This window comes from Burkholderia sp. YHN3-13, from assembly GCF_055810675.1.
In genome coordinates this window covers 286,911-400,746 of sequence record NZ_JBVVNQ010000001.1, presented here as the reverse complement: position 1 = coordinate 400,746, position 113,836 = coordinate 286,911, and the positions used below count along the sequence as shown (strand labels likewise).

The 113,836-nt window shown below is 67.5% G+C and carries 100 protein-coding genes (2 of these 100 only partly in view); 68 read left to right on the top strand and 32 right to left on the bottom strand.

All coding sequences use genetic code 11. The annotated features are described in order from the left end of the window. The 8 genes from AC0KUR_RS01715 to AC0KUR_RS01680 all read right to left on the bottom strand — a co-directional run. Positions 1–1,133 carry the 5' portion of an efflux RND transporter permease subunit gene (locus AC0KUR_RS01715; protein WP_124668832.1) on the bottom strand. The gene continues 2,011 nt to the left of window position 1, outside the view, so 1,133 of the gene's 3,144 nt are visible here — the first part of the coding sequence; it begins with the start codon at positions 1,131–1,133; its stop codon lies beyond the left edge, outside the window. A 20-nt stretch (positions 1,134–1,153) separates the two neighbouring features. Further along, entirely contained in the window at positions 1,154–2,311 is a 1,158-nt protein-coding gene (locus AC0KUR_RS01710) for an efflux RND transporter periplasmic adaptor subunit (protein WP_473375254.1), read from the bottom strand. A 656-nt stretch (positions 2,312–2,967) separates the two neighbouring features. Continuing rightward, on the bottom strand, positions 2,968–3,438 hold the full coding sequence (locus AC0KUR_RS01705) for a VirK family protein (RefSeq protein ID WP_473375253.1): 471 nt from the start codon (positions 3,436–3,438) through the stop codon (positions 2,968–2,970). Positions 3,439–3,518: 80 nt separating this feature from the next. Further along, positions 3,519–4,130: an ankyrin repeat domain-containing protein gene (locus tag AC0KUR_RS01700; protein ID WP_226251857.1), complete on the bottom strand. Its 612-nt coding sequence runs from the start codon at positions 4,128–4,130 to the stop codon at positions 3,519–3,521. Positions 4,131–4,208: 78 nt separating this feature from the next. Further along, complete coding sequence (locus AC0KUR_RS01695) at positions 4,209–5,744, bottom strand: catalase (protein WP_200086679.1); 1,536 nt, start codon at positions 5,742–5,744, stop codon at positions 4,209–4,211. 225 nt (positions 5,745–5,969) lie between these two features. Continuing rightward, complete coding sequence (locus AC0KUR_RS01690; RefSeq protein ID WP_473375252.1) at positions 5,970–7,457, bottom strand: efflux transporter outer membrane subunit; 1,488 nt, start codon at positions 7,455–7,457, stop codon at positions 5,970–5,972. 13 nt (positions 7,458–7,470) lie between these two features. Next, a complete protein-coding gene (locus tag AC0KUR_RS01685) occupies positions 7,471–9,057 on the bottom strand; it encodes an MDR family MFS transporter (RefSeq protein ID WP_034185762.1) in 1,587 nt (528 codons plus the stop codon). Next, positions 9,050–10,186, bottom strand: coding sequence for an HlyD family secretion protein (locus AC0KUR_RS01680; protein ID WP_034185763.1), 1,137 nt, complete (start codon positions 10,184–10,186; stop codon positions 9,050–9,052). The genes AC0KUR_RS01685 and AC0KUR_RS01680 overlap by 8 nt, the downstream gene beginning before the upstream one ends. Before the next feature lie 91 nt (positions 10,187–10,277). On the opposite strand from AC0KUR_RS01680, the gene AC0KUR_RS01675 reads away from it, so the two are divergent. Then, the gene (locus AC0KUR_RS01675) at positions 10,278–11,114 is read left to right on the top strand and encodes a CerR family C-terminal domain-containing protein (RefSeq protein WP_034185764.1); all 837 of its coding nucleotides are present in this window, start codon (positions 10,278–10,280) and stop codon (positions 11,112–11,114) included. 27 nt (positions 11,115–11,141) lie between these two features. On the opposite strand, the gene AC0KUR_RS01670 is transcribed toward AC0KUR_RS01675, so the two are convergent. Both AC0KUR_RS01670 and AC0KUR_RS01665 read right to left on the bottom strand, forming a co-directional pair. Beyond that, the gene (locus AC0KUR_RS01670) at positions 11,142–13,610 is read right to left on the bottom strand and encodes a mechanosensitive ion channel family protein (protein ID WP_473375251.1); all 2,469 of its coding nucleotides are present in this window, start codon (positions 13,608–13,610) and stop codon (positions 11,142–11,144) included. A 327-nt stretch (positions 13,611–13,937) separates the two neighbouring features. Continuing rightward, on the bottom strand, positions 13,938–14,897 hold the full coding sequence (locus tag AC0KUR_RS01665) for an LLM class oxidoreductase (RefSeq protein WP_473375250.1): 960 nt from the start codon (positions 14,895–14,897) through the stop codon (positions 13,938–13,940). 1,092 nt (positions 14,898–15,989) lie between these two features. Here AC0KUR_RS01665 and AC0KUR_RS01660 point away from each other — a divergent pair. From AC0KUR_RS01660 to AC0KUR_RS01645, 4 genes are all read left to right on the top strand, one after another. Then, positions 15,990–16,886: an NAD-dependent protein deacetylase gene (locus tag AC0KUR_RS01660; protein ID WP_069705019.1), complete on the top strand. Its 897-nt coding sequence runs from the start codon at positions 15,990–15,992 to the stop codon at positions 16,884–16,886. Next, the gene (locus AC0KUR_RS01655; protein WP_473375249.1) at positions 16,883–17,524 is read left to right on the top strand and encodes a DUF938 domain-containing protein; all 642 of its coding nucleotides are present in this window, start codon (positions 16,883–16,885) and stop codon (positions 17,522–17,524) included. The genes AC0KUR_RS01660 and AC0KUR_RS01655 overlap by 4 nt, the downstream gene beginning before the upstream one ends. Before the next feature lie 97 nt (positions 17,525–17,621). Continuing rightward, the gene (gndA, locus tag AC0KUR_RS01650) at positions 17,622–19,034 is read left to right on the top strand and encodes an NADP-dependent phosphogluconate dehydrogenase (protein ID WP_049031130.1); all 1,413 of its coding nucleotides are present in this window, start codon (positions 17,622–17,624) and stop codon (positions 19,032–19,034) included. 200 nt (positions 19,035–19,234) lie between these two features. After that, positions 19,235–19,576: a DUF4148 domain-containing protein gene (locus AC0KUR_RS01645; RefSeq protein WP_034185770.1), complete on the top strand. Its 342-nt coding sequence runs from the start codon at positions 19,235–19,237 to the stop codon at positions 19,574–19,576. A 112-nt stretch (positions 19,577–19,688) separates the two neighbouring features. On the opposite strand, the gene AC0KUR_RS01640 is transcribed toward AC0KUR_RS01645, so the two are convergent. Further along, a complete protein-coding gene (locus tag AC0KUR_RS01640) occupies positions 19,689–20,009 on the bottom strand; it encodes a hypothetical protein (protein ID WP_034185771.1) in 321 nt (106 codons plus the stop codon). 444 nt (positions 20,010–20,453) lie between these two features. Here AC0KUR_RS01640 and AC0KUR_RS01635 point away from each other — a divergent pair, with 444 nt between their 5' ends. After that, the gene (locus AC0KUR_RS01635) at positions 20,454–21,185 is read left to right on the top strand and encodes a LysM peptidoglycan-binding domain-containing M23 family metallopeptidase (RefSeq protein ID WP_059558375.1); all 732 of its coding nucleotides are present in this window, start codon (positions 20,454–20,456) and stop codon (positions 21,183–21,185) included. A 48-nt stretch (positions 21,186–21,233) separates the two neighbouring features. Here the strand turns inward: AC0KUR_RS01635 and AC0KUR_RS01630 are convergent, their stop codons facing one another. Further along, positions 21,234–21,872 (bottom strand): Pr6Pr family membrane protein, encoded by a 639-nt coding sequence (locus AC0KUR_RS01630; RefSeq protein WP_034185978.1) that lies wholly within the window; start codon positions 21,870–21,872, stop codon positions 21,234–21,236. Positions 21,873–22,088: 216 nt separating this feature from the next. Here AC0KUR_RS01630 and AC0KUR_RS01625 point away from each other — a divergent pair, with 216 nt between their 5' ends. From AC0KUR_RS01625 to AC0KUR_RS01605, 5 genes are all read left to right on the top strand, one after another. Continuing rightward, a complete protein-coding gene (locus AC0KUR_RS01625; protein ID WP_034185773.1) occupies positions 22,089–22,625 on the top strand; it encodes a cytochrome b in 537 nt (178 codons plus the stop codon). Between the two features lie 156 nt (positions 22,626–22,781). Beyond that, a complete protein-coding gene (locus AC0KUR_RS01620) occupies positions 22,782–23,150 on the top strand; it encodes a DUF2946 domain-containing protein (protein WP_124668841.1) in 369 nt (122 codons plus the stop codon). Between the two features lie 83 nt (positions 23,151–23,233). Further along, on the top strand, positions 23,234–25,366 hold the full coding sequence (locus AC0KUR_RS01615) for a TonB-dependent copper receptor (RefSeq protein WP_473375248.1): 2,133 nt from the start codon (positions 23,234–23,236) through the stop codon (positions 25,364–25,366). 219 nt (positions 25,367–25,585) lie between these two features. Next, positions 25,586–26,680, top strand: coding sequence for an esterase/lipase family protein (locus tag AC0KUR_RS01610; RefSeq protein ID WP_124609439.1), 1,095 nt, complete (start codon positions 25,586–25,588; stop codon positions 26,678–26,680). A 3-nt stretch (positions 26,681–26,683) separates the two neighbouring features. Then, positions 26,684–27,715, top strand: coding sequence for a lipase secretion chaperone (locus AC0KUR_RS01605; protein WP_473375247.1), 1,032 nt, complete (start codon positions 26,684–26,686; stop codon positions 27,713–27,715). 47 nt (positions 27,716–27,762) lie between these two features. Here the strand turns inward: AC0KUR_RS01605 and pdxR are convergent, their stop codons facing one another. Beyond that, on the bottom strand, positions 27,763–29,286 hold the full coding sequence (gene pdxR, locus AC0KUR_RS01600) for a MocR-like pyridoxine biosynthesis transcription factor PdxR (protein ID WP_034185778.1): 1,524 nt from the start codon (positions 29,284–29,286) through the stop codon (positions 27,763–27,765). A 108-nt stretch (positions 29,287–29,394) separates the two neighbouring features. Here pdxR and AC0KUR_RS01595 point away from each other — a divergent pair, with 108 nt between their 5' ends. The 5 genes from AC0KUR_RS01595 to AC0KUR_RS01575 all read left to right on the top strand — a co-directional run bounded on the left by AC0KUR_RS01595 (position 29,395) and on the right by AC0KUR_RS01575 (position 35,539). Continuing rightward, positions 29,395–30,492: an ABC transporter ATP-binding protein gene (locus tag AC0KUR_RS01595; RefSeq protein WP_226251853.1), complete on the top strand. Its 1,098-nt coding sequence runs from the start codon at positions 29,395–29,397 to the stop codon at positions 30,490–30,492. A gap of 76 nt (positions 30,493–30,568) precedes the next feature. Next, positions 30,569–31,615 (top strand): ABC transporter substrate-binding protein, encoded by a 1,047-nt coding sequence (locus AC0KUR_RS01590; protein WP_034185780.1) that lies wholly within the window; start codon positions 30,569–30,571, stop codon positions 31,613–31,615. 111 nt (positions 31,616–31,726) lie between these two features. Next, on the top strand, positions 31,727–32,983 hold the full coding sequence (locus AC0KUR_RS01585; RefSeq protein WP_034185979.1) for an ABC transporter permease: 1,257 nt from the start codon (positions 31,727–31,729) through the stop codon (positions 32,981–32,983). A 37-nt stretch (positions 32,984–33,020) separates the two neighbouring features. Next, positions 33,021–33,857, top strand: a complete 837-nt coding sequence (locus tag AC0KUR_RS01580) for an ABC transporter permease (protein WP_049032914.1) — start codon at positions 33,021–33,023, stop codon at positions 33,855–33,857. A 248-nt stretch (positions 33,858–34,105) separates the two neighbouring features. Beyond that, positions 34,106–35,539: an MFS transporter gene (locus AC0KUR_RS01575; RefSeq protein ID WP_034185782.1), complete on the top strand. Its 1,434-nt coding sequence runs from the start codon at positions 34,106–34,108 to the stop codon at positions 35,537–35,539. 49 nt (positions 35,540–35,588) lie between these two features. Here AC0KUR_RS01575 and AC0KUR_RS01570 read toward each other — a convergent pair whose 3' ends face one another. Continuing rightward, the gene (locus AC0KUR_RS01570) at positions 35,589–37,322 is read right to left on the bottom strand and encodes a S53 family peptidase (RefSeq protein WP_124668847.1); all 1,734 of its coding nucleotides are present in this window, start codon (positions 37,320–37,322) and stop codon (positions 35,589–35,591) included. Positions 37,323–37,970: 648 nt separating this feature from the next. Between AC0KUR_RS01570 and AC0KUR_RS01565 the strand changes: the two genes are divergently transcribed. The 3 genes from AC0KUR_RS01565 to AC0KUR_RS01555 are packed head-to-tail and all read left to right on the top strand — an operon-like array spanning position 37,971 to position 39,153. After that, a complete protein-coding gene (locus AC0KUR_RS01565; RefSeq protein ID WP_034185784.1) occupies positions 37,971–38,294 on the top strand; it encodes an ArsR/SmtB family transcription factor in 324 nt (107 codons plus the stop codon). Then, complete coding sequence (locus tag AC0KUR_RS01560; RefSeq protein ID WP_473375246.1) at positions 38,294–38,725, top strand: SRPBCC family protein; 432 nt, start codon at positions 38,294–38,296, stop codon at positions 38,723–38,725. The genes AC0KUR_RS01565 and AC0KUR_RS01560 overlap by 1 nt, the downstream gene beginning before the upstream one ends. Continuing rightward, a complete protein-coding gene (locus AC0KUR_RS01555) occupies positions 38,722–39,153 on the top strand; it encodes a DUF1801 domain-containing protein (protein WP_124668848.1) in 432 nt (143 codons plus the stop codon). Before AC0KUR_RS01560 ends, AC0KUR_RS01555 begins: the two co-directional genes overlap by 4 nt. A gap of 102 nt (positions 39,154–39,255) precedes the next feature. Here AC0KUR_RS01555 and acnA read toward each other — a convergent pair whose 3' ends face one another. From acnA to AC0KUR_RS01530, 5 genes are all read right to left on the bottom strand, one after another. Further along, positions 39,256–41,973 (bottom strand): aconitate hydratase AcnA, encoded by a 2,718-nt coding sequence (gene acnA / locus AC0KUR_RS01550; RefSeq protein ID WP_034185788.1) that lies wholly within the window; start codon positions 41,971–41,973, stop codon positions 39,256–39,258. Positions 41,974–42,025: 52 nt separating this feature from the next. Continuing rightward, complete coding sequence (locus AC0KUR_RS01545; protein ID WP_069705028.1) at positions 42,026–43,477, bottom strand: bifunctional 2-methylcitrate dehydratase/aconitate hydratase; 1,452 nt, start codon at positions 43,475–43,477, stop codon at positions 42,026–42,028. A 22-nt stretch (positions 43,478–43,499) separates the two neighbouring features. Further along, entirely contained in the window at positions 43,500–44,015 is a 516-nt protein-coding gene (locus AC0KUR_RS01540) for a hypothetical protein (protein ID WP_034185790.1), read from the bottom strand. 230 nt (positions 44,016–44,245) lie between these two features. Next, positions 44,246–45,253 carry an HpcH/HpaI aldolase/citrate lyase family protein gene (locus AC0KUR_RS01535; protein ID WP_473375245.1) on the bottom strand — a complete coding sequence of 336 codons (1,008 nt, stop codon included), beginning with the start codon at positions 45,251–45,253 and terminating at the stop codon, positions 44,246–44,248. A 185-nt stretch (positions 45,254–45,438) separates the two neighbouring features. Continuing rightward, a complete protein-coding gene (locus AC0KUR_RS01530) occupies positions 45,439–46,425 on the bottom strand; it encodes a malate dehydrogenase (RefSeq protein ID WP_006754984.1) in 987 nt (328 codons plus the stop codon). Positions 46,426–46,713: 288 nt separating this feature from the next. On the opposite strand from AC0KUR_RS01530, the gene AC0KUR_RS01525 reads away from it, so the two are divergent. The 7 genes from AC0KUR_RS01525 (at position 46,714) to gltA (ending at position 52,652) form a co-directional block, all read left to right on the top strand. Continuing rightward, complete coding sequence (locus AC0KUR_RS01525; RefSeq protein ID WP_080287700.1) at positions 46,714–47,538, top strand: GntR family transcriptional regulator; 825 nt, start codon at positions 46,714–46,716, stop codon at positions 47,536–47,538. A gap of 169 nt (positions 47,539–47,707) precedes the next feature. Then, entirely contained in the window at positions 47,708–48,124 is a 417-nt protein-coding gene (gene sdhC / locus AC0KUR_RS01520; protein WP_034185792.1) for a succinate dehydrogenase, cytochrome b556 subunit, read from the top strand. Between the two features lie 4 nt (positions 48,125–48,128). Next, the gene (sdhD, locus tag AC0KUR_RS01515; RefSeq protein ID WP_011355745.1) at positions 48,129–48,497 is read left to right on the top strand and encodes a succinate dehydrogenase, hydrophobic membrane anchor protein; all 369 of its coding nucleotides are present in this window, start codon (positions 48,129–48,131) and stop codon (positions 48,495–48,497) included. A 3-nt stretch (positions 48,498–48,500) separates the two neighbouring features. Continuing rightward, positions 48,501–50,276 carry a succinate dehydrogenase flavoprotein subunit gene (gene sdhA / locus AC0KUR_RS01510; protein WP_034185793.1) on the top strand — a complete coding sequence of 592 codons (1,776 nt, stop codon included), beginning with the start codon at positions 48,501–48,503 and terminating at the stop codon, positions 50,274–50,276. A gap of 21 nt (positions 50,277–50,297) precedes the next feature. Next, positions 50,298–50,999, top strand: coding sequence for a succinate dehydrogenase iron-sulfur subunit (locus AC0KUR_RS01505; RefSeq protein WP_011658352.1), 702 nt, complete (start codon positions 50,298–50,300; stop codon positions 50,997–50,999). Positions 51,000–51,011: 12 nt separating this feature from the next. After that, on the top strand, positions 51,012–51,284 hold the full coding sequence (locus tag AC0KUR_RS01500) for an FAD assembly factor SdhE (protein WP_011548107.1): 273 nt from the start codon (positions 51,012–51,014) through the stop codon (positions 51,282–51,284). A gap of 66 nt (positions 51,285–51,350) precedes the next feature. Beyond that, positions 51,351–52,652 (top strand): citrate synthase, encoded by a 1,302-nt coding sequence (gene gltA, locus AC0KUR_RS01495; protein ID WP_034185794.1) that lies wholly within the window; start codon positions 51,351–51,353, stop codon positions 52,650–52,652. Positions 52,653–52,742: 90 nt separating this feature from the next. On the opposite strand, the gene AC0KUR_RS01490 is transcribed toward gltA, so the two are convergent. After that, entirely contained in the window at positions 52,743–53,708 is a 966-nt protein-coding gene (locus AC0KUR_RS01490) for a helix-turn-helix domain-containing protein (RefSeq protein ID WP_124609434.1), read from the bottom strand. A gap of 73 nt (positions 53,709–53,781) precedes the next feature. On the opposite strand from AC0KUR_RS01490, the gene AC0KUR_RS01485 reads away from it, so the two are divergent. The 6 genes from AC0KUR_RS01485 to iaaH all read left to right on the top strand — a co-directional run bounded on the left by AC0KUR_RS01485 (position 53,782) and on the right by iaaH (position 60,233). Continuing rightward, complete coding sequence (locus AC0KUR_RS01485; RefSeq protein ID WP_034185795.1) at positions 53,782–54,171, top strand: VOC family protein; 390 nt, start codon at positions 53,782–53,784, stop codon at positions 54,169–54,171. Positions 54,172–54,281: 110 nt separating this feature from the next. Further along, positions 54,282–55,532: a DUF1479 domain-containing protein gene (locus AC0KUR_RS01480; RefSeq protein WP_473375244.1), complete on the top strand. Its 1,251-nt coding sequence runs from the start codon at positions 54,282–54,284 to the stop codon at positions 55,530–55,532. 166 nt (positions 55,533–55,698) lie between these two features. Then, complete coding sequence (locus AC0KUR_RS01475) at positions 55,699–56,457, top strand: dimethylarginine dimethylaminohydrolase family protein (RefSeq protein WP_034185982.1); 759 nt, start codon at positions 55,699–55,701, stop codon at positions 56,455–56,457. Between the two features lie 96 nt (positions 56,458–56,553). Then, positions 56,554–57,018 carry an Lrp/AsnC family transcriptional regulator gene (locus tag AC0KUR_RS01470; protein ID WP_049028515.1) on the top strand — a complete coding sequence of 155 codons (465 nt, stop codon included), beginning with the start codon at positions 56,554–56,556 and terminating at the stop codon, positions 57,016–57,018. A 110-nt stretch (positions 57,019–57,128) separates the two neighbouring features. Continuing rightward, the gene (locus AC0KUR_RS01465; RefSeq protein WP_473375243.1) at positions 57,129–58,688 is read left to right on the top strand and encodes an amino acid permease; all 1,560 of its coding nucleotides are present in this window, start codon (positions 57,129–57,131) and stop codon (positions 58,686–58,688) included. A 123-nt stretch (positions 58,689–58,811) separates the two neighbouring features. Continuing rightward, entirely contained in the window at positions 58,812–60,233 is a 1,422-nt protein-coding gene (gene iaaH / locus AC0KUR_RS01460; RefSeq protein WP_473375242.1) for an indoleacetamide hydrolase, read from the top strand. Between the two features lie 13 nt (positions 60,234–60,246). Here the strand turns inward: iaaH and AC0KUR_RS01455 are convergent, their stop codons facing one another. After that, positions 60,247–61,152, bottom strand: coding sequence for a LysR family transcriptional regulator (locus AC0KUR_RS01455; RefSeq protein ID WP_034185800.1), 906 nt, complete (start codon positions 61,150–61,152; stop codon positions 60,247–60,249). Between the two features lie 137 nt (positions 61,153–61,289). On the opposite strand from AC0KUR_RS01455, the gene AC0KUR_RS01450 reads away from it, so the two are divergent. From AC0KUR_RS01450 to AC0KUR_RS01430, 5 genes are all read left to right on the top strand, one after another. Next, on the top strand, positions 61,290–62,684 hold the full coding sequence (locus AC0KUR_RS01450) for an MFS transporter (RefSeq protein ID WP_473375241.1): 1,395 nt from the start codon (positions 61,290–61,292) through the stop codon (positions 62,682–62,684). Further along, positions 62,681–63,079, top strand: a complete 399-nt coding sequence (locus tag AC0KUR_RS01445) for a DUF4440 domain-containing protein (RefSeq protein WP_473375240.1) — start codon at positions 62,681–62,683, stop codon at positions 63,077–63,079. The genes AC0KUR_RS01450 and AC0KUR_RS01445 overlap by 4 nt, the downstream gene beginning before the upstream one ends. A 156-nt stretch (positions 63,080–63,235) precedes the next feature. After that, complete coding sequence (locus AC0KUR_RS01440; protein WP_473375239.1) at positions 63,236–64,582, top strand: aromatic ring-hydroxylating dioxygenase subunit alpha; 1,347 nt, start codon at positions 63,236–63,238, stop codon at positions 64,580–64,582. Then, positions 64,560–65,042, top strand: coding sequence for an aromatic-ring-hydroxylating dioxygenase subunit beta (locus AC0KUR_RS01435; RefSeq protein WP_473375238.1), 483 nt, complete (start codon positions 64,560–64,562; stop codon positions 65,040–65,042). The genes AC0KUR_RS01440 and AC0KUR_RS01435 overlap by 23 nt, the downstream gene beginning before the upstream one ends. A 48-nt stretch (positions 65,043–65,090) precedes the next feature. Next, complete coding sequence (locus AC0KUR_RS01430) at positions 65,091–66,788, top strand: flavin monoamine oxidase family protein (RefSeq protein WP_473375237.1); 1,698 nt, start codon at positions 65,091–65,093, stop codon at positions 66,786–66,788. Positions 66,789–66,797: 9 nt separating this feature from the next. On the opposite strand, the gene AC0KUR_RS01425 is transcribed toward AC0KUR_RS01430, so the two are convergent. Continuing rightward, positions 66,798–67,523 carry a glutathione S-transferase gene (locus AC0KUR_RS01425; RefSeq protein WP_069705034.1) on the bottom strand — a complete coding sequence of 242 codons (726 nt, stop codon included), beginning with the start codon at positions 67,521–67,523 and terminating at the stop codon, positions 66,798–66,800. Positions 67,524–67,640: 117 nt separating this feature from the next. Continuing rightward, positions 67,641–67,970 carry a cupin domain-containing protein gene (locus AC0KUR_RS01420; RefSeq protein ID WP_473375460.1) on the bottom strand — a complete coding sequence of 110 codons (330 nt, stop codon included), beginning with the start codon at positions 67,968–67,970 and terminating at the stop codon, positions 67,641–67,643. 367 nt (positions 67,971–68,337) lie between these two features. Between AC0KUR_RS01420 and AC0KUR_RS01415 the strand changes: the two genes are divergently transcribed. The 20 genes from AC0KUR_RS01415 to AC0KUR_RS01320 all read left to right on the top strand — a co-directional run bounded on the left by AC0KUR_RS01415 (position 68,338) and on the right by AC0KUR_RS01320 (position 88,853). Then, a complete protein-coding gene (locus AC0KUR_RS01415; RefSeq protein WP_473375236.1) occupies positions 68,338–69,159 on the top strand; it encodes a hypothetical protein in 822 nt (273 codons plus the stop codon). A 32-nt stretch (positions 69,160–69,191) separates the two neighbouring features. After that, the gene (locus AC0KUR_RS01410) at positions 69,192–69,950 is read left to right on the top strand and encodes a Tat pathway signal protein (RefSeq protein WP_473375235.1); all 759 of its coding nucleotides are present in this window, start codon (positions 69,192–69,194) and stop codon (positions 69,948–69,950) included. Positions 69,951–70,183: 233 nt separating this feature from the next. Then, positions 70,184–71,593: a 3-isopropylmalate dehydratase large subunit gene (gene leuC, locus AC0KUR_RS01405; protein ID WP_034185808.1), complete on the top strand. Its 1,410-nt coding sequence runs from the start codon at positions 70,184–70,186 to the stop codon at positions 71,591–71,593. 3 nt (positions 71,594–71,596) lie between these two features. Beyond that, positions 71,597–71,743 carry an entericidin A/B family lipoprotein gene (locus tag AC0KUR_RS01400; protein ID WP_034185809.1) on the top strand — a complete coding sequence of 49 codons (147 nt, stop codon included), beginning with the start codon at positions 71,597–71,599 and terminating at the stop codon, positions 71,741–71,743. A 67-nt stretch (positions 71,744–71,810) separates the two neighbouring features. Further along, complete coding sequence (gene leuD, locus AC0KUR_RS01395; RefSeq protein ID WP_034185810.1) at positions 71,811–72,461, top strand: 3-isopropylmalate dehydratase small subunit; 651 nt, start codon at positions 71,811–71,813, stop codon at positions 72,459–72,461. 77 nt (positions 72,462–72,538) lie between these two features. Continuing rightward, positions 72,539–73,606: a 3-isopropylmalate dehydrogenase gene (gene leuB, locus AC0KUR_RS01390; protein ID WP_034185811.1), complete on the top strand. Its 1,068-nt coding sequence runs from the start codon at positions 72,539–72,541 to the stop codon at positions 73,604–73,606. Between the two features lie 107 nt (positions 73,607–73,713). After that, a complete protein-coding gene (locus AC0KUR_RS01385) occupies positions 73,714–73,833 on the top strand; it encodes a hypothetical protein (RefSeq protein ID WP_006756675.1) in 120 nt (39 codons plus the stop codon). Positions 73,834–73,918: 85 nt separating this feature from the next. After that, a complete protein-coding gene (gene asd / locus AC0KUR_RS01380) occupies positions 73,919–75,040 on the top strand; it encodes an aspartate-semialdehyde dehydrogenase (protein WP_034185812.1) in 1,122 nt (373 codons plus the stop codon). 465 nt (positions 75,041–75,505) lie between these two features. Then, positions 75,506–77,593, top strand: coding sequence for a motility hub landmark protein FimV (locus AC0KUR_RS01375; RefSeq protein ID WP_473375234.1), 2,088 nt, complete (start codon positions 75,506–75,508; stop codon positions 77,591–77,593). Further along, complete coding sequence (gene truA / locus AC0KUR_RS01370) at positions 77,593–78,405, top strand: tRNA pseudouridine(38-40) synthase TruA (RefSeq protein ID WP_175028741.1); 813 nt, start codon at positions 77,593–77,595, stop codon at positions 78,403–78,405. The genes AC0KUR_RS01375 and truA overlap by 1 nt, the downstream gene beginning before the upstream one ends. After that, entirely contained in the window at positions 78,402–79,100 is a 699-nt protein-coding gene (locus AC0KUR_RS01365) for a phosphoribosylanthranilate isomerase (RefSeq protein ID WP_473375233.1), read from the top strand. The genes truA and AC0KUR_RS01365 overlap by 4 nt, the downstream gene beginning before the upstream one ends. Before the next feature lie 54 nt (positions 79,101–79,154). Further along, complete coding sequence (gene trpB / locus AC0KUR_RS01360) at positions 79,155–80,348, top strand: tryptophan synthase subunit beta (RefSeq protein WP_473375232.1); 1,194 nt, start codon at positions 79,155–79,157, stop codon at positions 80,346–80,348. A 9-nt stretch (positions 80,349–80,357) separates the two neighbouring features. Continuing rightward, positions 80,358–81,209: a DNA-methyltransferase gene (locus AC0KUR_RS01355; protein WP_034185816.1), complete on the top strand. Its 852-nt coding sequence runs from the start codon at positions 80,358–80,360 to the stop codon at positions 81,207–81,209. A gap of 96 nt (positions 81,210–81,305) precedes the next feature. Further along, entirely contained in the window at positions 81,306–82,121 is an 816-nt protein-coding gene (gene trpA, locus AC0KUR_RS01350; protein ID WP_034185817.1) for a tryptophan synthase subunit alpha, read from the top strand. 62 nt (positions 82,122–82,183) lie between these two features. Further along, positions 82,184–83,056: an acetyl-CoA carboxylase, carboxyltransferase subunit beta gene (gene accD, locus AC0KUR_RS01345; protein ID WP_006484412.1), complete on the top strand. Its 873-nt coding sequence runs from the start codon at positions 82,184–82,186 to the stop codon at positions 83,054–83,056. A 100-nt stretch (positions 83,057–83,156) separates the two neighbouring features. After that, positions 83,157–84,467, top strand: a complete 1,311-nt coding sequence (gene folC, locus AC0KUR_RS01340) for a bifunctional tetrahydrofolate synthase/dihydrofolate synthase (protein WP_473375231.1) — start codon at positions 83,157–83,159, stop codon at positions 84,465–84,467. Between the two features lie 29 nt (positions 84,468–84,496). Then, on the top strand, positions 84,497–85,330 hold the full coding sequence (locus AC0KUR_RS01335; RefSeq protein WP_069705038.1) for an SPOR domain-containing protein: 834 nt from the start codon (positions 84,497–84,499) through the stop codon (positions 85,328–85,330). Between the two features lie 4 nt (positions 85,331–85,334). Next, positions 85,335–85,829, top strand: coding sequence for a CvpA family protein (locus AC0KUR_RS01330; protein ID WP_034185820.1), 495 nt, complete (start codon positions 85,335–85,337; stop codon positions 85,827–85,829). A gap of 51 nt (positions 85,830–85,880) precedes the next feature. Beyond that, positions 85,881–87,413 carry an amidophosphoribosyltransferase gene (purF, locus tag AC0KUR_RS01325; RefSeq protein ID WP_034185821.1) on the top strand — a complete coding sequence of 511 codons (1,533 nt, stop codon included), beginning with the start codon at positions 85,881–85,883 and terminating at the stop codon, positions 87,411–87,413. Positions 87,414–87,662: 249 nt separating this feature from the next. Further along, positions 87,663–88,853 carry an O-succinylhomoserine sulfhydrylase gene (locus AC0KUR_RS01320; RefSeq protein WP_034185822.1) on the top strand — a complete coding sequence of 397 codons (1,191 nt, stop codon included), beginning with the start codon at positions 87,663–87,665 and terminating at the stop codon, positions 88,851–88,853. Positions 88,854–88,959: 106 nt separating this feature from the next. Here AC0KUR_RS01320 and AC0KUR_RS01315 read toward each other — a convergent pair whose 3' ends face one another. The 4 genes from AC0KUR_RS01315 to AC0KUR_RS01300 form a co-directional block, all read right to left on the bottom strand. After that, the gene (locus AC0KUR_RS01315; RefSeq protein WP_059558335.1) at positions 88,960–89,922 is read right to left on the bottom strand and encodes an NAD-dependent epimerase/dehydratase family protein; all 963 of its coding nucleotides are present in this window, start codon (positions 89,920–89,922) and stop codon (positions 88,960–88,962) included. After that, positions 89,909–90,955 carry a GDP-mannose 4,6-dehydratase gene (gene gmd, locus AC0KUR_RS01310; RefSeq protein ID WP_034185824.1) on the bottom strand — a complete coding sequence of 349 codons (1,047 nt, stop codon included), beginning with the start codon at positions 90,953–90,955 and terminating at the stop codon, positions 89,909–89,911. Before gmd ends, AC0KUR_RS01315 begins: the two co-directional genes overlap by 14 nt. A gap of 35 nt (positions 90,956–90,990) precedes the next feature. Further along, positions 90,991–92,055 carry an acyltransferase family protein gene (locus AC0KUR_RS01305; RefSeq protein WP_049033171.1) on the bottom strand — a complete coding sequence of 355 codons (1,065 nt, stop codon included), beginning with the start codon at positions 92,053–92,055 and terminating at the stop codon, positions 90,991–90,993. 75 nt (positions 92,056–92,130) lie between these two features. Beyond that, positions 92,131–92,523 (bottom strand): hypothetical protein, encoded by a 393-nt coding sequence (locus AC0KUR_RS01300; protein WP_083286503.1) that lies wholly within the window; start codon positions 92,521–92,523, stop codon positions 92,131–92,133. Between the two features lie 23 nt (positions 92,524–92,546). Here AC0KUR_RS01300 and AC0KUR_RS01295 point away from each other — a divergent pair, with 23 nt between their 5' ends. Genes AC0KUR_RS01295 through AC0KUR_RS01285 form a run of 3 tightly spaced genes read left to right on the top strand, consistent with a single transcriptional unit; the run spans position 92,547 to position 98,708 of the window. Next, positions 92,547–94,739: an NHL repeat-containing protein gene (locus AC0KUR_RS01295; protein WP_034185826.1), complete on the top strand. Its 2,193-nt coding sequence runs from the start codon at positions 92,547–92,549 to the stop codon at positions 94,737–94,739. A 40-nt stretch (positions 94,740–94,779) separates the two neighbouring features. Beyond that, complete coding sequence (locus AC0KUR_RS01290) at positions 94,780–96,246, top strand: flippase (RefSeq protein WP_034185827.1); 1,467 nt, start codon at positions 94,780–94,782, stop codon at positions 96,244–96,246. After that, a complete protein-coding gene (locus AC0KUR_RS01285; RefSeq protein ID WP_034185828.1) occupies positions 96,243–98,708 on the top strand; it encodes a glycosyltransferase family 4 protein in 2,466 nt (821 codons plus the stop codon). Before AC0KUR_RS01290 ends, AC0KUR_RS01285 begins: the two co-directional genes overlap by 4 nt. A gap of 343 nt (positions 98,709–99,051) precedes the next feature. Here AC0KUR_RS01285 and AC0KUR_RS01280 read toward each other — a convergent pair whose 3' ends face one another. Beyond that, a complete protein-coding gene (locus tag AC0KUR_RS01280; RefSeq protein WP_473375230.1) occupies positions 99,052–100,230 on the bottom strand; it encodes an acyltransferase family protein in 1,179 nt (392 codons plus the stop codon). A 216-nt stretch (positions 100,231–100,446) separates the two neighbouring features. Here AC0KUR_RS01280 and AC0KUR_RS01275 point away from each other — a divergent pair, with 216 nt between their 5' ends. Both AC0KUR_RS01275 and galU read left to right on the top strand, forming a co-directional pair. Then, the gene (locus AC0KUR_RS01275) at positions 100,447–100,590 is read left to right on the top strand and encodes a hypothetical protein (RefSeq protein ID WP_006479318.1); all 144 of its coding nucleotides are present in this window, start codon (positions 100,447–100,449) and stop codon (positions 100,588–100,590) included. Positions 100,591–100,819: 229 nt separating this feature from the next. Then, complete coding sequence (gene galU, locus AC0KUR_RS01270) at positions 100,820–101,707, top strand: UTP--glucose-1-phosphate uridylyltransferase GalU (RefSeq protein WP_034185830.1); 888 nt, start codon at positions 100,820–100,822, stop codon at positions 101,705–101,707. Positions 101,708–102,077: 370 nt separating this feature from the next. Here galU and AC0KUR_RS01265 read toward each other — a convergent pair whose 3' ends face one another. After that, complete coding sequence (locus tag AC0KUR_RS01265; protein ID WP_034185831.1) at positions 102,078–103,196, bottom strand: acyltransferase family protein; 1,119 nt, start codon at positions 103,194–103,196, stop codon at positions 102,078–102,080. Positions 103,197–103,453: 257 nt separating this feature from the next. Here AC0KUR_RS01265 and AC0KUR_RS01260 point away from each other — a divergent pair, with 257 nt between their 5' ends. Both AC0KUR_RS01260 and AC0KUR_RS01255 read left to right on the top strand, forming a co-directional pair. Next, a complete protein-coding gene (locus tag AC0KUR_RS01260; RefSeq protein WP_034185832.1) occupies positions 103,454–103,903 on the top strand; it encodes an HU family DNA-binding protein in 450 nt (149 codons plus the stop codon). A 294-nt stretch (positions 103,904–104,197) separates the two neighbouring features. Beyond that, complete coding sequence (locus tag AC0KUR_RS01255) at positions 104,198–104,989, top strand: AadA family aminoglycoside 3''-O-nucleotidyltransferase (RefSeq protein ID WP_473375229.1); 792 nt, start codon at positions 104,198–104,200, stop codon at positions 104,987–104,989. Positions 104,990–105,052: 63 nt separating this feature from the next. Here the strand turns inward: AC0KUR_RS01255 and AC0KUR_RS01250 are convergent, their stop codons facing one another. The 3 genes from AC0KUR_RS01250 to AC0KUR_RS01240 form a co-directional block, all read right to left on the bottom strand. Continuing rightward, positions 105,053–105,526, bottom strand: a complete 474-nt coding sequence (locus tag AC0KUR_RS01250; protein ID WP_059558330.1) for a VOC family protein — start codon at positions 105,524–105,526, stop codon at positions 105,053–105,055. A 382-nt stretch (positions 105,527–105,908) separates the two neighbouring features. After that, positions 105,909–107,066 carry a porin gene (locus tag AC0KUR_RS01245; protein WP_034185834.1) on the bottom strand — a complete coding sequence of 386 codons (1,158 nt, stop codon included), beginning with the start codon at positions 107,064–107,066 and terminating at the stop codon, positions 105,909–105,911. A gap of 385 nt (positions 107,067–107,451) precedes the next feature. Next, positions 107,452–108,390, bottom strand: a complete 939-nt coding sequence (locus AC0KUR_RS01240) for a YihY/virulence factor BrkB family protein (RefSeq protein ID WP_069705112.1) — start codon at positions 108,388–108,390, stop codon at positions 107,452–107,454. 142 nt (positions 108,391–108,532) lie between these two features. On the opposite strand from AC0KUR_RS01240, the gene fdnG reads away from it, so the two are divergent. The 4 genes from fdnG to fdhE form a co-directional block, all read left to right on the top strand. After that, positions 108,533–111,604: a formate dehydrogenase-N subunit alpha gene (fdnG, locus tag AC0KUR_RS01235; protein ID WP_082744713.1), complete on the top strand. Its 3,072-nt coding sequence runs from the start codon at positions 108,533–108,535 to the stop codon at positions 111,602–111,604. A 10-nt stretch (positions 111,605–111,614) separates the two neighbouring features. Beyond that, complete coding sequence (fdxH, locus tag AC0KUR_RS01230; protein ID WP_034185837.1) at positions 111,615–112,529, top strand: formate dehydrogenase subunit beta; 915 nt, start codon at positions 111,615–111,617, stop codon at positions 112,527–112,529. After that, positions 112,526–113,152 (top strand): formate dehydrogenase subunit gamma, encoded by a 627-nt coding sequence (locus AC0KUR_RS01225; protein WP_034185838.1) that lies wholly within the window; start codon positions 112,526–112,528, stop codon positions 113,150–113,152. The genes fdxH and AC0KUR_RS01225 overlap by 4 nt, the downstream gene beginning before the upstream one ends. Before the next feature lie 109 nt (positions 113,153–113,261). Beyond that, positions 113,262–113,836, top strand: partial view of a formate dehydrogenase accessory protein FdhE gene (gene fdhE / locus AC0KUR_RS01220; protein ID WP_197423874.1) — the 5' portion only. 361 nt of this gene lie beyond the right edge of the window; 575 of the gene's 936 nt are visible here — the first part of the coding sequence; its start codon is at positions 113,262–113,264; the stop codon falls past the right edge of the window.

Below are 113,836 nucleotides of genomic sequence, written 5' to 3'. Positions count from 1 at the left end.
CCGAGCATCGCGACCGGCGCGACGATGGCCGGAATCAGCGTATAGCGCACGTTCTGCAGGAACAGGTACATCACGAGGAACACGAGCACCATCGCTTCGAGCAGCGTGTGCAGCACCTTCTCGATCGAGATCTTCACGAACGGCGACGTGTCGAGCGGAATCGAGTAGGTCATGCCGGACGGCATCGACTTGCTCAGTTCGGCCATGCGCGCACGGATCGCGTCCGCGGTCTTCACCGCGTTGGCGCCCGGTGCGAGCTGCACGCCGGCGAGGGTGGCCGGCTTGTTGTTCTCGCGGCTCACGAACGTGTAGTTCTGCGAGCCGAGTTCGATGCGTGCGACGTCGCCGAGCACGACTTTCGAGCCGTCCGCGTTCGCGCGCAGCACGACCTTCGCGAACTCCTCCGGCGTCGTGAGCTGGCCCTGCGCGATGAGCGGCACGGTCACGCGCTGGCCCGGCAGCGCGGGCAGCGCACCGAGGCTGCCCGGCGCGATCTGCACGTTCTGCTGGCCGATCGCGGTCGTCAGGTCGCTCATCGACAGGCCGAAATTGATCAGCTTCTGCGGATCGACCCAGATGCGCATCGCGCGTTCGGAGCCGAACTGCAGCACCCGCCCGACGCCGTCGATTCGCCGCAGTTCCTCGGACACGCTGCGCGCCATGTAGTCGGCGAGCGCTCCTTCGTCGAAGCGGCCGTTGTCGGAGCGCAGGCCGATCAGCATCAGGAAGCCGGACGACGCCGATTCGACGATCAGCCCGTTCTGGCGCACGGCCGCCGGCAGGCGCGGCTCGACCGACTTGATCTTGTTCTGCACGTCGACCTGCGCCATCTCCGGGTTGGTACCGGGCTTGAACGTCACGGTGATCTGCGCGGAGCCGGACGTATCGGCCGACGATTCGAAGTAGAGCAGGTTCCTGACGCCGGACAGTTCGCGTTCGATGAGGCTCAGCACGCCGTCGTTCATCGTCTGGGGCGTGGCGCCCGGGTAGTTCGCGGTGATCGTGACGGACGGCGGCGCGACCGACGGGTAGCGCGCGACCGGCAGTTGCGGGATCGCGATCAGCCCCGTCAGGATGATGAAGAGCGCGATCACCCACGCGAACACCGGGCGTCGGATAAAGAATTCAGCCATGACTGGTGGCTCCTCGTGACTCAGTGCGCGGACGCGGTGGTGGCCGCGTCGGGCGACTTCCAGTCGGTCGCGGCGGCCGGCGCGCCGTCGATCAGGCGTTCCATGCCTTCGACGACGATCTTCTGGCCGGCCTGCAGGCCCGACTTGATGCGGTAGCTGCGGTTCGTCAGCTCGCCGACCTCGACGGCCTTCAGATGCGCGGTGCCCTTCGCGTCGAGCACCCACACCTGCGGCTTGCCGCCCGCGCGCACGACCGCCTGTTGCGGCACCATCACCGCGCTGGCGTAGTGCGCGCGCGGAATGCGGGCACGCACGTACATGCCCGGCAGCAGCTGGCGTTTCGGGTTGTCGACCAGCACGCGCAGCAGCACGTCGCCGGTGCCCGGATCGACGTTGACGCCCGAGAACAGCATGCGTCCCTTCACGTCGAAGCGCGTGTCGTCGTCGCGCAGCACGTCGACCGGCAGGCCGTTGCCCGTCGCGCCCGGCTGCGCGGCAAGCGCGCCGCGCAGCGATTCGAGCGACGCGGCCGGCTGGCGCACGTCGACGTAGACCTGGTCGATCTGCTGGATGCGCGCCATCGGCTGGCTGTCGGTGCTCGACACCAGCGCGCCTTCGGTCACGAGCGCCTGGTCGATGCGGCCGGCGATCGGCGCCTCCACGGCGGCGAATTTCAGGTCGAGCTGGCGGCGCGCGAGCGTCGCGCGGGCCTGCGCGACGTCGGCGGCGGCCTGGTCGCGTTGCGACACGGCGTCGTCGTACACCTGGCGGCTGATCGCATCGGCCTCGACGAGCGGCTTGAAGCGCGCGGTCTGCACCTTCGCGCGTTCGAGCGCGGCCTGCGCGCGCTGCAGCGACGCGGCGGCCGTGTCCATGTCGGCCTTGAACGGCGCCGGATTGATCTGGAACAGCGGCTGGCCCGCGCGCACCTCGGTGCCTTGTTCGAACAGCCGGCGCTGGACGATGCCGCTGACCTGCGGGCGGATCTCGGCGATCCGCACGGCCGCGACGCGGCCCGGCAGGTCTTCGCTCACGTCGAGGGGCGCGGCCGCGAGCGTCATCGCCGCAACCGGGATGGCCGGTGCGGCGGCCTGCTGATCGGCGGGTCCGCACCCCGCCAGTACTGCCGCCGCCAGCGCGCATACCGCGCTGTAGCAGCATCGTTTCTGATTCTTCATGGCGACTCCAGGAAATGCAGGCAGTCCATTGCCTGCTTTGACGGAGCGGAGTGTGCGTGGATTAGTTGGCGTCTTTTATGCGGAAAGATGGAGATTCGATGGAGCCGGCGAAAGGAACCGAAAAGAGGGGGCGTGCGTCGCGACGGTCGAACGAATGGGGGCGGGGCGGTATCCTGCGTGCGGTGGTGCCGGCAATCCGCACGTTGACGCAGTCAACGAGGAGCGATCGCAGCCTGGCGAGCTACGCTGGCCGTCAGCCGAAAGACACGGCAGTCTGACGGCCAGTCGGACGCCGCGGTGTTCGGGCTCGATGCGCGCGATGGCTTGCGCCGGTTCGTGAACACCGAACCGGCGGGGGCGCTGGGCGAATGGAGTGGCGAGGAGGTGCGGCTGCACCGGCTCGCGACGACAAGGCTGCCGCGCCCACGGCGGCTGGATGTCGCGCAGGCGGCGGGGCGCGAGCGGATGCTGCTGAATGCGGTGCGCGGCGACAACCTCGAACTGGCGCGACTCGCGCCGGCCGCGAAGATGACGATCGTTATCGACGTGTTGAAAGGCCGCGCACGAATCGCTCCTCCTATCCGTGCGCTATCCATATTTCGTAGTACTCCTGCTGTTTTTACACGAATTCTCGCATTTGCTACGCATTCCCCGCGTCAGTCGCGATCCCGCCAGGCATTGGCGAAACGAAGGCCGTCGCCGAGCGTGCACTGGAACACCTGGGCCGGCGCGACGGGCTGGTACGTCGTGGGCGAAAGCGAGCGCACCGTTACCGTCGCGCTTTCGTCCTGCATCACGCGATACTGGATCAGCTCGAGCACCGTCGCGCCGCTCGGCTGGACGGTCAGGTGCTGGTTGGCGAACGCGAGCGTATTGCCGCCGACTTCCATGAAATCGCGTATCGCGAAACCGCCTGATACGGTGGGTACGGGTGCCCGGGTTGCGGCTTGCTGCGCGTTCCGGCACTGGTTCGGCGAGAAGATCGCGGTGACCGTCACGCCCGCGAAGAGCCGCGTGCGCAACTGGCGATACGCATTGGCGCTGTCCGGTTGGGTGCCCGCGGCCGTTGCCGCGAGGCTGGTTGCCGCGCCGGCGGCAACAAGAACAATGGCGAAGCGACTCAGCATTTTCCTGTCTCCGTGCGATGAAACCAACGGCACCATAGCACGGAGCGTTCGCATTGATCAGACGTTGACGCGTAGTCGCGCTACGGTCTGGCACCGGCTTTACGCAGCGCATCCGCGGCATCGGTGTTGTCGTGCGTCAGCGCGAGCTGCAGCAGCGACTGGCCGCGCCGGTCGACATGGTTCGGATTCGCGCCGTGCGCGACGAGCAGCGGAATCAGTTCGAAGCGATTGAACAGCGTCGCGAACCCCAGTGCGGTTTCGCCGGCGCCGTTCGTCTGGTCGATCGGACAGCGCGTGTCGATCAGGCGGCGGGCGATGTCGGGTTCGTTCTTGAAGAGCGCACCCATCAGCGCCGTATTGCCGTGTCGATCGCCGATGCACGCGTTGGCGCCGGCCGACAATAGGTAGTCGAGTGCGGCGGGCTGGCCGTCGTACGACGCGAGTATCACGGCCGTAAAGCCGCGGCTGTCGGTGGTGTCGACGGGATACCCGGCGTCGTGCAACGCGCGCAGGATGTCGACGCGGCCGACGCGGGCGGCGTCGAACCAGTCGCCGTCGTAGCGGCGCAGTGCGGCGGGATCGGCCTTGCCGTACGCCGGCCGGTCGGGCAGGTGCGCGCAGCCGGCGATCGCGGCCAGCGCCAGCGCCGTCGCCGCCACGCGAGCCGCATGGATGAAGCGTGTTGATCGCATGAGGATGTCCTGATGAAGAAGTCGGGCCGGCGTGCGCGGCACCACCGCGCACGCCAGGCTGCGACCGGCGTCGCGCGATCAGTTGTCGCTCAGTTTCGCCGCAAGCGACTGCACCTGCTGAACGTTCGCGTGAACGGCCTGCGCGAGCCGCGTGCCGTAGTCGGCATCGGCCTTGTAGAAGTACGACAGCATCGCGTACTGGTTATGCGCGTTCTTCACCTGGCCGAGATCGCCGGACAGCGCGGTGACGAGGTCGTCCTTGTCCTGCTGCGACAGGCTGCGGTAGTACTCGCCGGCTTGACGGAACAACAGCTTCTTGTGGATCGCTTCCTGTTGCGTCGTGCCGCTGAGCGGCGTGCGGACCGACTTGTACTGCGGATCCTGCGCAAGCTCGTTCAGCGTCGACGGCTCGTAGTTCACCTCGCCCTTGCGATCGCCGAAGTTCATCTTGCCGTCCTGGTTGTTGTTGACCACCGGCACGACGGGGCGGTTGATCGGCAGGTCCATGTAGTTCGCGCCGAGGCGGTACATCTGCGTGTCGGCATACGCGAACAGGCGATCCTGCAGCATCCGGTCTTCGGACGGCTCGATGCCCGGCACGAGCCGCGACGGCGCGAACGCCGATTCCTCGGTTGACTGGAAGTAGTTGTCGGGCACGCGATTGAGCGTCATCGTGCCGATCTTGCGTTCAGGTACGCCGGTCCACACCTTCGTATCGTCCAGCGCGTCGAAGTCGAAGCGGTTCAGGTCCTTCGGCGTGAGCACCTGCACGTACAGATCCCACTTCGGGAAATCGCCTTGCTTCAGCGCGCCGTACAGGTCGTTCGTCATCATGTTCCAGTCGTGCCCGATCGACGCGGCGATCTCTTGCGGACGCAGGCCGTGCACGCCTTGCTGGCTCTTCCAGTGGAACTTCACGTAGTGCACGTCGCCCTGCGCATTGACGAACTTGAACGCGTGCACCGCGAAGCCGTCCATGCGACGGTACGAGTCGGGCATCCCGGCATCCGAGTACAGCATCGTCAGCATGTGGGTCGCTTCGGGGGTGTGCGCGAAGAAGTCGAACGCGAGGTTCGGGTCCTGCACGCCGGTCACGGCGCTCGGCTTGTTCGCGTGAACGAAGTCGGGGAACTTGATGCCGTCGCGAATGAAGAACACGGGCCAGTTGATGCCGACCATGTCCCAGTTGCCCTGCTGCGTATAGAACTTCACCGCGAAGCCGCGCGGATCGCGTGCCTGTTCGGGCGAGCCGCGATAACCCATCACGGTCGAGAAGCGCACGAACACCGGCGTGCGGGTGCCGGGCGTGAAGACTTTCGCTTTCGTCAGGTCGGAGATGTCGGCGCTCGGCACGAACTCGCCGAATGCCCCGGTGCCGCGCGCATGCACGACGCGTTCCGGAATGCGCTCGCGATCGAAGCGCTGCAGTTTCTCGATGAGCGCGGAGTCCTGCAGCAGCACGGGGCCGGCGGGGCCGGCCGTCTGCGAATTCTGGTTGTCGCCGACGGGCGCGCCCGTGTCGCGCGTGAGTTCGGCGGCATACGGGGAAGCGGAGAGGGCAACGCAGATCGCGGCGACTGCGTGCCGCAGCGCACGATGAGAGGATGAGGACATGACGATGGAACTCCTTGAATCCGATCGGTGGTGGGGAAGCCGACTGAATTAGAAGATATCGTCAGATGATTGGCTAATTGATATTCGATATGTTTTCGATAGCCGCGGTGTCGAAGCGGCGCGGGCCCGCTCGTTGCGGACGAACCGAACCGGTATTGTTGCGCGCGCAATGGGTTGTTGCGGCGCGCGTGATGCGGCGACCGTGCGTCACGCGCGCCGGCGCCGTCACCCTGCGTTTGCCTGCCAGCCGAGCCCAAGGCTCTTCTGCACCGACACGTAGTCCTTGATCAGTTCGGCTTGCCCGGCAATCACGTTCTGCTGCGCGGACAGCGCTTCGCGTTGCGTATCGAGCAGGTCGATCATCGACGCGACGCCCGCACGATAGCGCTCGTCCATCAGCGAGCGCGAATGCACGGCCGATGTCTGCACCTTCGTCAAGGCGACGACGTGCTCGCGCTGGTGTCCATAGCGCTGCAATGCGGTGTTGGCATCCTGTAATGCGCCGAGCACGGTCTTCTGATAATTCGCTTCCGCTTCGTCGCGCGACGCTTCGGCTGCCCGTACCGCGCCGCGCGTGCGACCGAAGTCGAGGATGTTCCATTGCAGGTACGGCGCACCGACCCACGTGAAATTCTGCTTGCGGAACAGGTGCCCCGGGTCCGCCGCGCTGAAGCCGAGATCGCCGAGCAGCGTCACCTTCGGGAAATAGTCGGCCACATGCTCGCCGATCTGCGCATTGCTCGACGCGAGCCGGCGCTCGGCCGCGCGAATGTCGGGGCGTTGCTTGAGCAGCGTGGCCGGATCGCCGATCGCGACGTTGCCGGGCAGCGTCGGCAGCGGCACATCCGCGCTCGACAGCGCGGCATCGAGCGCGCCGGGCGCGCGGCCCGTCAGGATCGCGAGCCGATCGAGCGACTCCGTCACCTGCGCGTCGAGCGGGATCAGCGACGCGCGCGTGTTCTCGACCTGCGTCGTCAGGCGTTCGATGTCCGCATCGGCCGCGACGCCGCGCGCGCGGCGCTGCTGCGTGAGTTCGAGCATCTTCTGCTGCAACCCGGCGGTTTGCCGCGACAGCGCAAGCCGCTGCTGCTGGTCGCGCAGGTCGACGTACGCATTGGCGACTTCGGCTGCGATCGACACCTGTGTATCGGCGAGGTCCGCATCCACTGCTTCGGCCTGTGCGGACGCGGCTTCGACCGCGCGGCGCGTACCGCCGAACAGGTCGATTTCCCAGGTTGCGTCGAAGCCCGCCGAATAGAGCTGCAGCGGGCCCGAGCCGCCCAGCGACGGCGACGTGCCGCCCGACGGGTTCGAGCCGTTCGACGGCAGCAGCGAACCGAGCGCGCTGATATCGGGTTCGCGCATGCGGACGGCCGCGGCGGTGGCCGACGCTTTCGGCAACTGGGCCGCACGCTGTTGCGAGAGCTGTGCACGCGATGCACGCAAGCGTGCCTGGGCCGCGTGCAGATCGGGGTTGAAGACGAGCGCGGCGGTGATCAGCTCGTCGAGCTGGCGGTCGTTCAGCGCGCGCCACCACGCGCTCGGGGCGGGCGCGGCGGTGTCGACGCCGGCGGCGGGCGCACGCACGAACGTCGGCGCATCGGGGGCGGCGGGTGCGCCGCGATAGTCGGGGCCGACCGTGCAGCCGGCGAGCAGGCACGCGGCCGCGCACAGCGTGAGTGCGGGGCGGCGGGGCGGGAAGAAGGGTTTCATCGCGTAAGACGGTTCAATGGCCGGACGACATCGGTTGCGGCCCGCGCGGCGTTCTCAGCAGCAGCGCGAGCGGCACGCAGGCGAGCAGCGCGAGGCCCAGCAGATAAAAGGTTTCGGAGTAGGTCATCACGACGGCCTGGATCTGGATCTGCTGCGCCAGTTGTCCGAGCGCGCGCAGGTTCGAATACGCGAGGTCGCCGGTGTGCGAGAACCAGTTGGCCGCATAGGCGGACAGCCGGTCCTGCCCGATCAGCGAGTTGGCGGTCACCGATTCGCGGAGCATGGCTGTATGGTAGGTCGTACGCCGGTCGATCACGGTGCCGATGATCGCGAGGCCGATCGAACCGCCGAGGTTGCGCGCCATGTTGTAGAGCCCGGCCGCGTCGCCCGAGTCCTCGCGCGCGACGGCCGCCATCGATGCCTGGTTGAGCGGCATCATCGCGAGCATCTGCGCGACGCCGCGGATCAGTTGCGACCACACGAAGTCGTGGCCGACGCTTTGCGCGGTCAGGCTGATGTCGAGCATGCAGCTCAGGCAGAACAGCAGCAGCCCCGAGATCACGAGGATGCGGAAATCGACCTTGCCGAGCAGGCGCGGCAGGATCGGCATCACGAGAAAGGCCGGCAGCCCCGACAGCAGCATGATCGCGCCGGCCTGTTCCGCGTTGTAGCCGGCGACGATCGCGAGGAACTGCGGCAGCAGGTAGGACACCCCGTACAGCCCGGCGCCGACCGCGGACACGATCACGATCACGCTCGCGTAGCGCGGGTTGCGCATCAGCGACAGCCGCACGATCGGCCGTGTCGCGAAGCGTTGCGACAGCGCGATCAGGATCATCCCGGCCAACGACACGATGCTCAGCGTGACGATCATCTGCGATTCGAACCAGCGTTCGCGCTGGCCTTCCTCGAGCACGACGGTGAGCGAGCTCAGGCCGATCGCGAGGCCGAAGATGCCGAGCCAGTCCGCGTTGAAGAACGCGCTCCAGTGCGGGCGGTCCGACGGCAGTCCGAACACCAGCAGCGCCATCAGCAGCAGGCACACGGGCAGGTTCAGGAAGAAGCACCAGCTCCAGCTCACGTTTTCCGCGAGCCAGCCGCCGAGCACCGGGCCGAACAACGGCCCGAGCAGCACGATCAGGCCGAACAGCGTCATCCCGACCGGCAGTTGCGACAGCGGCAGCCGCGTGCGGATGATCGTCTGCGCGGTCGGGATCAGCGCGCCGCCCGTGAAGCCCTGGCCGATCCGGCCGGCGATCATCATCGGCAGCGAGTGCGACCAGCCGCACATCATCGAGAACGCGATGAACAGCGCGGAGTTCGTCAGCAGGAAATTGCGCAGCCCGAACACGCGCGTGAGCCACGCGGCGAGCGGGATCATCACGATCTCCGACATCAGGTAGCCGGTCGAGATCCAGGTGCCTTCGGTGCCGGTCGCGCCGATTTCGCCCTGGATCTGCGGCAACGCGGAGTTCGTGATCGAAATGTCGAGCGTGGCCATCAGCGCGCCGAGCGCGCCGGCCGCGACCGCGATCCAGTCGGTGACGCTTGCGCGGCCTTCGTGCGGCGGCGCGGGCATCGTGGCGGACGTATCAGCCATGGCGCTGCTCGTCGCGGGCCGAACGCGTGTCGACGTCGACCGTGACCGACAGCCCCGGCAGCAGCATGCGCTGCGCGCGGGCGTTCGAGTCCAGGCGGATGCGCACCGGCACGCGCTGGACGATCTTCGTGAAGTTGCCGGTCGCGTTTTCCGGCGGCAGCAGCGCGAACTGCGCGCCGGTGCCGGGCGCGAAGCTGTCGACGACGCCGGACAACGTGCCGTCCGGCAATGCGTCGACATGCAGCGACACGGGCTGGCCGATGCGCATGTTGCCGATCTGCGTTTCCTTGAAGTTCGCGACGAGATAGATCGAGTCGACCGGCACGACGGTCAGCAGCCGCGTGCCGGGCTGCACGTACTGGCCGACGCGTACCGTGCGATCGCCGACGCGGCCGGCGAGCGTGCTGCGCACGATCGTGTTGTCGAGATCGAGCTGCGATTGCGCGGCGCTGGCCTGCGCGGCCTCGAGCTGCGCGCGCGCCTGCTGGAGTTGCGCGGTGAACGACGCGATCTGCGTGCGCGCGGCAGCGATCGACGCGGTGTTCGCGGCCAGCGTCGCGGCGGCCTGGTCGCGTGTGCTCTTCAGGTCGGCGACGCGTTCGTGCGTTTCGGCGCCGGTTGCCGCGAGCGGCGCATAGCGCGTGTATTCGTCGCTGGCGTGCTGGGCATTGATGCGGGACACCTTCGCCTGCGCGTCGGCCTGTTCGAGATTCGCACGCTGCTGGCTGATGTCGGCTTCGGCGCGCGCGATGTCCGCACGGCGGGCGTCGACGGTGGCCAGCGCCTGCGCGAGCGCGACCTGGTACTGGCGGACATCGAGCCGCACGAGCGGATCGCCGGCCTTCACGGCCTGGTTGTCGCGCACGTAGACGTCGGTCACGTAGCCCGCGACTTTCGGCGCGGCGGTCATGCTGTCCGCCTGCAGGTACGCATCGTTGGTGCTTTCGATGAAGCGGCCGACCGTCCACCAGCGGCCGAGCCAGACGGCGCCGCCGATGGCGGCGAGCACGGCGACGGCGAGCAGGATGCGCCGCTTCGATCCGCCGTTTCCGTTGCGCGGCGTTGTTCCGTTTTCCTGACGATCTGCTTTTTGTGGCGGGTGCTGGGGCGGGTCTTGCGGCGTCGACATGCGGGATCCAATTTATTCCAAGTGGAAGAATTATTCCAGTTGATAAAATTGTGTCAAGTAGAATATCGATCGATCGAACGACGAGGAAGGCATGAACGAAGCGAAGAAGCTGCGCCGCACGTCGGCAGGCGGCTACGCGCGCGGGGACGAAACGCGGCAGCGGATCATCGAGGCAGCAATCGAACTGTTCGGCGAACGCGGGTTCGCGGGCGCGTCGACGCGCGAGATCGCCGCGATGGCGGGCGTGAACGCGCCGGCGCTGCAGTACTACTTCGAGAACAAGGAAGGCGTGTACCGCGCGTGCGTGGAGACGATCGCGGAGACCGGCTGGCAGGTGTTCGCGCCCGCGGTCGGCCATGCATGGGCGATGCTCGATGCGCACGCGGAGATCGACGTGCTGATCGATGCGTTCATCGGGTTGCTGCGCGCCCTGTCGGACCGGATGTTCACCGCGCCGAAGACGATGAATCAGCGCATGTTCTTTGCGCGCGAGCAGGGCGGCCAGGAGCCGGCGAGCGCGAGCGAAATCCTGATGTCGCGCATGCGCAAGCCGCTGAACGACGTGAGCGCCGCGCTGATCGGCCGCATTTCGGGGCGGCCGGCCGACGATCCCGTCACGCGGTTGCGCGCGCTGAGCCTGTTCGGGCAGCTCACGGTATTCCACATCGCGCAGCGTTCGGCGCTGCAGTTGCTCGAGTGGGACGCGTTCGAGGGCGAGCGTGCGGCGCTGCTGATCGAGACGATCGCAGACCAGACGCGCGTGCTGCTCGAGCAATGGCATGTGCAGCGCGACGCGCCGGCGGCCGGCCCGGAAGGCGCCGCGAAGCGCGCGCCGGGTGCCGCCGCGTCGAAACGCGCGGCGAAACCGGGAACGGCACGCCCTGCGGCGAAAAAGACGGCGCGCGTGAAGAAACCCGCCGCGCGTTGAGCGCGGCGCGTCACACGCGTTGAGCGATCAACCCGGCTTGCGCCCCCCGTTGCCGGGCGACGGCGGCCGGGGCGGCGTGTCGGGCGCGGTGATGTCGTCGATGGCGTGGTCGCCTTCATCGCTGCCGGCAGGCCGCGTTCCGTCCGCATAGGCAACCAGGCTGCGCTGCGGATTGGCGATCTGGATCCCGCGCTCGCGGAAGGTCTCCGCGATCCGCCGGTTGAATTCGCGCTGCACGCTCCAGCGCGCCGAGTCCGTGCACTGCATCTGTCCGGCCAGCGCGAGCGCCGCACCGTCGACCTGGTCGATACCCCAGTAGCTGAAGTCCGACAGGATGCCGTCGCGATACGTCGGATCGTCGCGCAACGCGGCGCCGATTTCCTTCAGCGTCGCGATCGCGCGATCGATGTCCTCGCCGTACGCGATGCTGACCTTGACGGCCGCGTTGCCGAGCCCGCGATTCGTATTGTTGACGGTCGTCACGGAGCTGAACGGGATCGTATACAGCGACCCGTCGCCCGCGCGCAGCCGCACGGTGCGGATCGACAGGTATTCGACCGTGCCTGACACGCCGGCGAGCGTGACCCAGTCGCCGACCTGCATCGCGTTTTCCATCAGCAGGAAGATCCCGGTGATGAAATCCTGCACGAGCTTTTGCGAACCGAAGCCGAGCGCGACGCCGAAGATGCTCGCCCCGGCCAGCAGCGGGCCGATGTTCACGCCGAGTTCGCTGAGGCCCGTCAGCACGACGACGAGCGCGATCATCACGAACAGCAGCGAGCGCAGCATCGGCAGCAGCGTGCGCAGCCGTGCCGCCCGCACCAGATTGCCTTCGCGCGTCCAGCGCTGCAGGCGGCGCTCGATCGCGATGTTCGCGGCTTCCCAGACGACGAGCGCGACGATCGCCGCGATCGCGATCGTCACCAGCGCCGACGCGAGGCGGTGGCCGATGGTGCCCGTTCCGAACGCGCGGAAGACCGGCACGCCCCAGATCTGCAGCAACAGCACGAGGGTCACGACGCCGATCGCGCCCGATACGATCTGGCGCAGCAGCGGGTAATAGCGGTACGCGTGCAGATGGACGAGCGTGCGGTCCTCGTCGCGGCGTTGGAACAGCCGCGCGAGCGCGCCGAACACGACGATCGACACCATCCGCATGCCGATCATCACGGCGATCGAGCGGCCGCCGAGCGTGATCAGCACGCGGTAGCCGTTGTGGACGTCGAGCGCCCACACGAACCACAGTGCCATCACGACGAAGACCGACACGGGGGCCCAGGCGTCCGCGAGCGCATTGGCGACCACGGCGAAGGTCGGGCGGTCGGCGCCGGCCGTGCGGATCCTTGCTGCGACCGGCCGGCGGCACTGCAGGATCAGCACCGAGATCATCACGTGCCCGGCGAGCGCGACGGCTTTCAGCAGCGCGACGTGGCCGGCTTCGCTGAGGCCGAAGCTTGCGGCGATCTCGACCGCGGCCGTGCAGGCGCCGACCACGATCACGATCCGCGCGATCGAGCGCTGCGCGAAATCGGCCCATGCGTCGCTGATATGCAGCAGCCGCAGCTGTCGCGCGTCGGGCTGGAAGAACAGCCGGCTGACGATCGTGACGAGCCGGCAGATCACGTAGGTGTCGATCAGCGCTTCGAGCGCGGATTCGATCGGCGCGCCCGTATCGCCGAGCAGCGACATCGCCAGGCTCGCGACGCCGACGAACACGAGCAGCGGCACCGCGCGCAGCCCCAGGCTGACGAGCGCGCGCGGCATCCGGTGCAGCAGCGTGGTGTGACGCCGCGCATCGCCTTGACCGTGGGATGAAGGCGGCGCGGCTTCGGCAGCGTCGGTGGCATCGGGTGGGTCGGATGAGTCCGGCGGTGCGTCGTCGTCGGGCGGGACGGAATCGGGCGCGGCGGTACGCGATGGGCCGGCGCGCCGCGCCGCGACCGCAGCCAGCGCACGCCGCAGCAACCGCCTCGCGAGCCATTCGACGAAGAGCGCGGGCACGAGCACTGCGAGGATGGTCCAGGCCGCGTGCGTGAGCTCGGCGCGCGCGTCGGCGCGCACCAGCCTGTCATGCCACCAGTTGCCGACCGAGCCGACATCGAGCAGCGAGTGCAACGATTCGTTCAGCGCGCCGCCGATTTCGGTGGTCCAGTGCGCCCCCTGGCGAACGAGCATCGACGCGAGCCCGTTCGACGTGAGCGCGGTCGGGACTGCGGCGGCCGATGCGCTGCTCGCCGCGGCCGCATTGCTGGCGGCGGCCGCGGGCGCACTCAGTACGCCGACGGCTGCGATCGCGCGCAGCGTCGTTTCGACCTGCGCGCGATCGCGGGGGTTTTCGAGCACATTGAGTGCCTGCTGGGCCTGTTGCGGCGTCAGCGCGGGCGCGGTGCCGGAAGCGGCCGAAGCGGCGGCCGAAGCGGCGGCCGGAGCGGGGGCGGCCGCATGGGCGGCCGACACGACGGCGGCAAGCAGCCAGCCGAGGAGGAAATGTCGCATGGAGTGGGCATGCGGGTGCGCATCGGGGCGCGGCCCGCCGGGCTGAACGATGGACGGAAGTTAACATGATCGCGGCCGGACGCGAATAGTTCCGTCGACGACGATTCGAATCGGGCATCCCCAAGGCGGCGCGGGCGTTTGCAGTGCGCTCGCGCAGGCAAATCTCCGGTGCCGGCTCCAGATGGTCCGGCAATCGGGCGGGCACGGCTTGCCGAATCGCAAGATGCCTGTCACGCCCGTTTGCCGTCGGGCACGGGCAATCCCCTGCCACGTGCGCATTCGCCCGATCATGTGCGACGCATCGGATAAATTCGGTTTCCTGATGAATCAGGCATGTTCGTCGTGCAAGACCGGCAGCACGTGTTCGGCGATTTCCTCGATGACCTCGCGCACGGGTCGGTCCGATCCCGGGTTCAGCGTGACATGATGCGTGCCCGCCGCACGCATGTCCTGCAGGATGTCGACCAGCGCACGGCGCCCGGTTGCGTAGCCGAGCGACAGCGCGGTGGCCGGCGCATCGGGGTCCGCGGCGAGGTCGAGCCGCATCGACACGCCGAACGCGCGAAATTCCGGCGCGGGAAGCCGGTCGACCGCCGCGCGCCACATCGAATGGCGGGCGCGCTGCGTGTCCGGATCGCGGTGGTACGTCATCCAGCCGATCGCGTGTCGCGCGATCCAGTCGACGCTTTGTCCGCCCGAGCCGACCGCGAGCATCGGCACCGCATCGTCGCCGCTCGGCAGCAGCGTGAATTCGGGGGCGTCGGGCGGCGCCTGGTCGGGCAGCACGCGTGACGGTATGCCCAGCGCGGCCGCGACGACCTCCCAGTGTGCGCGGTAGCGGTCGCGACGCGTTTCCGCGTCGATGCCGAACGCCGCGTATTCGGGCGGCCGGTCGCCGGAGCCGAGCCCGAGGATGAAACGTCCGCCCGACAGCGTCGCGACCGACAGCGCGCCTTTCGCGATGTGCAGCGGATGTCGCAGCGGCAGTACGATCGCGCCGCTTGCCAGTGCGATCCGCCGCGTGCGCGATGCCAGTGCACCGAGCAGCACCCACGGGTCGAGATGGCCGACCGGGTCCGGGTAGTCGGCGCTGTTCAACGGCACGTCGCGAATCCACAGTGCGCGAAAGCCGAGTGTATCGGCCAGCTCGGCGAGTTCGAGCTGCTCGTTGAAGTCGGCGACGATACGGCCGCTGCGGAGCAGCGGCAGCGTGAGGCCGATCGATAACCGTCCGTCCGAAAAGACGCGACGAGCGACGTCGGGGCGGGCAGGGGCGGGCGTGGTCATGGCGGATCCTCGAGGGCGATGCAAAAGCGGACGCGCGGCGTTCCGTGTCCGAATGCTAGCGTGTTTGCGCAACGCGCGAGCCGTGCGACATGCGCCGTCCCCGGCGCTACGCGATTCGCAGCGTCACGCCGTGCCGAGCGAGGCCGGGGCGCGACGATGGTAGGACGATTGTCCGCGGCGCGCGGACGCAACGCGCCGGTCCCCGCCCGGGTGCCCGCTGCAGCGCGACCACGCGCAAGGCCGGCCATCGCCCCGTGCCGGCGGGCGTTTCAGTTTCGAAACGTTCGCGCTTCCTGACGGTGCGCGATCCTTTCGGACCGCCTTGCAGGTGCCCGCGCGGCCTTGCCGCGCGAAGCATGGTGCGCTCCTTGCATATCTGTAGGGGCCGTGAGTGTGATCGCGGGGGCGTAGTCGGCCCGGCGATCGCTTCAGTAGGTCGGACGCATCGGAGACGGGGACAAGAGAATGAAAAGAGACCGAATCGCAACGTGGCGTGTTGCAAACATGAATCGCCGACCTGCCAGGGTATTCGCTTCGCCGTTACGTGCGGCGACGTGAGCGCGCGGCTTTCCGTTCCATCCGAGCAATCGGGTTCGTTCTGAACGACGACGTGCACGCGGGATGCACGAGGCCGACCGGCGACGGTCGGCCGTCGGGGATGAGCCCCGAATGCATGCGGATGGCACCGGCCTGGATCCCGGACCGTCATGCCGTCGCGCAACGCGAGTCGTCGCGTGGCGGATGCGTTCGCGCGCCGCGCGTTGCGGCGTGGCGGACCTGACCCGGACCGCACGGAAGCGCCGGTGGCGCGACGCGGCGCAGCATCGTGGAACACGCGTAGTCCAGGGGAAGCGTTCGCCGGTGGCTGCATGGCGGACGTCGCAACTTTGTGCTGTCAGTTGATCCACTACCCCGATGGATCAATTGTTGAAGCGCCCATCGCCGAGCGGCGAATGGGCGTCTTTTTTTGTGCGCCGGTTTTGCCCCCGGGGCCGCCGGCTGGATCGGGCGGCGTTATGTATCATGTGTTGGCGCGCGGGCCGCTCGTGCGGTCGCACGGCCGGCCCCCGCGCCCGATCACGCGTTGCCAACATGAACGACACAGCCTTGCACGACTCCTCAACCGCCGGCGTCGACCCGGCCGCGCTCGATGCGCTGCACGCGTTCGTCGAGCGGCATCCGCGCCTGCTCGTGCTGACCGGCGCGGGCATCAGCACCGATTCCGGCATTCCCGGCTATCGCGACCGCAATGGCCAGTGGATGCGCTCGCCGCCGATCCAGCTTCACGAATTCCTCGGTTCCGATGCCGCGCGGCGGCGTTACTGGGCGCGCAGCATGATCGGCTGGCCCGTCGTCGGCCGCGCGCAACCGAACGGGTCGCACGCCGCGCTGGCGCGGCTCGGCGGCGCGGGCCGGATCGAGCGCCTCGTCACGCAGAACGTCGACGGCCTGCATCAGCGCGCGGGCAGCGACGACGTGATCGAACTGCACGGCGGGATCCACGGCGTGACCTGTCTCGAATGCGGCGCACACCATGCGCGTGCGACGATCCAGACGGTGCTCGAGGCCGACAATCCCGACCTGCTGGGCGCGCAGGCCGAGCCGGCCGCGGACGGCGACGCGCACCTCGAATGGGCCGCGCTCGACACGTTCCGGGTGCCGGCCTGTCCCGCATGCGGCGGCTTGCTGAAGCCGGCGGTCGTATTCTTCGGCGAGAACGTGCCGCGCGAACGCGTGGCGCTGGCGTCGCAGGCGCTCGACGCGGCCGATGCGCTGCTCGTCGTCGGTTCGTCGCTGATGGTGTATTCCGGCTACCGCTTCTGCGTGTGGGCGCAGGCGCAGCACAAGCCGGTCGCCGCGCTCAATCTCGGCCATACGCGCGCCGATCCGATCCTCACGCTGAAGGTCGAGGCGCGTTGCGCGCCGGCGCTCGACGCACTGACGGCCCGTCTGGGGCTTGGCGGCAACCCCGTGGAGCATGCATCGTGACCGGCGCCCCGTCTTCGCCCGATCCCGCCGCGCGGTTGCTGGCGCCCGCGGTCGAACGCAACCGCGGGCCGATCCTCGACGTATTGCGCCGCGTGCTGCCGGCGAGCGGCAGCGTGCTCGAAATCGCGAGCGGCACCGGCCAGCATGTCGTCCACTTCGCACAGGCGTTGCCGGGCCTGCGCTGGCAGCCGAGCGACCCCGACGAACAGGCGCGGCACTCGATCGCCGCGTGGATCGCGCATGCGGGCCTCGCGAACGTCGCCGGGCCGCTGGCGTTCGACGTGCGCGAGGCATCGTGGCCGGTCGCGATGCTCGACGCGATCGTCTGCATCAACATGATTCACATTTCTCCGTGGGCCTGCACGGAAGCGCTGTTCGCGGGCGCGGCGCGGCTGCTGCGGCCGGGCGGCGTGCTGTTCCTGTACGGTCCGTACCGCCGCGAAGGCCGGCACACGGCGCCGTCGAACGAGGCATTCGACCTGCAGCTGCGCAGCCGCGACCCGTCGTGGGGCGTGCGCGATCTCGAGACCGTCGTCGCGCTCGGCCTCGATCGCGGGCTCGACTGTATCGAGGTCGTCGAGATGCCGGCGAACAACCTGAGCGTCGTGTTCCGGCGGTTGCCGCACGCGGAGCAATGACACGCCGGCGCGCATCGACGCCGGGTTTCCACTATCCTTTCGCCTGTGCGCGCGGCCCGGTTCGGGTCGCGCCCCGTTTTTTCCGGAGAATTGACTAATGGGCAAACAAGCAATCGGTGTGATCGGACTTGCGGTGATGGGCCGCAATCTCGCACTCAATATCGAGAGCCGCGGTTACGCGGTGTCGGTGTACAACCGCAGCCGCGAGAAAACCGACGAACTGATCGCCGAATTCCCCGGCCGCAACCTGGTGCCGACCTATACGCTCGAAGAATTCGTCGCGTCGCTGGAAACGCCGCGCCGGATCCTGATGATGGTGAAAGCCGGCGAGGCGACCGATGCGACGATCGCGTCGCTCAAGCCGCTGCTCGAGAAGGGCGACGTGCTGATCGACGGCGGCAATACGCACTTCACCGACACGATCCGCCGCAACCAGGAACTCGCGCAGTCGGGCCTGCACTTCATCGGCACCGGCGTGTCGGGCGGCGAGGAGGGCGCGCTGCGCGGCCCGTCGATCATGCCCGGCGGCCAGCGCGACGCGTACGACCTCGTCGAGCCGATCCTCAAGCAGATCGCCGCGAAGGCGCCGTCGGACGGCGAGCCGTGCGTCGCGTACATGGGCCCGGACGGTGCGGGCCACTACGTGAAGATGGTCCACAACGGTATCGAATACGGCGACATGCAGCTGATCGCCGAAAGCTACTCGGTGCTGAAGGACGTCGCGGGCCTGACCAACGACGAACTCGGCGCGGTGTACACCGAATGGAACCAGGGCGAACTCGACAGCTACCTGATCGAGATCACGTCGAAGATCTTCGGCAAGAAGGACGAGGAGACCGGCAAGCACCTCGTCGACGTGATCCTCGATCGCGCCGCGCAGAAGGGCACCGGCAAGTGGACGAGCCAGAACGCGCTGGATCTCGGCGTGCCGCTGCCGCTCATCACCGAGTCGGTGTTCGCGCGCGTGCTGTCGTCGCTGAAGACCGAGCGCGTCGCGGCCAGCAAGATCCTGTCGGGCCCGGCCGCCGCGCCGTTCGACGGCGATCGCGCCGCGTTCGTCGAAGCGGTGCGCCGCGCGCTGTACCTGAGCAAGGTGATCTCGTACGCGCAGGGCTTCGCGCAACTGCGCACGGCGTCGGAAGAGTACGGCTGGAACCTCGATCTCGGGACGATCGCGAAGATCTTCCGCGCGGGCTGCATCATCCGCGCGCGCTTCCTGCAGAAGATCACCGACGCCTACGCGAAGGATCCGGCGCTCGCGAACCTGTTGCTCGACCCGTACTTCAAGGACATCGCCGCGAACTACCAGACGGCGCTGCGCGACGTCGTGGTCGCCGCGGTCAAGGCCGGCGTGCCGGTCCCGGCGTTCGCGTCGGCGGTCGCGTACTTCGACAGCTACCGTTCCGAGCGGCTGCCGGCGAACCTCGTGCAGGCGCAGCGCGACTTCTTCGGCGCGCATACGTTCGAGCGTACCGACCAGCCGGGCAGCTTCCACGCGAACTGGTCGTAACCGGCGCGTGGGGGCGGCATTGTTGCGAAAATCTATTCTTTGAATAGGGTTTTTCTATCCCGGATGCCGACATTGTTGGCTCCGGGGAAACAGTGTTTTCGTTCTTTCATGGTTTTCCCTAGGTGCTGCCGGGACTAAACTCTGTTCCATCGCTGCAGACATGGTGTGTGCGGCGGAGCAAAAAAATCCCGGAGGTAATCATGAAATCGCTGATCGCAACGTTCGCCGCAGCTGCTGTCCTCGCCGTTCCCGCCGTCTCGTTTGCCCAAAACGCGCCCGTCACCCGTGCACAGGTGAAGGCCGATCTCGTCGCCGTCCAGCAGGCCGGCTACAAGCTGGGCAGCGACCGCACGAACTACCCGGAAGGCATCCAGGCTGCCGAAGCACGTCTGAACCCGCAACAAAACGTTGCCGCTGCCGACACGACCGGCTACGGCGCGCAACCGGCCGCCGCGCAAGAATCGGGCGCTCCGGCTGCTGCAAAGACCGGCTGGCAAGTCAAGCGTATCGCTGACGGCGCACCGGTCTACAAGGGTCGTTAATGGTGCGGCCGCCCCGGCGGCCGGATCCGACCCTCTGTAGTACAAACAGCCCGTCGTTCCGTCATGCGGAACGGCGGGCTGTTTTCATTGGCGGCGCGTGACGCGCCGGCGCTCAATGCAGCGGGCGGCGGCCGCGCCCGATATCGCGGAACAGCGCTTCGGCCGGTTCCAGCACCTGCAGCCACGTTTCATCGTAGCCGCTCAGCGTGTCGAGTGCGTCGCGCAGCCGTTCGATCGCGAGGATCGGCAGCTCGACGCTGTGGCGCGTGGCGCCCGTCATGTGCGCGACGCTCGCCAGCTGGACGAGCGCATCGGCCGCTTCGGCGACATCGGTCGCGAACAGCAGGTGCCGGTTGAGCAGTTCGACCAGGCCGCTGGAGCCGGCGAAATCGTCGGCGTCGAGCTGCACGGAAAGAAACGTCGCGTTGTTCATTGTCATGCTCCTCGTTGTCATTGGATCGCGCTGCATCACCGAGTATAGGCGGCGATCGAAGCGGGGAATGTGACGGCGACGGGATGGGCTGCGCATGCGGCGGCGCGGGTGGAAAACCCGCCCGAAGCCCGCTTGAAGCCCGCCGGACGGCCCGCCCGGCGCGGCTCGCAGGCCGCCGCCACGCCCGCGCGGCGCTGCAAGATTGTTGCCGGAACCGGCAGCCGACGCGGTCCTGACCGCGACAAATGGTATCTTTGCCGGTCGGGACGACACTGGAAAGTGCGAAAAAGGGGCCGGTGAGCCCCTTCGCGCGGACGTTCCGCTGTGGAAACTGACGGCCGCGCGAGCGGTCGGATACTGATTGGTCCGGCCGTCCGGCCGGACATCGTGCGTCGCGCACCGGGGGGCGGTGGGCGGCGTCGCGACGCAAATCCGGGAGGACCCTTGAGAGAAACTATTCCCATCCACGATGCGCTGACGCGCTGGTTGCCGCAGGCGGCGCTCGTCGCTGCCGCCGTCGCGCTGTCGGGCTGTACGCTGACGCCGTGGACCGACAACTGGCAACCGGCGCGCCAGTCGACCCCGATGTCGGCTGCGACGCCGGGCGTGATCGCCGGCTATTACCGCGTGAACCCGGGCGATACGCTCGCGGGCATCGCGAGTGCCTACGGGCAACGCGTGCAGGACGTGGCCAGCTGGAATCACATGGCGCCGACCGACGCCGTGTCGCCCGGCCAGGTGCTGCGCGTGGCGCCGCCGTCCGCCGCGCCGTCGCCCGGGCAGCCGCCCGCCGCGGCCGCGCCGGGCTCGCTCGCGTGGCCGGCAACCGGCGTCGTCGCGACGCCGTTCGCGGCCGGCAAGACACGCGGCGTCGTGATCGCCGCGTCCGGGCCCGACCACTCGGTGCGGGCCGCGGCGAACGGGCGGGTGGTTTACGCCGGGTCCGGCGTCAAGGCATACGGCCCGCTCGTGATCCTGAAGCACGACAACGGCCTCATCACGGCCTACGGGCACAACGGCAAGCTGCTCGTCAACGAAGGCGACGCGGTCCGCCAGGGCCAGCCGGTCGCCGAGATGGGCACCGACGCGAGCGGTCGATCGACATTCGAGTTCGAAGTCCGCCAGAACGGCAAGGTCGTCGATCCGATGAACTTCCTGCCGCGCAACGGCGGCTGACGGCCTGCATGACCCCGTGTGCGCCGGGCGGCGCACACGCTCCCGCCTTCATCCTTCCCCGAGCGTCGCGGTACCGGACTGTCTAGCGTGGTTGCCGAGCCAGCGGATACCCAGCGCGAGCGCCGCCGCGCCAAGCGCGATCAGCGAACACTGGATCGCGACCGGCAGGTAGCCGTGCGGCCGCGGATCGACGAACGGGTAGGGATACCAGTTCTCGAACGCGCCACGCACGAGCGTATAGCCGAGATAGACGACCGGAAAACCGAGCCACGCGAACGCGCTGCTTCGCGCGATCGGCCGGCGCGGTTCCACGTACAGCCAGTCGCACAGCATCACGAGCGGCACGATCCGGTGCAGCACCCAGTTGTTGAACGCCGGCGTGACATGGCGCAGCGCATCGAGCCGCGCCAGCAGGAGTTCGTAGACGATCGCGGTGATCAGCACGTACAGCACGGCGGCGCCGCGCATCGATTCGTAGCGGGCCGAGCCGGGGCGGGCGATGCGCCAGAGGCCCGCGGCCAGCATCGCGGCCGCGTAGAGGCTGCTCAGTTGCGTGAAGTAGCTGAGATAGTTGCCGAGATGGAAGTCCGGCAGGCGCCAGTAGTCGGCGACGCTGTGCAGCGTGGTGGATACCGCGAGCAACGCGGCGGTCAGCCGATAGGCCGCAACGAAGAACGCCTTGCTCATGATGCCCGCGCGCCGTCGCACCAAAGCTTCATCGTGCCACAGCCGTTTGCGTGCGCGATGCGGACTTTCCATATGAGGGGCGCGCCGGCGATTCGTCGGATATTTGACCGCGCCGCGTAAAACCGGACGCCCGTGCGGCTACAATCGCGAAAGCTTTGTCGGGCGCGGGGCCGCTTGCCGCCCGCGCGCCTCCCCGCATACAACACGAGACGACGCATGAGAAACATCCTCGCGAAACAGACGCGCTACAGCTCGCCCGCGATCTTCTTCCACTGGGCCATCTTCGTGCTGGTGGCGCTGGCCTACCTGGCCATCGAGATCCGCGGCCCGAAGGGCAGCGACAGCCGCGCGTTCTGGATGAACGTGCACCTCACCGCCGGTACGTTCGTACTCGTGCTGTCGGTGCTGCGCGTGCTGTGGCGCGTCGTCAGCCGCGTGCCGGAAGCGGTGCCGCAGGCGGCGCTGCTGCGCTGGCTGTCGAAGCTCGCGCATGTCGCGCTCTACGTGTTCATCCTCGCGCAGCCGCTGCTCGGCATCATGATGATCAACCTGGGCGGCAAGCCGGTGTCGCTGGACTGGCTCGGCGTGTCGTTCACGCTGGTCGGCCCCGACAAGGCGCTGCGGCCGACGATCAAGGAAGCGCACGAACTGATCGGCAACGCGTTCTACTTCGTGATCGGCCTGCATGCGCTGGCCGCGCTGTACCACCACTTCATCCGGCGCGACGACGTGCTGCGGCGCATGGCGCCCTGATCGCCGCGTGCATGGCGCGTCTCGCGGGCGGGGGCGCATGGTTGTGTCGACAACCATGCGCCCTCGCTCCGTTTACCGGCATGGGTGACTGGCCATCGCGGTGAACATTCTGTAACATCTCGGCTGCTTTTACATTCCGCTTACTCGCCGCCGCGCATGCTGCATCGACATCGTCACCTGACCGCCTGGCTCGGCGTGCTCGCGATCTGGATCGCGATCGCGGCGCCGCTGGTGTCGCAGTGGCGCATCGCGCAGGCGGCCACGCCGGACGCAATCGTCTGCAGTACGGAGCATGGCGCGCATCGGCCGGCCGATGCGCGCGGCATGCACGATCATGCGCTGCATCTCGACGCGTGCGGCTACTGCGGTTTCTTCGCTCATAGCCCCGCGCTCGGCGCGCCTGCCGCCGCGTCGTTCGCTTCCGTTCCCGCCGTTTTCGTTTCCGCCGCCGCGCCGCCTGTCGTCGCGGCGCGCGCCGACCGCTATCCGCGCGCGTATCCACGCGCACCGCCCGAGCGCGCCTGACGCGCTGTTCTCCGTTCCTACTCCCGCCGATATCCGTGCGGCCCGTCGCGGCCGCGTGGAGGGCGTCACTCGGGCTTTCGATCATGACCCATTTCCAGTTGCGTGCGCCGCGGGCGTCACGCAATACCCGTGCGCGGCGCGTGCCGCGAATGTTGAAACTTGCCGTGCCCGCGCTGGCCGTCGGCGCGCTGGCCGCGACTGCCGCGGCAGCCGAAACGGCGCGTGCGGACGTCGCGCCCGTGAACGAGTCGGCCGTGCCGCTGCCGCCCGTCGAGGTCGTCGCGTCGCCGCTGTCGACGCCGCTCGTCGTCGTCACGGATCCGAAGGCGCCGCGCCAGCCGCTGCCCGCCAGCGACGGCGCGGATTACCTGAAGACGATTCCCGGCTTCACGTCGATCCGCAGCGGCGGCACGAACGGCGACCCCGTGCTGCGCGGGATGTTCGGTTCGCGGCTGAACATCCTGGCGAACGGCATGCCGACGCTCGGCGCATGCCCGAACCGGATGGATGCGCCGACGTCGTACATCGCGCCGGAAAGCTACGACAAGGTCACCGTCGTGAAGGGGCCGCAGACCGTGCTGTACGGTCCCGGCGCATCGGCCGGCACCGTGCTGTTCGAGCGCGTGACGCCGCGTTTCGAGCGGCCGGGCATGCGCTTCGACGGCAGCCTGGTCGGCGGATCGTTCGGCCGCAACGACCAGAACCTCGATCTGACGGCCGGCACGCCGGACGTCTACGGCCGCGTGAGCGCGAACCACGCGCATTCGCAGGACTACAAGGACGGCAACGGCAACACGGTGCCGTCGCAGTGGGACAAGTGGAACGCCGACGCGGCGCTCGGCTGGACCCCCGACGACCACACGCGTGTCGAGCTGACCGCCGGCACCGGCGACGGCTATGCGCGTTACGCGGGCCGCGGAATGGACGGCGCGCATTTCCGCCGCGAGACGTTCGGGCTGTCGTTCGACAAGCGCCACCTCGGCGACGTGCTCGACCGGATCGAGGCGCGCGTGTACTACAACGAAGCCGATCACGTGATGGACAACTACACGTTGCGGCAGCCCGACCCGTCGAGCAGCATGCCGATGCGGATGGCGGCCGACGTGCGGCGCCGTACGGTCGGGGCGCGCGCGGCCGCGACGTTCCGTTTCGGCGACGACTTCAAGCTCGTGACGGGTGTCGACGCGCAATCGAACCGGCTCGACTCGCGCTCGTCGATGGGGCAGCAGAACTACCGCGACCAGCCGTGGGACGCGCAGGCGATGATGTGGAACGCGGGCGCGTTCGGCGAGCTGACGTGGTATGCGAGCGAAGTGTCGCGCGTGATCGGCGGCGCGCGCATCGACTACGCCGGCGCTCGCGACAAGCGCGCGATGAAGAGCGGGATGATGATGAGCAAGCCGAACCCGACCTTCGACGACGATCGCTCGCGCGTGTTGCCGAGCGGCTTCGTGCGCTACGAGCGCGATCTCGCGTCGCTGCCCGTCACGTGGTACGCGGGGATCGGTCATGCCGAGCGTTATCCCGACTACTGGGAACTGTTCTCCGCGACGCGCGGGCCGGCCGGTTCGGTCAACGCGTTCTCGGCGGTGCAGCCGGAGAAGACCACGCAGGTCGACATCGGCGCGCAGTACAAGAGCGACCGGTTCGACGCGTGGGTGTCGGCGTATGCGGGCTACGTGCAGGACTTCATCCTGTTCAACTACGCGGCCGGCATGATGGGTGCGACCACGCAGGCGACCAACGTCAACGCGCAGATCATGGGCGGGGAAGCGGGCGTGTCGTGGCGGCCGGTGGCGCCCTTGCGCGTCGAGACGTCGCTCGCGTATGCGTGGGGGCGCAACGTGGCGAGCGGCGATCCGCTGCCGCAGATGCCGCCGCTCGAGGCGCGCATCGGGCTCGAATACACGCGCGGCGCATGGTCGGCCGGCGGCCTGTGGCGGATCGTTGCGCCGCAGCATCGTTATGCGTTGAACGAGGGCAACGTGGTCGGCAAGGACTTCGGCCCGAGCGCCGGATTCGGCGTGCTGTCGCTGCACACGCAATACAACGTCAGCAAGACCGTGCAGGTCTCGGTCGGCGTCGACAACGTGCTGAACAAGGCCTACACCGAACATCTGAACCTTGCCGGCAACGCGGGCTTCGGCTATCCGGCGAACGCGCCGGTGATGGAACCGGGCCGGACCGCGTGGGTGCGCGTGAGCGCGAAGCTGTAGCGCGCGGCGCGTGTGCATTGCAGCATGCCTGCGCGTGAACGCGGCCCCGCCCGAACGGGCGGGGCGCGTCAACCGATTAGAGAACCGTATCTAGTCAGGGCGCAAACGTTCGCGACTCGTGATTCACTCCCGCATTCGACGCACACGATGCGCGCGATGCGGCGTGCGTGTCGATCCGGTGTCATTCGCACCGGCAGCACAATAATCAGGAGAACATGCATGGCCAGATCGATGCGTTCCAGGGTAATGGCAGGGGCAGTGGCATGCGCGATGAGCGTCGCACCGTTCGCGGCGACGACCGCGCTGACGACACTCGCGACGACGCGCTCGGCGATGGCGGCGACCGCGCCCGCCGACAACTACGCGGCGACGCGTTATCCGATCATCCTCGTGCACGGGCTCACGGGCACCGACAAGTACGCCGGCGTGCTCGAGTACTGGTACGGCATCCAGGAGGATCTGCAGCAGCACGGCGCGACCGTCTACGTCGCGAACCTGTCCGGCTTCCAGAGCGACGACGGCCCGAACGGCCGCGGCGAACAGTTGCTCGCCTACGTGAAGACGGTGCTCGCCGCGACGGGGGCGACCAAGGTCAATCTCGTCGGTCACAGCCAGGGCGGGCTGACCTCGCGCTATGTCGCGGCCGTCGCGCCCGATCTCGTCGCGTCGGTGACGACGATCGGCACGCCGCATCGCGGCTCCGAGTTCGCGGACTTCGTGCAGAGCGTGCTCGCGTACGATCCGACCGGGCTGTCGTCGACGGTGATCGCCGCGTTCGTCAATGTGTTCGGGATCCTGACGAACAGTAGTCACAACACGAACCAGGACGCGCTCGCATCGCTGAAGACGCTGACGACCGCGCAGGCGGCGACCTACAACCGGAACTATCCGAGCGCGGGCCTGGGCGCGCCGGGCAGCTGCCAAACCGGCGCGGCGACGGAGACGGTCGGCGGCAACACGCATCTGCTGTATTCGTGGGCCGGCACCGCGATCCAGCCGACGCTTTCGGTGCTCGGCGTGACGGGCGCGACGGACGCGAGCACCATTCCGCTCATCGATCCTGCAAACGCGCTCGACCTGTCGACGCTCGCGCTGTTGGGCACCGGCACGGTGATGATCAACCGCGGGTCGGGCCAGAACGACGGGCTCGTGTCGAAGTGCAGCGCGCTGTACGGCAAGGTGCTGAGCACGAGCTACAAGTGGAACCACATCGACGAGATCAACCAGCTGCTCGGCGTGCGCGGCGCGTATGCGGAAGATCCGGTCGCGGTGATCCGCACGCATGCGAACCGGCTGCAGCGCGCGGGCGTGTAATCGATGACGGCACGTGAAGGGCGCGCGCCGCTGGCGCGGCGCGCAGCGGTCTACGGTGTCGTGGGGCTGGCGGCGATCGCCGGCGTCGCGATGTGGAGCGGAGCGGGCCGGCATCACGGGTCGGTCGCCGCCGGTGACGCACCGGACGCGGCGGTGGCGGGCGCGGCTGCCGCCTCGCCGCAGGCGGCCGTGCTGGCGAGCGCGGGCCTGCCGCCGTCGCTGGCCGGTTCCAGCGCGCCGCGGCTGCCGCTCGACGCCGGCGGCCATCTCGCGAAGTCGCGCGCGGTGCGCGATTTCTTCGACTATTGCCTGACGGCGCAGAGCGATTTGAGCGCGACCGCGCTCGATGCGTTCGTCGCGCGCGAAATCGCCGCGCAGCTCGACGGCACGGCGGCGCAGGCCGAGGCGCTCGACGTGTGGCACCGCTATCGCGCGTATCTGGATGCGCTCGCGAAACTGCGCGATGCCGGCGCGGTCGACAAGTCCGACCTGGGCGCGCTGCAGCTCGCGCTCGATCAGCGTGCGTCGATCGCGTCCCGCACGCTCGGCGACTGGAGCCAGCCGTTCTTCGGCGCGGAGCAGTGGCGGCAGCGCTACGACCTCGCACGCTTGAAGATCACTCAGGATCGCTCGCTGACCGATGCGCAGAAGGCCGAGCGGCTCGCGGCGCTGGAGCAGCAGATGCCGGCCGACGAGCGGGCGGCGCAGCAGCGGATCGACCGGCAGCGCGCCGCGATCGACCAGATCGCTCAACTGCAGAAGCGCGGCGCGACACCCGACGCAATGCGCGCGCAGCTGACGCAGACGCTCGGCCCCGAGGCCGCCGCGCGCGTCGCGCAGATGCAGCAGGACGACGCGTCGTGGCAGAGCCGCTACGCGGACTATGCGGCGCAGCGCGCGCAGATCGAATCGGCCGGCCTGTCGCCGCAGGACCGCGACGCGCGGATCGCCGCCTTGCGGCAACGCGTGTTCACGAAGCCCGGCGAAGCCGTGCGCGCGGCATCGCTCGATCGCGGGGCCGGCAGCATGCAATGACGCGGGCGGCCCTGGGTGGGGGCGGTCTGATGCGGCCTTATGCGGCTTTATGCGGCGCGTGTGATGTCGCGCGGCAGATGTTGCTCGATGGTATCGGCGAGCGTGTCGAACGCGGGCCCGATGCTTTCGTGCGGGACGCACGCATAGCCGAGCAGCAGGCCCTGCCGCGCGGTGTCGAGGTTGCTGTAGTAGCTCGTGAGCGGCCGAACGATCACGCCCGCGTCGAACGCGCTCTGCGTGACCGCGCGATCGTCGCATGCGTCGGGCAGGCCGAGCACCAGATGCAGGCCGGCCTCGTCGCCCATCACCGGGAGCGCGTCGCCGAAGCGCGTGCGGATCGCGTCGATCATCAGTTGCCGGCGCTCGCCGTACAGGGTGCGCATTCGTCTGACGTGCGAGGTGAGGTGACCGTCCATGATGAATTCGGCGAGCACGGCCTGCTGCATCAGCTGGCCTTCGCGGTACAGCTCGGACAGCCCGGTGCGGAACGTATCGACCAGATGTTCGGGCACGACCATGTAGCCCATCCGCAGCCCCGGGAACAGCATCTTGCCGAGGCTGCCGACGTAGATCACGCGGCCGCCGTCGTCGAGCCCCTGCAGCGACGCGAGCGGCCGGCTGCCGTAGCGGAATTCGCTGTCGTAGTCGTCCTCGATGATCCAGCAGCGGTGCTGGCGCGCGTATTCGAGCAGCATCCGGCGCCGTGCGAGGCTCATCACCATGCCGAGCGGGTACTGGTGCGACGGTGTGACGAGCACGAGCCGCGGCGGATGCTGCATGTCGCTCGCGCGCGGGTCGAGCCCTTCCTGGTCGACCGGCACCGGGGCGAGCGCGAGGCCGGCCGCCTGCAGCACGCTGCGCACGCCCCAGTAGCACGGCTCCTCGACCCACGCGCGATCGCCGATGTCGGACAGCAGCCGCACCGCGAGATCGATCGACTGGTGGATGCCCGTCGTGATGATCACCTGGTCCGGCGAGCATTTGACCGAGCGCGCGACGCGCAGGTAGTCGGCAAGCGCGCGCCGCAACGGCCGGTAGCCGCCGCCCGGCGCGTACGTCAGCAGCTCGGGATTGGCTTCCTTCCACAGCCGCGCCTGCAGGCGGCTCCACGTGCGGCTCGGGAATTCCGACACGTCCGGCACGCCCGGCATGAACGCACCCCACTGGCGCCGCGATACGCCCGCGTGCGCGATCAACTGCCGGCCGCGCGTCGACAGGCTGCCCTGCGCGTCCGGCGGCGGCAGTCCGTCGGCGGCCGATGGCGGCGGCGCCGCGCCCGGTGCATGGATTGCCGCGGCGTCCGGCCGCGTGTCGGCCACATAGGTGCCGCTGCCGGTCGTCGTCAGCACGTAGCCTTCTGCCGTCAGCTGGTCGTACACGTGCAGCACGGTATTGCGCGCGATCGACAGGTCGCCCGCGAGCGTGCGCGAACTCGGCAGTTTCGTCCCTGGCCCTAATTCCCCTGTCAGGATGGCCTGCTGCATCAGCTGCAGCAACTGCCGGTACATCGGCTCCGGCGAGCTGCGGTCGAGACGGCCGGAGAGCCAGTCGGCGACGATCACGGTATCCAAAGTGGTCCTACTTGGAATATTGAAATGGTTCCCTAGTATAGAACCGTGCGCACCGTATAGTGGCTCGCATCTCAAAATCATTTGTCGCGAAGCAAGGGGACAGCCACGATGAAGTCCGATGATGTGATCGTCAGCTTTCGCGGCGTGCGGAAGACCTACGACGGGGAAACGCTGGTCGTCAAATCGCTCGACCTCGACATCCACCGAGGGGAATTCCTGACGCTGCTCGGGCCGTCGGGTTCGGGTAAGACCACCTGCCTGATGATGCTGGCCGGCTTCGAATTCCCGACCGGCGGCGAGATCCGCCTCGACGGCGAGTTGCTGAACAACGTGCCGCCGCACAAGCGCAACATCGGCATGGTGTTCCAGAACTACGCGCTGTTCCCGCACCTGACGGTCGAGCAGAACGTCGCGTATCCGCTGACCGTGCGCAAGCTGCCGGCCGGCGAACGCGCGGAGCGCGTCGCGCACGCGCTGAAGATGGTGCAGATGGAGCGCTTCGCGAAACGCTATCCGGCGCAGTTGTCGGGCGGCCAGCAGCAGCGCATTGCGCTGGCGCGCGCGCTCGTGTTCGAGCCGAAGCTGGTGCTGATGGACGAGCCGCTCGGCGCGCTCGACAAGCAGCTGCGCGAACACATGCAGTACGAACTGAAGGCGCTGCACGAAAAGCTCGGCGTGACCTTCGTGTACGTGACGCACGACCAGGGCGAGGCGCTGACGATGTCCGACCGCGTCGCCGTGTTCGACAAGGGCATCGTGCAGCAGCTCGACACCGTGGACCGCCTGTACGAATCGCCGTGCAACGAATTCGTCGCGAACTTCATCGGCGACAGCAACCGGCTGCGCGGCACCATCGCACGCGTCGACGGCGAATTCTGCGAATTCCGGCTCGACGACGGCACGAAGCTCGTCGGCCGCCATATCGGCGAAGCCGCCGAGGGCGCGTCGGCCGTCGCGTGCATCCGCCCCGAACGCATGAGCCTCGCGGCCAGCGGCCACGTCAACGGCGCCGCCGCGAACCGCCTGAGCGGCGAAGCGCGCAGCCTCATCTATTTCGGCGATCACGTGCGCATGCGTTGTGCGCTGCCAGGCCAGGACGAATGCTTCGTGAAGGTGCCGCTGGGCACGGGCGCGCTCGACGCGTTCTCGCCCGGCGCGCCGGTCTCGCTCGCGTTCTCGCCCGAACACCTGCGCGTGTTCGCGTGATCCCGGTTTCCCCGCTTTTCCGCAGCACGTCGTCAACAACAAAGCCCATTTCCACCACGAGAGGAGAGGAACCATCATGAAACGAGCAAGCTTTACTGCACGCCGCACGGCACTCGCGCTGGCACTGATCGCGGTCGGTGCATCGGCATCGGCTGCGGAACTCACGGTCGTCAACTTCGGCGGCGCGAACGGCGACGCGCAGAAAGTCGCGTTCAACCAGCCGTTCGAGAAGGCGACCGGCAACAAGGTCACGGCCGTCGAGTACAACGGCGAGCAGGCGAAGGTGAAGGCGATGGTCGAGGCGAAGCACGTCAACTGGGACGTGGTCGAAGTCGAATCGGGCGACCTGAACCGCGGCTGCGACGAAGGCCTGTACGAGAAGCTCGACTGGTCGAAGATCGCGAAGAAATCCGACCTGATTCCGGAAGCGCCGCAGGTGTGCGGCGTCGGTTTCTTCGTGTGGTCGACCGCGCTGTCGTACAACGCGGACAAGCTGAAGTCGGCGCCGACCGGCTGGGCCGATTTCTGGAACGTGAAGAAATTCCCCGGCAAGCGCGGGATGCGCAAGGGCGCCCGCTACAACCTCGAATTCGCGCTGATGGCCGACGGCGTCGCGACGAAGGACGTGTACAAGGTGCTCGGCACGAAGGCCGGCCAGGACCGCGCGTTCAAGAAGCTCGACGAGCTGAAGCCGTACATCCAGTGGTGGGAAGCCGGCGCGCAGCCGCCGCAGTTCCTCGTCGCCGGCGACGTCGTGATGTCGACCGCGTACAACGGCCGCATCGACGCCGCGCAGAAGGAAGGCAAGAACCTGAAGGTCGTGTGGAACGGCAGCATCTACGACCTCGACTACTGGGCGATTCCGAAGGGCTCGCCGAACAAGGCGCTCGCCGAGCAGTACATCGCGTACTCGCTGACGCCGAAGCCGCAGCAGGCCTATGCGCAGCACATCGCGTACGGCCCGGCGAACGTCGCGGCGATCAAGTCGCTCGACGCGAAGACGCTCGCGAACCTGCCGAACTCGCCGGCCAACGGCAAGAACGCGGTGCTGGAAGACATCGGTTTCTGGACCGACCACAGCGACGAGCTCGAGCAGCGCTTCGCGGCATGGGCGACGAAGTAACCGGTCAGGCTTCCTGAAAGGTGTCCTGATGCAACCGGCCGCGCGACGCGTCGATCGTGTCGCGCGGCATTCCGCCGGAACGTGCCCGGCCGGAGAGAACCGTTGAATACGATGACGATCGCGCCTTCCTCGCCGTCGACCGCCGCGCTCAAGCGCGAGCTGAAGGCCGCCGAGGCCCGCAAGCGCACGATGGCGCTGTTGCTGGTCGCGCCGCTCGCGATTTTCCTGCTGCTGATCTTCGTCGTGCCGATCGGCACGCTGCTCACGCGCGCGGTGCAGAACCCGGAGATCGCGACCGCGTTGCCGAATACGGTCGCCGCGCTGTCGGGCTGGGACCGCAAGGCGCCGCCGGCCGACGCCGCGTATGTCGCGCTCGCGGCCGACATGACGAAGGTGGCCGACAGCGAGGCGATGGGTGCGCTCGCGCGGCGCCTGAACACCGAGATTCCCGGCTATCGCTCGCTCGTCGCGAAGACGGCGCGCGCGATGCCGCTGAAGGGCGACAACGGCGCGGCGCTGACGCCCGCGCAGACCCGCGAGAAATTCGTCGACCTCGATTCGCGCTGGGGCGACGTCGCATACTGGCAGGCGATCGCGAAGAACGGCAGCCAGGTGTCGCCGTTCTACCTGCTCGCCGCGCTCGACCACAAGCAGGACGGCTTCGGTCACGTCGTGCAGGCCGATCCCGACCAGTCGATCTATCTCGCGATCTTCGGCCGTACGTTCGTGATCGGCATCGCCGTCACGCTGTTCGCGCTGCTGCTCGGCTATCCGCTCGCGTACTGGATCTCGACGCTGTCGGAGCGGCGCGCGAACCTCGTGATGATCCTCGTGCTGATTCCGTTCTGGACCTCGGTGCTCGTGCGCGTCGCCGCGTGGATCGTGCTGCTGCAGAGCGAAGGGCTCATCAACAAGGCGCTGATCGGCAGCGGGCTGATCTCGCACCCGCTGACGCTGCTGTTCAACCGCGTCGGCGTGTACATCTCGATGACGCACATCCTGCTGCCGTTCATGATCCTGCCGCTGTACAGCGTGATGAAGTCGATCCCGCCCACTTACCAGCGCGCGGCCGTATCGCTCGGCAGCCATCCGTTCGCCGCGTTCTGGCGCGTGTACGTGCCGCAGACCTATCCGGGCGTCGGCGCGGGCGCGCTGCTCGTGTTCATCCTCGCGATCGGCTACTACATCACGCCCGCGCTGCTCGGCGGGCCGAACGACCAGATGGTCAGCTACTACGTCGCGTACTTCACGAACGTGACGATCAACTGGGGCATGGCGTGCGCGCTCGGCGGGCTGCTGCTCGCGGCGACACTCGTGCTGTACGCCGTGTACGGGCGCTTCACGCGCACGAACGTGAGCCTCGGCTGAGCGCCGCGCACTACGAAACGGGAAGGGGATTCGGACCATGAAACTCGCCAGGCCGCTGTTCGCGCCGCACATGTCGTTCGTCGAGCGCGCGTGGTACGTCGCGCTGCGCGTGCTCGTCGTGCTGACGCTGCTGTACCTGATCCTGCCGGTGCTCGCGATCGTGCCGCTGTCGTTTTCGTCGAGCACGTTCCTCGTCTATCCGATTCCGGGTTTCTCGACACGCTGGTACGAGAACCTGATCGCATCGGACGAGTGGCGGATGGCCGCGAAGAACAGCTTCATCGTTGCGCCGTCGGCCACCGTCGTCGCGACCGTGCTCGGCACGCTCGCGGCGATCGGTCTCACGAAGGCCGATTTCCGCGGCAAGGGATTGCTGATGGCCGTGCTGCTGTCGCCGATGATCGTGCCGGTGGTCGTCGTCGGCGTCGGCATGTACCTGTTCTTCGCGCCGCTCGGGCTGGCGAACACGTACACCGGCCTGATCGCCGCGCATGCGGCGCTCGGCGTGCCGTTCGTCGTGACGACGGTCGCCGCGACGCTGCAGGGCTTCAACCAGAACCTGGTGCGCGCGAGCCTGTCGCTCGGCGCGAATCCGGTGTCGACCTTCTTCCGCGTGACGCTGCCGGTGATCGCGCCGGGCGTGATGTCGGGCGCGCTGTTCGCGTTCGCGACGTCGTTCGACGAAGTGGTCGTCACGCTGTTCCTCGCGGGCGCGGACCAGACGACGCTGCCGCGCCAGATGTTCACCGGTATCCGCGAGAACATCAGCCCGACGATCGCTGCGCTCGCAACGATCCTGATCATCTTTTCGACGAGCCTGCTGCTGGCGCTCGAATGGCTGCGCGGGCGCAATGCACGGCGCGCGGTGTCGTAACGATGCCCGCACGCAACGGCCGGCGCGCCGCCGCGCGTTGCGTGCCCGACGAGGCTCACGTAGCCGGCCTGGTGCGCCGAAGCTTTCGTTTGACTGACTGACGAAGCGGTTGCCTGCACGTTCGATGCGGCTCTGCAACAATACGGTTCGCGGTGCCGCGCGTTCCGTTTGCTGCGCACGGAGCACGCGTTGGTTGCCGCGCCGCTCAATCCGCGACGCCGTGCGTCGCTCGTCAGCCGAGCCTCATCTTGTCCGAATTCGCTTCCCCCGCCGGCGCCCATGAGCCGGCCGTCAACTGGCGCGCGATGTCCGCGGTGCTGCTGGCCGTCGCGCTCGCGACGCTCGACACCGCGATCGCGAACACCGCGCTGCCCGCGATCGCCGCCGACCTGCATGCATCGCCGGCCGCTTCCGTATGGATCATCAACGCGTACCAGCTCGCGATGGTCGCGACGCTGCTGCCGTTCGCGTCGCTCGGCGACATCGTCGGCCACAAGCGCGTGTACATCGCCGGGCTCGCGGTGTTCACGCTCGCCTCGCTCGGCTGTTCGCTCGCGTCGACGCTGCCGATGCTGACGGCCGCGCGGATCGTGCAGGGCTTTGGCGCGAGCGCGATCATGAGCGTCAACGTCGCGCTGATCCGCGGCCTGTTTCCCGCGCACCGGCTCGGACGCGGCGTCGGCTTCAACGCGCTCGTCGTCGGTGTGTCGTTCGCGGTGGGGCCGACGATCGCGTCGCTGATCCTGTCGGTCGCCGCGTGGCCGTGGCTGTTCGCGGTGAACGTGCCGCTCGGCGTGATTGCGCTCGCCGTGGCGGTTCCGTCGCTGCCGCAGACGGCGCGCGGCAAGCATGCGTTCGATCCGGTCGCCGCATTGTTCAACGTGATCACGTTCGCGTCGCTGATCTTCGCGCTCGGCGAATTCGCGCAGCGCGGGCCGCTTTCGATCGTGTTCGCGTCGGCCGCGGTTGCGCTCGCGTTCGGCTGGCTGCTGATCCGCCGCCAGGCCGGGCACCCGGCGCCGATGCTGCCGGTCGACCTGTTTCGCCGGCCCGTGTTCACGCTGTCCGCCCTGACGGCCGTGTGTGCGTTCGCCGCGCAGGGGCTGGCATTCGTGTCGCTGCCGTTCTATTTCGAAACCGTCCTGCATCGCAGCGCGGTCGAGACGGGTTTCCTGATGACACCGTGGTCGGCGATCGTCGCGTTCGCCGCGCCGATCGCGGGCCGGTTGTCGGATCGTTATCCGCCCGGCCTGCTCGGCGCGATCGGGCTCGCGTTGCTGAGCGCGGGCATGGTGTCGCTCGCCGCGCTGCCGATGTCGCCGAGCGTCGTCGACATCGGCTGGCGGATGATGCTGTGCGGCGCGGGCTTCGGCTTCTTCCAGTCGCCGAACCTGAAGGCGCTGATGTCGAGCGCGCCGCCCGAGCGCAGCGGCGGCGCGAGCGGGATCATCGCGACGGCGCGGCTGATCGGGCAGGCAACGGGCGCGGCGCTGGTGGCACTGTCGTTCGGGATCGCGGGGCGTCACGGGCCGACGCTGGCGTTGATGCTCGGCGCGGGGTTCGCCGGCGCGGCGAGTGTCGCGAGCGGGCTGCGGTTGTTTGCGCCGTCGCATCGCGCGGGAGTGCCGGCCGCGCCGGAACGCGTGCCGGCGCAGCCGGCGGAACAGCGTACGGGACAGTAACGAGCCGGCGCGCGGCAAACGCCGCCGCGCACCGGCCTTCATGCATCGCTCAGAACCCGCCCGACTTGATCAGCTGGTTGAGGTTCGCGATGTTCAGGCTGCCGAAGCCGGTGGTCAGATCCCACCCGGTGCCGGCGGTATAGCCATACCCCTGATAGCCGTTGTTGCCCGACACGACGTCATAACGCACGAGCGACGGGTGCGACGGGATGTCCGCGTAGAAGTTGCCGGCCGGGAAGCCCAGGCCCGTGCCGTTCGCCGCGAGCAGGCGCGCCCAGAAGCCCGTGAAGATCGGCGCGGCGAGGCTCGTGCCGCCGATCTGCTGCAACTGGCCGTAGTTGTAGATGTACGCGCCGGTGCTCTGCGCGGCGTCGAACGAGACGTCCGGCAACTGGCGGTTGCTGCCCGACTGCCACGACGGTGCGGGCAGGATCGTGCTGACGCCGCCGCCCGTCGCCCACAGCTTGCCGTTGCCGTCGAGCCCTTCGTTCCACACGGTCTCGTTCGAGAACGCGCCTGCCGACGTCGTGTAGAGCGTCGTGCCGCCGATCGCGAGCACGTGCGGCGACGCAGCCGGCCACGACACCGTGTAGTTCGCGCCGTCCGGATAGCCGCGGTTGTTGCACTCGTACACGCCTTCGTCGCCCGACGATACCGAGAACGTCTGACCCTGGGCGGCTGCCGTCGTGAAGATCTGCTCTTCGGCGTCGATCGTGCCGTCCGCGTTCGCATCGGTTTCGCACCAGCCCAGCGACACGTTGATCACCTTCGCGGTGTTGTCCGATACCGCGCGGTTGAACGCCTGCGTGAGGCCCGTGTTGCCCGAGGCGTTGAGGTCCGCCATGTAGAACACGAGCTTGCCGACCTGGCCGCCGGCCGAGCCGACGATCGACTGGCTGTCGAGGTCCCATTCGCCCTGGCCGTCCTGGTCGTCGGTGTAGCTGCCGCCGGAGCCGTTGGTCTTGACGGTCTGCGTCGATACCGTGCCGTAGCCGTTGCTCGACGTGAACTGCTTCAGGTCCTGCAGCGTCTGCGACACGCCGCCGATCGTGATGATGCCGACGGTCACGCCGGCCGCGGTCGGCACGCCGGTGGCGTTGTAGAGGCCGGGGAATTCCTTCGGATAGTGGCCCGTCGCCGTGCCGGCCGCGAGCGCCTGCGGCTTCGCGACGTTGCCGATGCGCAGCATCGGCCGCGCCCGCGCGACGCTCTGCAGCCCGAGCACCGAACCGACGATGTCGCCGAGCGCCCGCGGCACTTGCGCGGTCGATGCATTGGCGAAGCCCGAGCGGCCGGCGTACTCGAAGTGCACGAGCGACGTGTTGAACGCCGTCTTCACCGTGGCGGCCGTGCCGCTGGCGGAGACCAGCAGGCGGTTCGGCGCAACCTCGACGTTCACGAAGCCGCTCTTGTGCAGATAGTCGACCACCGACTTCACCTGTGCATCTGTCGGCGCGTAGTTGGCGAGGAACTGCTCGTGCGTCAGGTACTGGCGGTAATGCGCGCTGCCGGGCCGGTTCACGTCGCGCGCCAGTTGCTTGAGCTGCGCGGCATTGCGCAGCTTCAGGCTGACGACGACGTTGGTCGTTTCACCGGCTGCCAGTTCGAGCGACGGCGCCGCACTGCGGGCCATCAACTGCGGGCCGGTCAGAAAGGCCTTGGTATGAGTATCGACCCAATCCGTCGTCGCGTGCGCCGCGGCGGCGGCGAACACGAACGGCGCCACGCACGCGAGGCGGCGGGGCGACGGAAGGGGAAGGGCAAACCAGGTGTTCCTTTTCATCGGGAGTCCTTTTTAGGAGAAGCGACGTTACTGGAACCCCCGGCCCTTGTGGGGCCGCGAGCGGTGACGAGCGTAGGGCGTCGGTGTCGTTCGGGTAGCTGCCATTTTCCACAGCTGTCAGTTCTGACATCGGGGCGGCCGCACGCGCGCGCCGCCTCGTGCGCGCGGCCGATGGCCGGCTCGGCGAACGGAACCGGTTCGCCGCACGATGGCCTGGCAACGGGCGACGTTCGCACGCACGAGTCGTTCGTCGTCGCTTCGGAACATGCGCGATCGCGGAGTGGACGGGCGCGTGCATGCATGTCGTTTGCGTGTCCGTCGCTGCGCGCCGAGTCGCACTATGTGGTCAATGGAAGCGTCCTGTCAGGAACCGATGCGCGGATGCACACGAACGGGGCGGGCCATGCGCAAACGTTTCTCGAACTGTGGAACAGCCTGTCGGGCAGTCTTGCAGGCGCCTTTCGGATCGCGTGTCGCAATCGTGGATTAGAGGGGTTATTCGAATTTGGCGGCGGGCGCGAGCCGGTGCGGCGGCCCGCCCGCACCGGCAGGATCGAACGACACAGCTCGCGAAATCCCGCCTTGACGCGCTGCAATCCGCGGATATCCTTCAATCCATAACCAGCGGGTTATGGATTTTGGAACGACATGCAGAACGCTCACGACATGCTTTTCAGGACGCTTGCCGATCCGACGCGCCGCGCGCTTTTCGAGCGGCTGTGCGAGGAGGGCGAGCTGACGGTTGCCGCGCTGACGGCCCATGCGGGCGTCTCGCAGCCGGCCGTGTCGAAGCACCTCGGTGTACTGAAGCAGGCCGGGCTCGTGAACGACCGTCACGAAGGCCGGCAGACGCACTACAGCGCGCAGCCGCAGGCGCTGGCCCCGCTGATCGACTGGACGAGCCAGATGGCAGGTTTCTGGCAGAGCCGGTTCGACGCCCTCGAAGATCTGCTCAAAAGGATGGATCAGTAATGAACCAAGCCACTACCGAAACGCGCGCCGTCGTCGTCGACCGCGAACTGCCTCATCCGCCGGAGAAGATCTGGCGTGCGCTGACGCAACCGCACCTGATCGAGGCGTGGCTGATGAAGAGCGACTTCGAGCCCGTCGCGGGGCGCGCATTCAGCTTCCGGGCGGACTGGGGCTCGGTCGACTGCACGGTCCTGACGATCGAGCCGCCGCGCACGCTGTCCTATACGTGGGCCGCGCATGGCCTCGAAAGCGTCGTCACGTGGACGCTCACGCCGACGCCGGCCGGCACGCACCTGCGCATGGAGCAGGTCGGGTTCCGCACGGATCAGGAGCAGGCGTACCGTGGCGCGCAGCATGGCTGGGTCCGGTTCTTCGCGTCGCTCGAGCAGGTGCTGGCGGGCCCCGACGAAGGCGCGGAGGTCCGTGCATGAGTACCGCGGACCTCACACCGTCGGCGCGCATCGATGCGCTGATCGCCGGTATCACCGACTGGCGCGGCAAGACGTTCGCCGACCTGCGCCAGACGATCCTCGCTGCGCAAGCGGGCATCGTCGAGGAATGGAAATGGATGGGCAGCCCCGTCTGGTCATGCGACGGGATGATCGCGGTTGCGAACGCGCACAAGGGCAAGGTGAAGCTGACCTTCATGCACGGCGCGCAGCTCCCCGATCCCGACAAGCTGTTCAACGACGGCCTCGACGGCAATGCGCGACGCGCGATCGATCTGTTCGAAGGCGATCGGGTCGACCAGCGGGCGCTGAAGAACCTCGTGCGCGCGGCGATCGAATACAACCGCGCGCATCTGAAGAAGAACGCGCGGGGCGCGGCGGCGAAGGCGCGCGGCAGCAAGGCGGCGTAGGGCGGCGCAGCGCGCAGGCAAAAAAAGCCCGACACGAGGTCGGGCATCCAAATCGGCCGCAACCGCCGCGAGGCGGCTGCGGCACCTGCAAAGGCAGGGCGCTTACGCGGCGAGCAGCGAGCGCAGCACGAACGGCAGGATCCCGCCGTGCTTGTAGTAGTCGACTTCGATCGGCGTATCGATGCGCAGCAGCACCGGCACGCGCTGCGTTTCGCCGTTCTTGCGGTGGATCACGAGCGTGACGTCCTGCTGCGGCTTGAAGTCGTCGCCGAGGCCTTCGATGTCGTACGTCTCTTCACCGGTGATGCCGAGCGACTGGACGCTGTCCGCGCCCTTGAACTGCAGCGGCAGTACGCCCATGCCGACCAGGTTCGAGCGGTGGATCCGCTCGAAGCTGCGTGCGATCACGGCCTTCACGCCGAGCAGTTGCGTGCCCTTCGCGGCCCAGTCGCGCGACGAGCCCGTGCCGTACTCTTCGCCCGCGAAAACGACGGTCGGCGTGCCGGCGGCGACGTACTGCATCGCCGCGTCGTAGATCGACTGCTGTTCGCCGCTCGGCTGGTGGATCGTCAGGCCGCCTTCGACGCGCGTGCCGTCCGCCTTCGCCGGAATCATCAGGTTCTTGATCCGGACGTTCGCGAACGTGCCGCGCATCATCACGTCGTGGTTGCCGCGGCGCGAGCCGTAGCTGTTGAAGTCGGCCTTCTGCACGCCGTTTTCCTTCAGCCACTTGCCTGCCGGCGAGTCTTCCTTGATCGAGCCTGCCGGGCTGATGTGGTCGGTCGTGACCGAGTCACCGAAGATGCCCAGCGCGCGCGCGCCCTTGACCGTCGGGATCGACGCGGCCGGCTCCATCGAGAAGTCGTTGCCGAAGAACGGCGGCTCGGCGATGTACGTCGACTTCGGCCAGTCGTAGACCTGGCCCGATTCGCCCTCGATCTTGCTCCAGAGGTCGCCCTTCTTGGTCAGCTTCGAGTAGTTGTCCTCGAACTTCTTCGGGTCGAGCGCGAACTTGAGCAGCGCGTGGATTTCCTCGCTCGTCGGCCAGATGTCGCCGAGATAGATGTCGCGGCCGCCCTTGCCCTTGCCGACCGGTTCCGTCATCAGGTCGCGCGTGATGTTGCCGGCGATCGCGTACGCGACGACCAGCGGCGGCGACGCGAGGAAGTTCGCGCGGATGTTCGGGTGGATGCGCGCTTCGAAGTTACGGTTGCCCGACAGCACGGCTGCCGCGACGATGTCGTTCTTCGTGATCGCTTCGTTCAGTTCCGGCGTCAGGTCGCCCGCATTGCCGATACAGGTCGTGCAGCCGTAGGCCGCGACTTCGAAGCCGAGCTTCGACAGGTAGGGCAGCAGGCCCGTCTTCGTCAGGTACTCGGTGACGATGCGCGATCCCGGCGCGAGCGAGGTCTTGATCTTCGGATCGACCGTGAGGCCGGCTTCGACGGCCTTCTTCGCGAGCAGGCCGGCGGCCAGCAGGACGCTCGGGTTCGACGTGTTCGTGCACGACGTGATCGCGGCGATCAGCACGTCGCCGTTCTTCACGTCGACGCCGTTGCTCGTCGTGTATTGCGTGCCCAGGTCGTCCGCCTTCTTCGCGAAGCCGTTTTCCGCGACCGGCTTCGAGAACAGGTCGGTGAACGTCGACTTGACGTTGCCGATCTCGATGCGGTCCTGCGGGCGCTTCGGGCCGGCCAGCGACGGGGCGACCGTCGCCAGATCCAGCGTCACGACCTTCGTGTAGTCGATGTCGCCGGCCTTCGGGATGCCGAACAGCTTCTGCGCCTTGAAGTAGTTTTCGAACGCGGCGATTTCGGCCTTCGTGCGGCCCGTGCCTTCGAAGTAGTCGATCGTCTTTTCGTCGACCGGGAAGAAGCCCATCGTCGCGCCGTATTCCGGCGCCATGTTGCCGATCGTCGCGCGGTCCGGCAGCGACAGCGACTTCGTGCCTTCGCCGAAGAACTCGACGAACTTGCCGACGACCTTCTCCTTGCGCAGCATTTCGGTGATCGTCAGCACCAGGTCGGTGGCCGTCACGCCTTCGCGCAGCCGGCCCTTCAGCTCGACGCCGACGACGTCCGGCGTCAGGAAGTACACCGGCTGGCCGAGCATGCCGGCTTCCGCCTCGATGCCGCCCACGCCCCAGCCGACCACGCCGATGCCGTTGATCATCGTCGTGTGGCTGTCGGTGCCGACGAGCGTGTCCGGGTAATACACGGTGTCGCCGCCGTCCGTCTTCTTGTGGACGCCGCGCGCGAGGTATTCGAGGTTCACCTGGTGGACGATGCCCACGCCCGGCGGCACGACCTTGAACGTGTCGAATGCCTGCATGCCCCACTTCATGAACTGGTAGCGCTCGTTGTTGCGCTGGAATTCCAGTTTCATGTTCAGGTCGAGCGCGTCCTTCTGGCGGAAGTAGTCGATCTGGACCGAGTGGTCGACGACGAGATCGACCGGGACCAGCGGCTCGATCTTCTTCGGGTTCTTGCCCGTACGCTCGGCGACGCCGCGCATGGCCGCGATGTCGGCGAGCAGCGGCACGCCCGTGAAGTCCTGCAGCACGACGCGCGACACGACGAACGGAATCTCGTCGACGCGCTTCGCGGTCGGCTTCCAGTTCGCGAGCTGCTCGATGTGCTCTTCGGTGATTTTCTTGCCGTCGTAGTTGCGCAGCACGGACTCGAGCACGATACGGATCGACACCGGCAGGCGTTCGATCTTCGTCTTCAGCTCCTTGCCGAGTTGCGGCAGCGAGTAGAACTTGCCTTTGCCGGAACCGCTGTCGAATTCCTTGAGGGTCTTGTGGAGATTGTGGGCCATGGTGATTTTCCTGGGTTTAAGGCTAGGAAACTACGTGTCCTGTAGATGACGGCTAAATCACATACAGATCGACGTACTGATCGACCGGCATCGCTTCGAGCTTTGCCTGGTCCAGCGACACGTCGAGAATCGCTTGTTGCTGCTTGGCCGGGAAACGGCGGGCGAGGTTGGTCCTGAACTTGTCGACCAGGAGCGGGATGCCGTCCGTGCGGCGCCGCCGATGGCCGAGCGGGTATTCGACCGCCACTTCGGCAAGCTTCGATCCGTCCGTGAATTCGATCGTCAGCGCATTCGCGATCGATCGCTTGTCCGGATCGTGATAATCCTTCGTGAACTGCGGATCCTCGACGCACACGGTCTTCGCGCGCAGCGCGTCGATGCGCGGGTCCGCCGCGGCCGAATCTTCATAGTCGGCGGCGGTCAGCCGGCCGAACAGCAGCGGCACGGCGACCATGTACTGGATGCAGTGGTCGCGGTCGGCCGGGTTGGCGAGCGGGCCCTGCTTGTCGATGATGCGGATCGCGGCCGCATGCGTGCGGATCGTGATCCGGCCGATGTCGTCGGTCGTGCGGCCCGCCGCGGCGAGCCGCGCATGCAACTGCAGCGCGGCCTCGGCGGCCGTCTGCGCATGGAATTCGGCGGGGAACGCGATCTTGAACAGCACGTTTTCCATCACGTACGTGCCGTACGGACGCTGGAAGCGGAACGGCCTGCCGCCGAACAGCACGTCGTAGAAGCCCCAGGTTTGCGCGGTGAGCGCCGACGGGTAGCCCATTTCACCCGTTTTCGCGATCAGCGCGAGGCGCACCGCGCGGGACGTGGCGTCGCCGGCCGCCCACGACTTGCGCGAACCGGTGTTCGGCGCGTGGCGGTAGGTCCGCAGCGCGTGGCCGTCGACGAACGCGTTGGACACCGCGTTGATCAGCTCGTCGCGCGTGAGCCCGAGCAGCCGGCCGACGACGGCCGTGGACGCGACCTTCACGAGCAGCACGTGGTCGAGCCCGACCGCGTTGAACGAATTCTCGAGGGCGAGGCAGCCCTGGATCTCGTGGGCCTGGATCATCGCGACCAGCACGTCGCGCATCGGGAGCGGCTTCCGGCCGGCCGCGACGGCCGTGCGGGAAAGCCAGTCGGCCGTCGCCAGGATGCCGCCGAGGTTGTCGGACGGATGGCCCCATTCGGCGGCGAGCCAGGTGTCGTTGAAGTCCAGCCAGCGGATCATCGCGCCGATGTCGAATGCGGCCTGGACGGGATCGAGCTGGAAGGACGTGCCGGGCACCTTCGCGCCGTTCGGCACGATCGTGCCGGGCACGACGGGGCCGAGCAGCTTGGTGCAGGCAGGGTAGGACAGCGCCTCGAGTCCGCATCCGAGCGTGTCGATCAGGCAATGACGCGCCGTCTCCAGCGCGAGCGCGCTGTCGATGCCGGTGTTCAGCACGTAGTCGACGATATCGACGAGTACCGTATCCGGAGCAGGGCGGACGTTGGAGACCGGGGCGGACATCGAGGGGCCGAGGGGAACGCGCTTAGTTCGTTGCCGGCTTCAGTTCGTTCGACTGCGTCGGTGCCGGCGTGCCTTGCGCCATTTCCGGCGTCACGCACTCGTCCGCGAGGCGCTCGCCGCCGTTGGCGTCGGAGAACAGCATCGCCTTGGTCGGGATCACGACCAGCTTGAAGCCTGCTGCCGGATCGTAGAACGTGTCGGCGCCCGTCGTCGTGGCTTGACGCGGCAGCTTGTAGTTCTTCTTCGCCCAGTGAACCGTGACGACCTGGTCGCGCTTCATGTCGCCGGCGAGATCGAACGACAGGCCTTCCTTACAGGACCACTTGACCGCGCCGTCCGGTACCGGATCGACCTTGGCCGCTGCGCGCGCCTGCGCCTTCTTGCTGCGCGGGATGATGCGCTTGGCCGGTGCCGGGCGCTTGGCCGTGGCTTTTTTCGCGGTCGTGGTGGCCGTACCCTGGGCAAACGCGCTCGGAGCCGACACCAGCATCGTGGCGGACAAGGCGCCGATGGCGGTAGCGATCAGGAGTTTCTTCATGGAGTCAGAACCTTTCGATAATCAGTTGACAAGGGCCGGCAATCGAAACCGCCGGCCGGTTTGAAACTGCACGCGCCCCGAAAGCGCGCAGCGGCCGCTATTTTCACCTATTTGGCCGCGCAGATATCAGGTTTTCGGGCTCCGTTACGTTTTTTGTCGTTTCGCAAACCTCTGTCCGGCTTGCGTCCCGGCGAATGCATGAAACGCGTGGTTCGGCCGGCGGCGCGCGCTCAAGGCGCGCCGCCCGCGGCGGCCGGGCCGAACAGCGGCGCGGCCTCGGCCGGAACGGGCTGGCCGGTGGCGCGCGCACGGCGCAGCACCGACCAGTAATAGCGATAACTCGCGCGATCGTGCAGCGTATCACCGTGGCGCGTCGGGCCCCAGTCGGCCACCTGCGCGGCCAGCAGGATCTCGGCGGCCAGCGCGACCTCGTCGGTGCGCGGCGCAAACGCGTCGACGATCGGGCGGATCTGCGCGGGGTGGATGCTCCACATACGCGTGAACGCGAATTCGTCGCGCGCCCGGCGCGCATCGCCGGCCACGACGCCCATGTCGCGCACCTCGGTCGTCACGTTGTGCGACGGCGTCTTGCCGTGCGCGTGGCAGGCCGCGGCGATGTCCAGCTTCGCGCGGCGCACGAGCGGATGGTCGAACTGGCCGGGCGAGCGCATCGCGGAATCGGGAATCGCGCCATGGTGCGCGGAGACGAAGTCCATCAGACCGAAGCTCAGCGTGCCGACCGTCGGCAGCGCGGCGAGCGCGGCCGCCTGCGCCAGCGCGCCGTGCGTCTCGACCAGCACGTCCACCGGGATCGGCTGCGCGATGCCGAGCTCGCGGCGCGTGCCTTCGATGAATGCGGTCATTTCCGCGGCATCGGCCGCGGCCGCGATCTTCGGGAGCGTGATGTAGGCCGGTGCACGCGCGGCGCGCAGCACGATGCGGACGTCGTCGCGCCAGTGCGGGTGGGAAAAGTCGTGGATCCGGACGCCGACGCGGCCGAAGCGGTTCTCGTCGCTGCCGAGCAGGTCGGCGACGAGCGCCGCATGCGCGGCTTCCTGGCCGACGGCGGCGCCGTCCTCGCAGTCGAGCGTGATGTCGAATACGGGACCCAGCTCGGCCTGCAGCGCGAGCGACTTGCGCATCAGCTTTTCGCTGCCCGCGTAATGATCGCAGCAGGGCAGGATCGCGGGCGGGGACGCCCCGTCGTACAGCACTTGTGCAGGAGTGAGCGCGGCCATCTGTTCGACGTCAGGGGAGCGTGTCAGCGTGGAGAAAATCGGATTCGGGCAGGTTCTGGGCCGGTGCGCCGTGGGCGCGGGGCGGCAAAACGTGCGCGGATCGGATCGTTCGGCCGGGCCGGCGGCTGGCCGGCCCGGGCCGAAACCGGGTGGCCCGAGGGCCGCCCGGCACCGGCGCGTGATGCTTAGTTCTTCAGCAGGTGGGCGACGCCGTCGCGCTCTTCGAGCAGCTCGGCCAGCGTGCCGTCCATCTTCTCGCGCGAGAACGCGTCGATTTCCAGGCCTTCGACGCGCTTGTACTCGCCGTTTTCGCAGACGACCGGCACACCGTAGATGATGTCTTCGGGGATGCCGTACGAACCGTCCGACGGGATGCCCATCGTGACCCACTTGCCGTTCGTGCCGAGCACCCAGTCACGGACGTGGTCGATCGCCGCGTTGGCCGCCGACGCCGCCGACGACAGGCCGCGCGCTTCGATGATCGCCGCGCCGCGCTTGCCGACGGTCGGGATGAACGTGTCGCGGTTCCACACGTCGTCGTTGATCAGCTTCAGCAGCGATTCGCCTTCGGCGGTCGCGAAGCGGAAGTCCGGGTACATCGTCGGCGAGTGGTTGCCCCACACGGCGAGCTTCTCGATCGACGCGACCGGCTTGCCCGACTTGGCGGCGAGCTGCGACAGCGCGCGGTTGTGGTCGAGGCGCAGCATGGCCGTGAAGTTCTTCTTCGGCAGATCCGGCGCCGACTTCATCGCGATGTAGGCGTTCGTGTTCGCCGGGTTGCCGACGACCAGCACCTTCACGTCGCGGCTCGCGACTTCGTTCAGCGCGGCGCCCTGAACCGTGAAGATTTCAGCGTTCGCCGACAGCAGGTCCTTGCGCTCCATGCCCTTCGAGCGCGGACGTGCACCGACCAGCAGCGCGACGTCGGCATCCTTGAATGCGACCTTCGGATCGTCGGTGATCACGACGCCCGCGAGCAGCGGGAACGCGCAATCGTCGAGTTCCATCACGACGCCTTTGACGGCGGCTTGGGCTTGCGGGAGGTCGAGCAGTTGCAGGATGACCGGCTGGTCCTTGCCGAGCAGGTCGCCGTTCGCGATGCGGAACAGCAGGGAGTAAGCGATTTGACCTGCGGCGCCGGTGACGGCAACGCGCTTTGCGGGCTTAGCCATTGAAAATCTCCAGGACGGATGAAGCGTTGGACGCGAGCGAAAACGCCATTCTATGCGCGTTGTGCGTAGCGTTGCATTGAAGCAGGGCGGAGGACTCGCGATGGCAGACGCGGTGAACCTGGAGACGGCCGTGGCACGTAGCCGGGGACGCGCTGTTGCACCCGCGAACCCTTGCTCGACCGGGAGTGTAGGAGCCGTCACGCGCAAAGTCAAACGGTATCATATGTCTTATATAAGACAGATGTTTTGCGGAAATTGAGTGGACGAAAAAGTGCGGTTTGTGATGAAATGCGCGCCATGACATCGAACCAGGCGAATACCGCGAATCAGACCGGCGCAGGCGGCCCAGGGCAGCCGGGCGCGGGCGATCCCGCACCTTCGCCCGCGGCGTCGCCGTCGCCGACGTTCAGCCCGTTATACCAGCAGATTAAGTCATTGATCACGCAAAGTCTCGAATCCGGCGAATGGAAGCCGGGCGAGATCATTCCGAGCGAAGTGGAGCTCGCGGCCCGTTACAAGGTCAGCCAGGGCACCGTTCGCAAGGCGATCGACGAGCTGGCCGCCGAAAACCTCGTGGTCCGGCGGCAGGGCAAGGGTACTTTTGTTGCAACGCACAACGAGGATCGCGCGCAGTTCCGCTTCCTGCGTCTGCTGGCCGACGACGGCGCCGAACACCCGCACGTGAGCCGCCTGCTCGAATGCCGTCGCCTGCGTGCGCCGGCGGAGATCGCGCGGCAGCTCGACCTGAAGCCGGCCGACCCGGTCGTGCAGGTGCGCCGGCTGCTGGAGTTCGACGGCGAAGTGACGGTGCTCGACGAGATCTGGCTGCCGGGCGCGATGTTCCGCGGGCTCACGTTCGAGCGGCTGAGCGAGTACAAGGGGCCGCTCTACGCGATGTTCGAGACGGAATTCGGCACGCGGATGATCCGCGCGACGGAGAAGATCCGCGCGGTCGCGGCGGAGCCGTCGGTGGCGGACCTGCTGCATGTGCCCGCGGGTTTCCCGTTGCTGTCGGTCGAGCGCGTGTCCTATACATACGGGGACCGGCCGGTGGAAGTGCGTCGCGGCTGGTATGTCACAACCGGGTACTACTATCAGAATGACTTGAGTTGAGCAGCTTCGGCTCAAGCCGAGTGCGTTCGCGATTCCCACGCTCGCGAAGCACGTTTCGGGCCGCCTTTGTTCGTGTTCGCGCAACTATCCAGAGCAGACTTTCGCTGCAGCGCGATATAAAAAGGCGCTAAAATCGCGGATTAGTGTGACAACATAGTAGGGGTCTAGCATGACTGATGCAGTAAGAAAGCCGAGGCCGGAATACCGGAACATCGGATTCGGCGATATCACGATGAAATATCGCATGCCGCTGGCGGCGATATTGTCGATTCTCCATCGAGTCAGCGGCGCGCTGCTGTTCTTGTTCCTGCCGTTCCTGCTGTTCCTCTTCGACCAGAGCCTCACGTCCGAGCTCAGCTTCGAAGTCTTCAAGGCTTTCCTCTCCAACATCATCGTCAAGCTGATCGTCCTCGCACTGTCGTGGGCCTTCTTCCACCATTTCTGCGCCGGCATTCGCCACCTGCTGATGGACGTCAACCACGACGCCGTCACGAAGGAAGGCGGCAAGCGGACGGCCGTCGTCGTCTTTGTCGTCTCGATCGCGCTGACGATCGCCATGGCACTCAAACTGTTCGGAGCATTCTAAGAAAATGGCAGCCAATAACCGAATCGGCTCGAAGCGCCTCGTCGTCGGCGCTCACTACGGCCTGCGCGACTGGCTCGCGCAGCGCATCACCGCCACCATCATGGCGGTCTACACGGTCATTCTGCTCGTCCTGTTCTTCGGCGCGCACGATTTTTCGTACGAAGGCTGGGCATCGATCTTCGCCGCGCAATGGATGAAGCTCGCGACCTTCGTGATGCTGCTTTCCCTCTTCTACCACGCATGGGTCGGCGTGCGCGACATCTGGATGGACTACGTGAAGCCCGTCGGTGTGCGCCTGCTGCTGCAATCGCTGACCATCGTCTGGCTGCTCGCATGTGCGGGCTACGCCGCGCAGATTCTCTGGAGAGTGTAAAGAATGGCTGCAATCAAAACTAACCTGCCGCGCCGCAAGTTCGACGTGGTGATCGTCGGCGCGGGCGGCTCGGGCTTGCGCGCAGCGCTGCAACTGTCGCGCGCGGGCCTGTCGGTCGGCGTGCTGTCGAAGGTGTTCCCGACGCGCTCGCACACGGTGGCCGCGCAGGGCGGTATCGGTGCGTCGCTCGGCAACATGAGCGAAGACAACTGGCACTTCCACTTCTACGACACGATCAAGGGTTCCGACTGGCTCGGCGACCAGGACGCGATCGAATTCATGTGCCGTGAAGCGCCGAACGTCGTGTACGAACTCGAGCACTTCGGCATGCCGTTCGACCGCAACGCGGACGGCACGATCTACCAGCGTCCGTTCGGCGGCCACACCGCGAACTACGGCGAGAAGCCGGTCCAGCGCGCGTGCGCGGCCGCCGACCGTACCGGTCACGCGCTGCTGCACACGCTGTACCAGCAGAACGTCGAAGCGAAGACGCAGTTCTTCGTCGAATGGATGGCACTCGACCTGATCCGCGATGCGGAAGGCGACGTGCTCGGCGTGACGGCCCTCGAGATGGAGACGGGCGACGTCTACATCATGGAAGGCAAGACGACGTTGTTCGCGACGGGCGGCGCAGGCCGGATCTTCGCGGCGTCGACCAACGCGTTCATCAACACCGGCGACGGCCTCGGCATGGCCGCGCGTTCGGGCATCGCGCTGCAGGACATGGAGTTCTGGCAGTTCCACCCGACCGGCGTGGCCGGCGCGGGCGTGCTGATCACCGAAGGCGTGCGCGGCGAAGGCGGTATCCTGCGCAACGCGAACGGCGAGCGTTTCATGGAGCGCTACGCGCCGACGCTGAAGGATCTGGCGCCGCGTGACTTCGTGTCGCGTTCGATGGACCAGGAAATCAAGGAAGGTCGCGGCGTCGGTCCGAACAAGGATCACGTGCTGCTCGACCTGTCGCACATCGGCGCCGAGACGATCATGAAGCGTCTGCCGTCGATCCGCGAAATCGCGCTGAAGTTCGCGAACGTCGACGCGATCAAGGAACCGATCCCGGTCGTCCCGACGATCCACTACCAGATGGGCGGCATCCCGACCAACATCCACGGTCAGGTTGTCGGCACGTCACGCGATCACAAGGAACCGGTCAACGGCTTCTACGCAGTGGGCGAATGCTCGTGCGTGTCCGTGCACGGCGCGAACCGCCTCGGCACGAACTCGCTGCTGGACCTCGTGGTGTTCGGCCGTGCGGCCGGCAACCACATCGTCGAGCACGTGAAGAACCAGAAGGAACACAAGCCGCTGCCGGCCGATGCAGGCGAATTCTCGCTGGCGCGCCTGAACAAGCTCGACAAGTCGACGTCGGGCGAATACACGCAGGACGTCGCGAACGACATCCGCGCGACGATGCAGAAGCACGCGGGCGTGTTCCGCACGTCGGCGCTGCTGAAGGAAGGCGTCGAGCAGATGGCCGGCCTGGCGGCGCGCGTGGACAACATCCACCTGAAGGACAAGTCGAAGGTGTTCAACACCGCGCGCGTCGAAGCGCTCGAGCTGGAGAACCTGATCGAAGTGGCGCGCGCCACGATGGTGTCGGCGGAAGCGCGCAAGGAAAGCCGTGGCGCGCACGCACACAGCGACTACGAACATCGCGACGACGAGAACTGGCTGCGCCACACGCTGTGGTACAGCGAAGGCGATCGCCTCGACTACAAGCCGGTTCAAATGAAGCCGCTGACGGTCGAATCCGTGCCGCCGAAGCCGCGCACGTTCTAAGCCGAGTCAAAGGAATCCGAAATGGCAAAACGCATTTTTGAAGTCTACCGCTACGATCCGGACAAGGACGCAGCGCCGCGCATGCAGACGTACGAGCTCGAGATCCAGCATGAGCGCATGCTGCTCGACGCACTGGTGAAGCTGAAGGCCGTCGACGAGACGCTGTCGTTCCGCCGTTCGTGCCGCGAAGGCGTGTGCGGTTCGGACGCGATGAACATCAACGGCAAGAACGGTCTCGCGTGCCTGACGAACCTGAACGACCTGCCGCAGAAGATCGTGCTGCGTCCGCTGCCGGGCCTGCCCGTCGTGCGCGACCTGATCGTCGACATGACGCACTTCTTCAACCAGTACCACTCGATCAAGCCGTACCTGATCAACGACGCGCCGCCGCCGGAGAAGGAACGTCTCCAGTCGCCGGAAGAACGCGACGAGCTCGACGGCGTGTACGAGTGCATTCTGTGCGCGAGCTGCTCGACGTCGTGCCCGAGCTTCTGGTGGAACCCGGACAAGTTCGTCGGCCCGGCCGGCCTGCTGCAGGCTTACCGCTTCATCGCGGACAGCCGCGACACGGCCACCGGCGAGCGTCTCGACAACCTGGAAGACCCGTACCGTCTGTTCCGTTGCCACACGATCATGAACTGCGTCGACGTTTGCCCGAAGGGCCTGAACCCGACGAAGGCGATCGGCAAGATCAAGGAACTGATGGTCCGCCGCGCGGTTTAAGGCCGGGTTGCAATGAGCGACGATTCGCATCAATCCGACCCGCACCGTCGCGCGCGCCTTCGCTGGCGCGCGCGGCGGGGTCTGCTGGAAAACGATATCGTATTCGAGCGTTTCTTCGGCAGATACGAGCATGACCTCACCGATGCAGACGTAGGCGCGTTGTCGCGCCTGCTCGATCTGAGCGACAACGACCTGATGGACTTGCTCCTCGCGCGCAAGGAACCAGAGGGCGACCTAGACAGCCCGGATATTCACCGGCTGTTGGAGATGCTGCGCAACGTGTAACGCCAAGGTGTAACGCGCTGTGCCCGTTATCGAATCCCGTTTCTTTATTTCGATTGAGGATGTGCCATGACTCCGTCTGATGTTAAAGCCACGCTATCGTTCAGCGACAACTCGCCGAGCGTCGAACTGCCGATCTACAAGGGCACGATGGGCCCGGACGTAATCGACATCCGCAAGCTGTACGGCCAGACCGGCAAGTTCACGTACGACCCGGGCTTCATGTCGACGGCGGCTTGTAATTCGGCGATCACGTACATCGACGGCGACAAGGGCGAGCTGCTGTACCGCGGCTACCCGATCGACAACCTCGCGCAGAACGCGGACTTCCTCGAAAGCTGCTACCTGCTGCTGAAGGGCGAGCTGCCGAACGCAGCGCAGAAGAAGGAATTCGTCGACACCGTCACGAAGCACACGATGGTGCACGAGCAGATGCACTTCTTCTTCCGTGGTTTCCGCCGCGACGCGCACCCGATGGCGATCCTGGTCGCCGCGGTCGGCGCGCTGTCTGCGTTCTACCACGACTCGCTCGACATCAACGACCCGCGTCACCGTGAAGTGTCGGCGATCCGCATGATCGCGAAGCTGCCGACGCTCGTCGCGATGGCGTACAAGTACAGCATCGGCCAGCCGTTCGTGTATCCGAAGAACTCGCTGTCGTACAGCGCGAACTTCATGCACATGATGTTCTCGAACCCGTGCGAGGAGTACAAGGTCAACGACGTGCTCGTCCGCGCGCTCGACCGTATCCTGATCCTGCACGCCGACCACGAGCAGAACGCGTCGACGTCGACGGTCCGCCTCGCCGGTTCGTCGGGTGCGAACCCGTTCGCGTGTATCGCCGCCGGTATCGCATGTCTGTGGGGCCCGGCGCACGGTGGTGCGAACGAAGCCGCGCTGAACATGCTCGAGCAGATCGGTTCGCCGGACAACATCCCCGAATTCATCAAGCAGGTGAAGGACAAGAATTCGGGCGTGAAGCTGATGGGCTTCGGCCACCGCGTGTACAAGAACTACGATCCGCGTGCGAAGCTGATGCGCGAAACGTGCTACGAAGTGCTGAACGAACTGGGCCTGCACGACGACCCGCTGTTCAAGCTCGCGATGCAGCTCGAGAAGATCGCGCTGGAAGACGAATACTTCGTGTCGCGCAAGCTGTACCCGAACGTCGACTTCTACTCGGGCATCGTCCAGCGTGCGTTGGGCATCCCGACGTCGATGTTCACGTGTATCTTCGCGATGGCACGTACGGTCGGCTGGATCGCACAGTGGAACGAAATGATCGCCGATCCGGAACAGAAGATCGGCCGTCCGCGCCAGCTGTTCATCGGCGACACGCCGCGCGAAGCGAAGCCGATCGACGCACGTTAAGTCGTGTGCGGCGCGAACGGCCGGCAGGCCGCTCGCGTCGGGCAATCGCAACGCCACGACACCCCGACGGGTCCGCCCGTCGGGGTGTTTTCATTTGTGCGGTGAATGGGCGCGGCGCTCCAGCGAGGGCGGGCGGGTATCGAGTGCCGGCGCGTCGTCGTCGGGGGCGTGGCCGTGCTGCTTGAAGAACTGCCGGTACGCGCCCGGCGTCATCCCGCGCGCGGCGAGGAACTGGCGGTTGAAGTTCGCGGCGTTCGGAATGCCGCAGCGCGCGGCTACCGTCGCGATCGGCCAGTCGGTGCCGACGAGATGACGGCACGCGTGCGCGAGTCGCAGCCGTTGCAGGTAGCGGCCGACGCTTTCGCCGAGATGCCGGACGAACAGGCGCTGCAGCGTGCGCTCGGACATGTGCGCGGCGGCGGCGAGCGCGTCGATGCGCAGCGGTTCGTGAAAGCGCCGGTCGATCGCATCGAGCACGCGGTCGAGGCGTTCGGCTTCGGGCGCGGCCGCGTCGGCGGACGGTGCCGTGCCGTCCGGCCGGTCATACGCGTGCGCGGTGGCGAGCGGCGTGCCGCCGGCTTCGGCGAGATCGGCGAGCGTGTCGAGCGCCGCCGCGAGCCGTGCGCGCGGCGACGGATCGAGCAACCGCGGCAGTCGCGCCCGCATCGCGCGGGCGGCTTCCACGTCGAAACGCAGGCCGGGCGCCGCGCGACGCAGCAGCGAGCGCAGCGGCGCGTATTCGGGGCAGCAATCTGCCAGCCGCCGCACCCAGTCGCCGTCGAACCAGACGACGAGCGCGACTTCGGGCGCCGCGCGATCGATGCGCGCGTTCGACGACCACGTATGCGGCAGGTTGGGCGGCACGAGCACGAGATCGTCGTCCGCGTAGCGCGCGACGTGATCGCCGATGAAGCGCTGGCCGCGGCTGTTGAGCGTCAGCGTCAGTTCGTACTCGGGATGGCGATGCCATTCGAACGGGATGCGCGCGAGCTGGCGGTGATACACGCGGATCGAACAGCCTGGCGAGAACGTCACATGCTCGTACTGCGGTTTCATCGCGGCCTCCGGTAGGGGCGGGCAGCGCGTCGTGGCATGATCGAGAACGCAATCGTCACCACGGAGCGATGCCATGTTTTCACACGTTTGCGTTGGCGTCAGCGATACGACGCGCGCCTACGATTTCTACGCGCCGCTGTTCGCGGCACTCGGGCTGCGCCTGAAATTCCGCGAGCCGGACGGCTGGTCGGGCTGGATGCCGGCCGATGCCGACCGGCCGCTGTTCTTCTTCGGCCGGCCGCTCGACGGCCGCGCGCCCGAACCGGGCAACGGGCACACGGTCGCGTTCGTCGCGCCGGCCCGCGCGCTCGTCGATCGCTGCCACGCGCTCGCGCTGCGGCACGGCGGCACCTGCGAAGGGCCGCCGGGCCTGCGCCCGGACTATCACCGCGATTACTACGGCGCCTATTTTCGCGATCCGGACGGCAACAAGCTCTGCGTCGTCTGTCATCGTCCGGAGTAACGCGCGGTTGTCAGAATTGTATCGATAGTTGACCGGATAGCGGTGATGGCGGCCCCGTACCGGCCGTACGCTGACAGCACATCACGATACGCTTCAGCGAGGAGACCACGATGCAACTGACGATTGACGATCTGCCGGCCGCGATCCGCGCGGCGAAACGGGTGCTGCGCGCCGACCTGCCCGGTTACGCGGCGTCGTTTCGCGAACTGGAGGGCGACATCGCGCGGCAGGTCGAGGCGATCCGCCGCGCGCACGCGCACGGCCATGACGTGATCCCGGTCGTGCCGTTCGCGGATATCGCGGGCGGCACCGTCGATCCTCGCGCGATCGCCGCCATCCGCACGCACGGCGCGGTCGTGATCCGCGGCGTATTCGACGCGCATCAGGCGCGCGACTGGAACGACGAGATCGGTGCGTATCTGGATGCGAACCGCTTCGCCGAGCGGTTGAATGCGCGTGCGGAAGACCGCTATTTCGGCAATCTCGCATCGGGCAAGCCGCAGATCTACGGCGTCTACTGGTCGAAGCCGCAGGTGGCCGCGCGCCAGTCGCCGGCGCTGACGCAGGCACGTGTGTTCCTGAACCGCCTGTGGCGGCACGCGGATGCCGTGCGCATGCATTTCGATCCGGACCAGGTGCCGGCCTATGCGGACCGGATTCGCCGCCGGCCGCCCGGCTCGACGTCGCTCGGGCTGTCGCCGCACGTCGACGGCGGCTCCGTCGAGCGCTGGCTCGGGGCGAACTTCCGGCAGGTCTACCGGCACGTGCTGGCCGGTCGCTGGCGCGATTACGATCCGTTCGACGCCGCGTTCCGTCCCGACGTGGAAGAGATTCCGTCGCCGGCCGTCTGTTCGATGTTCCGCACGTTCCAGGGCTGGACCGCGCTGACGCCGCAGGGGCCCGGCGACGGCACGCTGCAGTTGATCCCGGTCGCGAACGCGATGGCCTACGTCGTGCTGCGCGCGCTGCAGCACGACGTCGCCGACGACGACCTGTGCGGCGCGCGTCCCGGCCGAGCGCTGTCGATCCGGCCCGAATGGCATGCGCTGCTGCTCGACGCGCTGGTGCCGATCCCGCACATGGCGCCGGGCGACGCGGTGTTCTGGCACGGCGACGTCGTGCATGCGGTGGAGGATGCGCACCGCGGCAACGGCGACAGCAACGTGATGTACATCGCGGCCGCGCCGGGCTGCGCGAAGAACGACGCGTACCTGCGGCGTCAGCGGTCCGCGTTCGTGCGCGGCGAGAGTCCGCCCGATTTCCCGGTCGATCATTTCGAGGTCGATTTCGACGGGCGTGGCGACGAAGGCGACCTGACGGTGCTGGGCCGAGCGCAGATGGGGTTCGGGCCCGGCGCGTGACGGCCTTCTGCCGAATCCGCTGCGTGCCGCGCGCAATTCGACGCAATCGGCTGTCGGCGCTGCCGAAATCGACGCGAATTGCGCAATTTGGCTTCCGATAATGGTCCGGACACAACGCCGCGGGCCCTTGCGCCGCAAGGGTGCGGCGCAGACCATGGAGGAGTCGATGCAATTCACGCAAGCGATCGTTCGCCGTCCGGCACCGTCGTGTGGCGCGGGCCTGACCACCGCCGCACTCGGCGCACCCGACTACGACAAGACGCTTACGCAGTTTCATGCGTATTGCGACGCGCTGCGCACGCTCGGCGTCGCGCTGACCGAGTTGCCGCCGCTGGACGCGTTCCCCGATTCGCACTTCGTCGAGGACGTCGCGGTCGTGACGCCGGAATTCGCGGTGATCACGCGCCCCGGCGCCCCTGCGCGGCGCGGCGAGACGGTGCATATCGAAGCGGCACTCGCCGCGCATCGCGACCTGCTGCCGATGCAGGACGGCCGTCTCGACGGCGGCGACGTGATGCTGGTCGGCAAGTGCTTCTACATCGGCCTGACGGGCCGCACCGACGCCGAAGGCATCGCCGCGTTCGAGGCGCTGGTGTCGCGCTACGGCTACTCGGTCGTGGCGGTACCGGTCGGCGCGGGGCTGCACCTGAAGTCGGTCGTCAACGCGCTCGGCGACGACACGCTGCTCGTGACCGAAGCGCTGGCCGCGCATCCGGCGTTCGCCGGCTATCGCCGGATCACGGTCTCGGCCGCTGACGAATACGCGGGCAACACGCTACGCGTGAACGGCACGCTGATCACGCCGGCCGGTTATCCGCGCGTTCACGATGCGATCGCGTCGCTCGGCATGCCGCTGCACGTGATCGACACGAGCGAGTTCCGCAAGATGGACGGCGGCCTGACTTGCCTGTCGCTGCGGTTCTAGCCGATTGGCGCGCGGCCGCTTCGGCCGGATAATGTGGCCCCGCGCGGACGAGGACACGTTCCGCGCACCAGCCACGACCGACCGGAGCGAACGCGGATGACCGACAAGAAGATGCAGCTCGACAAGATCGATCTCCGGATCCTCGACATCCTGCGTACCGACGGGCGGATTTCCTACCGGAAGCTGTCGGAGCGCGTGAACCTCACGCCGCGGCCCTGCCAGGCGCGTGTGGAACGGCTCGAGGCGCTCGGCGTGATCGAAGGCTACCGCGCGGTGATCAAGGCGCCGCGCGCGACCAAGCCGATCGTCGTGATCGCGCAGATCGTGCTGGCCGACCACGGGCGTTCGCAGGCGCCGTTCGAGGACGAAATGCGGGCGAATCCGGCCGTGCTCGATTGCTGGCTCGTCAGCGGCACGTTCGATTTTCTGGTGCGGCTCGCGTGCGAGGATCTCGACGAGTACCGGCGGATCGCTAACGTGTGGCTGGAAAGCCCGCGATTCCGGATCGAGAAGATCGTGACGACGGCCGAACTGCAGGCGATCAAGCGCAGCGTCGTGTGATGTGCCCGGCCGGGCAGGACCCGGCTCGACGCGAATGACCAGGCCAATCGATTCGCATCCCGAATCAATAAAATTGGCGGAAGAGGCCGGAACCAATCAGGGTGAACACTATGGATGCTATGCAAGCGGCAGTGGAGACGGCTGCGCCGTCCGGGACGACGCTCAAGCGCCGTCTGCAGGGCCGCCACATCGCGATGATCGCGATCGGCGGCTCGATCGGCACGGGGCTGTTCGTCGCGTCGGGCGCGTCGGTTGCGCAGGCGGGGCCGGGCGGGGCGATCGCCGCCTATATCGCGATCGGGATCATGGTCTATTTCGTCGTCACCGGGCTCGGCGAGATGGCGGCGCTGATGCCGGTGTCGGGCTCGTTCGCGATCTACGGCGAGAAGTACGTCGACGAAGGCTTCGGCGTCGCGCTCGGCTGGACCTACTGGTACAGCTGGGCCGTGACGATCGCGATCGAGCTGGTCGCCGCGCAGATCGTGATGCGCTACTGGTTTCCGGCGGTGCCGGGCATAGGGTGGGGCGCGGGCTTCCTCGTGCTGATCTTCCTGCTCAATACGCTGTCGGTGCGCGGCTTCGGCGAATCGGAATACTGGTTCTCGCTGATCAAGGTCGTCACCGTGATCGCGTTCATCGCGGCGGGGCTGCTGATCGCGGCCGGCGTGCTCGGCAGCGGGCATACCGGCAGCGGGCATACCGGCACCGGGCATCCGGTCGGCTGGCGCAACTTCACGACGGGCGACGCGCCGTTCGTCGGCGGCGTGCACGCGATGATGAGCGTCGCGCTGATCGCGGGTTTCTCGTTTCTCGGCACCGAGCTGGTCGGGATCGCGGCCGGTGAATCGGAAAATCCGCGCAAGACGATCCCGCGCGCGGTGAAGCAGATCTTCTGGCGGATCATGCTGTTCTACGTGCTCGCGATCTTCGTGATCGGCCTGCTCGTGCCGTACACCGACCCGAACCTGCTGAAGAGCGACGTGACCGACATCGGCGTGAGTCCGTTCACGCTGGTGTTCAGCCATGCGGGCTTCCCGCTTGCCGCCGGCGCGATGAACCTGGTGATCCTGACGGCCGTGCTGTCGGCCGGCAATTCCGGCACCTACGCGGCGACGCGGATGCTGTACAACCTCGCCGCGGAAGGGCGCGCGCCGGCGATGTTCGCGACGCTGTCGCCGGGCGGCGTGCCGCGCAACGCGCTGTACGCGACGATGGCCGTCGGCGGGCTGTGCTTCCTCACGTCGCTGACCAACAACCAGCGCATCTATCTGTGGCTGTTGAACACGGTCGGCATCACGGGCTTCATTGCGTGGCTCGGCATCGCGGTCTGCCATTACCGGTTCCGCAAGGGTTTCCTGAAGCAGGGCTACCGGCTCGACCAGTTACCGTACCGCGCGAAGTGGTTCCCGTTCGGGCCGCTGTTCGCGATCGCGATCTGCATCGTGATTTCGCTCGGGCAGGACTATCAGGCGTTCTTCGCGGCGCGCATCGACTGGATGGAAGTGCTGTCGATCTATATCTGGATTCCGCTGTTCGTCGCGATCTGGTGGGCGTATCGCCGCGCTCGCAAGAGCCGGCTCGTGCGCTACGAGGAGATGGAGATCGGGCCGTGGCTGGCGCGCGCGGTCGACGGGGCGGCGGATGCGCGCGAGTCGTCGCGCGGCGCGTAGCGGGCGGGCCGCTCGCGTGACGGCCGGCCGCGGGCCGCGATAACATCGCGATTCGCACGGCGTGCTGCCCGGGCCGGTGGCATGCCGCGCGTTTCCCGATCGATTTCGCGTCCAGCACACAACATGACAACCCAGCCGAACCGCGTTTCCTCCCCGTCACTTGCCTCCCGCGCCAGCGTGCGCGAGATCGCCGATGCCGTGCGCGCGGCCGGACGGCGTGCCGTCGACGTCGCCGACGACGCGCTCGCGCGTCTCGCGGCGATCGCGCCGCTCAATGCGATGGTGCACGTCGATGCCGAGCTGGCCCGCCGCACGGCCGAGCGCATCGATGCCCGCGTCGCGCGGGGCGAGGCGCTGCCGCTCGCGGGCGTGCCGTTCGTGATCAAGGACAACCTCGATACCGCCGCGATGCCGACGCTCGGTGCGAGCCCGGCGCTGGGCGGCTATCGCGCAACCGGCGATGCGCAGACCGTACGGCGCCTGCTCGAAGCCGGTGCGGTGCCGCTGGGCAAGGCGAACATGCACGAGCTCGCGTTCGGCATCACGAGCGGCAACGGGCATTTCGGCGCGGTCGGCAATCCGCATGATCCGCAGCGCATCGCCGGCGGGTCGAGCGGCGGAACGGCGGCCGCGGTCGCGGCCGGCATCCCGTTCGGCCTCGGCACCGACACGGGCGGCTCGGTGCGCATTCCGGCCGCATTCTGCGGCGTGTACGGGCTGCGGCCGTCCGCGCAGCGCTATTCGCCGCATGGCGTGCTGTCGCTGTCGCCCACCCGCGATACGGTCGGGCCGATCGGCCACGGCATCGACGATTTGCTGCTGCTCGACGCCGTGCTGACGCGCGACGACAGCGTGGCCGTCGCGCCGGAATGGCCGCAGTTGCGTATCGGCGTACCGGGCGCGCCTTACTTCGACGCGCTCGACCCGGGCGTTGCGGCCCGCATCGAACACGCGCTCGCGTCGTGCGTGGCGGCCGGCGCGACGCTCGTGCCGCTGCCGGCGATGCCGCTGCACGACGCGAGCGAGGCCTGCGGCCTGCCGATCGTGGCGTTCGAGGCGAACCGGTACTGGCGCCGCTTTGCGGCCGAGCGGCTGCGCATTCCGTTCGAGACGTTCGTCGAACGGATCGCGAGCGACGACGTGCGCGGCATCTTCCGGTCACTCGTCGAAGCGCCGGTCGAGGCCGACGCCTATGCGGAAGCGATCGTGTGCCGGCAGCGTCTCGTGCACTGGTACGACGATGCGTTCGGCGCGCCGGTCGACTGCATCGCGATGCCGACGGTGCCGGGCGAGCCGCCGTCGCTCGGCGATACCGCCGCGATGACGCCCGATCAGGGCGCTGCGCTGTTCGCGCGCGTCGTGCGCCAGACGTCGCCGGCGACACTCGCCGGCGTACCGTCCGTATCGATCCCGGCCGGGCTCTCCACGCGGACGGGGCTGCCGGTCGGGCTCATGCTGGAGGGGCCGTGGGGCAGCGACCGGCGCCTGCTCGCGATCGCCCGCCGGATCGACGCGCGGCTGCGGGATCGCGCAGCGGCCGCCTGAGCCGCGGTCGCGTTCAGGCCAGATAGGCCTTCATGAAGTCGACCCACGCGCGCACCTTTTGCGGCACGTGCGTGGTCGACGGATACAACGCGTAGACGGCCTGCGGCGGAAACCGGTAGTCGGGCAGTGCGTCGACCAGCGCACCGCACGCGAGGTCGTCGCGCACGAGCCATTCGGGCAGCAGCGCGACGCCGCTGCCCTGGCGCGCGAGCACGCGCAGCACCGACGCGTTGTCGACGACGACGCGCGGCTTGGCGCCGGGCCGGAAGGCATGCGGGTTGCCGTCGCGGTCCGTGAGCGTCCAGGTGGCGATGCGCTCGAGCCGCGTATGCCCGAGCTGTGGCAGGCGCGCGAGCACGTCGGGCGAGTCGATGCGGGACAGGCCCGCGGCGGCGAGCAGCGACGGCGCGATCACGGGCCGCACTTCGTAGGTCGCCAGGCACGCGCCGCGGTAGGGCAGGTCCTGGAACTGCTCGAGGCGCCCGAGGCGAATCGCGACGTCGACGCGCTCCCGCACCAGGTCGACCTGCGCCGCATGCGTCTCGAGCCGCACGCGCAGCGCGGGATGGCGCTGCATGAACGCATGCAGCGCGGGCGCGACCACCATCGTCCCGTACTCGACCGTCGACGTCACGCGCAGCACGCCGTGCATCCCGCCGTGCTCGCTGCGGGCGTCGTCGATCGCGCTCTCGGCTTCCTCCAGCACGCGCAGGCAGCGCGCATGGAAGCGCTCGCCCGCGTCGGTCAGCTCGACGCGCCGCGTCGTGCGCGTGAACAGCGTGACGCCGAGTTCGGCTTCGAGCTGCTTGATGTTGAAGCTGACCGCGGCCCGGGCCTGATTCAACTGGGCGGCGGCGGCCGTAAACGACCCCGCTTCCACGACGGCGCGGAAGACGGCGAAACGATCGAGACTCACCATGGCGTGTCGGCTGCTTTCCGGAAAACCGACATGTTGCCCTGATTGTCAAAATTTTTCGACCAGTCTTGCCGTCCGGACGGTCTTATCGACGCGCGCGTCGAACCTTACACTGCGGCGTTTCGTTCGTCTTCCGCCACATGACCGATCGCTCGAAAATCGCCGCCGTCTACCTGCTCGGGTTCGCGATCGACCTCGCCAACATGTTCGTCATCAACGCCGCGTATCCGACGATCCAGCGCGAGCTGCACGCATCGGTCGCGCAGCTGGCGTGGATCGGCAACATGTACGTGCTCGGGCTGACCGTCGTGATCCCGCTCGGCACCTGGCTGGCGCGGCGTTTCGGCGAGCGCCGGCTGCTGATCGCGTCGCTGGTGCTGTTCGCGCTCGGCAGCGTCGGTGTCGGCCTGTCGGCGTCGATCGGCGCGCTGCTCGCGTGGCGCCTGATCCAGGGGCTCGGCGGCGGGTTGCTGATCCCGGTCGGGCAGACGATGGCCTATCGCGCGTATCCGCCGGATGCACGTGCCCACCTGACGTCGATCGTGATGATGGTCGCGCTGCTCGTGCCCGCCTTGTCGCCGGCGCTCGGCGGCGTGATCGTCGATCGCGCGTCGTGGCGGGCGATCTTCTTCGGCATGGTGCCGCTGGCCGCCGCGACCAGCGTGCTCGCGTTCGCGTGGCTGCCGCCGGACGCAGCGGGCGAACGTCCGCCGGCGCTCGATGCCCGCGGCCTCGCGTTGAGCGCCGTGGCGCTGGTCGCGCTGCTGCTCGGCCTGACGTTCGCGGGCCAGCCGGGGGGCGGCCGCCTGGCGATCGCGCCGCTGTCGGTCGCGCTGGTCGCCGGTGGCGCGTACGTCGCGCATGCGCGGCGCGCGGCGGCCCCGCTGCTCGACCTGCGCCTCGTCGCGCAGCCGCTGCTGCGGATCGGCTTGATCGTCTATCTGTGCGTGCCGGGCGTGTTCACCGGCGTGAACCTGGTCGCGGCGCTGTACCTGCAGAACGCGCTCGGGCTCAGCGCGACGCATACGGGCGCGCTGATGGTGCCGTGGGCGATCGCGTCGTTCGTCGCGATCGCGACGACGCGGCGCTGTTTTCCGAAGTGGGGCGCGAAGCCGCTGTTCATCGGCGGGATCGCGATCGACGCGATCGGCATCGTGCTGCTCGCGACACCGCTCGCTGGTTTCGAGGCCGGGCGCGTGCTGGCTTTCGTCGCGATGGGGCTCGGCGCCAGCATGTGCACGAGCACGTCGCAAAGCGCGGCGTTCCTCGACGTTACCGCCGCGCGGATGGGCGACGCGAGCGCGCTGTGGAACATCAACCGGCAGTTGAGCTTCTGCCTCGGCGTCGCCGTGCTGGGCAGCGCGCTGAATTTCCTGCTGTCGACGCAGGGCGACGACGCGCGGCTGTCTTACCAGCAGTGCTTCGGTCTGGCCGCGTTGCTGACGCTGCTGCCGCTGCCGTTCGTCGCGCGCCTCGCCCTGCACCGCGCGCCTGCCGCGCGACCGGTTTCCCAACGTACGCAAGTGTCGAAATGAATCCGTCCAACCCGTTTTTCCAGGAAGTGGTCGACGCGCACGTCGACATCGAGCAATGGCTGTCCGGCCACGCGTCACGCGACGCGCTCGCACCGCTGATCGCGCGTTTCTCGCGGCGTTTCTCGATGATTTCGCTGCAGGGGCATGCGCTGGATTTCGCGGATATCGACGTCCTGTTCTCGCGCGGCCACGGCGCGCGTCCCGGGCTGCGGATCGCGATCGACGAACTGCACGAAGTGAGCACGTGGCAGGGCGGCACGGTGATTGCCTATCGCGAGACGCAGGTCGACGGAGCGGGGCGGCGCACCGTGCGCCGTTCGACCGTCGTATTCGAGCGCGACGCGAACGGCCGCATCGGCTGGCTGCGCCTGCATGAAACACCGGTGACGGGCTGACCGTCGCCGCCGCGCCCGCCGCCGCGTGCCTGGCGGCGGGCGTATGGAGTCCGAGCGGCACCTACGAGCAGAAACCTGAGAGATGACGATAACAACAATCGAATCCGCGCGCCGCGACGGCGCGCGGCAACAACGCGTGCGCGGCCGGAGGTGCGCATGACGGCGCCCGGGTTCACCGATGGGGTGGCGGCGCTCGTGCGCGATACCGAGGTGCACAAGGATCTTTACCTGTCGCCGCGGATCTTCGAACTGGAGATGCGCCACCTGTTCGCGAACACATGGGTGTACGTCGGCCACGTCAGCCAGATTCCGGACACCGGCGACTACGTGACGACGACGATCGGCGCGGAGCCGGTCGTGATGGTGCGCCACGTCGACGGATCGGTGCGCGTGCTGCACAACCGGTGTTCGCACAAGGGCACGCAGCTCGTGACCGACGCGTGCGGCAACACGGGTACGTTCTTTCGCTGTCCGTACCACGCATGGTCCTACCGGACCGACGGCAGCCTCCATGCGATTCCGCTGCGGCGCGGCTACGACCAGACCGGCTTCGAATCGTGCGAGGCGAGCAAGGGCATGCAGGCGGTCGGCGCGACCCAGGAGCATCGTGGGTTCGTGTTCTGTCGGCTGAACCCGGAGGGCGTCGGCTTCCACGACTATTTCGGCGCAGCGCTGTCGTCGCTCGACAACCTGGTCGACCGCTCGCCGGAAGGGCGCGTCGAAGTGGCGGGCGGCGTGTTCCGGTACGTGCATGCGTGCAACTGGAAGATGCTGGTCGAGAACCAGACCGACACCTGTCACCCGATGGTCGCGCACGAGTCGTCGGCCGGCACGGCCGTGCGCGTCTGGGAGCGTGACGGCATGGAAGGCGCGAAGCCGATGGCGGTGGAACTGCTGGAGCCGTTCATCCAGCCGCATGCGTTCTTCGAGCGGATGGGGCTGCGCGTGTGGCCCAACGGGCACGGTCACACCGGCACCGCCGATTCGATCCATGCGCGCTATACGCCGATTCCCGGCTACCACGAGAAGATGACGGCGGCGTACGGCGAAGCGCGCGCGGCCCGCATTCTCGGCGAGGTGCGCCACAACACGGTGCTGTTCCCGAACGCGATGGTGAAGGGGCCGATCCAGATCCTGCGCGTGTTCAAGCCGCTTGCGGCCGACCGCACGCTGGTCGAATCGTGGTCGTTCCGTCTCGCGGGCGCACCCGATTCGATGTTCGAGCGCACGCTGGCCTACAACCGGCTGATCAACGCGCCGACGTCGATCGTCGCGCACGACGATCTCGAGATGTACGAACGCGCGCAGCGTGGCCTCGCCACGCAATCGCGCGACTGGGTGCATGTGGGACGGCTGTTCGATCCGCACGAGCACATGCACGCGACGGCCGAGACGAACGGCACCAGCGAGCTGCAGATCCGCAACCAGTTCCGCGCGTGGCTGCGCTACATCGCGCCCGCTTCGACGAAGGAGGCCGCCGATGCGCACGTTTGCCCACGATGAACTTGCCGCGTTCGTGTATCGCGAGGCGCGTCTGCTCGACGAGCGGCGCTACGAAGAGTGGCTCGCGCTCTACGCGGACGACGCGCGCTACTGGATGCCGTTGTCGCCGGATCAGCCCGACTCGGTGCTGCACGGCGCGCTGATGGACGAGGACCGGCTGCTGCTGCGCATCCGCATCGAGCGTCTGGCCGGCCGCCGCACGTTCTCGCAGCAGCCGGCGAGCCGCGGCCATCATCTGCTCCAGCAGCCGCACGTCGAGCGTGCCGACCCGGCGCGCGGCGTGTACGTGTTGCGCACGCCGTTCCATTACGTCGAAGCGCGGCGCGACGAGCAGACGCTGTTTGCCGGCTGGTACACGCACGAACTCGCGGTCAGCGGCGACGCGTTGCGCATCCGCGTGAAGCGCGTCGACCTCGTCAACGCCGATGCGCCGCTCGGCAGCATCCACCTGCCCGTGTGAGCGCGGGCTCGCGCTGCCGGTTTCCTTCCCTGGTTTGGTCCCGATTCCATGAACGCCCCTGAACGCCTGCCGCACACGCTACCGTACATCGACACGCTGTACGACTATGGCGCTTTCCTGTCCCGTACCGGCGGCCGTGTCGGTACGCTGGCGGCCGAAAGCGCGCGCGATGCGCGAATCGCGATCGTCGGCGCGGGCGTCGGCGGGCTCGTCGCGGCCTGCGAACTGCTGCGCGCCGGTGCGCGGCAGGTCGTCGTGTTCGAGGCGAACCGGGCGCGCGTCGGCGGACGCCTGCTGACGCAGTCGATCAATCCCGAGCATCCGCACCTGCTCGCCGAAATGGGCGCGATGCGCTTTCCGCCGTCGCAGGCGGCGCTGTATCACTACCTGGACCGGTTCGGCGTCGACAGCGCATCGGCGTTTCCCGATCCCGGCATCGTCGACACGGAGATCCACTATCAGGGCCATGCGTACCGCTGGCCGGCCGGCGAAGCGCCGCCGGCGCTGTTCGAGCGTGTCGACCGCGGCTGGCGCGCGTTCATCCGCGACGGCGTGCGGCTCGACGACGGCACGTCGCTACCGGCGCCGGCCGAACTGACGGCGCTGCTGCGCGCGCATCGCTACGACGATGCGCGGTGCGGCTGGCAGCAGTACATCGACCGCTTCGGCGACGAGTCGTTCTATTCGGCGATCGTGAAGATCTTCACCGGCGCGACGCCGCCCGGCGGCGTTCGCTGGCGCAAGAGCGAGGACCTGCGCCTGTTCGGCACGCTCGGCATCGGGTCGGGCGGCTTCCAGCCGGTCTATCGCGCGTCGTTCCTCGAAATCCTGCGGATCGTCGTCAATGAGCTCGAGGTCGACCAGCGACTGATCCCGGCCGGCATCTTCGCGCTCGCGCAGGGGCTGCTGGACGACGGCGCCGACGGCGTGCGCGTGCGCGACTGCATCGTTCACGCAGCGGTGCGCGGCGTGACGAAGCAGCCCGACGGTACGCTTGCGCTTGCACTCGACGACGGGGCGACCCGCGTGTTCGATCGCGTGATCGTCGCGACGACGACGCGGGCGATGCAGGTCGGCATGGGGATGACGGGCATCGCGAACCTGTTCGCCCCGGACGTCGTCCGCGCGATCAACGAGACGCATATGGTCAGCTCGTCGAAGCTTTTCGTGCTGACCCGCGACAAGTTCTGGCTCAAGCACGGGCTGCCGCACAACATCCAGACCGACACGCTCGCGCGCGGCATCTACTGCCTCGACTACGCGCCGGACGATCCCGACGCGCACGGCGTCGTGCTGATCAGCTACACGTGGGAAGACGATTCGCACAAGATCCTGTCGCTGACCGACAAGATCGTGCGGTTCAAGCGCCTCGTGGCCGAGATCGGCGTCGTGTCGCCGGCGTTCGCCGCGCATCTGCGCCCGCTCGACGACGATTACGCGCGCAACGTCACGAGTCACGACTGGCTGTCGGACCGTTACGCGCTGGGCGCGTTCAAGCTGAACTACCCGGGCGAGGACATCCACTCGCAGGCGCTGTTCTACCAGTTCCAGACGGCGGCGGATCCGTCGTCGGACCGCGGGATCTATCTGGCCGGCTGCTGCTGTTCGTTTACGGGCGGCTGGATCGAGGGCGCGGTGCAGACCGCGATCAATGCGGCGAGCGCGGTGATCCACAGCCTCGGCGGCACGCTGGCCGACGGCAATCCGCTCGACGCGATGCGCAGCCGCTATCGATATGGCGATTGAACGGCGCCGTTACCGGTCGAGCTCCGGGTAGTGCCGGAAGATCCCCATGTCGTTGAACGGGATGCGGCGCGCCGACGCGAGATAGCGCGCGACGGGCGGATGCCGCGCGACGCGATCGTGCAGCGCGACGAGCGCCGCGACTTTCCGCTCCGCGCGTTTCATCGCCTTCGGAAACGCATAGCGCAAGCCTTCGATCAGCTGGAACATCGACAGGTCCGCGTAGCTGAGAGCGGTGCCCGCGATGTAGCCGCTGCCGTGCGGATTCTGCCCGAGCACGCGATCGAAGTAGCCGAGGAATTTCGGCAGCCGGTTCTCGATGAAGTCGGCCGCGCGCTCCGCGGCTTCCGCCTTCTGGTCCTCGTAGTAGAGGCAGCTGGCGATCGGGTGATGCGTGTCGTGGATCTCGGTGACGAAGTCGGCGACGGTCAGCTGGAGCTGGTGTACCCACAGCCGGCCGGCTTCGTCGTCGGGCGCGAGCCCGAGCCGCGCGCCGAGAAACAGCAGGATGTTCGCCGTCTGCCCGACGACCACGTCGCCCGCCTTCAGGAACGGCGGCGCGAACGGCACGCACTCGGCCTTCGTGTTGTCCATCATGCGCATCATCGCCGACACGCCCATCCCGCGCCCCGATTCGCGTGCGACATCGACATAGTCGGCTTCGGCCGCCTCGAGCGCGAGCCGCACGTACTCGCCGCGGCCCTGGATCTCGGGCCAGTAATAGAGTTCATATCGCATGCTGTTGTCCTGTTCGTTGAACCGGCTGCCGCCGGCCTCGTGACGACCGGGCGGCCGCGCGCCGCCCGTTGCGAATAGACAGTCTAGGCGATCGAACGAAAAGCGCCGTGCGCGGCATCATGCGTCGCGTGCGCGCTCGCCGCCTTCCGGGCCGTGGAAGAACACCCGGGTCGAGAAGTCGTCGGAGAAGCCGACGAAGCGATGCGCCGCATGGGCGGGGACGAACAGCGTGTCGCCGGCCGCGACGCCGCATTCGCGCCCGTCGACGACGAAGCGCGACGTGCCGGTCGCGATCACGTCGATCTCGTCGCGCGTGTGCGGCGTCTGCCCGTCCTCGACGCGCGGCCGGTACGGCTCGACATCGCGCGTGCCGTGGCGAAACAGCGTCGTGAACAGCGTGCCTTCGTCGTCGAGGCGCGCAAGCGATTCGTTCAGGCCGAGCTTCATCGTGGCGGGCTCCGGGTCCGGATCGTGAGGGAACGTGGCTTGCGCCATGGTAATGCGGGTGCCGATATGTCGAAACGCCGCGCCAGTCGCGAGCGCTCCACCGGCGAAACAGGCGCGCGATTCGCTCGCCGCAGGTGAAACAAGATCGTCCATCGGCGAAACGGCGCGGCGATCGAACGGATTCGGCCGTTACTTTCACCGCAATTTAACCAACGCCGCCTAGGATCGCGCTGCATCGATCGATGGCACGTCGCGCTGCCGGTTCGCGCGCGGTTGCCCGATTGCCTTTTCCCTGGACCCCGCGAATTTCGTCGACCCTGCCTGTCCTCACGCACGGTCGTCATTCGCATCATGGCGTATCGTGTACATGAGTCAGCATTCCCCGGCTTCGTCCCGAAGAAAATTCCTCGCCGCCGCGCCAGCCGTCGCGGCCTCTTCCCTGCTGAGCGCCTGCGGCGGCGACGACGTCACGTCGGCGCCGATCACCGACAGCGCGCTGGCCGCGCAGATGTCCGCGAAACTGAACGCGCAGCTCGGCGACGCGGCGACCGTCGACGCGATCGTCCCGGCGATGTCCGACGTCGGCTTCACATGGGACCTGCCGACCGTGGCCGCCGCGCAGATCGGTGCGATCGTCGCGTACGGCTTCGGCAACCGTCCGAACGCGTCGAGCGGCAACACGTCGAGCACCGGCGGCAACCAGGCGGCGCTGCCCGATCCGGGGCCCGTGAACGAGGCGCTGGCGGACGCCGTGTACCGCATCCGCCAGCTGAAGCCCGTCAAGGTCTATGCGCAATGGGAAATCGCGCGGTTTCTCGTGTCGAAATACGGGATGGGCGCCGACGTGCTGTCGTCGGTCGAACCGGTGATCGCGAACGACGGCTCGATCGTGTACCTGAGTACCGCGGGCGTCGCGGCGGTCGCCGTGTCGCGGGCGGGCGGGGCGGCGGCGATGGGCACCGTCGCGGTGGTCGGCCATCGCGATCACGCGAAGCGCTGCATCCAGACGTCGCAACAGGCGGGCATGAAGGCGGCGGCCGTCGCCGAGGTGCCGCTGCCGACGGTGTACGACCCGCAGTCGGGCCAGCCGTGGACGCGCAACCGCAGCCTCTACCTCGTGCACGACATGTATGCGCAGATGCTGACGCGCGCGATGACCGCGACGATGCAGGCCTACCCGAAGGGCTGACGCCCGCCGATCCCCCATCGACGCTCATGACCATGCATACCCGTCGCCATTTCCTGGCTTCCACCTCCGTCCTGGCCGCGTCGTGCGCGGCCGTCACGCCCGTGTTCGCGAGCGCCGCGCCGGCCACCGATGCCGAACTGCAGCGCCAGATGCTCGGCAAGCTGACGAACGAACTGAACGATCGCGCGACCGCCGCCGCCGAAACCGGTTATCTGCTCGACACGTTTTTCTCGTGGACGCCGCCGAGCGTCGCGGCGGCCGCCATCGATACGATCGTCGCATACAGCTTCGGCAGCCGCGCCGGCGCATCGGCCGCCGCACCCGTACCGGGCCCCGTCAACGAGGCGATTGCCGATGCCGTGTTCCAGCTTCGGCAGAAGGTCGCGGCACCGATCTTCGCGCAGCAGGAGGTCGCGAGCGTGCTCGCGTCGACATACGGGCTCACGGCCGGCGTGACGTCGATCGCGACGCCCGTGGTCGCCGCCGGCAGCCCGATATCGACCCCCGACGGCGTCGCCGCCGCGATCGTCAGGCAGGCGGGCGCGAGCGCGGCGCTCGGCAAGGTCGGCGTCGTCACGCATCAGGACCAGGCGTCGCTCGCCGTGCGCGTGTCGACTGCGGCGGGGATGCAGGCGGCGGTGCCGGCAGGCCTCGCGCTGCCGTCGCGCTACGACACGTCCGCGCAGATGGCGGCCATGCGGCGGCGCGATCTCTACCTGTTGGGCAACGCCGGCATGCAGCTCGCGATGCTGCGGCTCGACCTGATCAACCGCGCGTACCCGAACGGCTGATGCGCCAGCCCCGGGGCGCGGCGCGCGACCCGGGCGATGCGGCCGCGCGATCGCCGCCCGCCGGATCGCGCGTGCCCCGTTTTGCCGGGTAATGCCGATACAGGTATTGGCACTACCAGCCAAACTACTGTTTTTAATGGGTTTTTTCGCGCCCGGCCTGAGCCGGGGCGCACGCTGCGTGGCATAATCGACTTCATCCGCAAGGCTTGTAGTCACAACGACCCCGCATACCCATGGCACAGACTCTCTACGACAAACTGTGGAACACCCACGTGGTCCACACCGAGGAAGACGGCACGACCCTGCTCTACATCGACCGTCAGCTGCTGCACGAAGTCACGAGCCCGCAGGCGTTCGAAGGGCTGAAGATGACGCATCGCCCGGTGTGGCGCATCAGCGCGAACCTCGCCGTGTCGGACCACAACGTGCCGACGACGGACCGCAGTCACGGCATCGCCGATCCCGTCTCGAAGCTGCAGGTCGACACACTCGACGCGAACTGCGATGCGTTCGGCATCACGCAGTTCAAGATGAACGACGTGCGCCAGGGCATCGTCCACATCATCGGGCCGGAACAGGGCGCGACGCTGCCGGGCATGACGATCGTGTGCGGCGATTCGCACACGTCGACGCACGGCGCGTTCGGCGCGCTCGCGCACGGCATCGGCACGTCGGAAGTCGAGCACGTGCTCGCGACGCAAACCCTGCTGCAGAAGAAGAGCAAGAACATGCTCGTGAAGGTCGAGGGCGCACTGCCGCGCGGCTGTACCGCGAAGGACATAGTGCTCGCGATCATCGGCAAGATCGGTACGGCGGGCGGCACGGGCTACGCGATCGAATTCGGCGGCTCGACGATCCGCGCGCTGACGATGGAAGGCCGCATGACCGTCTGCAACATGGCGATCGAAGCCGGCGCGCGCGCGGGCATGGTCGCGGTGGACGACACGACGATCGATTACCTGAAGGGCAGGCCGTTCGTGCCGACCGGCGCGGAATGGGATCAGGCCGTCGAATACTGGCGCCAGTTCAAGTCGGACGACGGCGCGCAGTTCGACCGCGTGGTCGAGCTGAACGCGGCCGAGATCGTCCCGCAGGTCACGTGGGGCACGTCGCCGGAAATGGTCACGTCGATCGACGGTCGCGTGCCCGATCCCGAGCGCGAGAAGGATCCGGTCAAGCGCGACGCGATGGAGCGCGCGCTGGCCTACATGGCGCTCGAGCCGAACACGCCGATCGAATCGATCAAGGTCGACAAGATCTTCATCGGCTCGTGCACGAACGCACGGATCGAGGATATCCGCGCGGCCGCGTATGTCGTGAAGAAGCTGAACCGCCGGATCGCATCGAACGTGCGGCTCGCGATGGTCGTGCCGGGTTCGGGCCTCGTGAAGGCGCAGGCCGAGCGCGAAGGGCTCGACAAGGTGTTCACCGATGCGGGCTTCGAATGGCGCGAGCCGGGCTGTTCGATGTGCCTCGCGATGAACGCCGACCGGCTCGATCCGGGCGAGCGCTGCGCGTCGACGTCGAACCGCAACTTCGAGGGCCGGCAGGGCGCGGGCGGTCGCACGCACCTCGTGAGCCCCGCGATGGCGGCAGCCGCGGCGATCGAAGGTCACTTCGTCGACATTCGCCAGCTGGGGTAACGCGTGACGGCAACGAAGGTCATCGCGCGGCTGGTTGCCGCGCTGGCGCTGGCGGGGCTGGGCTTCGGCCTCGCGGGCTGCAATACCGTCCGCGGCTTCGGCGAGGACGTCAACGCCGCGGGCAACGCGCTCAAGCGCGCCGCGGACTGACACCGCCACCGAGAATTTGTCGATGTGTGCCGGCCCCGTGCCGGCCCTTCAACCGGATAGACGGATCATGGAAAAATTCACTGTACATACCGGCGTCGTGGCGCCGCTCGATCGCGAGAACGTCGACACCGACGCGATCATCCCGAAGCAGTTCCTGAAGTCGATCAAGCGCACGGGCTTCGGTCCGAACGCGTTCGACGAATGGCGCTACCTCGATCACGGCGAGCCGGGCCAGGACAACTCGAAGCGTCCGCTGAATCCGGACTTCGTGCTGAACCAGCCGCGCTACCAGGGCGCATCGGTGCTGCTCGCCCGCAAGAACTTCGGCTGCGGCAGCTCGCGCGAGCACGCACCGTGGGCGCTGCAGCAGTACGGCTTCCGCGCGATCATCGCGCCGAGCTTCGCGGACATCTTCTTCAACAACTGCTACAAGAACGGCCTGCTGCCGATCGTGCTGACCGAGCAGCAGGTCGATCACCTGTTCAACGAGACGGCGGCGTTCAACGGCTTTCAACTGACGATCGACCTCGACGCCCAGGTCGTGCGCTCGGGCGACGGCCGCGAGTATCCGTTCGAGATCACCGCGTTCCGCAAGTACTGCCTGCTGAACGGCTTCGACGACATCGGCCTCACGCTGCGCCACGCGGACAAGATCCGCCAGTTCGAAGCGGAGCGGCTCGTGAAGCAGCCGTGGCTCAACACCAAGCTGGTCGGCTGATCGTGCCTTTCGGGCGGGCGCGCCAGCGGCGCGTTCGCCGGCCTGCCTCATACAACCTACCCAGTCAGGAATTTCGCATGAAGATTGCAGTGCTGCCCGGCGACGGCATCGGTCCGGAAATCGTCAAGGAAGCCGTGAAGGTGCTGAACGCACTCGACGAGAAGTTCGAACTCGAACAGGCGCCGGTCGGCGGCGCCGGCTACGAGGCGAGCGGCCATCCGCTGCCCGACGCGACGCTGGCGCTCGCGAAGGAAGCCGACGCGATCCTGTTCGGCGCGGTCGGCGACTGGAAGTACGACTCGCTCGAGCGCGCGCTGCGCCCCGAGCAGGCGATCCTCGGGCTGCGCAAGCATCTCGAGCTGTTCGCGAACTTCCGCCCGGCGATCTGCTATCCGCAGCTCGTCGATGCCTCGCCGCTGAAGCCGGAACTCGTCGCGGGCCTCGACATCCTGATCGTGCGCGAACTGAACGGCGACATCTACTTCGGCCAGCCGCGCGGCGTGCGTGCGGCACCGGACGGCCCGTTCGCCGGCGAACGCGAAGGCTTCGACACGATGCGCTATTCGGAACCGGAAGTGCGCCGCATCGCGCACGTCGCGTTCCAGGCCGCCCGCAAGCGCGCGAAGAAGCTGCTGTCGGTCGACAAGTCGAACGTGCTCGAAACGTCGCAGTTCTGGCGCGACGTCATGATCGACGTGTCGAAGGAATACGCGGACGTCGAGCTGTCGCACATGTACGTCGACAACGCGGCGATGCAGCTCGCGAAGGCGCCGAAGCAGTTCGACGTGATCGTCACGGGCAACATGTTCGGCGACATCCTGTCCGATGAGGCGTCGATGCTGACGGGCTCGATCGGCATGCTGCCGTCGGCGTCGCTCGACAAGAACAACAAGGGCCTGTACGAGCCGTCGCACGGTTCGGCGCCGGACATCGCGGGCAAGGGCATTGCCAACCCGCTCGCGACGATCCTGTCGGCCGCGATGCTGCTGCGCTACTCGCTGAATCGCGCGGAGCAGGCCGATCGCATCGAGCGCGCGGTGAAAACGGTGCTCGAACAGGGCTACCGTACGGGCGACATCGCCACGCCGGGCTGCCGGCAGGTCGGCACGGCGGCGATGGGCGATGCGGTGGTCGCGGCGCTGTAAGGCAACGCGGCAGTAATATAGAAAGGGCGCGAACAGGCCGGGAAAATCGGCCGGTTCGCCCCCGGTTGGCCGTTGTGCGGGCCACCGGCTTTGTGTAGACTCGAACGATGGCGCTGATTTCCCTGATCTCCCCGGTCCTGAAACTCCACGGCAACACTGCCCGTGCGGGTGCGCGCGCCATCGTCATCACGAAAACCATTACCACGAAAACGATCATTAAACGCTGATCGCCGTCGTGCCCGCCTGTTTCCCCGCGCGGTCACGCGGGGACGGAAATGGCGGGGAAGCTCCATTCAAAGCAAAGGGTTAGTCATGAACGTAGGTCTCGTAGGTTGGCGCGGCATGGTCGGCAGCGTCCTGATGCAGCGCATGCAGGAAGAAGGCGATTTCGACCTGATCGAACCGGTGTTTTTCAGCACCAGCAACACGGGCGGCAAGGCGCCGTCGTTCGCGAAAAACGAGACTACGCTCAAGGACGCGACCAACGTCGACGAGCTGAAGAAGTGCGACGTGATCATCACGTGCCAGGGCGGCGACTACACGAACGACGTGTTCCCGAAGCTGCGCGCGGCCGGCTGGAACGGCTACTGGATCGACGCGGCATCGTCGCTGCGGATGAAGGACGACGCGGTCATCATCCTCGACCCGGTCAACCTCGACGTGATCAAGGACGCGCTCGTCAAGGGCACGAAGAACTTCGTCGGCGGCAACTGCACGGTCAGCCTGATGCTGATGGCGCTCGGCGGCCTGTTCCGCGAGAACCTCGTCGACTGGATGACGGCGATGACCTACCAGGCCGCATCGGGCGCGGGCGCGCAGAACATGCGCGAGCTGCTGTCGCAGATGGGCACGCTGAACGGCGCGGTGCAGGAACAGCTGGCCGATCCGGCGTCGGCGATCCTCGACATCGACCGCCGCGTGCTGGCCGCGATGAACAGCGATGCGATGCCGACGAGCCACTTCGGCGTGCCGCTGGCCGGTTCGCTGATTCCGTGGATCGACAAGGATCTCGGCAACGGGATGTCGAAGGAAGAGTGGAAGGGCGGCGCGGAAACCAACAAGATCCTCGGCAAGCCGGCCATGGGCGAGCCGGGCTCGATCCCGGTCGACGGCCTGTGCGTGCGGATCGGCGCGATGCGCTGCCACTCGCAGGCACTGACGATCAAGCTGAAGAAGGATGTGCCGCTCGACGAGATCAACGGCATCCTCGCGTCGGCGAACGACTGGGTGAAGGTCGTGCCGAACGAGCGCGAAGCGTCGATGCGCGACCTGTCGCCGGCGAAGATCACGGGCACGCTGACGGTGCCGGTCGGCCGCCTGCGCAAGCTCGCGATGGGCGGCGAATACCTGTCCGCGTTCACGGTCGGCGACCAGCTGCTGTGGGGCGCGGCCGAGCCGCTGCGCCGCATGCTGCGCATCCTGCTCGACAAGTAAGCCTGTCAGCATGTCCGGCCCGCGGGCCGGACTGCGCGCGATGACGCGCCGCGTCGGCCCCCGGTTCGGGGCTGGCGCGGCGCGTTTTTCATGTGCGAATGGATCGGCGCATGCTCGGCAGCGTCTGGTCGACTGCCTGCCGCGTCTTGATCGTCCGCGGGCTGCCCGGCGCGGCGATGATTTTCATCCATTGATGCGGCTGTGTTCGATCTGCCCGGCGGCCGGCCGCGGCATGCGGACCCGGGCGGCGCGATGGCCCGATCGCCGGGCGGACGCGCCCGGTTGCACCGGCCGGCGACGAATTCGGCCCGAATGCGATCGCGTGAAGTAAACTACGCGGTTACGACGCACAGACCCGCCGAAAGCGTCGCGTTCCGCGCGACGCTTTTGCATTTCTGCGGCAACTTTATTGACGCCTTCAACCGCGAATCCGAGCCGCGCCCGCGCGCGGCGATAGAGCCCACGATGTCCCGAATTTCCTTGTTTCCGCGTCAGTCCCGTCTGTCGCGCGCCGTGCGTGGCGCGCTGGCGATCCTGGCGCTCGGCGCAGCCGCATCGGCCTGGGCCGTCGGCACCGTCGAACTGCCGGCGTCCGCCGCCGGCGGCGCCGTACCGCTTACCGTGACGGTCCAGCCGGGCCAGTCGCTGAACGACATCGCGAAAGCGGCCACGCAATCGCATGATCCCGGCGTGCTCGCGCGTGCCGGCCGCGCGCTGTTCGACGCCAATCCGCAAGCATTCATGAAGCGCGACGCGAGCCGCCTGAAAATCGGCGCGACGCTGACCGTGCCCGCGCTCGACGCGACCGGCGCGGCGCTCGCGCCGGCCAGTGCCGCCGCTGCCTCGGCCGCGGCAGTGGCGTCCGCGCCTGCCGCCGCATCGGGCGGGGCGGCGGAAGCGCAGCATGGCGCGTCCGCGCCGCATCCCGGGTCGGCCGTGCAATCGGCGCCGGCCACGCCGGCCGTTCATGCGGCGCCGGTGAGCGGCGCGAGCGTCGCGACGGGCGTGGGGGCGTCGGCTTCGGTCGGCGCGTCGGCGGCACACGGTGCGTCGACGGCCGACAGCCTGCCGCCGGCGGCACCTGCCGCGGGCGCGAGCGGCCCGCACGTATGGAGCGGTGCGATCCAGTCCGCGCCGTCGCCCGCGAGCGAGGCCGCGGTCCAGCCGGTGCCGGGCAGCCAGGTTTCGGGTTCGCGCGAGCCGGCCGGTGCGGTGCCCGCGACCGGCGCGTCGCAGCCGCGGCCGTCGAGCCTGCAGCAGTTGCTGGCGCTGAAGAATCGCGTGCTGATGGAATTGCAGAAGCACGGCATCGGCAAGCCGGGCACCGCGAACGACGTTGCGCTGGCACCCGCGCCGGCACCCGCCGCGCCGCGTCCGGCCGCGAACGACGCGGGTGCGTCGGCAGCGGCGCCGGCGGCAAGCGAAGCCGCGTCCGCGGTCGCCGCCAGCGCGGCGCAATCGGCATCGGCATCGGCGCCTGCGCGATCGGCCGCTCCTGTCGCGACGCCGGCGCGCCGTACCGAGCAGATGGACTGGCGTCCGGCCGCCGTGGCCGGCGCGGCCGTGATCGTGCTCGCGGCCGGCTTTGCATGGCGCAAGCGCAGGAAGGGGCGCGAGACGGGCGATGCGGGTGAGGTGGCCGCTGCAGCCGGTACTGCCGCGGCCCCGGAGGCCGAAGCGGCGCCGTCGCTCGACCGCGAGTTGCCGATCCTGCCCGAGATGCCGGTCGCGCGCGACGCCGCGTCGGATCAGTATCTTGCCGCGGCGACTGCCGCCGCGGCCGAAACGGTCGAGCCGGCTGTCGCCGAGGCACCGTCGGCGCCGGAGGCCACGAAGCCGCATGACGAGCAGCCCGGATTGCCGCCCGCGCAAGCGGCCGTGGCGCCGGTGAACGAGGTGGCGCCGGCTCAGGCTGCGCACGGCGCAGAACCGGCCGAAACGGCCGCTGCCAAGCCGGCCGACACGCCTGCCGCGCCTTCGGCGGCCGACGCGCAGCACGCGACGCTGATGCAGAACGCGATCAGCGCGCTGAACAGCCTCGACATGCCGTTGCCGCCGCGAACGTCGGAGGACGCACCGCTGACGCCGGACGAGCTGTCCGCGCGGGCAGGGCAGTCGGACATCGATGAAATCGCAACTAACGGTCAAGTCGAGTCGCATCCGCCGATTGGCGTGAGCCATCCGACCCCGGAACATCCGGCCGATCAGGACGACGAGTACGATTGGGATCCGGACGCGGCAACGCCCGCCGGCCACGCAGGCAGCCCGCCTCCGCTGTCGCCGCTGCCGCCGCTCGGCGGCGCGCAGTTCGGCGCGCTGAAGCTCGATTTCGATCTCGACCTCCCGTCCGCGCCGGGCGCCGCGCTGCCCGCGCTGACCGCGGACGAGCTCGCCCGCATCGCGCGCAACAAGCTCGATCTCGCGTCGGAGTACGTCGAACTGGGCGACCTGTCCGGCGCGCGGACGCTGCTGCAGGAAGTGATCGACGCGAACGACACCGCGACGCGCGACGATGCGCGCGCGTTGCTCGCGAAACTGGCGGACGAGGCGTGATGCGGATCGCACTGGGCATCCAGTACGACGGCGCGGCGTTCTGCGGCTGGCAGGCGCAGCCACACGGCAAGACCGTGCAGGACCGGCTCGAGCACGCGCTGGCCGAGTTCGCGCGGGTGCCGCTGCATACGACGGTCGCTGGCCGGACCGACACCGGCGTGCACGGGCTCGGGCAGGTCGTGCACTTCGACACCGGGCTCGAACGCGAGGTGTTCTCGTGGGTGCGCGGCACCAACGCGTTCCTTCCGCCGACCATCTCGGTGCAATGGGCGAAGCCGATGCCGGACACGTTCCACGCGCGTTTCTCGGCGTTCGAGCGCACCTATTACTACGCGCTGTACGTGCATCCCGTGCGCTCGCCGATGCTGGCCGGGCGTGCGGGCTGGATCCACACGCCGCTCGACGACGACGCGATGCGCGCCGCCGCCGCGCACCTGATCGGCGAGCACGATTTTTCGTCGTTCCGGTCGTCGGAATGCCAGTCGAAGACGCCGGTCAAACACCTGTATCAGATCGACGTGCGGCGCGCGGGGCATTTCATCCATTTCCGCTTCCGCGCGAACGCGTTCCTGCATCACATGGTGCGCAACCTGATGGGCTGCCTCGTCGCGGTCGGGCGCGGCCGCTATCCGGCCGACTGGCTCGCCGACGTGCTGGCCGGGCGCGATCGCAACCTGGCGGCGCCCACGTTCATGGCCGACGGGCTGTATCTGGCCCACGTCGGCTACCCGGCGGAATTCGCCGTCCCGCCCGCGCAGCTCGGCAGCGTGCCGTGGAGCAGCGTCTGGGCCGATCTGGACCCTCAATCATGACGGATCAAGCCGTGTCTTCCCCGCCTTCCGCCGCCGGCCTGGCGCCGCGCACGCGCATCAAGCTGTGCGGGCTGTCGCGCCCCGAGGACGTGCTGCACGCGGCGGCGCTCGGCGCCGATGCGATCGGCCTCGTGTTCTACCCGAAAAGCCCGCGCGCGGTGACCCTCGCGCAGGCGGCCGAGCTGGCGAGCCTCGCGCCGCCGTTCGTGTCGGTGGTCGGGCTGTTCGTGAACGCGACCGAAACCGAGATCGAGGCCGTCGTGCGCGACGTGCCGCTGACGATGCTGCAGTTCCACGGCGACGAGACGCCGGAGCAGTGCGACGCGCTCGGCCGCGCGGCACGCCTGCCGTGGTTGCGCGCGGTGCGCGTCGGCCCCTCGACGCAGCCGTCCGATTTGGTAGAATCGGCTCTTCATTATTCGAAAGCGCGCGGCCTCCTGTTCGACACCCTGGTGCCGGATTACGGCGGTAGCGGCAAGGTCTTCGATTGGTCTCTTATTCCCGCAGAGCTCGCGCATCGGGCCGTTTTGAGTGGTGGCTTGAGCGCGCAAAACGTCGGTGATGCGATCCGCCAGCTGCGTCCGTTTGCTGTCGATGTCTCGAGTGGCATCGAAGTGGCGGGCGCAAAGGGCGTGAAGGATCACGCCCGAATGGCGGCGTTCGTACGCGCGGTGCGCGAAGCGGACGCCCGGTGATGCAAGCGGTGCGGCCCCGAAAGCGGGGCGCCCCGACCGATCGAGAGAGACACCATGTACAACCTTCCTGACGATCGCGGCCACTTCGGCCCGTATGGCGGCGTGTTCGTCGCCGAGACGCTGATTCACGCGCTGGACGAACTGCGCGACGCGTATGAAAAATTCCGGAACGATCCCGACTTCGTCGCCGAATACGAGCGCGAACTGAAGTATTTCGTCGGCCGTCCGTCGCCGATCTACCACGCGCAGCGCTGGAGCGAGATGCTCGGCGGCGCGCAGCTTTACCTGAAGCGCGAAGACCTGAACCACACCGGCGCGCACAAGATCAACAACGTGATCGGCCAGGCGCTGCTCGCGAAGCGCATGGGCAAGAAGCGCGTGATCGCCGAAACCGGCGCGGGCCAGCACGGCGTCGCAACCGCGACGATCTGCGCCCGTTTCGGGATGGAGTGCATCGTCTACATGGGCGCCGAGGACGTGCGCCGCCAGGCCGCGAACGTCTACCGGATGAAGCTGCTCGGCGCGACGGTCGTGCCGGTCGAGTCGGGCTCGCGCACGCTGAAGGACGCGCTGAACGAAGCGATGCGCGACTGGGTCACGAACATCGAGAGCACGTTCTACATCATCGGCACGGTCGCGGGCCCGCATCCGTACCCGATGATGGTGCGCGACTTCCAGCGCGTGATCGGCGACGAGTGCAAGGTGCAGATGCCCGAACTCGCGGGCCGGCAGCCCGACGCGGTGATCGCCTGCGTCGGCGGCGGGTCGAACGCGATGGGGATCTTCTATCCGTACATCGACGATCAATCGGTGCAGCTGATCGGCGTCGAAGCGGCCGGCGACGGCCTCGACACGGGCCATCACGCGGCGTCGCTGATCGCCGGCAGCCCGGGCGTGCTGCACGGCAACCGCACGTACCTGCTGCAGGACGACGATGGCCAGATCATCGAGACGCATTCGGTATCGGCGGGCCTCGACTATCCGGGCGTCGGTCCCGAGCACGCCTGGCTCAAGGACAGCGGCCGCGCGCAGTACGTGCCGATCACCGACGACGAAGCGCTGAAGGCGTTCCACGACTGCTGCCGGATCGAGGGGATCATCCCCGCGCTCGAGTCGAGCCACGCGATCGCGTATGGCGTGAAGCTCGCGCCGACGTTGCCGAAGGACAAGATCCTGCTCGTCAACCTGTCGGGCCGCGGCGACAAGGACATGCACACGGTCGCCGAGCGATCGGGCATCGACCTCTGACCCCGACCGATGCGTGACCTGATCGAAGAGCCGGGCGGCGGCGCCGCGAGCGAGGCGGAGGCGGTTCAGCCCGCCGCCGCCGCGCCGCGCGCGCTGCCGTCCGGTATCGAGCTGCATAACCGCGATTTCCTGACCGAGGCCGCGCACCTGCCGGACGCGTCGATCGACCTGATCGTCGCCGATCCGCCGTACGGGCTCGGCAAGGACTACGGCAACGATTCGGACAAGCGTTCGGGCGACGATTTCCTCGCGTGGACGCGCGAGTGGCTCGAGCTCGCGATTCCGAAGCTGAAGCCGAGCGGGTCGATGTACATCTTCTGCACGTGGCAGTACGCGCCGGAAATCTTCAGTTTCCTGAAGACGAAGCTCACGATGGTCAACGAGATCATCTGGGACCGGCGCGTGCCGAGCATGGGCGGCACGACGCGCCGTTTCACGTCGGTGCACGACAACATCGGCTTTTTCGCGGTTTCCAAAGCGTATTACTTCGATCTCGATCCGGTCCGCATCCCGTACGACGCCGATACGAAGAAGGCCCGCTCGCGCAAGCTGTTCGAAGGCAGCAAGTGGCTGGAGATGGGCTACAACCCGAAGGACGTCTGGTCGGTCTCGCGCCTGCATCGGCAGCACGCGGAGCGCGTCGATCATCCGACCCAGAAGCCGCTGGAAATCATCGAGCGGATGGTGCTCGCGAGCTGCCCGCCGGGCGGCCGCGTGCTCGATCCGTTCATGGGCAGCGGCACGACCGCGGTGGCCTGCGCACGGCAGGGGCGCGACTTCGTCGGCTACGAGATCAACGAAAGCTATTGCGCGATCGCGCACGAGCGCGTCAGCGCGCTCGCCGCGCCGGCGTGCGCGTGAATCGCGCCGCCGCATCGCCGAACGCAACGCCATACTTTGTATGGGGCCGGAGCAAGCGCTGACGCGCCCACTCCGGATCGACACAGGAAAATTGCCATGTCCCGTATTCAGCAGACCTTCGCCGCGCTCGCCGAACAAGGCCGTAAGGGCCTGATCCCGTTCATCACGGCCGGCGACCCCGATCCCGCGAAAACCGTCGAATTCATGCACGCGCTCGCCGCCGGCGGCGCGGACGTGATCGAGCTCGGCGTGCCGTTCTCGGACCCGATGGCCGACGGCCCCGTGATCCAGCGCTCGTCGGAGCGCGCGCTCGCGCGCGGCGTCACGTTGAAGAGCGTGCTCGCCGACGTGAAGCGTTTTCGCGAGACCGACCCCAAAACCCCCGTCGTGCTGATGGGCTATGCGAACCCGATCGAACGGATGGGCGTCGACGCGTTCGCGGCCGACGCGCATGCGGCCGGTGTCGACGGCGTGCTGGTGGTCGACTATCCGCCGGAAGAGGCGGGCGTATTCGCCGAAAAGATGCGTGCCGCGCAGATCGATCCGATCTTCCTGCTGGCGCCCACGTCGACCGACGAACGTATCGCCGATGTCGGCAAGATCGCGAGCGGCTACGTGTATTACGTGTCGCTCAAGGGCGTGACCGGCGCGGGAAATCTGGATGTTTCGAGCATTGCGGGTAAAATCCCGGCCATCAAGTCGCGCGTGCCGGTTCCGGTGGGCGTCGGCTTCGGGATCCGCGACGCCGAAACGGCGCGTGCGGTGGCCGAAGTGTCGGACGCCGTCGTGATCGGCAGCCGCCTCGTGCAGCTGCTCGAGAGCGCTGCGCCGGACGCCGCCGCCGCCGCGCTGAAGACCTTCATCGCCGAGCTGCGTGCCGCCCTGGACGGCGCGGGCAAGGCGGCGCGATAAACACAACACAGGAAGCGGGCGGGCCAGTCGGCCCGGCCCGCCACGGAACAGGAAACCATACGATGAGCTGGCTCGACAAACTGTTGCCGCCGAAGATCAAGCAGACCGATCCGAAAAGCCGCAAGGGCATTCCGGAAGGCCTGTGGGTCAAGTGCCCGTCCTGCGAGGCCGTGCTGTACCGCAACGACGTGGATGCGAACCTGCACGTGTGCCCGAAGTGCGATCACCACATGCGCATCGGCGCGCGTGAACGCCTCGACGGGCTGCTCGATCCGGAAGGCCGTTATGAAATCGGTCAGGAAATCGTGCCGGTCGACACGCTGAAGTTCAAGGACAGCCGCAAGTACCCCGATCGTCTGAAGGAAGCGATGGACGAGACGGGCGAGACCGACGCGATGGTCGTGATGGGCGGGGCGATCCACACGCTGCCGGTCGTCGCGGCCTGCTTCGAGTTCTCGTTCATGGGCGGCTCGATGGGTTCGGTCGTCGGCGAGCGCTTCGCGCGCGGCGCGCAGAACGCGCTGGAGCAGCACGTGCCGTTCATCTGCTTCACGGCGTCGGGCGGCGCACGGATGCAGGAAAGCCTGCTGTCGCTGATGCAGATGGCGAAAACCACCGCGATGCTGACCAAGCTGGCCGAAGCGAAGCTGCCGTTCATCTCGGTGCTGACCGACCCGACGATGGGCGGCGTGTCGGCTAGCTTCGCGTTCCTCGGCGACGTCGTGATCGCCGAGCCCAAGGCGCTGATCGGCTTCGCCGGCCCGCGCGTGATCGAGCAGACGGTTCGCGAGAAGCTGCCGGAAGGCTTCCAGCGCGCCGAATTCCTGCTGAAGACGGGCGCGATCGACATGATCGTCGACCGTCGCAAGATGCGCGACGAAATCGCGCAGTTGCTCGCGCTGCTGCAGCGACAGCCGGCCGACGCGCTGGCTTGACCGGCGCAAGGTTGTGAACTCTGCGCGTCGCCTGGCTTCAGCGTCAGGCGGCGCGCTTCGTTTTTTGGCGTAGTGGCGGTACCGATCCAGATTTGATCCGATGAGCACTTTTCCCACTCTCGACGCGTGGCTTTCGCACCTCGAACGCGCGCACCCGGTCGGCATCGACATGGGCCTGACCCGTATCGGGCAGGTCAAGGCGGCGCTGCAGCTCGAATTCGCTTGCCCCGTCATCACCGTCGGCGGCACGAACGGCAAGGGCTCGACCTGCGCGTTCCTCGAGACGATCCTCGTGCGCGCGGGCTACAAGGTCGGCTGCCATACGTCGCCGCACCTGCTCGAATTCAACGAGCGCGCCCGCGTGAACGGGCAGAACGTCACCGACGACGAACTGCTGCCGCATTTCGAGGCCGTCGAGGCCGCGCGCACGTCGCTGCCCGTGCCCGTGTCGCTCACGTATTTCGAATTCACGACGCTCGCGATCCTGCACCTGTTCGCGTCGCGCGGGCTCGATGCGGTGATCCTCGAGGTCGGCCTCGGCGGCCGGCTCGATGCGGTCAACATCATCGATACCGATTGCGCGATCGTCACGAGCATCGACATCGACCACACCGAATACCTCGGCGACACGCGCGAGAAGATCGCGTTCGAGAAGGCCGGGATCTTCCGCGCGGGCAAGCCGGCGATCTGCGGCGATCCGGCCGCGCCGCAAACGCTGATCGACCACGCCGAGGCGATCGGCGCCGATCTGTGGCTGGTCGGCCGCGATTTCCGCTACGAGGCGCAGGCGGGCGCGGAGCGCCAGCAATGGAGCTACCTCGGCCGCGAGAAGCGCTATCCGGCGCTCGCGTATCCGGCGCTGCGCGGCGCGAATCAGCTGATCAATGCGTCGGCCGCGCTCGCCGCGCTGGAGGCGCTGCGCCCGGTGCTGCCGGTGTCCGCGCAGGACATCCGGCTCGGGCTCGCGAACGTCGAGCTGCCGGGGCGCTTCCAGGTGTTGCCCGGCAAGCCGGCGATCGTGCTCGACGTCGCGCACAACCCGCACGCAGCGGCCGTGCTCGAGCAGAACCTCGGCAACATGGGCTTCTTCCCGTACACGTATGCGGTGTTCGGCGCGATGCACGACAAGGACATCGACGGCGTGCTGCAGCACCTGAAGGGCGAGATCGACCACTGGTGCGTGACCGACCTGCCGCTGCCGCGCGCGGCCTCGGCGGAGCAGCTCGAAGCCGCACTGCGCAAGGCCGGCGTGGAGGAGGGGCCCGATTCGAGCGTGACGCGTTACGCGTCGCCGGCAGAAGCGTTTCGCGATGCACTAAAAAGAGCATCCGAGAATGATAGAATCGTGGTTTTCGGCAGTTTCCATACGGTTGCCGGCGTGCTGGCCTACCGTAAATCGCAGCAACACTGACTGACGGGCAGTTTCGGACTCAGCCATTCATGGGAATTTTCTCGTTCGGCAAAAAAGACGACGACGCGCCCTCGCGGCGCGGCGGTCGCACCGGGACCTCCCGGAACGTGCGCACGGAGCGCACCACCGAGCGCGTCGAGCGCCGCTCGCGCCGCACCGAGCGTCCGGAATCGGACGCACTGCTCCTCGATCCGACCCTTCCAGAAAAGCAACGCGCGCGCCGTCGCCTCGTCGGCGCGATCGCGCTCGTCGTGGCGGCCGTGATCGTGCTGCCGATGGTGCTCGATTCACACCCGAAGCCCGTCACGGACGACATCGCGATCGACATCCCGAACCGGCCCGCGCACCAGGCGGTCGCGCCGCGTGACGACGATGCGGCCGACGTGCAGGCAGGCGTCGCGCATGACGAACCGCCGGCATCCGACACGGCCGTTGCGGCCGCGCCGGCACCCGTACCGGCGCCCGCGCCCAAGCCGGCCGCGAAACCCGATACGACGACCACGGCGAGCGTGACGCCGCCGAAGCCCGCGCCGAAGCCGGCCGCCCCCGCGGCGAAACCGGCCGCGCCGAAGCCCGCGCCCGTCGCGAATGCCGACGCCGCGAGCCCGGACAGCGGCGACGCGTCGTCGCCGGCATCGCCGGCCGGTGCGCGCTTCGCGGTGCAGCTCGGTTCGTTCAAGGACGACGCGACGGCCCGTTCGTGGGCAACCAAATTGAAATCGGCGGGCGTGCCCGCATATGTCGAGCATCGCAAGCAGGCGGACGGCAGCACGGCTACACTGTTGCGTGCGGGCCCGTTCGCGGATCGCTCGGCGGCCTCCGCCGCGATCGCGAAGGTGCGCGAAGCCGGGTTGACGCAGTAACACGATGCTGACGGCTTTCGACTACGCTGTATTGGCGGTGATTGTGTTGTCGGCGCTGCGCGGGGCGTGGCGCGGCTTCGTATCGGAGATATTCGGGCTGATCGGCTGGATTGCGGCGGTCGTGATCGCGGGCCGCTACGTCGGGCTGGTCGTGCCGTACATTCCGGCGAACTGGCCGGGCGGCGCGCTGACGCAGTGGGTGATCGCCTTCGCGCTGCTCGTGATCGGCGTCGTGCTGGTCGCCGGTGTCGCCAACGCGCTGCTGTCGCGGATCGCGCAGGCCAGTGGCCTGGGCGGCGTCGACCGCTCGCTGGGCATGATGTTCGGGCTCGTCCGCGGCTGTGTGCTGGTGGTGCTGCTGGTCGCGGCGGCCGGGCTGACCGAACTGCCCAAACAGGATTTCTGGCGCAATGCGCTATTGCGTCCTTTCGCCGAACAGGGCGTGCACGAGCTGAAGCAGCTCCTGCCCGACGGCATGGCCCAGTACGTACGCGTGTGACGACGCGGCTGGGCAGGACGGAACCGTTTTTGTCATTCTGAAGGACATGCCATGTGCGGCATCGTAGGCGTTATCTCCCAATCCCCGGTCAATCAGCTGATCTATGACAGCCTGCTGCTGCTGCAGCATCGCGGTCAGGACGCGGCGGGCATCGCGACGGCGGACGGCAGCAATTTCCACATGTACAAGGCGAACGGCATGGTGCGCGACGTGTTCCGCACGCGCAACATGCGCAGCCTGCCCGGCACCTACGGCATCGGCCAGGTGCGCTACCCGACGGCCGGTTCGGCGTCGAGCGAGGCCGAGGCGCAGCCGTTCTACGTGAACGCGCCGTTCGGGATCATCCTCGCGCACAACGGCAACCTGACGAACTGGCAGCAGCTGAAGGACGAGATGTTCCGGATCGACCGCCGGCACATCAACACCAATTCCGACAGCGAAGTGCTGCTCAACGTGTTCGCGCACGAGCTGCAACTGTCGACCACCGGCCTCGAACTCGATCCGGCGTCGGTGTTCAAGGCGGTCTCGGGCGTGCATCGCCGCCTGGAGGGGTCGTACGCGATCGTGTCGCTGATCGCCGGCTACGGCCTGCTCGCGTTCCGCGATCCGTTCGGCATTCGTCCGCTCTGCATCGGCAAGCTCGAGACCGAGCACGGTACCGAATGGATGGTCGCGTCGGAATCGGTGGCGGTAGAAGGCATCGGTTTCGAATTCGTGCGCGACCTGGAGCCGGGCGAAGCGATCTTCATCGACAAGGCCGGTAATTTCCACAGCCAGCAGTGCGCGGAGAACCCGACGCTGAATCCGTGCATGTTCGAATACGTGTACCTCGCGCGTCCGGATTCGTGCCTCGACGGCGTGCCCGTCTACAACGTGCGCCTGCGCATGGGCGACTATCTCGCCGAGAAGATCAAGCGCGAGCTGCCGAACGTGCCGATCGACGTCGTGATGCCGATTCCCGATTCGTCGCGCCCGGCCGCGATGCAGGTCGCCGCGAAGCTCGGCGTCGAGTATCGCGAAGGCTTCTTCAAGAACCGCTACGTCGGCCGCACGTTCATCATGCCGGGGCAGGCCGTGCGCAAGAAGTCGGTGCGCCAGAAGCTCAACGCGATGAGCATCGAGTTCAAGGACAAGAACGTGCTGATCGTCGACGATTCGATCGTGCGCGGCACGACCTCGCATGAAATCGTGCAGATGGCGCGCGATGCGGGCGCGAAGTCGGTGATCTTCGCGTCGGCCGCGCCGCCCGTGAAGTTCCCGAACGTGTACGGCATCGACATGCCGACGCGCGGCGAGCTCGTCGCGCATGGCCGCACCGACGAGGAAGTCGCGAAGATGATCGGCGCCGACCACCTGATCTACCAGGACGTCGACGACCTGCGCCGCGCGGTGCGCGACATCAACCCGAAGCTCGAGCGCTTCGAGGCATCGTGCTTCGACGGCAACTACATCACCGGCGACGTGACGCCCGAGTATCTGGATGCGATCGAGCGCGCGCGTCTCGCGCCGGCGTCGCAGGCCGATCGCGATACGGCCGGCGACACCGAACGTTCGCAGATGAACCTGCAGCTGTCGGTCGAGTGACACCGGCGCACGCTTGTATCGAGGCGTGATAGGATGTGGCCTTGCGTCGATTTGATATCAGCTTGCGGACGCGGGGCACCTTCCCAAAACAGCTAAAGCGAAGGCCGGCGGCAGCCGGCCCGAGTCGATCGCTGTCGTACCGCACCGAAGCCCGCTGATGCCGACGCATAGCGGGCTTTTTGTTTTTTTTGGCCTGGTTTTGATCTGGCCTGCGCGACGCGCGCGGCCATCGGATACGGAAAACGGAACATGGACGATTCCCTCAACTTCGACACGCTTGCCGTGCGCGCAGGCACGCTGCGCAGCGACTTCAACGAGCACTCGGAAGCGCTGTTCCTCACGTCGAGCTTCTGCTTCTCGAGCGCGGCCGATGCGGCCGAGCGCTTCGCGAACTCGGAAGACTACTTCACCTATTCGCGCTTCACGAACCCGACCGTCACCATGTTCCAGGAGCGTCTCGCGGCGCTCGAGGGCGGCGAGGCGTGCATCGCGACGGCGTCGGGGATGGCCGCGATCATGTCGGTCGTGATGTCCGCGCTGCAGGCGGGCGACCACCTGGTCAGCTCGCGCAGCCTGTTCGGCTCGACGCTCGGGATGTTCTCGCAGATCTTCAGCAAGTTCGGGATCACGACGACCTTCGTCGACCCGACCGACCTGAACGCATGGCAGGAAGCCGTGCGGCCGGAAACGAAGATGTTCTTCCTCGAGACGCCGTCGAACCCGCTGACCGAACTCGCCGACATCGAGGCGATCGGCAAGATCGCGAAGGCCGCGAACGCGCTGTTCGTCGTCGACAACTGTTTCTGCAGCCCGGTGCTGCAGCAGCCGCTGAAGCTCGGCGCGGATGTCGTGATGCACTCGGCGACGAAATTCCTCGACGGGCAGGGCCGCGTGCTCGGCGGCGCGCTGGTCGGCTCGAAGGAATTCATCATGGGCAAGGTGTTCCCGTTCGTGCGCAGCGCGGGCCCGACGTTGTCGGCCTTCAACGCATGGGTGCTGCTGAAGGGAATGGAGACGCTGTCGCTGCGCGTCGAGAAGCAATCGGCGAACGCGCTGGAAATCGCGCGCTGGCTCGATTCGCATCCGGCCGTGGCGCGCGTGTTCTATCCGGGCCTCGAATCGCATCCGCAGCATGCGCTCGCGAAGCGCCAGCAGAAGGCGGGCGGCGCGATCGTGTCGTTCGAGCTGAAGGGCGACACGCCCGAGCAGCAGCGCGCGAACGCCTGGCGCGTGATCGACAGTACGAAGCTGGTGTCGATCACCGGCAACCTCGGCGACACGCGCACGACGATCACGCATCCGGCCACCACGACGCACGGCCGCATCACGCCGGAAGCGCGCGCGGCGGCCGGGATCACCGAAGGGCTGATCCGCCTGGCGGTCGGCCTCGAGCACGCAGCCGACGTTCGTGCCGATCTGGCGCGCGGCCTCGAGGGCTGAGTCGAGCGGCCGGTTTCCGGGCCGGCATGAATGACACGGGCCGCTCGAAAGAGCGGCCCGTTGTCGTTTCGGCGCACGCGACGGCGCGTGCGATTCGTTGCCCGGTTCAGCCGGCGTGCGCGGGCGGCGTGTCGCGCATCGCGTCGACCATCCATCGCAGCGTTTCGTCGAGCGGCGTGACCGGCAAGTCGCCCACCGCGCGCCGCAGCTTGTCGCGCGACCCGCTCAGGCTTTTCACCTCGTTGTGCCGCACGAAGCGCGGATCGATCGTCACGTCGATCACGTAACCGGCGATGCGCGACAGCATCGCGAGCACTTCCTTCAGCGAATACGCGCGCTCCGAGCACACGTTGAACGTCTCGCCGGCCGGTGCGGCTTCGACCAGCTTCAGATAGGCGGCCGTCACGTCGCGTACGTCGGAGAAATCGCGGCTCACGTCGAGGTTGCCGAGCGAGATCCGCGGGGCATTGCGCGCGTAGTGCGCGACGAGCTTCGGCAGCAGGTAGGCGTCGCTCTGGCCGACCCCCGTGTAGTTGAACGGCCGCGCGATCACGATCGGCAGCCGGTCGGCCCACAGCTTCGCCGCATATTCCATCGCGAGCTTGCTGACCGCGTAGTCGTTCGCCGGGGCCGGCGCGACGGTTTCGTCGAGCACGCCGGCCGTCGAGTTGCCGTAGATGTTCGCGCTGCTGGCCAGCAGCACGGCCGACGGGCGGCGGTCGAGGCCCGCGAGCGCGGCCAGCAGGTTGCGCGTGCCGGTGATGTTGACCGCGTAGGTCTGCGACGGCTCGTCCTGCGCGACGTGCGCGCGCGCGGCGAGATGCACGACCGCATCGGGACGCGCGTCGGCCGCGGCCGCGCGCATCGCATCGGCGTCGAGCAGATCGACGGGCAGCAGCGTGCAGTGCGCGAACGCCGGATCGTCGGGCCGCGGCGCGCCGGGCGCGACCGTGCCCCAGACGTCATAGCCGGCCGCCTGCAGGCGTTCGGCCATGTAGCGGCCCGTGAAGCCCGTCAGGCCCGTGACGAACGCACGGCGCGACGGGCGTCCGGTTTCAGAACGTGTCATGGTGTTGGTTCCGCGTCAAATCCGCTTCGACCATCATCTGGCAAAGTTGTTCGAGCGTCGTCTTCGGTGCCCAGCCGAGCTTGGCCTTGGCCTTGTCCGCGCAGCCGATCAGCAGGTCGACCTCGGCAGGGCGGTAGAACTTCGGATTCACTTCGACGAGCACGTTGCCGGTCGCCGCGTCGAGGCCGCGCTCCTGTTCGCCCTTGCCGGCCCATTCGATCTGGTAGCCGGCCGCCGCGAAGGCCATCCGCACGAAGTCGCGCACGGTCTCGGTGCGATTGGTCGCCAGCACGTAGGTGTCGGGCTCGTCGGCCTGCAGCATGCGCCACATTCCTTCGACGTATTCGAGCGCGAAGCCCCAGTCGCGTTTCGCATCGAGGTTGCCGAGCTCGAGGCGCGTCGCCTTGCCGAGCTTGATCTTCGCGATCGTGTCGGTGATCTTGCGCGTGACGAACTCGCGGCCGCGCAGCGGCGACTCATGGTTGAACAGGATGCCGCTGCTGCCGAACAGGCCGTACGACTCGCGGTAGTTCACGGTCATCCAGTGCGCGTACAGCTTCGCGACGCCGTACGGGCTGCGCGGATAGAACGCGGTCGTTTCGGTCTGCGGAATCGCCTGCACCTTGCCGAACATCTCCGACGTCGACGCCTGGTAGAAGCGCGTTTTCGGGCTCACGACGCGGATCGCCTCGAGCAGGTTCAGCGGGCCGATGCCGGTCACCTCGGCGGTCGTCGCCGGCTGGTCGAACGAAACGCCGACGAAGCTCTGCGCGGCGAGGTTGTACAGTTCGTCGGGCTGCGTGCGTTCGAGCAGGCGCAGGCTCGAGCCGGCGTCGGTCAGGTCGTGTTCGACGAGCGTGAGGTTCGGGTGCGTGTCGACGCCGAGCTCGGCGATGCGCCAGAAATTCACCGAGCTGGTGCGGCGGTAGGTGCCGGTGACCTCGTAGCCCTTGTCGAGCAGCAGCTTGGTCAGGTACGCACCGTCTTGGCCCGAAATCCCGGTGATGATGGCCTTCTTGCGAGTTTGGCTCATGGCGTTGTCCTGGTAGAAACGATGGATGGTGAAATTCAGGCGGTCGTGCCGGCGGCGGCCGGCAGCGCGCGGCGTGCGGGGCCGCGCGTCAGGCGCCGTTCGAAGCCGTACCAGCTCAGGGTCGCGTAAGCGAGCGTGATCGCCAGCGCGAGCGCGGCCGTGACGAAACGGTTCAGGTGCAGCGGCCAGAGCGCATACAGCACGCTCAGGTGGATCAGGTACACGGTGTAGCTGACGGTGCCGACGTAGACGAGCATCGGGTTCGTCAGCACGCGTTGTACGAGGCCGCGCCCGCGCAGCGCGATCACGACGATCGACGTGCACAGCAGCAGCGAGATGCTGTAGAGCGCCGCATTCGACAGCGGCGTGTTCGCGGCGCGAAAGCGCGGGAACGACAGGTGCAGCCAGCCGAGGATCGCGAGCGACACGAGCGCGCCGACGATCGCGAGCGGGTAGAACGGCTCCAGCGCGCGCCGGTCGCGGCGCAGCACGATCGCGAGCAAGGCGCCTGCCGCGAGCAGGTCCATTCGGAACGGCGTCAGGTAGTAGATCGGCCAGAACGAATCGAACCACGGCGTCGCGATCGCGCGCAGCACCGGCGCGGCGACGACCAGCGCGGCGGCGACCCACAGCAGCGCGCGCTCCGAGCACCACAGCACGACGAACGGCCAGAAGATGTAGAACTGCTCCTCGACCGCGAGCGACCACAGCACGTTCAGGCTGTCGTGGCCGATGCTGCCGAGCGACAGGCCGATGTTGGTCGAGAAAAATGCAAACCACGGCCAGTGCGGCAGCCAGCTCGCGCCGAACAGGAGCGTCGACACCACCAGCAGCAGCACGTACGGCGGCAGGATGCGGCGCACGCGGCGCGCATAGAAGTGGCTGAAGTACGACTGCCCGCGCGCCTTGCGATCGAGCAGGATGCCGGTGATCAGCAGGCCGCTCAGCACGAAGAACAGGTCGACGCCCATCCACAGCGGCGCTTTCAGCGCGTGCTGCAGGAACACGGCGCCCACCGCGATCGCACGCAGCCCGTCGAGCTGCACGATGCGGCCGTGTTGCGGCGGGGTCAGGTCGGCGGTTCGCGAGGTGCCCGTCATCGCGCCGCTCCTTTGCGACGCGCGGCGCGGGCCGCGGCGTGTCGCACATCCGATGCGTGAACGTAATGCATGCCTTTAAATGAAATATCGAGTCGAAATCGATTCTAGGGAAAAGAAATCGGCAAAAAAACGCGCGCCATTTATCTGACGGAAAACATTCAAATGCCGATTATTCCGGTCGCGAGATGAAAGATTGACGCCGGAGGCCCGCGGCAGGCGGTGCGGAGCGGCATTTTCTACGCGGTGGCGAGCGCAAGGCGGTCGATATTGCCGTTTTCGGATGCCGATTACTGCATGTTCCGGTTCGATATCTCCGGCAGAAACATCCCCAAATATTTCCAAATTTCTTGTGATTATTTTTGCTTGTAACCTGCATCGCGACGTTTGAAACCCATTTAGCGGCAGGGCGCGCCGGCGGTAATCCGCGGCGGCGCCGGCCGCTGTTGCATCAAGTCTGGAGAAGCGCATTGCGACGTCTGATTCTGGTAGGCATGACGGTAGGCGCGGCGCTGCTGACGAGCACCGCGCCGGCCGAAACGGTGTTGCCCGCGACGACGTCGTGGATCGGCAACACGTTCGGCTATGGCGATGGCAGCTGGACGCAAATCGACATCCGCGCGATCGCGGTGACGCCTGACGGCAAGGTGTATACGAATGCGCCGTGGGACGAGAGCGGGGCCGAGGCGAGCGTCTACCAGGACGGGAAGATGCTCGGCTTCGCCGGCGGCACGCACGGCTGGGGCAATCTCGGCGGCAATGCCATCGCGGTGAACGGCAAGTACGCGTATGTCGCGATCGGCGTCGGCAACGAGCGCGGTCACCTGCAGTCGCCCGGCATCTGGCCGGACAAGGGCAAGCAGTGGTTCGGCATCTCGCGGCGCACGATCGGCGACATGAAGCAGCCCGCACCGTTTCGCGCGTCGCCGCAGGTCGCGCCGGGCGGGCGCGCCGACGCCGGCCGCGCGCGGATGGCCGCGAGCTTCATGATGATGAACGAGGTACCGGCCCCCGCGCGCTCGGAAGTGGGCGAGGCGAAGGCGGAAGTGGGCGGCCTCGCGGCCGACGACAAGACGTTGTTCGCGACGAATCCGTCGCGCGACGTCGTGGATGTCTACGACGCCGAGACGATGCAGCAGAAGGGCACGTGGAGCGCGCACGAGCCGGGCCGCATCGCGCTCGCCGGGGACGGCACGCTGTGGCTGCTGACCGATACGCTGACCGGGCCCGCGCATCTCGTGCACGTGCGCGCCGACGGCCGCAAGCTCGACGATGCGCCCGCGCTGCCGGAAGGTACCGACGCCGTGGACGTGGCGGTCGACGCGAAAGGGCGCGTGCTCGTCGCGGACAACGGGCCGCGCCAGCAGATCCTGATTTTCTCGAAAGGCGGCAAGGGTTATGCGCAGTCCGGCACGTTCGGCGAGCGCGGCGGCATTTTCGCGGGCCCCGTGCCGGGGCGTCCCGGGCCGCAGCGCTTCAACGGGCTGACGGGCGTCGGCGTCGACCGCGCGGGCAACATCTACGTGTCGATGAACGGCATCGGGCCGCGCCACGACACGATCGGCGCCGGGCTCGGCGCGGTGCTCGAAAGCTACACGCCGGACGGCAAGCCGCGCTGGCAGGTGCAGGGGCTGCTGTTCGTCGACGGCGCGTGGCTCGACCCCGCGCGGCCGAACAGCGTGTACACGGGCAACAAGCGCTTCGAGCTCGACCTGTCGAAGCCGCCGGGCCAGGACTGGAAATACGTCGGCTTCCTGTCGAACCGCTTCAAGTATCCGGACGACCCGGTGTTTCACACCGATCAGTATCCCGGCATGCCGCTCGCGCGGCGGCTCGACGGCCGCACGTTCCTGTACCTGACCGACATGTACGCCGATCACCTGAAGATCTACCGCTTCGACGCGAAGCGCGACGGCGAGGTCGCGATTCCGTCGGGCCTGATCGCGGGCCGCGCGCGGCCGGTCGACAAGGTGCCGAACAAGCCGCCGGGCGGCGACTGGCTGTGGCGCGACGCGAACGGCAACGGCCGGCTCGACGCCGACGAATTCACGACCAACACGACGACCAAGGCGAGGGCGGGCGGCTGGGGCTGGTGGGTCGACACGAAGGGCGACATCTGGCGCACGAGCGACGTACGCGGCATTCACCGCTTCGCTTACGGCGGGCTCGACAAGGCCGGCAACCCGGTCTACTCGTACGACAAGGTCACGACCTACCCGATGCCGCAGCCGTTCACGCAGCTGCGCCGCGCGATCTACGACGCGCAGACCGACACGCTGTACGTGACCGGCTACACGGCCGATGCGCCGCCGCAGCCGGGCATCAACAAGGAAGTCGGGCGCGTGCTGGTGCGCTTCGACAAGTGGTCGACCGGCTCGCCCGTGGTGCGTTACACGGTCGCGCTGCCGTGGCAGCTCGATGCGAAACCGATCCTCGACCTGATCGGGATCACGGTCGAGGGCCGCTACATCTTCACCGTGGAGCCGGTCGGCAAGATCCACGTGTACGACAAGGACACCGGCAAGGAAGTGGGCGTGATGAGCCCGGGCGCCGAGGTCGGCAAGGCATCCGGCTGGGTCGACGTGCCGTTCGGCATCAGCGCATTCCGGCGCGAGAACGGCGAATACCTCGTGTTCGTCGAGGAAGACGCGCGCGGCAAGGTGCTCATGTATCGCTGGAAACCGTGACGGGCGGCGCGCCGTCGTCGACGTCACTCAAGGCTCAAGCATGGACAAAGGCATACTCAAGAACGTTTCGATCAACTTCATCGGGCTGATCCTGCCGACCTTCGTGTCGCTGGTGACGGTGCCCGCCTACATCCACGCGCTCGGTGTCGAGCGTTATGGCGTCGTCAGCCTCGTGTGGACGCTGATCGGCTATTTCGGGATCCTCGATCTCGGGATGAGCATGGCCGCGCAGAACCACATCTCCAAGGCGCTCGCGAGCGGCAATGCCGACGAAAGCGCGCGCGTGTTCTGGAGCGCGTTCTGGCTGAATCTCGGCACCGGCATCGTCGGCGGGCTGCTGATCTATTTCGGCGCGTTCGTCTACACCGCGTACTTCACGAAGGTGTCGGCCGCGATGCAGCACGAGGTGTATCTCGCGTTGCCGTGGCTCGCGCTCGCGATTCCGCTCGCGAACGTGTCGTGGGTGTTCGCCGGCGCGATCAACGGTGCCGAGCGGTTCGGCGTGTTCAACACGAACCAGACGATCGGCACCTTCCTGTTCCAGCTGCTGCCGCTCGGCGCCGCGTGGTGGATCGCGCCGAACCTGCAGACGGTGCTCGCGGCGGCCGTCGTCGCGCGCCTGATCGCGGCGGTGATGCTCGGCCAGGCCAGCATCAAGGTGCTCGGCATCCGGCGCATCGATCCGCCGCAGTGGGGCACCGCGAAAGGGCTGTTCAACTTCGGCGGCTGGATGCTGATCGCGAGCACGACCAGCATGATCGCCGACACGCTCGACCGCGTGATGCTCGGCGCCGGCATGGGCGCGAAGTTCGTTACCTACTACACGGTGCCGCAGAACCTCGTCACGCGCCTGAACATGCTGCCGAACGCGCTCGTGCGCACGCTGTTCCCGCGCCTGTCGGCGGTCGGCCGCGACCATGCCGACACGCTCGCGCGCCAGTCGCTCGAATTCCTGAACGGCGTGTTCACGCCGGTCGGCATCGTCGCGATCTTCGCGCTCGCGCCGTTCCTCACGCTGTGGGTCGGCGCCGATCTCGCCGCGCATTCGGCGCCGGTCGGCCGCGTGCTGGTGATCAGCGTGTGGCTCGTCGGCCAGGCGAGCGTGACGCGGATCCTGATCCAGTCGCAGGTCAATCCGGCCCGTGCGGCATTCGCCGGGCTCGTCGAGATGCCGTTCTTCGTCGGCGGCCTGTGGTTCGGCATTCATCACTTCGGGCTGATCGGCGCGGCGGTGGTCGTCGCGGCGCGCGCGCTGGTCGACTACGGCGTGCTGCTGTACCTGTCGGCGATCCGGATGCGCGCGATCGTGCTCGACATGCTCGCGCACCTCGCCTTCCTGCTGGCGAGCCTGTTCCTGGCGCAGGCATGGCCGGGGCTCGGCGAGTCGATCGGCATGTGCGCGGTCGTACTGGTGCTGAACGTCGCGTGGTCGCTCACGATGACGCCGGGGTTGCGTGCGCTCGTGCGCGACCTGTTTGTCCGTCTCAATGCGAGGAAAACCGTATGAATCGCGATCTGGCGGAACACGCCGTATTGAATCTCTCCACGGCCGATGCCGCCGTGGCCGAAGCCGGCGACGTCGCCGCCCTGCGCCGGCCCGTGCCGGCCGGGCGCGCCAGCGCGCGGCAGCCGTCGCGCGCGCTGCGCGTGGCGATCGTCCACGACTGGCTCGTCACCTATGCCGGCGCCGAGCGCGTGCTGGAGCAGATCGTCGCGTGCTTTCCCGACGCCGACCTGTTCAGCCTCGTCGATTTTCTCGACGACCGCGCGTTCGTGCGCGGCAAGCCGGTGACGACGTCCTTCATCCAGAAGCTGCCGTTCGCGCGCACCAAGTACCGCGGCTACCTGCCGCTGATGCCGCTCGCGATCGAGCAGCTCGACGTGTCCGAGTACGACCTCGTGATCTCGAGCAGCCACGCGGTCGCGAAGGGCGTGCTGACGGGGCCGGACCAGGTGCACATCAGCTACGTGCATTCGCCGATCCGCTACGCGTGGGACCTGCAGCACCAGTATCTGGAGCAGTCGAATCTCACGCATGGGCCGAAATCGCTGCTCGCGCGGATGATTCTCCACTACATCCGCAACTGGGACACGCGCACCGCGAACGCGGTGGACGGCTTCGTCGCGAATTCCGCGTTCATCGCGCGACGCATCAAGAAGGTCTACCACCGCGACGCGGCGGTGATCTTCCCGCCGGTCGACGTCGACGCGTTTTCGCTGAACGCCGACAAGGAGGATTTCTACCTGACCGCGTCGCGGATGGTGCCGTACAAGAAGATCGACCTGATCGTCGAGGCTTTCTCGCACACGCCCGAGCGCAAGCTCGTCGTGATCGGCGACGGCCCCGAGATGCAGAAGATCCGCGCGAAGGCCGGCCCGAACGTCGAGATCATGGGCTATCAGCCGTTCGCGGTGCTGCACGACCGGATGCGGCGCGCGAAGGCGTTCGTGTTCGCGGCCGAGGAGGATTTCGGGATCTCGGTCGTCGAGGCGCAGGCGTGCGGCACGCCGGTGATCGCGTACGGCAAGGGCGGCGCGCTCGAGACCGTGCTCGACCCGCAGTCGAACCCGAACCCGACCGGGCTGTTCTTCGACGAACAGACGCCGCACGCGATCGTCGCGGCCGTCGACGACTTCGAGCGCGCGCCGCAGCGCTTCACGCCGGGCGCCTGCCGCACGAACGCGGAGCGGTTCTCCGCCGATACGTTCCGGCGGCGTTTCCTCGACTACGTGGAGGCGGCGCTGCCCGGTTCGACCGCGCAGCGCGGCACGGCGATCGCACCGATGCCGGCCGCGCGCGGTCCGGCGACGCTCGTGCTCGACCAGAGCGGCGTGCTCGGCGGCGCCGAGCTGTCGCTGCTCGAGATCATGAAGCACATGCGCGCGAACGCCGACGTGCTGCTGTTCGACGACGGCCCGTTCCGCGCGGCGCTCGACGAGATCGGCGCGCGTGTCGACGTGGTCGACCAGGGCGCGCTCGCCGGCGTGCGCAAGCAGGGCGGCGTGTCGTTCGGCGCGGTGAAGCAGCTCGTGCGGCTGGTGCGCGACGTCGCGCGCCGCGCGCGCCGCGCCGAAGTGATCTATGCGAACACGCAGCGCGCGATGGTCGTCGCCGCGCTGGCCGGGCGGCTCGCGCGCAAGCCGGTCGTCTGGCATCTGCGCGACATCGTCAGCACCGACCATTTCGGCAGCAAGCAGTTGCTGGCGATCAAGTATTGCGCACGGCTGGGCGTGACGCGCGTGATCGCGAACTCCGACGCGTCCGCGCAGGCGTTCCGCACGCTGACGGGCTTCACGCCGCAGCACGTCGACGTCGTGTTCAACGGTATTTCGGCCGAGCCGTTCGACGCGCTGGAAGGCGTCAACCCGGCCGCGCTGCGCACGCGCCTCGGGTTGCCCGAGCACGCGTGGCTCGTCGGCTCGTTCAGCCGCCTCGCGCGCTGGAAAGGGCAGCACGTGCTGCTGGAGGCCGCCGCACGGCATCCCGACATGCACGTGGTGCTGGTCGGCGCGCCGCTGTTCGGCGAGGACGAATACGCGGCGCAGCTGCACGAATTCGTCGCGCAACACGGGATGGACGAGCGGGTGCATTTCCTCGGGTTCCAGCGCGACGTGGCCGCCTGCATGACGGCGGTCGACGTCGTCGCGCATACGTCCATCACGCCGGAGCCGTTCGGGCGCGTGATCGTCGAAGGGATGCTCGCGCGCCGGCCGGTCGTCGCGGCCCGCGCGGGCGGCGTCGTCGAGATCATCGAGGACGGCGACAACGGGCTGCTTTGCGAGCCGGGCGACGCAATCGCGCTGGCCAGCGCGCTGGAGACGCTGAAGCGCGACGGTGCGCTGCGCGAGCGGCTCGTCGCGAGCGGGCGCGCGACGGCGGTGCGCCGCTTCGGCACCGAGACCTATGTGGAGCGCGTCGAGAAGATCCTTGCGGATACGGCGAAGGCCGCGAAGGCGAAGAAGCGGTAGCCGTTGCCGGCGCGCGCCGGCGGGAAACGAGCCCTCACGCGGCGGTGCGCCGCGTGAGGGCTTTGCTTTTCAGCGGGCATGATGGGTCCGGCGAGCGCCGGGCCGGGCGGTTTGCGGCGCGCATGACGCGCAAGACCGGACGATCGCGTCTGGATGGCGACCATGAAGCGGGGCAGCCGCGCGGTGGAAACCGGCCGGGGACGGCATGTGCGGGCTCTGGCGCGGTCGGACGGCGGCAGGCTGCCCATCCCCGCACACCCCGGCATGCAACCGCGTGCCGGCCATGAAAACGCCCCCGCACGGCGACACGCCGCACGGGGGCGCCGATACCCGACCGACTGCGTCAGACGGCCCGTTCGGGCTCCGGCGCGACGACGCGGGCCGGGCGCGTCGGCTTGAAGCTGGCCGACCACATCATCGCCGGCCGTTCGAACAGCCGGTAGAACAGGTACGCGACGGGGATCGCGGCGGCCATGAACGCGAACGACGGCCAGATCGACAGCTGCAGCTCGGAGTGGAACAGCACCGAGCCGAGGCAGACGAACAGCGGCAGGTGGACGAGGTACAGCGAGTAGCTGAAGTCGCCGAACCAGCTCAGCACGCGCAGCGGCGGCGTCGGGCGCGGCGGGCGGGCGAGCGCGCGGTACAGGAAGCACGCGAAGCCGGCCGACCACAGCTGGAACGCGCCGTACTGGCCGAAATGGAACGCGCCGCAGCCGGCGGCCAGCAGCACGGCGGCCGCGGCGTACCACGCGCGCGACGGCACGGGGGCGGCCGCGCCGCGCGCCTGCTGCGCACGCACGTCGGCGATCCATGCGCCGATCGTCCAGGACAGCCAGTACGACGTGAAGAACTGCAGGTCGTGCCGTTCGAGCAACCACGCCGACGCGACGTTGACGAGCGCGATCGCGGCCACGACGGCCGGCATGCCGATGCGCCGGCGCAGCGCGAACAGCAGCGGGTAGATCGCGTAGAACTGCACCTCGAGCGACAGCGTCCACAGCGCGCCGTTCGACCCGTACGTGTAGCCGGCCACGCCTTGCAGCGAGAACAGGTTCACGAGGAACGCGACGATGCCGACGTCGCGGATCTTGTGGCTGACGGGCTCGATCTGCAGGCTGACCGAGTCGAGCGCGAGCGTGAACAGCAGCGCCGCGAGCAGCACCGGATAGATGCGCGCGAACCGGCGCACCCAGAAGTTCGGCGCGTCGAGCCGGTACGCGGGATTGGCCGCGAGCTTGAGCGCCGCGTTGCGGTGGATGCAGTAGCCGCTGATCACGAAGAAGATCGGCACGCCGGCGGAGCCCCACGCGAACGGGAAGGTCAGGTAGCCGGCGATCACGCCCGGGTTCAGGGCATGACCGTAAGCCTGATGGAAGCTCTGCATGCCGACCCAGACGACCTGCCGGCAGTGGAAATAGGCGACGAGCAGCGCCGCGAAGCCGCGCATCGCGTCGATCACGTGTTCCTTGTGATCGGTGACGGGCGGCGCGGCCAGAGACGATCCGCTGAAAGCTTGCATGCGATTCGATTCCTTGCGACGGATGGAGGGGAAGTTTCACTCCATCGTAATGCGCAAGAATTCGATCAATGAATAAAAAAATCTTGCCCGGAAATAACGGTTTTCCACATGATGGATTTATCCCGGTCTGAAAGCGGCTCCGCGGGCGCGTCAATTATTTACCGATTTTTTTCTGATAGTTTGAAGCTCCAGATGATTGATGCAAGGAGCGGCAAGATGGACATGCATTGGATCGCGAGCGCTGCAGTACTGCTGGTCATGGCCGTGCTGTCGGCGTACCGGGAGGCGCTGAAGAACGAACCGATTCGCCCGGGTCTCGAACGGGGCGGCGTGCCCTATATCGAGGAATTCGAATCGTAAGAATTTGTATCCGGAAAATCGGTAATTTGTTTCTGTATCGGTACTCGGTCCGGCAATATCGACCGAATGGAAGGGATTATATTTTTTTCGGAATCATTGGGCAATCGTCCATATCGATAATGAGCGGAGTGGAATTGGCAGTGCCGTCGATTCTCGATATGCCGTTCGGAACACAATCGCGCCGGGTCGCGGGTCGACGCGGCGCAGTCAACGCAATCAGGATGCGAACATGTTGAAAGTCACCAAGGCCGTGTTCCCCGTTGCCGGTCTCGGCACGCGGTTCCTCCCGGCAACGAAGGCGAGCCCGAAGGAAATGTTGCCCGTCGTCGACAAGCCGCTGATTCAGTACGCGGTCGAGGAAGCGATCAACGCCGGTATCACCGAGATGATCTTCGTGACCGGGCGCAGCAAGCGCGCGATCGAGGATCACTTCGACAAGTCGTACGAGATCGAGGCCGAACTCGAGGCGCGCGGCAAGGAAAAGCTGCTCGAACTGGTGCGCGGCATCAAGCCGAGCAACGTCAACTGCTTCTACGTGCGCCAGCCGGAAGCACTCGGTCTCGGCCATGCGGTGCTGTGCGCGGAGAAGCTCGTGCACGGCGAGCCGTTCGCGGTGATCCTCGCCGACGACCTGCTGCATGGCGAGCAGCCGGTGCTCAAGCAGCTCGTCGACGTGTTCGACCACTATCACAGCTCGGTGATCGGCGTCGAGACGATCGCGCGCGAGGACAGCCGCTCGTACGGCGTCGTCGAAGGCCGCGAATGGGAAGAGGACGTCATCAAGCTGTCGGGCATCATCGAGAAGCCGGCGCCCGAAGATGCGCCGTCGAATCTCGGCGTGGTCGGCCGCTACGTGTTCATGCCGACGATCTTCGATCATCTGCGCAAGCTCAAGCCGGGCGCCGGCGGCGAACTGCAGCTGACCGACGCGGTCCAGTCGCTGCTCGCGAACGAGCAGGTGCTCGCGTATCGCTACTTCGGCACGCGCTTCGACTGCGGCAGCAAGATCGGCTATCTCAAGGCGACCGTCGAGCTCGCGCTCCAGCATCCGGAAGTGAGCCGCGAATTCGAGGCCTACCTGCGTACCTGTTTGCCCGCGCTGGCGGCTGTCGCATAGGCCGCTGCGCGCTCCGTCGTTTCAGGTGGTGGTTGTTCCGTTGGCCCCGGCCGCTCAGGCGCCGGGGCTTTTTTGCGTCCGCACGTGCGTGCGCGGTCGTGGTGCGCGAAGGCGGTGTGTCGTACCGGATTCGGGCGTGGGGCGCGGGGGCGCGGTACCGGCGCGGTGGTGCGCCGCGGCTGAAACCGGTGCCGAAGGACTGGCTCGGGCACGTGCTTCGGCGGTTCAGCGAGCGTGACGCACATGACGTGCGCGCGTGATGGCGTCGGGCCGGCGGGTGTCGCGAGATGAAGCCGCGCCGCTCGACGAGTGCCGGGCAGCGCGAAGGCGGCGCCGTCTTTCTGTTGGCCCGGGCGCGTCTGCGTGACCTTCAGCGCGGCGACGCGCTCGGTTGCGTGGCGAAGTGCCGGGCGAGCATCGTGGCGATCGGCTTCTTGAAGTCGAGCAGCCGCTTTTCGAGATAGCGCCAGGACAGGTGCGCAAGCAGCACGGCGAAGGCGAATTGCAGCATCTCGGGCAGTGCTTCACGGACGAATGCCGGCATCGGCACGTGCGCGAAGGACGCGGGCAGCACGCCGAAGCGCGTCGGAATCAGGTTGTGGAACAGGTAGAAGCCGTAGCTGATCGTGCCGAGATAGACGAGCGGGCCCCAGTCGAGCAGCGCGACGACGGGGTGGTCGGGCTCGCTGACGAGCCACAGCATCAGCGCGCCGAGCGACGCGGACAGGCCGAGGTCCGCGAGCCCCGCGACCGCGTCGGGCAGCGTCGTGCACGCGGGCAGCACGAGGAAGAACACGACGCCGGCCGCGCCGAGCCAGCCGGGCGGCACGCGACGCACGGCGGCCGTGCCGCGATCGGCAAGCGCCATCGCGCCGACGCCGCCGAGCGCGATCAGTGCGAAATTCCACGGGGAAAACGCGTAGATCAGCACCGGCGACGCATCGGACAGGTAGAGCGCGAGATGCGCGAGCGCGCACAGCGCGACGGCCGCGATGCCGAGCGCGACGTGTCGCGCGGCCGGTACCGCGAGCAGCGCGAGCGGCGCGATCAGGTAGAACTGCTGTTCAACCGCGAGGCTCCAGAAGTGCGACGTGGAGCCGGGCCAGCCGTCCTTCACGACACCGATCCAGTAATTCGACAGGAACACCGCGTGCCACGCGAGCCCCAGGTTGACGCCGCGCTGGTAGAACAGCGCGTGCGCGATCGCGAGCGCGGCGAGCAGCAGGTAGTACACGGGAAAGATCCGCAGCGCGCGCTTCGCGAGGAACAGCGCGAGCGCGTGGCGGCGCGTCATGGTGCCGCGTTCGACGGCCTGGCGGTTGCGATGCAGCTCGCCGACGATCAGGAATCCGCTGATGAGGAAAAACGTCCACACACCGAGCTTGCCGACGTCGACGGCAAGGACGTGGCCCTTGTGGGACAGGAAAACGAGGATGACGGCGAGGGCTCGCAGGCCGTCGAGTCCTTTGACGTATCTGACTTCGCGCATGGAGGCATCCGGGCATTGAGCGTGCCCAGTATAGGTGCGCAAATATCGAACGTAATTCGCGTTCCGACGTATACGTGAAGGCGTTTTTTGATGCTCGAGCGTCGATGAAGTCGGTCGCGCGCAACAAAACCTGCGGGAAACCCCGCGAAAACGCATAAAAGTACTGCACGAAGCGTCAAGGCGCTTGTAGAATCCGGCGTTGAAGCGCGCGCGTTGCACGCTTCGTGTATCCAACGACCACACCTGGTAGGAGAAACATGGCGACTTCCGCAAAAAAGGTGGCCAAGAAGGCTGCCGCACCGGCGACCAAGAAAGTGGCTGCCAAAAAGGCTGCGCCCGCGAAGAAAGTAGTGGCCAAGAAGGCTGTCGCGAAGGCAGCACCGGCTGCTCCGACGCCGCTGAAGGACAAGTTCACGAAGGCATCGCTCGCAACGCACATCGCTGAGCGCGCAGCTGTCGAAGTGAAGGCGGTCAAAGCAGTGCTCGCCGCACTCGAGAACGTCGTGCTGGGCTCGGTCCACAAGAAGGGCGCAGGCGAATTCACGCTGCCGGGTCTGCTGAAGATCACGGCACAAGTCGTGCCGGCGAAGAAGAAGCGCTTCGGCAAGGATCCGTTCTCGGGCGAAGAGCGTTGGTTCCCGGCGAAGCCGGCCAGCGTGCGCGTGAAGGCACGTGCGCTGAAGAAGCTGAAGGACGCGGCAGCGTAATGCCGCGCAACGACTGCCGAATACGTGTCGGCAGCCGTTGCGGAGTCCAGCGATCCCCGTACGCGAAAGCGTGCGGGGATTTTTATTGTGCCGCGCCACCCGCGCGGCGGCGAAGCGGCGGCGCGGCGACGATGCGCGCCACGACGTGCGACGCGCGTTGCATCGCGTGCCGCCCACGCGCGATACCGAATGGCGAACTGCGAACCGCAGTGGCGCCGGACGCGGTTTCGCCGCAGCCCGGCCATGCGCCGCTCGCGCCGCGGCCGTTGCGTGTGCATCGCAACGCACGCAGTCGTGACTGAATTCATCCCGGACGAAATCGCCGGACAGGTCGGCACGGCACGCGCCGCGATCGAGCGGCATCTCGGCGCAACGCTGGCAGCCATCCACCTGTTCGGATCGGCGCTCGACGGCGGCTTGAAACCGCGCAGCGACATCGACCTGCTGGTGACGGTGGCGGCGCGACCTGACGAAACGGTGCGGCACGCGTTGATGCACGATCTGCTCGCCGTGTCGGCGCCGCCGCACGGCGCAGGCGGCCTGCGCGCACTGGAGGTCACCGTCGTCGCGCACGGCGACGTGGTGCCGTGGCGTCATCCGGCGCGGCGCGAACTGCAGTTCGGCGAATGGCTGCGCCGCGATCTCGAGGCCGGCATCGTCGAACCGCCGCTCGTCGATCACGATCTGGCGATCCTGCTGACGAAGGCGCGGCAGCACAGTGTCGCGCTGGCCGGGCCGCCCGCGGTCGCGCTGTTCGAGCCGGTGCCCGCGCGCGATTTCGCCGCCGCGCTGCTCGATACCGTTGCGCAATGGAACGCCGAGCCGGACTGGCGCGGCGACGAGTGCAACGTGGTGCTCGCACTCGCGCGTATCTGGTACAGCGCCGCGACCGGCACGATCGCTCCCAAGGACGTTGCCGCGGCATGGGTGCTGGCGCGCCTGCCGGACGCGTATCGGCCGGTGGTGGCCGCCGCGCGCGACGCCTATCTCGGGGGCGACGCAGGCGCGGCAATCCTGGCCGGCGAACCGCTCGCCGCCTTCATCGGCTACGCACGGCGGGCCGTTGAGTCGATGCTGCGGGCGTAGCGGCGGATGCCGGTCGTGCGATCGGCGATCGGTCACGCATGCGCCGCAGCCCGGCGGATGTCGTCAGCCCGCCGTGCCCGCGAAGGCGGCTTTCAACGCGGCGTCGTCGAACTTGACCATCCGCATCATCGCCGCGGCCACGCGCGCCGCCTTGACCGGGTCGCGATCGGCCATCATCGGGATGAGTGCTTCCGGAACGATCTGCCACGACACGCCATAACGGTCCCTCAGCCAGCCGCAGGCGTCGGCCGTGCCGCCGTTGTCGATCAGCGCGTTCCAGTAGCGGTCGAGTTCGGCCTGGTCGGCGCAACTGACCAGCAGCGAGATCGCGTGATTGAACGTCTCCGTGCGCGGGTGGCTCATCGCGAAGAACGGCTGGCCGAACAGTTCGAATTCGACCATCCGTGTGCCGTCGGTGCCGGGTACTGCCGTGACGCGCACGATGCGCGAATCCGGAAAGATGCCGGCGTAGAAGGCCGCTGCTTCTTCGGCTTCCGTCGAATACCAGAGGAAAGGCGTGATCTTCTGAATCGTCATGGCGTATCTCCTGTATGAATGGGGCGACGCGCGAATCGCGTGCCGCCATCGACACGACGGACGACGATTGCCGAAATCGACACGCTGCGGCACATCGCGATCGCACCGGACGAGCGGCGCCGGCGGTGCGGAGGATAGTCGCTCGGCGAACGGATGGCGACCGGTGCTCCGCAAATGGCGTTCCCGGCGCTTTGCAGCCGTCAGGCGCCGCTGCCGGCCGGTCGGCGTGCGTGGGGCTCGGGTTCCGGCCGCCGGCCCGTGCAGCGGCTGCCGGCGCGCGGGAGACGGACGAAAAAAAGCCAGCCGCGGCCGAAACCGGGGCTGGCTTTCCAGGTCGGCGTGCAAGGCGTCGGAGACGCCGTGCACGCCGGAAACGTACTTCTTAGAACTTGTGACGCAGGCCGAGCGCGACGATTTCCTGCGAGCTCTTGCCGGCGATGCCGTACGAGCCGACCGACGCTTGCGCATCGGTACCGTCGGCGTTGTGGCCGCTGGCGTGCTGGTATGCGCCAACCAGGTACACGTCGGTGCGCTTCGACAGCGAGTAGTCCGCGCCGAGCGAAACCTGATGGTACTTGGCGTCCGTCTGGCCGCTACCCTTCGTGTAGATGTAGCCGACGCCCAGCAGCAGCGGTGCCGATGCCTGGTACGTGACGAATGCGCGACCCGTGTTGTACTTCTGGTTCGTGCCGAAGCCCGAGTTCGCATCAGCCTTGTACTGCGCGTTGCTGTAGCCGAGGCCGAACGTCACCGGGCCGAATGCATACTGGCCGGCGACTTGCGCGATCCCGATCGACGATGCCGACGTGTACGCGTTGTTGATGAAGCTGCCCGAGCCGTCGAAGATCGCGTCCGACGTGCCGGCCCAGCCGGTGCGTTGGCCAACTGCATTCAGCGGCGACGAGTTGTTGGCGTGGAAGTAGCCAGCAGCCAGGCCGAGCGGGCCGTTGTTGTAGGCTGCAGCTGCCGCCCACGTCTGACCCTTGCCGGTTGCGCCGGCGACACCGCCGAGTGCGTACATCGCTTCGACCTGCAGGCCTGCCCAGACCGGCGACGTGTACTTGATCGCGTTGCTGACGCGCAGGCTGTTGTCGTTGTTGTCGACGTCGCCCGGCGTGGCGAACACGCTGCCGAAGTAGTTGTCAGCCGTGACTGCCTGAACCAGGTCGACCAGCGGGTCGTACTGGCGACCCAGCGTCAGCGTACCGTACTGGCTGCTTTCCAGGCCGACGAAAGCCTGGCGGCCGAACATGCGGCCACCCTGGCCCAGTGCACCCGATGCCGAGTTGAAGCCGTTTTCCAACTGGAAGATCGCCTTCAGGCCGCCACCGAGGTCTTCGGAACCCTTGAGGCCGAAGCGGCTGCCTTGCAGGTTGCCGCTACCCATCGACCACGAATTGTTACCTTGACCGTCGTTACCGTGAACGTACGTGATCGACGTGTCGATCACGCCGTAGAGCGTCACGCTCGACTGAGCCTGAGCAGCACCGGCAGCGCCCAGCAGGGCGAGCGAGAGGGTCGAGAGAGCAAGTTTCTTCATCGTTGAGTTTCTCCACGCAAGTGATTCATCGTTATTTGTTGCGGATTGGAGAATAGCTCAGTGCCATACACGCAAGAAAGCTTAAAAAATAAAGTGTCTCGAAAAGGTAACAGCGTGAAAAAGTCCATATATATCAAGCACATCAACGACTGTTCCTGTTTTTGAAACAGTTGACAATTGCTGCGTCGCGATTGTTTCAAAAGTTGATGCACCGGACGGCCTGGTGCCTGTTTTGCGGGGTTCCGTCATGGAAACGAGGGTGTGCAAACGTTTGCCGTTGCAGCAATGTTCGTATGGGCACGCAAGGTGCGTGGGTCCGCCGCGCAAGGGCGCGGCGGGGGCAGCGGGGTGGCGGAGGGGCGGGCGTGCGTTGTGCCGGGCGCCGTCAGTCGCCGCGCGTGAGGTCGTTGCCGGCACCGGGTTGCGGTTCTGCGGCCGCCGCCGCCGCGGCGCCGGCCGGCCGATGCGCGTTGCCGCGCGCCGCCGCGAATTCCGCGCCGAGCAGCAGCACGATCGCGGAGAAGTACAGCCACATCAGCAGGACCGCGAACGATCCGGCCGCGCCGAATGCGCTGGCCGTGCCCGCATGCGCGAGGTACAGCGCGAACAGCTTCTTGCCGCCGGAGAACAGGATCGCCGACACGATGCCGCCGACCGCGGCGTCGCGCCACGCGACGCGCGCATCGGGCAGGAACTTCATCAACGACGCGAACGCGGCCGCGAGCACCGCGATGCCGACGAAGAACTGCACGAGGTTGGTGACGACCACATACGGCGAATTGCCCAGCAGCCAGGTGCCGACGAACGTGATCGCGGTATCGAGCACGAGCGACACGATCAGCAGGAACGCGACGCCGAGCACGAGTCCGAACGAGATCAGCCGCACGCGCACGAGCCCGAGCATGCTCGACCAGCGGTTCTCGGTGGCCGGCCAGATCACGCTGAGCGCGGCGCTGAGCGACGCGAACGTGGCCGACGCGCCGATCGCGAGCGCGGCGAACGAGATCAGCGTGGCCAGCCCGCCGCGCTCGCCCGCGCGGTGCGCGTTCTGCACGATGGTCTGGATGCTGGCCGCCGCGTCGTCGCCGATCAGCTGGTGCGCCTGCTCGAATACCTGGCCGCGCGCGGCATCATCGCCGTAGAACCAGCCGGCCACCGCGATCACCATCACGAGCGTCGGCGCGAGCGAGAACGCGGAGAAAAACGCGATGCCGGCAGCCATCGCGGAGCAGCGGTCGGACGAGAAGCGCTTGAACGCGGTGAGGGCCCAGTTGGCCTGTTGCTGGGCGAGACGGGTTGCTTCGGAAGTGATCTGTCGTTTCATGACGGGTCGGTTGTGCGCGGCGCGCGGATCGTCGGGGTTCATCGGATTATTCGGTATTGATCCGAGGATTCGATCATAGTTGCCTGAACTGTCTATAATTCCTTTCAGTTTCACCCCACCCCACAATAACGCCGAGACCGCCATGCTACAAATGTCCCGGCGCCAGTTCCTGAAGGTGACGGCCACGTCGCTTGCCGGATCGAGTCTTGCCCTGATGGGCTTTTCTCCGTCCGAAGCGCTTGCCGAAGTCCGACAGTACAAGCTGGCGCGCACCGTCGAAACGCGCAACACCTGTCCTTACTGTTCAGTGGGTTGCGGCATCCTGATGTACAGCCTCGGAGACGGCGCGAAGAATGCGCAGCCGAGCATCATCCACATCGAAGGCGATCCCGACCATCCCGTCAATCGCGGCACGCTGTGCCCGAAGGGCGCCAGCCTGATCGACTTCATCCACAGCCCGAACCGCCTGACGCACCCCGAGTATCGCGCGCCCGGCTCGGACAAGTGGGAACCGATTTCGTGGAACGACGCGCTCGACCGCATCGCGAAGCTGATGAAGGCCGACCGCGACGCGAACTTCGTCGAGACGGCCGAAGACGGCTCGAAGGTCAACCGCTGGCTCACGACCGGCATGCTGGCCGCGTCGGCGGGCAGCAACGAGGTCGGCTACCTGACGCACAAGACTGTCCGCAGTCTCGGGATGCTCGCATTCGACAATCAGGCGCGTGTCTGACATGGCCCGACGGTGGCAGGTCTTGCCCCGACGTTTGGCCGTGGAGCGATGACGAACCATTGGGTCGACATCAAGAACGCGGACGTGATTCTCGTGATGGGCGGCAATGCAGCCGAGGCCCATCCGTGCGGTTTCAAGTGGGTAACCGAGGCGAAGGCGCACCGCAAGGCGCGGCTGATCGTCGTCGACCCGCGCTTTACGCGTACGGCCTCGGTGGCCGATTACTACGCGCCCATCCGCACCGGCACCGACATCGTCTTCCTGGGCGGGGTCATCAACTATCTGCTGACGAACGACAAGATCCAGCACGAGTACGTGAAGAACTACACGGACTTCTCGTTCATCGTGCGCGAGGATTTCGCGTTCAACGACGGCATCTACTCCGGTTATGACGCGGAGAAGCACGCGTACCCGGACAAATCGAGCTGGGACTACGAGCGCGGCGACGACGGCTTCGCGAAGGTCGACCCGACGCTGCAGCATCCGCGTTGCGTGTACAACCTGCTCAAGCAGCACTACGCGCGCTATACGCCGGACATGGTCCAGCAGGTCTGCGGCACGCCGAAGGAGAAATTCCTGAAGGTGTGCGAGATGCTCGCGACCACGGCCGTTCCCGGCCGCGCCGGCACGGTGCTGTACGCACTCGGCTGGACCCACCATTCGACCGGCGCGCAGATCATCCGCACCGGCGCGATGGTGCAGTTGCTGCTCGGCAACATCGGCATCGCCGGCGGCGGGATGAACGCGCTGCGCGGCCACTCGAACATCCAGGGGTTGACCGACCTCGGGCTGATGTCGAACCTGCTGCCGGGCTACATGACGCTGCCGATGCAGTCCGAGCAGGATTTCGACGGCTACATCAAGAAGCGCACGCAACTGCCGCTGCGGCCGAACCAGTTGAGCTACTGGAAGAACTACAAGGCGTTCCACGTCAGCTTCATGAAGTCGTGGTGGGGCGACGCGGCGACCGCCGAGAACAACTGGGGCTACGACTACCTGCCGAAGCTGGACAAGCAGTACGACCTGCTGCAGGTGATCGAGCTGATGAATGCCGGCAAGATGAACGGCTACATCTGCCAGGGCTTCAACCCGCTCGCGGCGGCGCCGTCGAAGGTGAAGACGGCAGCGGGCCTCGCGAAGCTGAAGTGGCTCGTGATCATGGATCCGCTCGCGACCGAGACGTCCGAGTTCTGGAAGCATCACGGCGACTACAACGACGTCGATGCGTCGAAGATCCAGACCGAGGTGTTCCGTCTGCCGACCACGTGCTTCGCGGAGGAAAACGGCTCGCTCGTGAGTTCGAGCCGCGTGCTGCAGTGGCACTGGAAGGGCGCGGAGCCGCCGGGCGACGCGAAGAGCGACCTCGAGATCATGTCGGGGCTGTTCCTGCGCATGCGCAAGCTGTACCAGAAGGACGGCGGCAAGTATCCGGACCCGATCGTGAACCTGACGTGGCCGTACGCGAACCCGGAAAGCCCGACGCCCGAAGAGCTCGCGATGGAGTTCAACGGCAAGGCGCTCGCCGACCTGCCCGACCCGAAGGATCCGGCCAAGACGCTCGTGAAGAAGGGCGAGCAGCTGGCCGCGTTCGCGCAATTGAAGGACGACGGCACGACCGCGAGCGGCTGCTGGATCTTCTGCGGCGCGTGGACGCAGGCCGGCAACCAGATGGGGCGGCGCGACAACTCCGACCCGACCGGCATCGGCCAGACGCTGAACTGGGCGTGGGCGTGGCCGGCGAACCGGCGGATCCTGTACAACCGCGCGTCGTGCGACGTCGCCGGCAAGCCGTTCGACCCGACCCGCAAGCTGATCGGCTGGAACGGCAGCGCGTGGAAGGGCGCCGACGTGCCGGACTTCAAGGCGGACGAGCCGCCCGAAAACGGGATGGGGCCGTTCATCATGAACCCGGAAGGCGTGGCGCGCTTCTTCGCCCGCGCGGGGATGAACGAAGGTCCGTTCCCCGAGCACTACGAGCCGTTCGAGACGCCGCTCGACGCGAACCCGCTGCACCCGAACAACCCGCAGGCGCTGAACAACCCGGCTGCCCGCGTGTTCGCGGACGACCGCGCGTCGTTCGGCAAGGCGGCGGAGTTCCCGCACGTGGCGACGACGTACCGGCTGACCGAGCATTTCCACTACTGGACCAAGCATGCGCGGCTGAACTCGATCATCCAGCCCGAGCAATTCGTCGAGATCGGCGAAGACCTCGCGAAGGAAGTCGGCGTCGCGCACGGCGAGCGCGTGAAGGTGTCGTCCAAGCGCGGCTACATCATCGCGGTCGCCCTCGTCACGAAGCGGATCAAGCCGCTGACGGTCGACGGCAAGAAGGTCCAGACGGTCGGCGTCCCGTTGCACTGGGGCTTCAAGGGTCTGACGAAGCCCGGCTATCTCGCCAATACCCTGACTCCGTCCGTGGGTGACGGCAACTCGTACACACCGGAATTCAAGTCGTTCCTGGTGAAGGTCGAAAAGGCGTAAGGGGAAAGAGATGGCATTGCAATCGCTGGATATCAAGCGCGTCTCGGCCACCACGACGCCACCGCCCACGGTGCGCGAACCGGTGACCGGGAGCGTCGCGAAGCTGATCGACGTATCGAAGTGCATCGGCTGCAAGGCATGCCAGACGGCGTGCATGGAATGGAACGACCTGCGTGACGAGGTCGGCACCAACGTCGGCGTGTACGACAACCCGGCCGACCTGACCGAGCATTCGTGGACGGTCATGCGGTTCTCCGAATACGAGAACCCGGCGGGCGACCTCGAGTGGCTGATCCGCAAGGACGGCTGCATGCACTGCGAGGATCCGGGCTGCCTGAAGGCGTGTCCGTCGCCGGGCGCGATCGTGCAGTACAACAACGGGATCGTCGACTTCCACGAGGAGAACTGCATCGGTTGCGGCTATTGCGTGACCGGTTGCCCGTTCAACGTTCCGCGGATCTCGAAGAAGGATCATCGCGCGTACAAGTGCACGCTCTGTTCCGACCGCGTCGCGGTCGGCCAGGAACCGGCCTGCGTGAAGACCTGCCCGACCGGCGCGATCGTGTTCGGCACCAAGGAGGACATGAAGCAGCACGCGGCCGAGCGGATCGAGGACCTGAAGGAGCGCGGCTTCGAGCATGCGGGGTTGTACGACCCGCAGGGCGTCGGCGGTACGCACGTGATGTACGTGCTGCACCACGCCGACAAACCGTCGCTGTACCACGGGCTGCCCGACAACCCGTCGATCAGCCCGATGGTGAAGCTGTGGAAGGGCATCGCGAAACCGCTCGCGGTCGCCGGCCTCGCGCTGACCGCGCTTGCCGGGTTCTTCCACTATGTCCGGGTCGGTCCGAACGAGGTGAGCGAAGAGGAAGAATCGGCCGCGCGCGACGAGGCGCGACGCATCAAGGAGGACGCGAAATGAACCACGACGACCCCAACCTGATCGTCCGCTACTCGGCGAACGAGCGCACGAACCACTGGATCACCGCGATCACGTTCGTGCTGCTCGCGCTGTCCGGGCTCGCGCTGTTCCATCCGTCGATGTTCTGGCTGACCGCGCTGTTCGGCGGCGGCCAGTGGACGCGGATCCTGCATCCGTTCGTCGGGCTCGTGATGTTCGTGTCGTTCGCGATCCTCGTCGTGCGCTTCTGGCACCACAACACGCTCGACGCGGACGATCGCCAGTGGCTGAAGCAGATCGGCGACGTGCTGACCAACCAGGAAGACAAGCTGCCGCCTGTCGGGCGCTATAACGCCGGGCAGAAGCTGCTATTCTTTACGTTGGTGGCGTGCCTGCTGCTGCTCCTGCTGTCGGGAGTCGTGATCTGGCGGCGCTACTTCTCGTTCTACTTCCCGATCGGGGTGATCCGCGCGGCCGCTGTCGTGCATGCCGTGGCGGCCTTCGTGCTGATCGCGAGCATCATCGTGCACATTTACGCAGCGTTGTGGGTGAAGGGCTCGATCGGCGCGATGGTGCGCGGCACCGTCACGCTGGGCTGGGCCCGCAAGCATCACCCGAAGTGGTTCCGTGAAAGCGTGAAATAACGCACTGGAGCGGAGCGCCTCGCCGATCGCGGCGGGCCGCTCCGCGCCTTCGCCGGAACTGCCCGAAAGCGCCGATGCGTCGGCGCTTGTTTTTTTGGAAGACATTTCTGTGACACAACGCATTCTCGAACCGACCGAGATCTCGGCACTCGATCATTCGGCCATTCCGCGCTTTCGCCTGCCGGAGCGCGCGACCGCGTTCGCGGCGCGCGCCGCGCGGCTGCGCAAGCTTGCCGACCTGAACCCGATCAGCGGCTACCTGCGGCTGATGGCCACCGTCGCCGACGCGCAGCATGCCACGCTGCAGACGCTGGACCTGCCGCTGCCGTCGAAGGAAGCGATCGCGCGTGCGCAGGAGCACTCGATGCCGCTCTTGCCGGCGCTCGACGGCGAGCGCGACGCACGCTGGCGCGCCGTGCTGTACGAACTGCTCGACCGCGTCGAAGGCGCCGGGCTCGTCAATCCGCAGCTCGCGAAACTGCTCGACCGGTTGCGCCTGATGGCGCCCGCCGAACTCGACGCGCAGGCCGACGCGATCCTCGCGCTGCGCTTCGCCGAAGTCGACCCGGCCACCGCGCCGTTCCTGATGGCCGCGCTGCAGGTGGTCTGGACGGACCTCGCGAGCCGCGTGACGCCGGCCGATGTCCCGTATCTCGACCAGCCGGGGCTGTGCCCCGTGTGCGG

What these genes read in the sequence shown, in the direction of transcription:
- AC0KUR_RS01710 (WP_473375254.1), bottom strand. Translation starts at nt 2,311, where the DNA reads ATGAAGAATCAGAAACGATGCTGCTACAGCGCGGTATGCGCGCTGGCG.
- AC0KUR_RS01705 (WP_473375253.1), bottom strand. Translation starts at nt 3,438, where the DNA reads ATGCTGAGTCGCTTCGCCATTGTTCTTGTTGCCGCCGGCGCGGCAACC.
- AC0KUR_RS01700 (WP_226251857.1), bottom strand. Translation starts at nt 4,130, where the DNA reads ATGCGATCAACACGCTTCATCCATGCGGCTCGCGTGGCGGCGACGGCG.
- AC0KUR_RS01695 (WP_200086679.1), bottom strand. Translation starts at nt 5,744, where the DNA reads ATGTCCTCATCCTCTCATCGTGCGCTGCGGCACGCAGTCGCCGCGATC.
- AC0KUR_RS01690 (WP_473375252.1), bottom strand. Translation starts at nt 7,457, where the DNA reads ATGAAACCCTTCTTCCCGCCCCGCCGCCCCGCACTCACGCTGTGCGCG.
- AC0KUR_RS01685 (WP_034185762.1), bottom strand. Translation starts at nt 9,057, where the DNA reads ATGGCTGATACGTCCGCCACGATGCCCGCGCCGCCGCACGAAGGCCGC.
- AC0KUR_RS01680 (WP_034185763.1), bottom strand. Translation starts at nt 10,186, where the DNA reads ATGTCGACGCCGCAAGACCCGCCCCAGCACCCGCCACAAAAAGCAGAT.
- AC0KUR_RS01675 (WP_034185764.1), top strand. Translation starts at nt 10,278, where the DNA reads ATGAACGAAGCGAAGAAGCTGCGCCGCACGTCGGCAGGCGGCTACGCG.
- AC0KUR_RS01670 (WP_473375251.1), bottom strand. Translation starts at nt 13,610, where the DNA reads ATGCGACATTTCCTCCTCGGCTGGCTGCTTGCCGCCGTCGTGTCGGCC.
- AC0KUR_RS01665 (WP_473375250.1), bottom strand. Translation starts at nt 14,897, where the DNA reads ATGACCACGCCCGCCCCTGCCCGCCCCGACGTCGCTCGTCGCGTCTTT.
- AC0KUR_RS01660 (WP_069705019.1), top strand. Translation starts at nt 15,990, where the DNA reads ATGAACGACACAGCCTTGCACGACTCCTCAACCGCCGGCGTCGACCCG.
- gndA (WP_049031130.1), top strand. Translation starts at nt 17,622, where the DNA reads ATGGGCAAACAAGCAATCGGTGTGATCGGACTTGCGGTGATGGGCCGC.
- AC0KUR_RS01645 (WP_034185770.1), top strand. Translation starts at nt 19,235, where the DNA reads ATGAAATCGCTGATCGCAACGTTCGCCGCAGCTGCTGTCCTCGCCGTT.
- AC0KUR_RS01640 (WP_034185771.1), bottom strand. Translation starts at nt 20,009, where the DNA reads ATGAACAACGCGACGTTTCTTTCCGTGCAGCTCGACGCCGACGATTTC.
- AC0KUR_RS01630 (WP_034185978.1), bottom strand. Translation starts at nt 21,872, where the DNA reads ATGAGCAAGGCGTTCTTCGTTGCGGCCTATCGGCTGACCGCCGCGTTG.
- AC0KUR_RS01625 (WP_034185773.1), top strand. Translation starts at nt 22,089, where the DNA reads ATGAGAAACATCCTCGCGAAACAGACGCGCTACAGCTCGCCCGCGATC.
- AC0KUR_RS01620 (WP_124668841.1), top strand. Translation starts at nt 22,782, where the DNA reads ATGCTGCATCGACATCGTCACCTGACCGCCTGGCTCGGCGTGCTCGCG.
- AC0KUR_RS01615 (WP_473375248.1), top strand. Translation starts at nt 23,234, where the DNA reads ATGACCCATTTCCAGTTGCGTGCGCCGCGGGCGTCACGCAATACCCGT.
- AC0KUR_RS01610 (WP_124609439.1), top strand. Translation starts at nt 25,586, where the DNA reads ATGGCCAGATCGATGCGTTCCAGGGTAATGGCAGGGGCAGTGGCATGC.
- AC0KUR_RS01605 (WP_473375247.1), top strand. Translation starts at nt 26,684, where the DNA reads ATGACGGCACGTGAAGGGCGCGCGCCGCTGGCGCGGCGCGCAGCGGTC.
- AC0KUR_RS01595 (WP_226251853.1), top strand. Translation starts at nt 29,395, where the DNA reads ATGAAGTCCGATGATGTGATCGTCAGCTTTCGCGGCGTGCGGAAGACC.
- AC0KUR_RS01590 (WP_034185780.1), top strand. Translation starts at nt 30,569, where the DNA reads ATGAAACGAGCAAGCTTTACTGCACGCCGCACGGCACTCGCGCTGGCA.
- AC0KUR_RS01585 (WP_034185979.1), top strand. Translation starts at nt 31,727, where the DNA reads ATGACGATCGCGCCTTCCTCGCCGTCGACCGCCGCGCTCAAGCGCGAG.
- AC0KUR_RS01580 (WP_049032914.1), top strand. Translation starts at nt 33,021, where the DNA reads ATGAAACTCGCCAGGCCGCTGTTCGCGCCGCACATGTCGTTCGTCGAG.
- AC0KUR_RS01570 (WP_124668847.1), bottom strand. Translation starts at nt 37,322, where the DNA reads ATGAAAAGGAACACCTGGTTTGCCCTTCCCCTTCCGTCGCCCCGCCGC.
- AC0KUR_RS01565 (WP_034185784.1), top strand. Translation starts at nt 37,971, where the DNA reads ATGCAGAACGCTCACGACATGCTTTTCAGGACGCTTGCCGATCCGACG.
- AC0KUR_RS01560 (WP_473375246.1), top strand. Translation starts at nt 38,294, where the DNA reads ATGAACCAAGCCACTACCGAAACGCGCGCCGTCGTCGTCGACCGCGAA.
- AC0KUR_RS01555 (WP_124668848.1), top strand. Translation starts at nt 38,722, where the DNA reads ATGAGTACCGCGGACCTCACACCGTCGGCGCGCATCGATGCGCTGATC.
- acnA (WP_034185788.1), bottom strand. Translation starts at nt 41,973, where the DNA reads ATGGCCCACAATCTCCACAAGACCCTCAAGGAATTCGACAGCGGTTCC.
- AC0KUR_RS01545 (WP_069705028.1), bottom strand. Translation starts at nt 43,477, where the DNA reads ATGTCCGCCCCGGTCTCCAACGTCCGCCCTGCTCCGGATACGGTACTC.
- AC0KUR_RS01540 (WP_034185790.1), bottom strand. Translation starts at nt 44,015, where the DNA reads ATGAAGAAACTCCTGATCGCTACCGCCATCGGCGCCTTGTCCGCCACG.
- AC0KUR_RS01535 (WP_473375245.1), bottom strand. Translation starts at nt 45,253, where the DNA reads ATGGCCGCGCTCACTCCTGCACAAGTGCTGTACGACGGGGCGTCCCCG.
- AC0KUR_RS01530 (WP_006754984.1), bottom strand. Translation starts at nt 46,425, where the DNA reads ATGGCTAAGCCCGCAAAGCGCGTTGCCGTCACCGGCGCCGCAGGTCAA.
- AC0KUR_RS01525 (WP_080287700.1), top strand. Translation starts at nt 46,714, where the DNA reads ATGCGCGCCATGACATCGAACCAGGCGAATACCGCGAATCAGACCGGC.
- sdhC (WP_034185792.1), top strand. Translation starts at nt 47,708, where the DNA reads ATGACTGATGCAGTAAGAAAGCCGAGGCCGGAATACCGGAACATCGGA.
- sdhD (WP_011355745.1), top strand. Translation starts at nt 48,129, where the DNA reads ATGGCAGCCAATAACCGAATCGGCTCGAAGCGCCTCGTCGTCGGCGCT.
- sdhA (WP_034185793.1), top strand. Translation starts at nt 48,501, where the DNA reads ATGGCTGCAATCAAAACTAACCTGCCGCGCCGCAAGTTCGACGTGGTG.
- AC0KUR_RS01505 (WP_011658352.1), top strand. Translation starts at nt 50,298, where the DNA reads ATGGCAAAACGCATTTTTGAAGTCTACCGCTACGATCCGGACAAGGAC.
- AC0KUR_RS01500 (WP_011548107.1), top strand. Translation starts at nt 51,012, where the DNA reads ATGAGCGACGATTCGCATCAATCCGACCCGCACCGTCGCGCGCGCCTT.
- gltA (WP_034185794.1), top strand. Translation starts at nt 51,351, where the DNA reads ATGACTCCGTCTGATGTTAAAGCCACGCTATCGTTCAGCGACAACTCG.
- AC0KUR_RS01490 (WP_124609434.1), bottom strand. Translation starts at nt 53,708, where the DNA reads ATGAAACCGCAGTACGAGCATGTGACGTTCTCGCCAGGCTGTTCGATC.
- AC0KUR_RS01485 (WP_034185795.1), top strand. Translation starts at nt 53,782, where the DNA reads ATGTTTTCACACGTTTGCGTTGGCGTCAGCGATACGACGCGCGCCTAC.
- AC0KUR_RS01480 (WP_473375244.1), top strand. Translation starts at nt 54,282, where the DNA reads ATGCAACTGACGATTGACGATCTGCCGGCCGCGATCCGCGCGGCGAAA.
- AC0KUR_RS01475 (WP_034185982.1), top strand. Translation starts at nt 55,699, where the DNA reads ATGCAATTCACGCAAGCGATCGTTCGCCGTCCGGCACCGTCGTGTGGC.
- AC0KUR_RS01470 (WP_049028515.1), top strand. Translation starts at nt 56,554, where the DNA reads ATGACCGACAAGAAGATGCAGCTCGACAAGATCGATCTCCGGATCCTC.
- AC0KUR_RS01465 (WP_473375243.1), top strand. Translation starts at nt 57,129, where the DNA reads ATGGATGCTATGCAAGCGGCAGTGGAGACGGCTGCGCCGTCCGGGACG.
- iaaH (WP_473375242.1), top strand. Translation starts at nt 58,812, where the DNA reads ATGACAACCCAGCCGAACCGCGTTTCCTCCCCGTCACTTGCCTCCCGC.
- AC0KUR_RS01455 (WP_034185800.1), bottom strand. Translation starts at nt 61,152, where the DNA reads ATGGTGAGTCTCGATCGTTTCGCCGTCTTCCGCGCCGTCGTGGAAGCG.
- AC0KUR_RS01450 (WP_473375241.1), top strand. Translation starts at nt 61,290, where the DNA reads ATGACCGATCGCTCGAAAATCGCCGCCGTCTACCTGCTCGGGTTCGCG.
- AC0KUR_RS01445 (WP_473375240.1), top strand. Translation starts at nt 62,681, where the DNA reads ATGAATCCGTCCAACCCGTTTTTCCAGGAAGTGGTCGACGCGCACGTC.
- AC0KUR_RS01440 (WP_473375239.1), top strand. Translation starts at nt 63,236, where the DNA reads ATGACGGCGCCCGGGTTCACCGATGGGGTGGCGGCGCTCGTGCGCGAT.
- AC0KUR_RS01435 (WP_473375238.1), top strand. Translation starts at nt 64,560, where the DNA reads ATGCGCACGTTTGCCCACGATGAACTTGCCGCGTTCGTGTATCGCGAG.
- AC0KUR_RS01430 (WP_473375237.1), top strand. Translation starts at nt 65,091, where the DNA reads ATGAACGCCCCTGAACGCCTGCCGCACACGCTACCGTACATCGACACG.
- AC0KUR_RS01425 (WP_069705034.1), bottom strand. Translation starts at nt 67,523, where the DNA reads ATGCGATATGAACTCTATTACTGGCCCGAGATCCAGGGCCGCGGCGAG.
- AC0KUR_RS01420 (WP_473375460.1), bottom strand. Translation starts at nt 67,970, where the DNA reads ATGAAGCTCGGCCTGAACGAATCGCTTGCGCGCCTCGACGACGAAGGC.
- AC0KUR_RS01415 (WP_473375236.1), top strand. Translation starts at nt 68,338, where the DNA reads ATGAGTCAGCATTCCCCGGCTTCGTCCCGAAGAAAATTCCTCGCCGCC.
- AC0KUR_RS01410 (WP_473375235.1), top strand. Translation starts at nt 69,192, where the DNA reads ATGCATACCCGTCGCCATTTCCTGGCTTCCACCTCCGTCCTGGCCGCG.
- leuC (WP_034185808.1), top strand. Translation starts at nt 70,184, where the DNA reads ATGGCACAGACTCTCTACGACAAACTGTGGAACACCCACGTGGTCCAC.
- leuD (WP_034185810.1), top strand. Translation starts at nt 71,811, where the DNA reads ATGGAAAAATTCACTGTACATACCGGCGTCGTGGCGCCGCTCGATCGC.
- leuB (WP_034185811.1), top strand. Translation starts at nt 72,539, where the DNA reads ATGAAGATTGCAGTGCTGCCCGGCGACGGCATCGGTCCGGAAATCGTC.
- AC0KUR_RS01385 (WP_006756675.1), top strand. Translation starts at nt 73,714, where the DNA reads ATGGCGCTGATTTCCCTGATCTCCCCGGTCCTGAAACTCCACGGCAAC.
- asd (WP_034185812.1), top strand. Translation starts at nt 73,919, where the DNA reads ATGAACGTAGGTCTCGTAGGTTGGCGCGGCATGGTCGGCAGCGTCCTG.
- AC0KUR_RS01375 (WP_473375234.1), top strand. Translation starts at nt 75,506, where the DNA reads ATGTCCCGAATTTCCTTGTTTCCGCGTCAGTCCCGTCTGTCGCGCGCC.
- truA (WP_175028741.1), top strand. Translation starts at nt 77,593, where the DNA reads ATGCGGATCGCACTGGGCATCCAGTACGACGGCGCGGCGTTCTGCGGC.
- AC0KUR_RS01365 (WP_473375233.1), top strand. Translation starts at nt 78,402, where the DNA reads ATGACGGATCAAGCCGTGTCTTCCCCGCCTTCCGCCGCCGGCCTGGCG.
- trpB (WP_473375232.1), top strand. Translation starts at nt 79,155, where the DNA reads ATGTACAACCTTCCTGACGATCGCGGCCACTTCGGCCCGTATGGCGGC.
- AC0KUR_RS01355 (WP_034185816.1), top strand. Translation starts at nt 80,358, where the DNA reads ATGCGTGACCTGATCGAAGAGCCGGGCGGCGGCGCCGCGAGCGAGGCG.
- trpA (WP_034185817.1), top strand. Translation starts at nt 81,306, where the DNA reads ATGTCCCGTATTCAGCAGACCTTCGCCGCGCTCGCCGAACAAGGCCGT.
- accD (WP_006484412.1), top strand. Translation starts at nt 82,184, where the DNA reads ATGAGCTGGCTCGACAAACTGTTGCCGCCGAAGATCAAGCAGACCGAT.
- folC (WP_473375231.1), top strand. Translation starts at nt 83,157, where the DNA reads ATGAGCACTTTTCCCACTCTCGACGCGTGGCTTTCGCACCTCGAACGC.
- AC0KUR_RS01335 (WP_069705038.1), top strand. Translation starts at nt 84,497, where the DNA reads ATGGGAATTTTCTCGTTCGGCAAAAAAGACGACGACGCGCCCTCGCGG.
- AC0KUR_RS01330 (WP_034185820.1), top strand. Translation starts at nt 85,335, where the DNA reads ATGCTGACGGCTTTCGACTACGCTGTATTGGCGGTGATTGTGTTGTCG.
- purF (WP_034185821.1), top strand. Translation starts at nt 85,881, where the DNA reads ATGTGCGGCATCGTAGGCGTTATCTCCCAATCCCCGGTCAATCAGCTG.
- AC0KUR_RS01320 (WP_034185822.1), top strand. Translation starts at nt 87,663, where the DNA reads ATGGACGATTCCCTCAACTTCGACACGCTTGCCGTGCGCGCAGGCACG.
- AC0KUR_RS01315 (WP_059558335.1), bottom strand. Translation starts at nt 89,922, where the DNA reads ATGACACGTTCTGAAACCGGACGCCCGTCGCGCCGTGCGTTCGTCACG.
- gmd (WP_034185824.1), bottom strand. Translation starts at nt 90,955, where the DNA reads ATGAGCCAAACTCGCAAGAAGGCCATCATCACCGGGATTTCGGGCCAA.
- AC0KUR_RS01305 (WP_049033171.1), bottom strand. Translation starts at nt 92,055, where the DNA reads ATGACGGGCACCTCGCGAACCGCCGACCTGACCCCGCCGCAACACGGC.
- AC0KUR_RS01300 (WP_083286503.1), bottom strand. Translation starts at nt 92,523, where the DNA reads ATGCGCTTCTCCAGACTTGATGCAACAGCGGCCGGCGCCGCCGCGGAT.
- AC0KUR_RS01295 (WP_034185826.1), top strand. Translation starts at nt 92,547, where the DNA reads ATGACGGTAGGCGCGGCGCTGCTGACGAGCACCGCGCCGGCCGAAACG.
- AC0KUR_RS01290 (WP_034185827.1), top strand. Translation starts at nt 94,780, where the DNA reads ATGGACAAAGGCATACTCAAGAACGTTTCGATCAACTTCATCGGGCTG.
- AC0KUR_RS01285 (WP_034185828.1), top strand. Translation starts at nt 96,243, where the DNA reads ATGAATCGCGATCTGGCGGAACACGCCGTATTGAATCTCTCCACGGCC.
- AC0KUR_RS01280 (WP_473375230.1), bottom strand. Translation starts at nt 100,230, where the DNA reads ATGCAAGCTTTCAGCGGATCGTCTCTGGCCGCGCCGCCCGTCACCGAT.
- AC0KUR_RS01275 (WP_006479318.1), top strand. Translation starts at nt 100,447, where the DNA reads ATGGACATGCATTGGATCGCGAGCGCTGCAGTACTGCTGGTCATGGCC.
- galU (WP_034185830.1), top strand. Translation starts at nt 100,820, where the DNA reads ATGTTGAAAGTCACCAAGGCCGTGTTCCCCGTTGCCGGTCTCGGCACG.
- AC0KUR_RS01265 (WP_034185831.1), bottom strand. Translation starts at nt 103,196, where the DNA reads ATGCGCGAAGTCAGATACGTCAAAGGACTCGACGGCCTGCGAGCCCTC.
- AC0KUR_RS01260 (WP_034185832.1), top strand. Translation starts at nt 103,454, where the DNA reads ATGGCGACTTCCGCAAAAAAGGTGGCCAAGAAGGCTGCCGCACCGGCG.
- AC0KUR_RS01250 (WP_059558330.1), bottom strand. Translation starts at nt 105,526, where the DNA reads ATGACGATTCAGAAGATCACGCCTTTCCTCTGGTATTCGACGGAAGCC.
- AC0KUR_RS01245 (WP_034185834.1), bottom strand. Translation starts at nt 107,066, where the DNA reads ATGAAGAAACTTGCTCTCTCGACCCTCTCGCTCGCCCTGCTGGGCGCT.
- AC0KUR_RS01240 (WP_069705112.1), bottom strand. Translation starts at nt 108,390, where the DNA reads ATGAAACGACAGATCACTTCCGAAGCAACCCGTCTCGCCCAGCAACAG.
- fdxH (WP_034185837.1), top strand. Translation starts at nt 111,615, where the DNA reads ATGGCATTGCAATCGCTGGATATCAAGCGCGTCTCGGCCACCACGACG.
- AC0KUR_RS01225 (WP_034185838.1), top strand. Translation starts at nt 112,526, where the DNA reads ATGAACCACGACGACCCCAACCTGATCGTCCGCTACTCGGCGAACGAG.